Source organism: Parabacteroides hominis, assembly GCF_014287585.1.
Lineage (GTDB): Bacteria > Bacteroidota > Bacteroidia > Bacteroidales > Tannerellaceae > Parabacteroides > Parabacteroides hominis.
In genome coordinates this window covers 1-115,343 of record NZ_JACOOJ010000002.1, presented here as the reverse complement: position 1 = coordinate 115,343, position 115,343 = coordinate 1, and the positions used below count along the sequence as shown (strand labels likewise).

99 protein-coding genes, 2 tRNA genes, 1 pseudogene and 1 CRISPR repeat array (1 of these 103 running past the window's edge) are annotated in these 115,343 nt (G+C 44.5%); of the genes and pseudogenes, 72 read left to right on the top strand and 30 right to left on the bottom strand.

Annotated elements, in window-relative coordinates; translation table 11 throughout:
• The 4 genes in view from H8S65_RS01925 to H8S65_RS01910 are tightly spaced (at most 22 nt apart) and all read left to right on the top strand, a layout consistent with a single transcriptional unit that may run on beyond the window.
• On the top strand, nt 1-1,178 hold the 3' portion of the coding sequence (locus H8S65_RS01925; RefSeq protein ID WP_186928276.1) for an ABC transporter permease. It extends 163 nt beyond the left edge of the window; only the last 1,178 of its 1,341 coding nucleotides appear in the window; the start codon falls outside the window, past its left edge; its stop codon occupies nt 1,176-1,178.
• Nucleotides 1,179-1,191: 13 nt separating this feature from the next.
• Nucleotides 1,192-2,460: an ABC transporter permease gene (locus H8S65_RS01920; protein WP_186928275.1), complete on the top strand. Its 1,269-nt coding sequence runs from the start codon at nt 1,192-1,194 to the stop codon at nt 2,458-2,460.
• 22 nt (nt 2,461-2,482) lie between these two features.
• Nucleotides 2,483-3,784 (top strand): ABC transporter permease, encoded by a 1,302-nt coding sequence (locus H8S65_RS01915; protein WP_186928274.1) that lies wholly within the window; start codon nt 2,483-2,485, stop codon nt 3,782-3,784.
• A gap of 7 nt (nt 3,785-3,791) precedes the next feature.
• Complete coding sequence (locus H8S65_RS01910) at nt 3,792-5,081, top strand: ABC transporter permease (RefSeq protein WP_186928273.1); 1,290 nt, start codon at nt 3,792-3,794, stop codon at nt 5,079-5,081.
• Nucleotides 5,082-5,153: 72 nt separating this feature from the next.
• Here H8S65_RS01910 and H8S65_RS01905 read toward each other — a convergent pair whose 3' ends face one another.
• From H8S65_RS01905 to H8S65_RS01895, 3 genes are all read right to left on the bottom strand, one after another.
• The gene (locus tag H8S65_RS01905) at nt 5,154-5,711 is read right to left on the bottom strand and encodes a phosphatase PAP2 family protein (protein WP_186928272.1); all 558 of its coding nucleotides are present in this window, start codon (nt 5,709-5,711) and stop codon (nt 5,154-5,156) included.
• A gap of 22 nt (nt 5,712-5,733) precedes the next feature.
• Nucleotides 5,734-5,943 (bottom strand): hypothetical protein, encoded by a 210-nt coding sequence (locus H8S65_RS01900; protein ID WP_186928271.1) that lies wholly within the window; start codon nt 5,941-5,943, stop codon nt 5,734-5,736.
• A 97-nt stretch (nt 5,944-6,040) separates the two neighbouring features.
• Nucleotides 6,041-6,412: a diacylglycerol kinase family protein gene (locus H8S65_RS01895; RefSeq protein ID WP_186928270.1), complete on the bottom strand. Its 372-nt coding sequence runs from the start codon at nt 6,410-6,412 to the stop codon at nt 6,041-6,043.
• 164 nt (nt 6,413-6,576) lie between these two features.
• Between H8S65_RS01895 and H8S65_RS01890 the strand changes: the two genes are divergently transcribed.
• The 3 genes from H8S65_RS01890 to H8S65_RS01880 are packed head-to-tail and all read left to right on the top strand — an operon-like array spanning nt 6,577 to nt 10,799.
• Nucleotides 6,577-8,058, top strand: coding sequence for a TolC family protein (locus tag H8S65_RS01890; RefSeq protein ID WP_186928269.1), 1,482 nt, complete (start codon nt 6,577-6,579; stop codon nt 8,056-8,058).
• 53 nt (nt 8,059-8,111) lie between these two features.
• Complete coding sequence (locus H8S65_RS01885) at nt 8,112-9,485, top strand: sigma-54-dependent transcriptional regulator (protein ID WP_186928268.1); 1,374 nt, start codon at nt 8,112-8,114, stop codon at nt 9,483-9,485.
• A 12-nt stretch (nt 9,486-9,497) separates the two neighbouring features.
• A complete protein-coding gene (locus H8S65_RS01880; RefSeq protein ID WP_186928267.1) occupies nt 9,498-10,799 on the top strand; it encodes a sensor histidine kinase in 1,302 nt (433 codons plus the stop codon).
• A gap of 221 nt (nt 10,800-11,020) precedes the next feature.
• Here H8S65_RS01880 and H8S65_RS01875 read toward each other — a convergent pair whose 3' ends face one another.
• The 8 genes from H8S65_RS01875 to H8S65_RS01840 all read right to left on the bottom strand — a co-directional run bounded on the left by H8S65_RS01875 (nt 11,021) and on the right by H8S65_RS01840 (nt 22,752).
• Nucleotides 11,021-11,755: a tetratricopeptide repeat protein gene (locus tag H8S65_RS01875; RefSeq protein ID WP_186928266.1), complete on the bottom strand. Its 735-nt coding sequence runs from the start codon at nt 11,753-11,755 to the stop codon at nt 11,021-11,023.
• A gap of 171 nt (nt 11,756-11,926) precedes the next feature.
• Nucleotides 11,927-13,030, bottom strand: coding sequence for an alanine dehydrogenase (ald, locus tag H8S65_RS01870; RefSeq protein ID WP_186928265.1), 1,104 nt, complete (start codon nt 13,028-13,030; stop codon nt 11,927-11,929).
• A 167-nt stretch (nt 13,031-13,197) separates the two neighbouring features.
• The gene (gene secA, locus H8S65_RS01865) at nt 13,198-16,551 is read right to left on the bottom strand and encodes a preprotein translocase subunit SecA (RefSeq protein ID WP_186928264.1); all 3,354 of its coding nucleotides are present in this window, start codon (nt 16,549-16,551) and stop codon (nt 13,198-13,200) included.
• Nucleotides 16,552-16,661: 110 nt separating this feature from the next.
• Nucleotides 16,662-18,263 (bottom strand): alkaline phosphatase family protein, encoded by a 1,602-nt coding sequence (locus H8S65_RS01860; protein WP_186928263.1) that lies wholly within the window; start codon nt 18,261-18,263, stop codon nt 16,662-16,664.
• Nucleotides 18,236-19,435, bottom strand: coding sequence for a lipoprotein N-acyltransferase Lnb domain-containing protein (locus tag H8S65_RS01855; protein WP_186928262.1), 1,200 nt, complete (start codon nt 19,433-19,435; stop codon nt 18,236-18,238). Before H8S65_RS01855 ends, H8S65_RS01860 begins: the two co-directional genes overlap by 28 nt.
• A 17-nt stretch (nt 19,436-19,452) precedes the next feature.
• Nucleotides 19,453-20,310 carry an AAA family ATPase gene (locus tag H8S65_RS01850; protein ID WP_186928261.1) on the bottom strand — a complete coding sequence of 286 codons (858 nt, stop codon included), beginning with the start codon at nt 20,308-20,310 and terminating at the stop codon, nt 19,453-19,455.
• An 85-nt stretch (nt 20,311-20,395) separates the two neighbouring features.
• Nucleotides 20,396-22,117 (bottom strand): ATP-binding protein, encoded by a 1,722-nt coding sequence (locus H8S65_RS01845; protein WP_186928260.1) that lies wholly within the window; start codon nt 22,115-22,117, stop codon nt 20,396-20,398.
• A 41-nt stretch (nt 22,118-22,158) separates the two neighbouring features.
• A complete protein-coding gene (locus H8S65_RS01840) occupies nt 22,159-22,752 on the bottom strand; it encodes an HU family DNA-binding protein (RefSeq protein ID WP_186928259.1) in 594 nt (197 codons plus the stop codon).
• A gap of 913 nt (nt 22,753-23,665) precedes the next feature.
• On the opposite strand from H8S65_RS01840, the gene H8S65_RS01835 reads away from it, so the two are divergent.
• From H8S65_RS01835 to H8S65_RS01795, 9 genes are all read left to right on the top strand, one after another.
• Nucleotides 23,666-26,623 carry a SusC/RagA family TonB-linked outer membrane protein gene (locus tag H8S65_RS01835; protein WP_186928359.1) on the top strand — a complete coding sequence of 986 codons (2,958 nt, stop codon included), beginning with the start codon at nt 23,666-23,668 and terminating at the stop codon, nt 26,621-26,623.
• A gap of 22 nt (nt 26,624-26,645) precedes the next feature.
• Nucleotides 26,646-28,154, top strand: coding sequence for a RagB/SusD family nutrient uptake outer membrane protein (locus H8S65_RS01830; protein ID WP_186928258.1), 1,509 nt, complete (start codon nt 26,646-26,648; stop codon nt 28,152-28,154).
• Between the two features lie 176 nt (nt 28,155-28,330).
• Nucleotides 28,331-29,359, top strand: a complete 1,029-nt coding sequence (locus tag H8S65_RS01825; RefSeq protein WP_186928257.1) for a hypothetical protein — start codon at nt 28,331-28,333, stop codon at nt 29,357-29,359.
• 232 nt (nt 29,360-29,591) lie between these two features.
• Nucleotides 29,592-30,101: a hypothetical protein gene (locus H8S65_RS01820; protein WP_186928256.1), complete on the top strand. Its 510-nt coding sequence runs from the start codon at nt 29,592-29,594 to the stop codon at nt 30,099-30,101.
• Between the two features lie 114 nt (nt 30,102-30,215).
• Nucleotides 30,216-30,467 carry a hypothetical protein gene (locus H8S65_RS01815; RefSeq protein WP_147380301.1) on the top strand — a complete coding sequence of 84 codons (252 nt, stop codon included), beginning with the start codon at nt 30,216-30,218 and terminating at the stop codon, nt 30,465-30,467.
• A 12-nt stretch (nt 30,468-30,479) separates the two neighbouring features.
• Nucleotides 30,480-31,016: a hypothetical protein gene (locus H8S65_RS01810; RefSeq protein WP_186928255.1), complete on the top strand. Its 537-nt coding sequence runs from the start codon at nt 30,480-30,482 to the stop codon at nt 31,014-31,016.
• Nucleotides 31,017-31,394: 378 nt separating this feature from the next.
• Nucleotides 31,395-31,892 (top strand): hypothetical protein, encoded by a 498-nt coding sequence (locus H8S65_RS01805; RefSeq protein WP_186928254.1) that lies wholly within the window; start codon nt 31,395-31,397, stop codon nt 31,890-31,892.
• 376 nt (nt 31,893-32,268) lie between these two features.
• Nucleotides 32,269-32,778 carry a hypothetical protein gene (locus H8S65_RS01800; protein WP_186928253.1) on the top strand — a complete coding sequence of 170 codons (510 nt, stop codon included), beginning with the start codon at nt 32,269-32,271 and terminating at the stop codon, nt 32,776-32,778.
• A 217-nt stretch (nt 32,779-32,995) separates the two neighbouring features.
• Nucleotides 32,996-33,712, top strand: coding sequence for a porin family protein (locus H8S65_RS01795; RefSeq protein WP_186928252.1), 717 nt, complete (start codon nt 32,996-32,998; stop codon nt 33,710-33,712).
• Between the two features lie 63 nt (nt 33,713-33,775).
• On the opposite strand, the pseudogene H8S65_RS01790 reads toward H8S65_RS01795, so the two are convergent.
• Nucleotides 33,776-34,126: pseudogene (locus tag H8S65_RS01790) on the bottom strand (AAA family ATPase); the annotation flags it as partial.
• Between the two features lie 190 nt (nt 34,127-34,316).
• Here H8S65_RS01790 and H8S65_RS01785 point away from each other — a divergent pair.
• The 19 genes from H8S65_RS01785 (at nt 34,317) to H8S65_RS01695 (ending at nt 56,161) form a co-directional block, all read left to right on the top strand.
• On the top strand, nt 34,317-38,288 hold the full coding sequence (locus H8S65_RS01785; RefSeq protein WP_494546180.1) for a glycoside hydrolase family 2 TIM barrel-domain containing protein: 3,972 nt from the start codon (nt 34,317-34,319) through the stop codon (nt 38,286-38,288).
• Between the two features lie 76 nt (nt 38,289-38,364).
• Nucleotides 38,365-39,144 carry a type III pantothenate kinase gene (locus H8S65_RS01780; protein WP_186928250.1) on the top strand — a complete coding sequence of 260 codons (780 nt, stop codon included), beginning with the start codon at nt 38,365-38,367 and terminating at the stop codon, nt 39,142-39,144.
• Entirely contained in the window at nt 39,131-40,420 is a 1,290-nt protein-coding gene (gene bamG, locus H8S65_RS01775; RefSeq protein WP_186928249.1) for a BamG family beta-barrel-assembly machinery protein, read from the top strand. Before H8S65_RS01780 ends, bamG begins: the two co-directional genes overlap by 14 nt.
• Nucleotides 40,421-40,449: 29 nt before the next feature.
• Nucleotides 40,450-41,814, top strand: coding sequence for a tetratricopeptide repeat protein (locus H8S65_RS01770; RefSeq protein ID WP_186928248.1), 1,365 nt, complete (start codon nt 40,450-40,452; stop codon nt 41,812-41,814).
• A 2-nt stretch (nt 41,815-41,816) separates the two neighbouring features.
• Complete coding sequence (lptC, locus tag H8S65_RS01765; RefSeq protein ID WP_186928247.1) at nt 41,817-42,557, top strand: LPS export ABC transporter periplasmic protein LptC; 741 nt, start codon at nt 41,817-41,819, stop codon at nt 42,555-42,557.
• Complete coding sequence (locus tag H8S65_RS01760) at nt 42,557-43,813, top strand: hemolysin family protein (protein WP_186928246.1); 1,257 nt, start codon at nt 42,557-42,559, stop codon at nt 43,811-43,813. The genes lptC and H8S65_RS01760 overlap by 1 nt, the downstream gene beginning before the upstream one ends.
• 97 nt (nt 43,814-43,910) lie before the next feature.
• Nucleotides 43,911-46,049 (top strand): peptidylprolyl isomerase, encoded by a 2,139-nt coding sequence (locus H8S65_RS01755; protein ID WP_186928245.1) that lies wholly within the window; start codon nt 43,911-43,913, stop codon nt 46,047-46,049.
• Nucleotides 46,050-46,158: 109 nt separating this feature from the next.
• Nucleotides 46,159-47,190: a dual-specificity RNA methyltransferase RlmN gene (gene rlmN, locus H8S65_RS01750; protein ID WP_186928244.1), complete on the top strand. Its 1,032-nt coding sequence runs from the start codon at nt 46,159-46,161 to the stop codon at nt 47,188-47,190.
• Nucleotides 47,191-47,250: 60 nt separating this feature from the next.
• Nucleotides 47,251-48,282 (top strand): DUF4837 family protein, encoded by a 1,032-nt coding sequence (locus H8S65_RS01745; protein ID WP_186928243.1) that lies wholly within the window; start codon nt 47,251-47,253, stop codon nt 48,280-48,282.
• Between the two features lie 69 nt (nt 48,283-48,351).
• Nucleotides 48,352-49,452 (top strand): 4-hydroxythreonine-4-phosphate dehydrogenase PdxA, encoded by a 1,101-nt coding sequence (gene pdxA / locus H8S65_RS01740; RefSeq protein WP_186928242.1) that lies wholly within the window; start codon nt 48,352-48,354, stop codon nt 49,450-49,452.
• Nucleotides 49,453-49,795: 343 nt separating this feature from the next.
• Entirely contained in the window at nt 49,796-50,266 is a 471-nt protein-coding gene (locus tag H8S65_RS01735) for an FAD synthase family protein (protein ID WP_186928241.1), read from the top strand.
• Nucleotides 50,267-50,273: 7 nt separating this feature from the next.
• Entirely contained in the window at nt 50,274-51,002 is a 729-nt protein-coding gene (locus H8S65_RS01730; protein WP_186928358.1) for an SDR family NAD(P)-dependent oxidoreductase, read from the top strand.
• Nucleotides 51,003-51,009: 7 nt separating this feature from the next.
• Nucleotides 51,010-51,897: a CDP-alcohol phosphatidyltransferase family protein gene (locus tag H8S65_RS01725; protein ID WP_186928240.1), complete on the top strand. Its 888-nt coding sequence runs from the start codon at nt 51,010-51,012 to the stop codon at nt 51,895-51,897.
• A 6-nt stretch (nt 51,898-51,903) separates the two neighbouring features.
• Nucleotides 51,904-52,731 carry a lysophospholipid acyltransferase family protein gene (locus H8S65_RS01720; protein ID WP_186928239.1) on the top strand — a complete coding sequence of 276 codons (828 nt, stop codon included), beginning with the start codon at nt 51,904-51,906 and terminating at the stop codon, nt 52,729-52,731.
• Between the two features lie 98 nt (nt 52,732-52,829).
• Nucleotides 52,830-54,017 (top strand): sigma-54 interaction domain-containing protein, encoded by a 1,188-nt coding sequence (locus H8S65_RS01715; RefSeq protein ID WP_186928238.1) that lies wholly within the window; start codon nt 52,830-52,832, stop codon nt 54,015-54,017.
• 3 nt (nt 54,018-54,020) lie between these two features.
• Entirely contained in the window at nt 54,021-54,533 is a 513-nt protein-coding gene (locus H8S65_RS01710; RefSeq protein WP_186928237.1) for an LptE family protein, read from the top strand.
• Nucleotides 54,534-54,535: 2 nt separating this feature from the next.
• Nucleotides 54,536-55,297: a DUF8458 domain-containing protein gene (locus H8S65_RS01705; RefSeq protein ID WP_186928236.1), complete on the top strand. Its 762-nt coding sequence runs from the start codon at nt 54,536-54,538 to the stop codon at nt 55,295-55,297.
• A gap of 7 nt (nt 55,298-55,304) precedes the next feature.
• Nucleotides 55,305-55,673, top strand: coding sequence for a preprotein translocase subunit SecG (gene secG / locus H8S65_RS01700; protein WP_186928235.1), 369 nt, complete (start codon nt 55,305-55,307; stop codon nt 55,671-55,673).
• Between the two features lie 176 nt (nt 55,674-55,849).
• Entirely contained in the window at nt 55,850-56,161 is a 312-nt protein-coding gene (locus H8S65_RS01695; protein ID WP_186928234.1) for a DUF4491 family protein, read from the top strand.
• Nucleotides 56,162-56,180: 19 nt separating this feature from the next.
• Here H8S65_RS01695 and H8S65_RS01690 read toward each other — a convergent pair whose 3' ends face one another.
• Nucleotides 56,181-57,413, bottom strand: coding sequence for a DUF4934 domain-containing protein (locus tag H8S65_RS01690; RefSeq protein ID WP_222616224.1), 1,233 nt, complete (start codon nt 57,411-57,413; stop codon nt 56,181-56,183).
• 404 nt (nt 57,414-57,817) lie between these two features.
• Between H8S65_RS01690 and gluP the strand changes: the two genes are divergently transcribed.
• A complete protein-coding gene (gene gluP / locus H8S65_RS01685) occupies nt 57,818-59,032 on the top strand; it encodes a glucose/galactose MFS transporter (protein WP_186928232.1) in 1,215 nt (404 codons plus the stop codon).
• A gap of 42 nt (nt 59,033-59,074) precedes the next feature.
• Here the strand turns inward: gluP and H8S65_RS01680 are convergent, their stop codons facing one another.
• Nucleotides 59,075-60,613 carry a BT2802 family ribose utilization protein gene (locus H8S65_RS01680; RefSeq protein ID WP_186928231.1) on the bottom strand — a complete coding sequence of 513 codons (1,539 nt, stop codon included), beginning with the start codon at nt 60,611-60,613 and terminating at the stop codon, nt 59,075-59,077.
• A gap of 164 nt (nt 60,614-60,777) precedes the next feature.
• Between H8S65_RS01680 and rbsK the strand changes: the two genes are divergently transcribed.
• The 7 genes from rbsK (at nt 60,778) to H8S65_RS01645 (ending at nt 67,480) form a co-directional block, all read left to right on the top strand.
• Entirely contained in the window at nt 60,778-61,707 is a 930-nt protein-coding gene (gene rbsK, locus H8S65_RS01675; protein WP_186928230.1) for a ribokinase, read from the top strand.
• Between the two features lie 23 nt (nt 61,708-61,730).
• Complete coding sequence (locus H8S65_RS01670) at nt 61,731-63,284, top strand: ADP-ribosylglycohydrolase family protein (RefSeq protein ID WP_186928229.1); 1,554 nt, start codon at nt 61,731-61,733, stop codon at nt 63,282-63,284.
• A gap of 10 nt (nt 63,285-63,294) precedes the next feature.
• On the top strand, nt 63,295-64,311 hold the full coding sequence (locus tag H8S65_RS01665; protein ID WP_186928228.1) for a nucleoside hydrolase: 1,017 nt from the start codon (nt 63,295-63,297) through the stop codon (nt 64,309-64,311).
• Between the two features lie 7 nt (nt 64,312-64,318).
• Nucleotides 64,319-65,320 carry a GRP family sugar transporter gene (locus H8S65_RS01660; protein ID WP_186928227.1) on the top strand — a complete coding sequence of 334 codons (1,002 nt, stop codon included), beginning with the start codon at nt 64,319-64,321 and terminating at the stop codon, nt 65,318-65,320.
• A 107-nt stretch (nt 65,321-65,427) separates the two neighbouring features.
• Nucleotides 65,428-66,186: a hypothetical protein gene (locus H8S65_RS01655; RefSeq protein WP_186928226.1), complete on the top strand. Its 759-nt coding sequence runs from the start codon at nt 65,428-65,430 to the stop codon at nt 66,184-66,186.
• Nucleotides 66,158-66,541 carry a GtrA family protein gene (locus tag H8S65_RS01650; protein ID WP_186928225.1) on the top strand — a complete coding sequence of 128 codons (384 nt, stop codon included), beginning with the start codon at nt 66,158-66,160 and terminating at the stop codon, nt 66,539-66,541. The genes H8S65_RS01655 and H8S65_RS01650 overlap by 29 nt, the downstream gene beginning before the upstream one ends.
• Nucleotides 66,542-66,547: 6 nt before the next feature.
• Nucleotides 66,548-67,480, top strand: coding sequence for a glycosyltransferase family 2 protein (locus H8S65_RS01645; protein ID WP_186928224.1), 933 nt, complete (start codon nt 66,548-66,550; stop codon nt 67,478-67,480).
• Between the two features lie 11 nt (nt 67,481-67,491).
• Here H8S65_RS01645 and H8S65_RS01640 read toward each other — a convergent pair whose 3' ends face one another.
• From H8S65_RS01640 to H8S65_RS01630, 3 genes are all read right to left on the bottom strand, one after another.
• A complete protein-coding gene (locus tag H8S65_RS01640; protein ID WP_186928223.1) occupies nt 67,492-67,893 on the bottom strand; it encodes a pyridoxamine 5'-phosphate oxidase family protein in 402 nt (133 codons plus the stop codon).
• A 74-nt stretch (nt 67,894-67,967) separates the two neighbouring features.
• On the bottom strand, nt 67,968-68,780 hold the full coding sequence (locus H8S65_RS01635; RefSeq protein ID WP_186928222.1) for a helix-turn-helix domain-containing protein: 813 nt from the start codon (nt 68,778-68,780) through the stop codon (nt 67,968-67,970).
• Nucleotides 68,781-68,792: 12 nt separating this feature from the next.
• Complete coding sequence (locus H8S65_RS01630; protein ID WP_186928221.1) at nt 68,793-69,938, bottom strand: glycerate kinase family protein; 1,146 nt, start codon at nt 69,936-69,938, stop codon at nt 68,793-68,795.
• A gap of 556 nt (nt 69,939-70,494) precedes the next feature.
• Here H8S65_RS01630 and H8S65_RS01625 point away from each other — a divergent pair.
• Nucleotides 70,495-70,698 carry a hypothetical protein gene (locus H8S65_RS01625; RefSeq protein ID WP_186928220.1) on the top strand — a complete coding sequence of 68 codons (204 nt, stop codon included), beginning with the start codon at nt 70,495-70,497 and terminating at the stop codon, nt 70,696-70,698.
• Here H8S65_RS01625 and H8S65_RS01620 read toward each other — a convergent pair.
• The 5 genes from H8S65_RS01620 to H8S65_RS01600 form a co-directional block, all read right to left on the bottom strand.
• Entirely contained in the window at nt 70,695-71,018 is a 324-nt protein-coding gene (locus H8S65_RS01620) for a hypothetical protein (protein ID WP_186928219.1), read from the bottom strand. The genes H8S65_RS01625 and H8S65_RS01620 overlap by 4 nt on opposite strands.
• A gap of 115 nt (nt 71,019-71,133) precedes the next feature.
• A tRNA-Gly gene (locus H8S65_RS01615) sits at nt 71,134-71,206 on the bottom strand.
• A gap of 13 nt (nt 71,207-71,219) precedes the next feature.
• A tRNA-Tyr gene (locus tag H8S65_RS01610) sits at nt 71,220-71,302 on the bottom strand.
• 55 nt (nt 71,303-71,357) lie between these two features.
• Nucleotides 71,358-71,840, bottom strand: coding sequence for a 6,7-dimethyl-8-ribityllumazine synthase (gene ribH, locus H8S65_RS01605; RefSeq protein ID WP_186928218.1), 483 nt, complete (start codon nt 71,838-71,840; stop codon nt 71,358-71,360).
• A 77-nt stretch (nt 71,841-71,917) separates the two neighbouring features.
• A complete protein-coding gene (locus H8S65_RS01600) occupies nt 71,918-72,604 on the bottom strand; it encodes a tetratricopeptide repeat protein (RefSeq protein ID WP_186928217.1) in 687 nt (228 codons plus the stop codon).
• A 135-nt stretch (nt 72,605-72,739) separates the two neighbouring features.
• Here H8S65_RS01600 and recF point away from each other — a divergent pair, with 135 nt between their 5' ends.
• Genes recF through H8S65_RS01585 form a run of 3 tightly spaced genes read left to right on the top strand, consistent with a single transcriptional unit; the run spans nt 72,740 to nt 74,544 of the window.
• Nucleotides 72,740-73,843, top strand: coding sequence for a DNA replication/repair protein RecF (recF, locus tag H8S65_RS01595; protein WP_186928216.1), 1,104 nt, complete (start codon nt 72,740-72,742; stop codon nt 73,841-73,843).
• The gene (locus H8S65_RS01590; RefSeq protein WP_186928215.1) at nt 73,840-74,133 is read left to right on the top strand and encodes a DciA family protein; all 294 of its coding nucleotides are present in this window, start codon (nt 73,840-73,842) and stop codon (nt 74,131-74,133) included. The genes recF and H8S65_RS01590 overlap by 4 nt, the downstream gene beginning before the upstream one ends.
• A 15-nt stretch (nt 74,134-74,148) precedes the next feature.
• Entirely contained in the window at nt 74,149-74,544 is a 396-nt protein-coding gene (locus H8S65_RS01585; protein WP_186928214.1) for a YkvA family protein, read from the top strand.
• Nucleotide 74,545: 1 nt separating this feature from the next.
• On the opposite strand, the gene H8S65_RS01580 is transcribed toward H8S65_RS01585, so the two are convergent.
• From H8S65_RS01580 to H8S65_RS01570, 3 genes are read right to left on the bottom strand one after another with little or no spacing between them, the layout of a single operon-like run.
• Nucleotides 74,546-75,061, bottom strand: coding sequence for a 5-formyltetrahydrofolate cyclo-ligase (locus H8S65_RS01580; protein ID WP_255489007.1), 516 nt, complete (start codon nt 75,059-75,061; stop codon nt 74,546-74,548).
• Nucleotides 75,006-76,739, bottom strand: coding sequence for a S41 family peptidase (locus H8S65_RS01575; protein WP_186928213.1), 1,734 nt, complete (start codon nt 76,737-76,739; stop codon nt 75,006-75,008). The genes H8S65_RS01580 and H8S65_RS01575 overlap by 56 nt, the downstream gene beginning before the upstream one ends.
• Nucleotides 76,740-76,750: 11 nt before the next feature.
• Nucleotides 76,751-77,185: a dCMP deaminase family protein gene (locus H8S65_RS01570; protein WP_186928212.1), complete on the bottom strand. Its 435-nt coding sequence runs from the start codon at nt 77,183-77,185 to the stop codon at nt 76,751-76,753.
• Between the two features lie 846 nt (nt 77,186-78,031).
• Nucleotides 78,032-79,123: direct repeats of the CRISPR family, unit length 35 nt; unit sequence GTCAGAGAGTGTTCCATTAGAATAAGGATTAAGAC.
• A gap of 166 nt (nt 79,124-79,289) precedes the next feature.
• On the opposite strand from H8S65_RS01570, the gene H8S65_RS01565 reads away from it, so the two are divergent.
• From H8S65_RS01565 to H8S65_RS01505, 13 genes are all read left to right on the top strand, one after another.
• Nucleotides 79,290-80,408 (top strand): reverse transcriptase domain-containing protein, encoded by a 1,119-nt coding sequence (locus H8S65_RS01565; RefSeq protein WP_186928211.1) that lies wholly within the window; start codon nt 79,290-79,292, stop codon nt 80,406-80,408.
• 6 nt (nt 80,409-80,414) lie between these two features.
• Nucleotides 80,415-80,747: a hypothetical protein gene (locus tag H8S65_RS01560; protein ID WP_186928210.1), complete on the top strand. Its 333-nt coding sequence runs from the start codon at nt 80,415-80,417 to the stop codon at nt 80,745-80,747.
• A gap of 929 nt (nt 80,748-81,676) precedes the next feature.
• Nucleotides 81,677-82,351: a CRISPR-associated endonuclease Cas6 gene (locus tag H8S65_RS01555; protein WP_186928209.1), complete on the top strand. Its 675-nt coding sequence runs from the start codon at nt 81,677-81,679 to the stop codon at nt 82,349-82,351.
• A gap of 6 nt (nt 82,352-82,357) precedes the next feature.
• A complete protein-coding gene (locus H8S65_RS01550; protein ID WP_186928208.1) occupies nt 82,358-83,134 on the top strand; it encodes a hypothetical protein in 777 nt (258 codons plus the stop codon).
• Entirely contained in the window at nt 83,131-84,651 is a 1,521-nt protein-coding gene (locus H8S65_RS01545; RefSeq protein WP_186928207.1) for a CorA family divalent cation transporter, read from the top strand. The genes H8S65_RS01550 and H8S65_RS01545 overlap by 4 nt, the downstream gene beginning before the upstream one ends.
• A 113-nt stretch (nt 84,652-84,764) precedes the next feature.
• Nucleotides 84,765-85,115 (top strand): hypothetical protein, encoded by a 351-nt coding sequence (locus H8S65_RS01540; protein ID WP_186928206.1) that lies wholly within the window; start codon nt 84,765-84,767, stop codon nt 85,113-85,115.
• Nucleotides 85,116-85,126: 11 nt separating this feature from the next.
• Nucleotides 85,127-86,563 (top strand): hypothetical protein, encoded by a 1,437-nt coding sequence (locus H8S65_RS01535; protein WP_186928366.1) that lies wholly within the window; start codon nt 85,127-85,129, stop codon nt 86,561-86,563.
• Nucleotide 86,564: 1 nt separating this feature from the next.
• Nucleotides 86,565-88,088: a Cas10/Cmr2 second palm domain-containing protein gene (locus tag H8S65_RS01530; protein WP_186928205.1), complete on the top strand. Its 1,524-nt coding sequence runs from the start codon at nt 86,565-86,567 to the stop codon at nt 88,086-88,088.
• Nucleotides 88,081-89,223, top strand: a complete 1,143-nt coding sequence (locus tag H8S65_RS01525; protein WP_222616223.1) for a type III-B CRISPR module-associated Cmr3 family protein — start codon at nt 88,081-88,083, stop codon at nt 89,221-89,223. The genes H8S65_RS01530 and H8S65_RS01525 overlap by 8 nt, the downstream gene beginning before the upstream one ends.
• A gap of 5 nt (nt 89,224-89,228) precedes the next feature.
• Nucleotides 89,229-89,930, top strand: a complete 702-nt coding sequence (locus H8S65_RS01520; protein ID WP_186928203.1) for an RAMP superfamily CRISPR-associated protein — start codon at nt 89,229-89,231, stop codon at nt 89,928-89,930.
• Between the two features lie 12 nt (nt 89,931-89,942).
• On the top strand, nt 89,943-90,320 hold the full coding sequence (locus H8S65_RS01515) for a type III-B CRISPR module-associated protein Cmr5 (protein ID WP_186928202.1): 378 nt from the start codon (nt 89,943-89,945) through the stop codon (nt 90,318-90,320).
• 1 nt (nt 90,321) lies between these two features.
• On the top strand, nt 90,322-91,086 hold the full coding sequence (cmr6, locus tag H8S65_RS01510) for a type III-B CRISPR module RAMP protein Cmr6 (protein ID WP_186928201.1): 765 nt from the start codon (nt 90,322-90,324) through the stop codon (nt 91,084-91,086).
• A gap of 7 nt (nt 91,087-91,093) precedes the next feature.
• The gene (locus H8S65_RS01505) at nt 91,094-91,765 is read left to right on the top strand and encodes a histidine phosphatase family protein (protein WP_186928200.1); all 672 of its coding nucleotides are present in this window, start codon (nt 91,094-91,096) and stop codon (nt 91,763-91,765) included.
• Here H8S65_RS01505 and H8S65_RS01500 read toward each other — a convergent pair.
• Nucleotides 91,739-93,814: a M3 family metallopeptidase gene (locus H8S65_RS01500; protein ID WP_186928199.1), complete on the bottom strand. Its 2,076-nt coding sequence runs from the start codon at nt 93,812-93,814 to the stop codon at nt 91,739-91,741. The genes H8S65_RS01505 and H8S65_RS01500 overlap by 27 nt on opposite strands.
• A gap of 322 nt (nt 93,815-94,136) precedes the next feature.
• Between H8S65_RS01500 and H8S65_RS01495 the strand changes: the two genes are divergently transcribed.
• The 3 genes from H8S65_RS01495 to H8S65_RS01485 are packed head-to-tail and all read left to right on the top strand — an operon-like array spanning nt 94,137 to nt 98,675.
• Entirely contained in the window at nt 94,137-96,071 is a 1,935-nt protein-coding gene (locus H8S65_RS01495; RefSeq protein ID WP_186928198.1) for a glycogen debranching enzyme N-terminal domain-containing protein, read from the top strand.
• Between the two features lie 12 nt (nt 96,072-96,083).
• A complete protein-coding gene (locus H8S65_RS01490) occupies nt 96,084-97,346 on the top strand; it encodes a glycosyltransferase (RefSeq protein WP_186928197.1) in 1,263 nt (420 codons plus the stop codon).
• Between the two features lie 30 nt (nt 97,347-97,376).
• Nucleotides 97,377-98,675 carry a glycoside hydrolase family 57 protein gene (locus tag H8S65_RS01485; RefSeq protein ID WP_186928196.1) on the top strand — a complete coding sequence of 433 codons (1,299 nt, stop codon included), beginning with the start codon at nt 97,377-97,379 and terminating at the stop codon, nt 98,673-98,675.
• An 80-nt stretch (nt 98,676-98,755) separates the two neighbouring features.
• Here the strand turns inward: H8S65_RS01485 and H8S65_RS01480 are convergent, their stop codons facing one another.
• The gene (locus H8S65_RS01480; protein ID WP_186928195.1) at nt 98,756-100,132 is read right to left on the bottom strand and encodes a DUF4270 domain-containing protein; all 1,377 of its coding nucleotides are present in this window, start codon (nt 100,130-100,132) and stop codon (nt 98,756-98,758) included.
• A gap of 10 nt (nt 100,133-100,142) precedes the next feature.
• A complete protein-coding gene (locus H8S65_RS01475) occupies nt 100,143-100,961 on the bottom strand; it encodes a glycogen/starch synthase (RefSeq protein WP_186928194.1) in 819 nt (272 codons plus the stop codon).
• Between the two features lie 99 nt (nt 100,962-101,060).
• Here H8S65_RS01475 and panC point away from each other — a divergent pair, with 99 nt between their 5' ends.
• From panC to H8S65_RS01430, 9 genes are all read left to right on the top strand, one after another.
• Nucleotides 101,061-101,903 carry a pantoate--beta-alanine ligase gene (panC, locus tag H8S65_RS01470; RefSeq protein WP_186928193.1) on the top strand — a complete coding sequence of 281 codons (843 nt, stop codon included), beginning with the start codon at nt 101,061-101,063 and terminating at the stop codon, nt 101,901-101,903.
• Nucleotides 101,904-102,059: 156 nt separating this feature from the next.
• The gene (gene panD / locus H8S65_RS01465; protein ID WP_186928192.1) at nt 102,060-102,410 is read left to right on the top strand and encodes an aspartate 1-decarboxylase; all 351 of its coding nucleotides are present in this window, start codon (nt 102,060-102,062) and stop codon (nt 102,408-102,410) included.
• A gap of 105 nt (nt 102,411-102,515) precedes the next feature.
• Nucleotides 102,516-103,838, top strand: a complete 1,323-nt coding sequence (locus H8S65_RS01460; RefSeq protein WP_186928191.1) for an MATE family efflux transporter — start codon at nt 102,516-102,518, stop codon at nt 103,836-103,838.
• Between the two features lie 135 nt (nt 103,839-103,973).
• Nucleotides 103,974-104,699, top strand: coding sequence for an FHA domain-containing protein (locus H8S65_RS01455; protein WP_186928190.1), 726 nt, complete (start codon nt 103,974-103,976; stop codon nt 104,697-104,699).
• 16 nt (nt 104,700-104,715) lie between these two features.
• A complete protein-coding gene (locus H8S65_RS01450) occupies nt 104,716-106,008 on the top strand; it encodes an FHA domain-containing serine/threonine-protein kinase (protein ID WP_186928189.1) in 1,293 nt (430 codons plus the stop codon).
• Between the two features lie 34 nt (nt 106,009-106,042).
• Entirely contained in the window at nt 106,043-107,698 is a 1,656-nt protein-coding gene (locus tag H8S65_RS01445; protein ID WP_186928188.1) for an FHA domain-containing protein, read from the top strand.
• Nucleotides 107,699-107,719: 21 nt separating this feature from the next.
• Nucleotides 107,720-108,775 carry a PP2C family protein-serine/threonine phosphatase gene (locus H8S65_RS01440; protein ID WP_186928187.1) on the top strand — a complete coding sequence of 352 codons (1,056 nt, stop codon included), beginning with the start codon at nt 107,720-107,722 and terminating at the stop codon, nt 108,773-108,775.
• A 3-nt stretch (nt 108,776-108,778) separates the two neighbouring features.
• Entirely contained in the window at nt 108,779-110,392 is a 1,614-nt protein-coding gene (locus H8S65_RS01435) for a serine/threonine protein kinase (RefSeq protein ID WP_186928186.1), read from the top strand.
• Nucleotides 110,393-110,397: 5 nt separating this feature from the next.
• On the top strand, nt 110,398-111,546 hold the full coding sequence (locus H8S65_RS01430) for a BACON domain-containing protein (RefSeq protein ID WP_255489006.1): 1,149 nt from the start codon (nt 110,398-110,400) through the stop codon (nt 111,544-111,546).
• 7 nt (nt 111,547-111,553) lie between these two features.
• On the opposite strand, the gene H8S65_RS01425 is transcribed toward H8S65_RS01430, so the two are convergent.
• Together H8S65_RS01425 and H8S65_RS01420 are read right to left on the bottom strand one after the other, a co-directional pair.
• The gene (locus tag H8S65_RS01425) at nt 111,554-112,330 is read right to left on the bottom strand and encodes a LytR/AlgR family response regulator transcription factor (protein ID WP_186928185.1); all 777 of its coding nucleotides are present in this window, start codon (nt 112,328-112,330) and stop codon (nt 111,554-111,556) included.
• A 123-nt stretch (nt 112,331-112,453) separates the two neighbouring features.
• The gene (locus H8S65_RS01420; RefSeq protein WP_186928184.1) at nt 112,454-114,514 is read right to left on the bottom strand and encodes a tetratricopeptide repeat-containing sensor histidine kinase; all 2,061 of its coding nucleotides are present in this window, start codon (nt 114,512-114,514) and stop codon (nt 112,454-112,456) included.
• Nucleotides 114,515-115,343: the final 829 nt, after the last annotated feature.

Below are 115,343 nucleotides of genomic sequence, written 5' to 3'. Positions count from 1 at the left end.
ACCGGATGCTGTATGTCTCTTTCCTTGAATATGCGAAGGATAAAAGCACCAGCTCGTTCTTTTTCAGTGCCCGCTCGGCTAAAGAATGCCTCCTGTCCTTGCAAACGGCCGAGGAGGTGGCGGTGACGACCGATCCGACGATCATGTCGATATTGGCAGGCGAATCGTATGCCCGGCTGTCCGGCACGGGCGATCCCTACAAAGTGGTGATGATGGGGACCAACGACGGCTTTTGGCGTATTTTCGACTTTACCTTTATAGACGGTCGCCCGTTCGGCGAGCCGGAGTTCCAGTCTGCCTTGCCCCGTGCGGTGATCTCTTCGTCGCTGGCGAGGAAGATCTTTTCGCGGACGGATGTGTCGGGACAGGCCTTCCTGCTGGATGATGTGGAATATATCGTGAGCGGAGTGGTGGAGGATGTATCGTATATCACCCCTGCGGTCGTTGCCGATTTGTGGGTTCCCTATTCCTGCCTTCCCACTGTTATGGAGACGGGTAATAGCGAACGGGAGGCATCGCTGGGCTTTCTGGTAGGATGCATCCTGCCTGCCCGCGGCGTCTCCGAAGAAGAGGTAGCGCATGAACTGGACGAGCAGATCCGGCTTTACAACTCGACCTTGCGCGATGGGAAGATCCGGCTGATGAATGGCCTGGAAGCACATGGCAGGCATGTGGTCAGCCAGTTCGCAGGAGGAAGCATCGGGAGCGGGGCGAGCGGGGCAAACGGGATGAACCCGGTGAATGTCCTCTATTTCGTATTCTTCCTGCTGATCCTGCTCTTCCTGCTGGTCCCGGCTATCAATCTTTCGGGCTTGAACGCCTCCCACATGCAGGACCGCATTGCCGAGTTAGGCGTGCGCAAAGCTTTCGGGGCGCGCAGGACGGGGCTGTTCATGCAGATTTTGATCGAGAATATGGTGCTGATGCTGCCCGGAGGATTGGTCGGCTTGCTGTTCTCTTACCTGCTGATCCTGCTTTTCCGGAATCTGTTGCTGGTTCCGGGAGTGTTTGTCATGATGATGGGCGGGGCGAATATAGACCTGACTCCGGGGATGATGCTGAACCTTCCGGTCTTCGGGTATGCCTTTTTGGTCTGCTTGGTGCTCAACTTCCTGTCGTCGTCGATACCGGTCTGGCGTGCCGTACGGGTGAATATAATAGATGCTATAAACAGTTAAACGGAGAAATGCCATGTTTAAACATATACTCAAACTGATCAAGGCCCAGGGCAAAAGCAATGCCTGGGTGTTTATGGAACTGCTGATCGTCTTTATCTTGCTCTGGTGGTCGATCGATGCGACCCTGATGCAGGGTATTACCGCCTTGCAGCCGGAAGGCTTCTCGGTTGATAATGTCTGCAAGGTCACCTTGGCGGTCCGTCCGCGCACCAGCGCTTCCTATGTGAATTATCAGGAAGGCAGCGAAGAGGTCGGGAAAAACTATCTTCGTATCATCGAGCGTCTGAAGATGCATCCGGATGTCGGGACGGTCGCTTTCTTCGGACCGCATTCGGCGCCTTTTAATTATTCGAGTAATAGCAGGACTTGCTGGAACGATACGGTCTCGGCAGTCAACAGCCTTCGTTATACGGTCACACCGGATTATTTCCGGGTATTCGACATCCATGCCGTTGACGGAGGTTCTCCCGACCTGTTGGCGGATGCCTTGGCAGACGGATGGGTCGTCAGCCGGACGTTGGAGGAGAAGCTCGTTGATGGTGCGCATTTGCAGGGCAAGCGCTTGGCTTGGGATAATAAAGGGGATAGCACGACCTACCGTGTCAACGGCATAACAGTTCCGATCAAGAAGCAGGGTTTCGACCAACCCCGTCCGGTTGTTTTTACGCTCCTGACGGAAAAAGATCTATACGAGGCAGACGAGCGGGAATTGGGGCAGATGCAGATCGCTTTCCGCCTTCGCTCCGGTGTAACGGGCTCGTCCGACTATGCGGCATCGTTCAAGACGGAGATGAAGCAGAGTTTAGCTGCCGGCAACTTCTGGCTGGCCGATGTGCAGTATTATCCGGATATCCGCGGGAAGTTCCTCGATAACACGATGCAGGTGAACGGGCAGAGATTGAATATCGCAGTGAATGCCTTCCTGTTGGTGAATGTCTTCTTAGCGGTGATCGGCACGTTTTGGTTTCGTGTGAACCGCCGCAAGGGCGAGTTGGGGCTGCGTATGGCAGTTGGTTCTTCCCGTCGCACGATCCGGCAACTGGTCGTTGGCGAAGGGTTGTTGATCCTGACGATTGTCAGCATTCCGGCTTTGCTGCTTTGCCTGAACATGGCTTATGCCGATATGCTCAGCACGGTGGTGATGAAGGTGACCTTCGGACGTCTGTTAGTTGTCAGCCTGTTGACCTGGGGAATCCTGGCCGGCATCATCTTCCTGGCAACCTGGTATCCGTCCCGCAAAGCGTCGCGGTTGGAGCCGGCGGAGGCGTTGCATTATGAATAATTGTCAATTAAAAACAAATGGTATGTTGAAAATCTATCTTAAACAAGCCTGGAACCTAATCCGGCAGGAACGTCTCTTCAGTCTGATCTATGTCGTCGGGACAGGGTTATCTGTGTCGATGGTGATGGTTCTGTCGATCGTCTTCTACATGAAGATTGCCAATATCTATCCGGAGACGAACCGCGACAGGATGTTGGTCGCCAAGAGCGGGATGATCAAACATAAAAATGGTTCCCAATCCAGTAGCTCCCTCTCCGAAAGTATGATAAACACTTGCTTCGGTTCCCTGAAAGGTGTAGAGGCGGTTGCGTTGATTTCAAGGCATGATGGCGAATGTATGGTGCAGCCGGATGGAGATCCCGTACAATTGCCGGTGACGGTCAAGTATGTGAATACGGTCTTCTGGAAGGTTTTTGAGTTCCGCTTTTTGAATGGCAAGCCGTTTACCGATGCCGATCAGCAGTCTGCTATCCGGACGGCGGTCATTGCCGAGAGCTTGGCGCGCCGTTTGTTCGGTACGACCGATGCTGCGGGCAAGTTCATATCGGTCGATTTCCGGCAATATCGGGTCTGCGGTGTGGTAAAAGATGCTTCGCTGGTTACAGAAAAGACTTATGCTTTGGTCTGGTTCCCTTATACGGTGGCCGACGGGTACAAACCGAACGGCAGTTGGTACGATACACAGGCGTTGGGCGATTATCATGCTTATATCTTAGCTTCGAAGGGTACGGATTTGAAAGCCTTAAAAAAGGAGGCGGAAGAAAAAGCGGAGCGTTATGGGAAAATGCTGGGTGAAGAGACTTTCACGGCATTGGGACAACCGGATTATTATTGGCAGTCCTGCTTCCGGTATTGGAGCAATGAGAGACCGGATTATGTATTACTGTCCTTGCAATACGGGTTGATTATCCTCATTTTTTTACTGGTTCCGTCTGTCAGTCTTTCCGGCATGACCGATTCCCGTATGGAAAGGCGTTTGTCTGAGATGGGCGTGCGGAGGGCTTTCGGGGCTCCGGTCGGCACGTTAATGACGCAGATCATCTCTGAAAACTTCTTGTTTACGGCACTGGGTGGAGTGTTCGGGCTGATTTTTTCATATCTGCTGATCTATCTCACACGTGACTGGATTTTGCAGATCGGGGCAAGTTTTGTCAATGCTTTGCCGGAAGGGGCGGATGTTGTTTTCAGCCCCGGCATGCTGATGAATTATCAGGTGTTCGGCATTGCGCTGCTCGTCTGTTTCGTGCTGAACCTGCTTTCTGCGCTGGTTCCGGCCTGGAGGGCTTCACATCGTCAGATCATCGATTCGTTGAACGCAAAATAAAAGTCTTATGTTAATACATATATTCAAACAGATATGGAACCGTAAGCGGAGCAACTTATGGATCGGAATAGAACTTTTGCTCGTCTTTTGCCTGCTTTGGTACATTGTGGATTATTTCTTTGTCCTGGAATATAACAAGAGCCTGGCTTCCTGCCGGGATCTGAACCATACCTGGCAGGTCGATGTGGCTTTGCTCCCGGAAGAGCATCCGGAGTACCAACCGGGCGAAAGCGACTCGACAGCTCTTCTGGATAACTATTTCCGCGTGCTGGACCGGATCCGCCATCATAAAGATGTGGAGGCGCTGGCCGTGTTAAGCGGTTGGAGCACGCCTGGTGGAGGTGGTTATTATGGCGACTGGTTCCGGAGCCGCCGGGATACGACACGTGAGGGAAACGGACAGGCTATCCTGTTTGATCCGCAGACCGATTTATTCAAGGTTTTCCGTTATACGACACAGGACGGCAAGCCCGTGGCGGTCGAAGATTTCGACTGGTCGGACCCTAAAGCAATCGTTATCGGGGATCTGGCTGTCAAAACCTTTTTTCCGGACGGGAACATATTGGGAGAGGTATTGGAATCCCCAAGCAGTCCGGAGACCAATTTTGTAGTAAAAGGTTCGATCGGCGATATCAAACGTTTCGATTATGAACGTCCGCAACTGGCATTCTATCGTGCGGAACGGATCAAGGCTGATAACATAGCCGAGATGGAGATTGCTGTCCGTAACCGGGAAACTGTGTCGGACAGGCGATTTTTACAGGAGTTTAAGGAGACGATGAGCCGTGAACTGCGTATCGGCAATTTCTACCTGAGAGAAGTCAAGTCTTATAAGCAGATAAATGCTGATACGGATTTCAGTTTCGGGCAGACAAGTAACGTGCGGATACATACCGGTATGATGTTATTCTTTCTGGTCAATATCATGCTTTGCGTAATGGGAACATTTTGGTATCGCATTCGTGTACGGCGTGATGAAGTCGGCTTGCGCATGGCGATGGGAGCGACACGTGCCAATATCCGGAAGATGCTGGTGCTGGAAGGGCTTTGCCTGTTGGCAGTCGTGACTTTGCCTGCTATGTTGATCGAGACTCAACTCGTATATCTCGGTTTGATCGATACGCTGGGGCAGGGGAGGAATAATCTGGGGTATCTTCCCGACCGTCTTGTCCTGCGTTTTATCCTGACCAATTTATTAACTTGGGTTTTGCTGGCAGTGGCTATTGTTGTTGCGATCTGGCTTCCGGCCGATAAGGCGGCGAAGTTGGCCCCGGCAGATGCCCTACATTATGAATAAAATCAATAACACTATTTGTTTTTTTGTTAAAAGCCCGACTTCGCAGGGATTGCGGGGCCGGGCTTGACTCTTTTAAAATGTCATGGAAGCATATATGCCGAAATGTTTATCGCTTGCAACGGGGCTGATAGACAGGTTATGCTTCGCGGCAAACGGACGGGTAAAAATGTAAGCGCTTCCGGCTCCGAGAGCGGCTCCCGCCACTACGTCCCACCAATCGTGCTTCTTGGCATATGTCCGGCTCCATCCTACATACGAGGCAATTGCATAGGCCGGAATTCCCCATTTCCAACCGTAACGCCGTTGAATAAACGCTGCTCCTGTAAATGATACCGAAGTATGCATGGACGGAAACGAATGTTTGTCGCTACCGTCCGGACGCTCTTTCTTGATCAGATATTTCAGAGCATACGTCATACCTATAGTAGAAACTCCTGCCAAAGCGCCTTGCTTCAATCCTTGCCAGTCCTGCAACACCAATACGGTGGTCAGGCTCGCTACAGGCGTTACGAATGCCAACACATCACCTGACGTACGGACGGCCTTGCGGCTTCCGCTTATCTCAACTTCTTGCGCTTTTCCCGATAAACAAACGAATAATACGAAAATCAGGGTAAGAATTCGTTTCATTTATAGATATGCCTTGTTTGCGTTATTTGCTTCTGTCAAGAATGATGCGGCTGATACGGGCTTGTACCTGCATTAAGGTTACAAGGTCTGCGCTTTCAAAGTCGATATCAATGAGTTTAATTTTGCTTTTCTGTATGGATCTGCGTGGTGAATGCCCCATTTCCCTTACTAAATCATCAATCATTTCTTTGATTTTCTCTGCTCTTTTCGGATAATTTACTGTACGTGCCATAATCTCCTGTTTTAATATTTAATTAATAATGGCACAAATATAAACAAAGAGAATTGTAAAACAATGAAATAAAAGATTATTCTTTTAAAATAGTCATTTAAAATTCCAGTTTAGGAATAAAAATAATCAATCCGACTATTGCTGCCGCTATTGCCATAATTAAAACGGCGCCAGCTGCGAGGTCTTTCGTCTTTTTTATCGCTTCATTGTATTCGGGTGAGACTAAATCGGCCAATGATTCAATGGATGAATTGACCGCTTCGGCCGATAATACGGCTCCGATTACGATCACGACCGTTACCCATTCTGTCTTGGATAAACCGAAGGAAAAGCCGGCTATAACCACACAAATAGCTGCAAAACAATGTATCCATGCATTGTGCTCTTTTTGTATCAATAAACGGATGCCATTAAAAGCATACCGGAAACTGGCCAGTCGTTTACGAAAAGTGAAGCCGCTGTTTTTCATATTATTTATTGTTTTGAGAGAACAGGACAAAGATATGAATAATACTTCAAAAACGGACACACTGTTCATTTTCGGACACTATCGTTTTAGACATATTGCAGATAATCAGTTATATATCTTTTTGGCATAGCTTTTGCCAACGGAAAGGCAAAACATTTATTACGATGAAAAAGATTTATATAGCCATCATTTCTCTCCTGTTGTCGGGCTCCGGATTGCAGGCACAGGAACAAGATACCGTCAGGCTGACCCTCAAAGAAGCTATCAACCTGGCGCAAATGCAGTCGGTGGATGCTGCGGTTGCCTTGAATGAGCTGAAGACTGCTTACTGGGAATACCGCACGCATATCGCCGACCAGTTGCCGGAGATTAACTTCAAGGGGACGCTTCCAGCCTACAGCAAACAGTATACCAAATACCAGCAGTCCGATGGTTCGTACACCTTTGTCCAGAATAACTCGCTCGGCCTGAACGGAGAGATTTCGATCGATCAGAATATCGCCTTGACCGGTGGTAAGATCTCGTTGAACTCTTCCCTCGATTTCAACCGGCAGTTGGGAAAGGGCGCTTTCAACGAATATATGAGTGTGCCTATCGGGTTGACACTCACGCAGCCGATCTTCGGTGTGAACAACCTGAAGTGGAAAAGGCGCATCGAGCCTGTCCGCTACCAGGAAGCGAAAGCCGCTTATATCGAGAGCGTGGAAGGTGTGACGATCAACACGATCGGCTATTTCTTCAACCTGCTGCTGGCGAATGAGAACTTGCAGATCGCCAGGCAGAACCTCGAAAATGCAGATAAGCTGTACGAGATAGCTGTTGCCAAGCGCAAGATCGGCCATATCTCCGAAAGCGAACTGATGCAGTTGAAGCTGTCTGCCTTGCAGATGAAAGGGAAACTGACCGAGGCGCAATCCAGCCTCAATGCCAATATGTTCCAACTCCGTGCTTTTTTGGGTTTGAGCGAACAGGAAGTGATCGAGCCGATCCTGCCGGAGTCCGCGCCTTCTCTGCGGATGATCTATGAGGTTGTGTTGCAGAAAGCACAGGAAAACAATTCGTTTGCCAAGAATATTCGCCGTCGCCAGCTGGAAGCCGACTATGAGGTGGCGACAGCTAAAGGAAACCGCCGCAGTATCAACCTTTTCGCCACGATCGGTTATACCGGAAAAGATCATACATTTGATTCTGCCTATAACCGGCTGAAAGGAAACCAGGTGGTGGAAGTCGGCATGACGATCCCGATTCTCGACTGGGGCAAGCGCCGGGGAAAAGTGAAAGTTGCCGAATCTAACCGCGATGTGACTTTGTCCAAGATCCGTCAGGAGGAGATCAGTTTCAACCAGGATATTTTCTTGTTGGTGGAAAACTTTAACAACCAGGCCGCCCAGTTGGAGATCGCACAGGAAGCGGATGTGATTGCCGAGAAGCGTTACAGGACTTCTATCGAGACATTCATGATCGGGAAGATCAATATCCTGGACCTGAACGACGCGCAACAGTCGAAGGATGAGGCCAAACAGAAACATATCCAGGAGTTGTACGACTATTGGAATTATTATTACAATATCCGTAGCGTCACCCTCTATGATTTCATCAATGACCGGACTCTCGATGTGGAATTTGAGAAGATCGTGAAGCGATGATCGATTTAATTCCATAAATTTGCAAATCAATGATGAAAATTTAAAATTCGATTATGATCCTGATAATAGACGATGATGCAGCCGTTCGTTCTTCGCTAACCTTCTTGTTGAAACGGGCCGGGTTCGAGCCGGATGCTGTTCCGGGACCGGAAGAAGCGTTGGCTGTCGTACGCCGGACGACGCCGCAGCTTATCCTGATGGATATGAACTTTACGCTGACCACCACCGGTGAAGAAGGCATACAACTGTTGAAGCAGGTGAAGATCTTCCAGCCCGACGTTCCGGTGATCCTGATGACGGCATGGGGATCTATTTCGCTTGCCGTGCAGGGAATGCAGGCAGGCGCTTTCGATTTTGTGACCAAACCCTGGAACAATCTTGTGCTGCTGAAATCCATCCGTACGGCGATCGAACTGAGCGAACAGAAGAAGGAGCAGGAAACACCTTTGAACCGCCTGGATGCCGATAATAAATTTCATTTTGACAAGATCATAGGCCAGAGCGCTCCGCTGATGGAGGTGCTGGGTACGGTTTCCCGGATCGCTCCGACCAACGCCTCCGTCCTGATAACCGGCGAGAGCGGAACAGGGAAGGAGCTGATTGCCGAGGCGATCCATACGAACAGCCCGCGTGCGAAGGAGCCATTTGTGAAGGTCAACCTCGGCGGACTTTCGCAAAGCCTTTTCGAAAGCGAGATGTTCGGGCATAAGAAAGGTGCATTTACTGATGCCTATATCGACCGTACCGGACGTTTCGAGATGGCGAACAAAGGGACGATCTTCCTCGACGAGATCGGTGATCTCGAACTGTCCTGCCAGGTGAAACTGCTACGTGTCCTGCAAGACCAGACGTTCGAGGTACTGGGTGACAGCCGTCCCCGCAAAGTTGATATCCGTGTGGTCAGCGCGACAAACTGCAATCTGCGTGAAATGGTGGCTGAGCGTACGTTTCGGGAAGATTTGTTTTACCGCATCAACTTGATAACCGTCCACCTGCCCGCGCTTCGCGAACGTAAAGACGACATTCCTTTGCTGGCACGCTATTTTGCAGACAAACAGTCGGAGATGAACGGCCTGCCTGCCGTCCGCTTCTCATCTGAAGCCCTGAACTTCCTGCAAAAGCTGCCTTATCCGGGTAATATCCGTGAATTGAAGAATTTGGTAGAACGAACGATGCTGGTATCGGGCAAGGCAGTCTTGGAAGCCTCCGACTTCGAGAGCCAGTGTCTCCATACGACACTGTCGGCAAAGGTTGAGGCCGTCCCGTCGCTCGATGGCCTGACTCTGGACGAACTGGAAAAGCAAACGATTCTCCAGGCGTTGAAGACACATGCCGGTAATCTTTCGCATGTCGCTACGGCACTCGGCATCAGTCGGGCGGCCTTGTACCGCCGTCTTGAGAAATATGATATCCCTGTAGACAAATAAATCGTTGGGCTGATGAGAATAAGAGGACTGTTTTGGATATTGTCTGCATTGCTGTTGTCTGTATTGGCGATCATTACCTATCATGCTTTCTATACGGAATCGTCCTTCATGTTCTTCTTCGTGGAAGGGATCGTGATCTTGACGATCATCTATCTGCTTGTGTTCTATAGTCGTATCATCAAGCCTCTTAATATTATTGGTAACGGTATGGAACTGTTGAAGGAGCAGGATTTCAGTTCCCGCCTGAGCCGTGTGGGACAGAAGGAGGCGGATCGCATTGTCGATATTTTCAACAAGATGATGGAGCAATTGAAGAACGAACGCTTGCATTTAAGGGAACAGAACCATTTCCTGGACTTGCTGATCAACGCTTCGCCGATGGGGGTGATTATGCTGAATCTCGATAAGGAAGTGCTCTCCGTCAATCCGGCGGCTCATAAGATGCTGGGAATCCCCTCCTTGCCGGATATCGTGGGAAAGCACCTGCCGGAATTGGATTCGCCTTTGGCGGCGGAGTTGGAATCGATCCCCTTGTATGATTCGCAGACGGTTCGCCTGAACGATGCCAATATATATAAATGTACGCATTCGTCGTTTGTGGATCGTGGTTTCCATCATTCGTTCTACTTGGTGGAAATGCTGACGCAGGAAGTCTTTAAAGCCGAAAAGAAAGCGTACGAGAAGGTGATCCGTATGATTGCCCACGAGGTGAACAACACGACTGCTGGTATTACTTCCACACTCGACACGCTTGAGGCGACCTTCAGCGAGATGCAGGACACGGAAGATATCTGTGAAGTCCTGCGTGTTTCGATAGAGCGTTGCTACAGTATGAGCCATTTTATCACGAATTTTGCCGACGTGGTCCGTATACCGGAGCCGCAAACTAAGACACAACCGCTGAATGCGGTCGTCTTTTCGTGCAAGCGTTTTATGGAAACGATCTGCCTGAACCGGAATATCCGGATCGTGATGGAGCTGGACCCCGTTTCGCCGGTTGTCAATCTGGACAATTCACTCTTCGAACAGGTATTGGTCAACATCATCAAGAACGCCTCCGAATCGATTGACCATGATGGCGAGATTTATATCCGTACCTCCCGTAATCCGGTCTGCTTGGAAATCGCCGACACCGGGAAAGGAATTGACAAGGAGACGGAGGCCAAACTGTTTAGCCCCTTCTTTTCCACCAAACGCGGCGGTCAGGGCATCGGCTTGATTTTTATCCGCGAAGTGCTCCAAAAGCACAACTGTTCCTTCTCTCTCAGGACGTATGCGGACGGACTGACACGGTTCAGGATCTTGTTCGAGTAGTATCTTATATACGTGAAGCTGCGCAGACATTTACCGGAATAGTCTATGTGCCGGACGATTTGGAAAGGATTAACATTTGAATAAACACCAACCGATAGCTATTCCGAGCGTGGCAGATACTATGCCGGAACCTTTGTCGCACGGCTTTATATTCATTTTTTGTATAAATAAAAAAAGAGGGCTTCGGCCCTCTTTTTATTTGTCGAGTTATATTGCCTTGCTTATTTTGCAGCATTGATAGCATCCAGGATCTTTTTGGAGTTGGCATCGGCTGCATTCAGAGCGACTGCCTGTTCCAGGTAACCTTTTGCTTTTGCCATTTGAGCATCTGCTTTTTTCTTTTCGGCAGCGTATTTGTCTGGATCGGATGTCGCGATAGGGTTGGCATCGGCCAGGATTTTTGCTCCTGCATTGTAGAACATAACACCGAGGCTGTACAAGGCGTTACCTTTATATTTGGTGTTACCTACAACTAATACGTCTTTAAACAGTTCTTCCGCTTCGTCTGTCTTACCTGCTTTCTGGGCTGCCTGTCCTTTCTTCATGCAATAAGCATACAAAAGTTTTTCGAGGTTTGCGTTCTGAGCATTTGCTTTCAGACCCGCTTCAACTGTAGCAGTAAAATCGGCAGCTTTGTCCTGGCTGCGCAAAGACATTGCTTTTCCAACATAAGCATCGTCTGCTTTATAGCCTTTTTGGATAGCCATGTCGTAGAACTTGATGGCATCGTCATACTTTTTAGCATTGTAAGCAGCAAATGCGCAGTTAAAAATGCGGCTTTCATCTTCATAGTTCGTAAGTTTCAGGTATTCGCTGTACTTCGTTACAACTTCAGGATAGTTTTTTGCAGTCATGGCTGCGTCTCCTTCTTCGCGCAGTTTGTCTGCGTTTGCATCTTGTGCGAATAAATTGCCTACACTCAGGCAAAAAGCCAGTAATAAGATAATTTTCTTCATGGTGATTAAATGTAATATTTAAATTAGTTCGACTAAGGTAGTAAGTGTAGTGTAAGGGACAAAAGGATTTTGTGTTTTTTTAGATTTATAAAGAATATAGGGGAGAAATTTATGGATCGTTCCCGTGCTTGACACCATAACCGTTAAGCACGGGAACGGGGCTGTCCTGTTCTACAAGGCAGGATAACAGGGCAACTCAAAAGCCTCTGCTACTGCCGGGTAAACGATGTTTCCTTCCACGATGTTAAGTCCGAGTGCCAGTGATTTGTCGTCTTCGCATGCCTGTCTCCATCCTTTGTCCGCCAATTTCAACACATACGGAAGCGTGGCGTTGGTGAGGGCAAGCGTCGAGGTTTGGGGGACAGCTCCCGGAATATTGGCTACACAATAGTGTACGATCCCGTCTACTTCAAAGACCGGATCGGCGTGGGTCGTCGGGTGGGAGGTCTCGAAACAACCGCCCTGGTCGATAGCGACGTCTACCAATACGCTACCTTTCTTCATCAACCTGAGCATGTCGCGGGTAATCAGGTGAGGCGCTTTGGCGCCCGGTATCAGGACGGCTCCGATCACCAGGTCTGTTACGGGCAGTTCCTGTTCAATGTTGTGGGTGGAAGAATATAAAGTCTTGACATTGGCAGGCATTACTTCGTCCAGATAACGCAGGCGCGGCAAAGAAATGTCGGCTATTGTGACATCTGCGCCCATACCGGCAGCCATTAAAGCACCGCTGTGTCCGACTACGCCGCCGCCTAATACGAGCACTTTAGCCGGTTTGACGCCTGGAACGCCGCCTAACAGGATCCCTTTTCCTCCTTGGGGCTTTTCCAGGAAACGGGCTCCTTCCTGCGTAGACATACGTCCGGCCACTTCGCTCATGGGAATCAAGAGGGGAAGTATGCCGTCGGGATTCTCGACCGTCTCGTATGCCAGGCAGACAGAGCCGCTTTTCATCATCGCTAATGTCAGCGTTTCGTCCGATGCAAAATGAAAATAGGTGAAGAGTAACTGGCCTTTTCGCACGAGCGGATACTCGGTTGCGATCGGCTCTTTTACTTTTACGATCATCTCGGCTATCTTATAAATATCTCCGATAGTGGGGAGGATCTGTGCACCTGCCGCCTCATAGGCAGCATCCGGGAATCCACTGTTTTCACCGGCTGTATGTTGCACATACACGGTGTGTCCTCGTGTTACCAACTCCTTTGCACCGGCGGGCGTAAGTGCCACGCGGTTCTCATTGTTCTTGATTTCTTTAGGAATTCCGATGATCATATTGTTAGTATTTAATGGATTATTGGTCCACAATATACGAATAATATGACAAAATGATATTTCGTAAACGTTATTTTTTGAAAATAAGGATGTTTATAATTGCCGTCCGACAAATAAAAAAGGCGGCCTCGAAAAGGCCGCCTTTACTTTATTCTTACCGGACAGGATTATAAGCCTTGTCCGTGGCAGTTCTTGTATTTTTTTCCGCTTCCGCAAGGGCAAGGATCGTTGCGGCCTACGCGTTTTTCGGCGCGGACCGGTTCCTGACGTTGTTTTTCGCGTGTGTCGATCGCATTATTGCCGGAGAGATCCGCTTTCTGTGCCTGGTAGCGGCTCATGTCCTGACGGCGTTCTGCTTCGGCCTTCTGGATGGCGATGCTCTGGCGGGCGGCTTCTTCCATTGCTGCCTGGCGGGCGGCCATCGCCTGCTTTTCTTCTTCCGTCGGTTCTTCGCGGACAGGGATCTGGCCACGCATCAGGACGGCAGCAGTCTTACGGTTCATCACATCCACCATGTTCTTGAACAGGTTGTACGATTCCAGCTTGTAGATCAACAGAGGATCTTTGTTTTCATAGCTGGCGTTCTGTACCGAGTGGCGCAGTTCGTCCATTTCACGCAGGTGCTCTTTCCAGGCTTCGTCGATGGTGTGCAGGACGATCGATTTCTGGAATGCTTTCGTGATGGCCTTGCTTTCCGTTTCGTAAGCCTCTTTCAGGTTGCAGGAAACATTATACATACGTTTACCATCCGTGATAGGGATCATGATGTTTTCATACATGGCGCCTTGGTTTTCGTAAACCTGCTTGATAACCGGGTTGGCTACCTGCGTCATTCGTTCCATGCGGCGTTTGAACAGTTGCAGAGCCTCTTCGAACAGCCTGTCGGACAGTTTGTCGGATTTTATCGCCTTATATTCATCTTCCGTGAACGGAGATTCCATTGCGAATGTCTTGAACAATTCCAGCTTGAAGCCTTCATAGTCGATTTCCGCATGTTGGTCTACAATGGCAACGGATGTATCGTAAATCGTATTCAGCACGTCCAGGCCGATACGTTCTCCCATCAGGGCGTGACGGCGGCGGGTGTAGATTACGTTACGTTGCGAGTTCATCACATCGTCGTATTCCAACAGACGCTTACGGATACCGAAGTTGTTTTCTTCCACCTTTTTCTGTGCACGTTCTACGGACTTGCTCAGCATGCTGTGTTCCAATACTTCGCCTTCCTTGAAGCCTAATTTGTCCATCAGTCCGGCGATCTTCTCGGATGCGAACAGACGCATCAAATCGTCTTCCAGAGAAACGAAGAATACGGAAGAACCCGGGTCACCCTGACGTCCGGCACGACCACGCAACTGGCGGTCTACACGACGGCTCTCGTGACGTTCCGTGCCGATAATGGCCAAACCGCCGGCTTCCTTCACTTCTTTGGACAACTTGATGTCGGTTCCACGACCGGCCATGTTCGTTGCGATCGTTACGGCAGCCGACTGTCCGGCAGTGGCCACGATCTCGGCTTCCTTCTGGTGCAACTTCGCGTTCAATACGTTATGTTTGATCTTACGCATGGTAAGCATACGGCTCAACAATTCGGAGATTTCGACGGATGTCGTACCTACCAGTACCGGGCGTCCTGCTTCGGTCAACTGGACGATCTCTTCGATTACGGCGTTATATTTTTCACGCTTTGTCTTGTAGATGCGGTCGTTCATATCGTTACGGGCGATCGGGCGGTTTGTCGGGATTACGACAACATCCAGTTTGTAGATGTCCCAGAATTCGCCGGCTTCCGTTTCAGCCGTACCGGTCATACCTGACAGTTTGTGATACATACGGAAATAGTTCTGCAGGGTGATCGTCGCGAATGTCTGTGTGGCGGCTTCTACTTTCACACGTTCCTTGGCTTCGATAGCCTGGTGCAGACCGTCGGAGTAGCGGCGTCCGTCCATGATACGCCCCGTCTGTTCATCGACGATCATGACCTTGTTGTCCATCACGACATATTCGTCGTCTTTCTCGAACAAGGTGTAAGCTTTCAGCAACTGGTTAATCGTATGTACGCGTTCGCTCTTGACGGAGTAGTTGGCCAGCAATTCGTCTTTCTTGGCTTGTTTCTCTTCTTCGTTCTGGATATGTTCCAGTTCGGAAAGCTGGGAAGTGATATCGGGCAATACGAAGAAAGTCGGGTCGTCGGTCTTGCCGGTCAGCAGGTCGATACCTTTATCAGTCAATTCGATACTGTTATTCTTTTCGTCGATCACGAAGTACAGTTCGTCTGTCGCTTCGTGCATGTGGCGCATGTTTTCGGACATGAAGTATTCTTCTGTCTTCAGCATCTGGGCTTTTATCCCCTGTTCGCTCAGGAATTTGATCAACGCCTTGTTGCGCGGATATCCCTTGAAGGAGCGGTACAGCTGGACGGAACCTTCTTCCACCTCTTTCTGGTCGCTGCTTGCCATTTTCTTCTTGGCTTCGATCAGCATCTTGGAACAAAGGTCTTTCTGTGCGCTTACCACGACTTCCACGTTCGGGCGGAACTGTTCGAACAACTGTTCTTCGCCGCGGGGAATCGGGCCGGAAATAATCAATGGCGTACGGGCATCGTCGATCAACACGGAGTCGACCTCATCGACAATGGCATAGTTGTGCTTGCGCTGAACCAAGTCGTTCGGGCTGATCGCCATATTATCACGCAGGTAGTCGAAACCGAATTCGTTGTTCGTACCGAACGTGATGTCGGCATTGTAGGCGGCACGACGGGCGTCTGAGTTAGGTTGGTGCTTGTCGATACAGTCTACCGACAGCCCGTGGAACATATACAATGGGCCCATCCATTCCGAGTCACGTTTTGACAGGTAGTCATTCACGGTTACCACGTGCACGCCGTTACGGGTCAAAGCGTTCAGGAATACCGGCAGGGTAGCCACCAATGTTTTACCTTCACCGGTCGCCATTTCGGCAATCTTACCTTTGTGCAGTACGACGCCACCGAACAACTGTACGTCGTAGTGGATCATATCCCAGGTGATTTCGTTACCACCTGCAACCCAATGGTTGTGGTAGAGAGCCTTGTCTCCGTCGATTTCCACAAAGTCGTATTTGGTAGCTAAGTTACGGTCGAAGTCATTGGCCGTTACTTCGATCGTCTCGTTTTCAGAGAAACGGCGAGCCGTATCCTTCATGATGGAGAATACTTCGGGAAGGGATTCTTCCAGTACCACTTCCATCTTTTCCGTGATATTCTTTTCGATCTTGTCTACTTCGGTCCAGATCGCTTCACGTTCTTCCAGTTCCTTGTCGTCGATGCCTTTGCGTAATTCTTCCACTTGGGCGCGTTCATCGGCTACATAATCCTGGATACGCTGTTTGATTTCATCCGTTTTTGCACGAAGCTCGTCGTTCGAGAGCTTTTGGATTGACGGATATACGGCCTTGATCTTATCCACATACGGGGTAATTTCTTTCAGGTCACGCTGCGACTTATTGCCGAACAGCTTCGTCATAAATTCATTAAATCCCATGATATATTTGTTTTATTTATTTTCTGTCAGTCGGTACGTATGGCGGTACGTCCGTGGGTATATATAATATGTATAATGCGCGGTGTGGCAGAAACGCACCGCCTGCGTTCCTACCGCGGAATCGTGAGTTCTGTCAACGGCAGAGAATTGCTGGCATTGGGTGGCCTGATCCTTAGCACATGGGTTACCGTAGGGGCTACCTCTGTGGCTTTTACTTCGCGGTAGATATGTTCCGGCTTGATACCGTTGCCCATAAACACCAGCGGGGTTATAACAGCATTATTTCGTATTACTTTTACTTTCGCTTTCGGGTCGTCGTTGTTGATGGTCCATCCGGGCTGCAACTCGATGATCAGGTCGCCACGGCTTGAAATATGCGTGCCGTGCAGGTATTTGGAGGTTTTTTCGTTCCAGTTGCCTGTGCGGAGGACGTTCTCGGTCGCAACGAATTGTACGCCGCTGAACTCGCGCAGGAATTCGGCTGCCTTCTCCTGTATGACGGTCAGTTCTAACTTCGCATCTTCTATCGCTTTGCGGTTCAGGTAAATCTGGTTGTTATAGAAGCCTTTGACCCAACTCGTATGCTGGCCGTAAAGTGCCATCAGATACATATTAAGCAGGGCGACGCAGCGTTTCGGATGGAACTCGCCATTCGTCAGTTGCATGCCGTCTGGATATTCTTCTTCACTCTTGTAATATCCCGAACCGGTAAAGACGATCAACGTGTTGCCGAGCCCGACTTTCTTGTCGATCTTGTCCAACAACTGTTCCAGATCTTTATCCAATTGATAATAGGTGTCTTGTATCTCGCGGGTATATTCCTTGTGCATATTGCCGCGATAGTTACCTGCATAATAAGTGATGGCAAGCATATCCGGACAGGAACGTGTACCGAAAGCCCCGTATTCGAGGAACTGAAGCGCCAGGCGGTTGACTTCCTTATTGATAAAGGGCGAGGTCTTCAGGTTGAAGAAACACTCGTTCGTATTTTCCTTGAACGTGTATTTGAAAGGGATTTCATCTAACACGTACGGGAATGCGTTGAACTTATCCGGTGACAAGGACGGCGTCCAAATCATCTGTTCCAGACGTGCCGACAAGGATTCCGGGCCGTTGTTGTAACGATCCACATACCAGGGAAGCCCTTTGTAGTAGGTCGTCGTCGCCCATTTGCCATTGTAATCGTCCATCCAGAAAGCGCCGTTTGCCGCATGTCCGGCAGAGAGGATCGCACTTTCCGGGTCGGGAGCGATGGCATATACGTCGCTTCTGCCTTTGGAAGCGATTTTCAGTTCGTCACCGATCGTGGAACTGATCAGTTTCCGGGGAGAATAATGCTCTTTCGTATAGTTGCCGAGATAGTCCGGGTCGTACAAGACCGAAACCTCCTTTTCCTTGTCAAAATCGTAGATATTCTTTCCCGATATCCCGCTGAAATTAGGATTGCTTCCGGTGAACAGGGTGGCAAAGGCACTGGCTTCGTCGATGTCGGAAAATTCGAACCGGATGTTGTTATACACCAGTCCTTCGTTCATCAACCGCTTGAAACCGCGTTCGCCGAATGTGTTGTAAAAATATTCTATGTAATCGCCCCGCAACTGGTCGACGGTGATGCACACGACCAATTTGGGCGTGCTTTGTTGAGCCTCCAGATTGGTTGCTGCCAGAATTGCGATGAGCGATGTCAGTATTTTTCGTACCCGATGTTCCATATTTTTCTGTAAACGCCATATCCCGAACGTAGCCAAAGGCTCATTACCAGCGGGATAAATGCTGTATTTAAATGCTGCGGAATGAAATGCCAGCCAGCGAGCATTAGCGTAAGCGCCGCAAAGTTAATAAAATGATAATAATATGCGGTCTTTCTTAACTTTTTTACTGCAAACAAAATAACAGCTGCTAAGTCAAAAGGTTGTAACCAGATGATATTCCAATTCGGGCAAACGCCTGGATGTGTCGAAACGAAGCTCAGGAAAAATAGTACGACTCCTGCTATACCAGCTATGAAAAACAAGATGCAATCGACAATCCTGAAATAGCTTTTGCGGCGCCATTCGATGAGCGTGACAGCCAGTATGACCAGAAAAAAGGCCCAACAGCAAACAAGCGGTGTAAAGAAGCCCGTGTCCGGTTTTGTCTCATCAGTAAGCCCGTTTATTAATGTTTGGGTTGAACTTACCAATTCCTTCCGGGAACCGTCTGCGCCGGTAATGGTTGCCGTGCCGAACGCTTCTTTCAGGTAGGGCGGAAGGAACATCATCTCATGGGGAGTCGCGATCCGGTCGGTCGGGTTGCCCAGTGCCAGGTCGCACCCGAACGTAAGCCACGGTTTGTTACGTGTGCAATCGTTGATGAGGTCGCGGAAGGTCTGCTGTTCGAATGGTGCGTGATAATCGATTTTCCCTCCTGCATACTTCTCTATGATGGCGGCAGGTCGTGTTGCGCAATTGTCGAAAAAGAAATTATAGCGGTACACGCGGTTCTCCGGCTGGTTATTGATCATCAAGGCTTCCCATATCCGTGCTTTTCCGGCGGAATCGATATCCAGGATTTGTTCGGTGACTTCGCTCCCCCGCATCTCGTATTCGATCAGGAAGTCGCGCGTATATTGCGCTGCCAGCCTGTAATCGGTTTCCCCTTTTGCAAACCGGTAGATAAAGTTGGGCTTCGAGAAGTCGAATATCCCGTAATTAAATACGGTATCGAGCTTTTTTGACGCATCTCTTACCCGTAAAGCCGTATGCCCGTAGACCGTATACACTTCGTCTTCCGATGGCGAAACGGTCAATAAGCTGATCTCGGCATCTTTGCTGAGCAGCGGGTATTGCGCTTGAAGGGAGACGGAGATAAAGAGTAGAAAGAGTAGGAATATATATTTTTTCATGTAAATAAGTCTTTAATTCAGTTCGTGAACGATATTCCCATTTCGGAATCTGCTTGCAAATAGCTTTTGGCTATCGCATCTCCCATTGAACCTAAGCGTCTCCGTATGGTTTCTCCTTCGAGGATGACATAAGGGATGCGTGCATCATCATTCGCTGATGAACGTCGTTTTTCATCTTTTAGAAAATTAATATCCTTGATGCGTGGTTCTATAATTTGCAGTGCGGAGATAACGTCTTTCTGTAACGGTGTTAATGCTAAACGATCAAATAGGGAAGAGTTGTCTTCATTGTTCGTATCGCCCATTTTGACATATTGCATGGAAATGGTTGTCTCTGGCAAAAAACGGCTTCTGCCGCCATAAAAGGGATAAATTGTTTTTTGGTTACCGTATGTTATTTCGAGCCCGATTCCCAGATTGTCATATATCTCATAGGGGTTAACAGATTCGATGATCGTGCGAATGGTACGATCTATCCCGTTTTCGGAAATCTCCATTTCCGTGAAATGGACAAATCGGAGCGCTATTTTTTTTAGGTTGCTTGTAAATATTTTTGAGCTTTCGGAACAACTGAATTCAATCGTTAAATTAAACATCTTATTTTTATCGAAGTCCGGAACAAAAGAAAGAAACCGTTCCATCTCTTTCTGAATGCGTTCTTCATTATTGTATATCGGAAAGTCGACACCTTCCCCTCTGAACTTCAACAATTGTTTAAGCCAGTCAATACGCCCGCCGGCTTGGAGAATGGAAATCCCTTCCAACAGTGAAGACTTGCCTACGTTGTTTTCACCGGCAATAAGATTTACTGTTCCAAGATTATTAATCTGTATATCTTCCAGATTCTTGTAATTCTTGATGCTTAAACTGTTCATGTCAAATAGTCCTTTTGTGTTGTTACAGCTGGTTACATATATCCGTTTAGTCTGTCTCTAAGGTTACAAAGATAGTTTATCCTGGCTATATTTCCCATAATTTATATCCTTTGTTTCCTGCAATATAAATCACATATTTCCGGATTTTGAAGTCCGGGAACATTTCTTGTGCATCGTCGGCGTATCGGCTGACCTGTTCCGCATCGGCAAGCGACGGTTCTGTGAGCGACAGGATACGCTTGGACTCTTTTGCTGGGAAGTATTTGAATTCAACGATTTGTTTGTTTTTATGATAAGCCGTTCCGGGACGTCCGGTTATCTCCCAATCGGCCCGTCCTGACGGATAGTTTTGTTCCAGGGCAAACAGGTAATCGCTGCTCAGATAACGATTGCATAATTCATAAAACGTGTTGCGGATAAAATTCTCATTCATCTTGTCAAAGCTCTGCGCGGCAAATTGGCCGAGATAAATTCGATAATATCCGTTGAACAGTGTTTCGATCGAATGATCATGCGTAAACTGTTCGAAGAAACCGACATATTTGTCGGCGGTTCCCCGTAAGTCGTTTATGGTATTATAATAATCCGTAAAGATGGTTCGCATGGTGTTATTGGGCAAAACCATCTGGAAGTTATTGTGCAAAGTCGTCATCCCCAGATAATAAAGCGAAATCGGATAGAACTCTTTCTCAAAGAGCTGCTGCCGGCTGAATTTGCTTTTCAGCATCTCCCGCGTATAGCTGAGCGTCCCGTTGTAAACGAGCCGGTGAAGCATATCTTTGGCGCGTTCTTGCCCCAATGTGAGCTTCCGAATCCAACCTAAATCCGTCCGCAAGTTTTCGTCGATCAGTTCGTCGGGGATTACTCCGCCGTTGATCGTGAAATCTTTTAAGAAATAGGTCAGGATTGTGGAGTTGTAGATCGGTTCGGCCCCAGGCAGGAAGCGATAACCGTCGTAGTTGTTGCGGATGATCTGGCGGACTTCCGGCAGTAAATTCTCATCGAAGCCGTACGCACTGAAAATCGTCTGCAAGTAATCTTCCGTTTCTTTATGGGTAAAACCGAGCATGTTGACTAAGTTCGGTTGCAAAGTAACCATTTCTGCAATATTGAACCCGCTTGTCAGGTCATCCATCGTGATCGGCAACACGCCGGTGATGAACACGCCGCCGACGCTTCGGGTCTTTACGCCCTCTTTGATGATTTTGAAGAAAGTACGCAGGAAGCTGTCTCCGGTTGTCAGCTCGTTGTAAAGGGAATCTTTATTGGTCGTGATCAACTGGTTGGTGAAATTGTCATATTCATCTATAATAACGTAGACAGGCGGAAGATTGTTTCGCTGCACATATTCCAGTATATTGGAGAATTGGACCGTCGCATTTTTGGGATTGCTGAACTCGAAACCTTTCATGTATTTCCCGTATACTTGCACGAAACCGGCCATATAAGGTGAAATGATATCATTGAAGTTTTGTTCGAGGTCTTCCAGGTTATCAGCTATCGGAACGATGGAGAAATCCAAGTGCAGCACCATGTAACGATTCTGCCGTCCGGTAGGATGCTGCCCGATCCAGGTATCGCCGAACAGCCGCTCGAAACGATGCGCTTCGTTCAGGTCGTAATAATAATCGAGCATCGTGCAAAACAAACTTTTTCCAAACCGGCGGGGGCGCAGGAAGACCGGTACTTCGTATTTTTCGAGTTCTGCAATGTAGTTTGTCTTGTCTACGAAATAATAATTGTCTTCACGTATTTTAGCGAAGTTCATTACCGCATACGGAATCTTATATTTGATTTTATTCTCCATCTCCTTTGATAAATGATTGATATCTTGACAAATATACGCAATTATATCTCTTTTTCCGGATTTTCCGCCAGCAAATAAGTCACATGCGTGCTGCCCCCTACACGATATAGCAATCCTTCTTCGACATATTTTTTCAGGTCGGCTGTCGCCTGGTAGCGGGAGCAGGCGTTCAATTTCGTGTATGTGATCGTCGTGATGCTTTCATTGCGCTGCAGATAGTCCAGCATCCTTGTTTTGCGCTCCTCCGGCATATAGCAAGTAGCTGTTTTTATCTTTTCCAACTGAGCGGATTTCAACTCGTTCTTCAGCTTTTCCGAGCAACGGAAGTTCACGTTGTCAAGACTTACGACCGACCTGCCGTCAGGCAATTTCTGCGTGCGCAGGGAAGGGGAGAAGTGCCCCAAGCCTTCCAGTTCAACATTGTCCCCGTATTTGAGCGAATGCCCGATTACCCAGACGAAGGAGTCGAGCACGGCTTTGACGTCGGCCGACGAGATAGAGCCCCGTTCGCAGACCAAAGCGCAGATATCGTCCATTTTTTGTGTACTGCGCGCGATTGCCCGTGCGTGTGTAAGTTGTTTCCCCTTCCTGTCGTTCGGTTGCGGAGTTTTGTGTACGCTGAATTTAATTGCCATTGCTTCTATTGTTTAATTACCCGGCAGATAATCGGAAATATCCTCCGGCTGTTTTGTTTTTCCCTCCGGGTAATCGTTTGTCGATAACCGTCGGCAGGCCTGTTGACAACTGTCGGCAAACTTGTCGACAATTATCGGCAGGCTTGCTGACAATTGTCGACAGGCAGATCGTTGAGCTACAAATATACGACAGATCGGGGGAAAATGTTCAGGAGTTGGGGGTTATTTTAAGAAAAGATTGTGTATGGCTAAGGAAAGGAAGTTTAGCCACAATCGCCTGTCTCCTTTTAGGCAAAAGCTGGATGGCGTTATATGGTAGAAGTTTAATTTATTTCTACCGTTTGAAAAGGGTATCACTTTACGATATGTGAATAACTGTAATGGTATAAGCCTATTAGAGTATTATACTATGTTTGTTGTTTGGTTTATGTTTTTATTTGTTAATAAAATTTATTTCATATAATTGATTTATAAATAGACAAATAGCGCGCTAATCTCTTTCTTCCTCTATTCTTTAACCGCTGAATAAAATAGATATGACGTAGTTCTGGTAGAACTATGTTTTTATTTGGGTGCAAATATACAAATGTATTATTTATAAAAATCAAATTATGTTCAAATTTGCATATGGATATGTCGTATAACATAGTTTTGAATATTAAGTCAATGCCTTATATTATAACTGTCATCCTACAATCAGATGCATAAAAAGACTGTAGTATGAATCAATATTTTTAACACTTGTAATTAAAAATCATAACGTTTTAGTTCTTATGTTATTTTAAATGTAATAATCTTATTTACACATGCTTATGTCCATGTTGAATATAGGTTCATCCCCAAAAAACTATTAGTTCTACCAGAACTAAATAGTCTAATGAACTTATACAATAAATCTAAATGTGTAATTATGATGAAAAGAAGAATGTTGTTGTTGCTTACCTGTTGTATAATAGGTATAGGTATGGTAATGGCTCAAGTATCCAAAGTGACAGGGAAAGTCTTGTCGGAAGAGGATGGAGAAGCGGTTATTGGTGCGACTGTAATGGTGAAGGGGACAAACATTGGAACTGTGACTGATGCAGATGGTTTTTTTAGTTTGAATAATGTTCCCGGTTCTGCGAAAGAATTGGAAGTGTCATACGTCGGTATGGAGGCACAAATCGTGAGAATTAAACCCAATTTGACTATTCGGATGAGAACATCGTCTGAAATGTTGGATGAAGTATTAATTACCGGGACTTACGGTTCTGCAAAAAAATTAGGTTCGATGGTCGGATCAGTAGCCTCTGTTAAATCGGAAAGAATTTCGAACCGCCCAAGTGCGAACTTTGCAGATGCTCTACAAGGACAGGTCGCCGGTTTGCAGGTCTTTACCTCTTCGGGCGAACCGAGTGAAAATGTGTCCATGCGTATGCGTGGTGTCGGATCTATCAACTCTTCAACGGAACCGTTGTTTATCTTGGATGGCTCCCCGATATCAAGTGGCGTGTTCACTGCTTTGAATCCGAGCGATATCGAAAATGTGACGATTCTGAAAGATGCTTCTTCAACTTCTATCTACGGTTCGCGTGCAGCAAACGGTGTGGTTGTGATTACGAGTAAACGAGGAAGAGGTTCGAAGCCGACCGTGATGGTAAAAGGACAATATGGATTTTCTCAACCAGCATTGCCGACATCAGAGATGATGAATACGACGCAATATTATAATTTATGGAAAACAATTAATCCGAATGCTGATTTTTCCCAAATTGAAAATGCAATGCGTTTAGGGATCTCGACGGACTGGAAAGACTATTTTCTGAAAGATAATGCACCGACTTGGCAATTGGATGCAAGTATTTCCGGGATGGCCAACAAAACGAATTATTTTATTTCTGCCAGCCATTATGATGCCGATGGTGTGGAGCCTGCTTCGGGAATGCGCCGCGAGACATTGCGCAGTAATCTGGATACGAAGGTTTTCGATTGGTTGCGTGTTGGTGTGAATTTAGGTTTGTCTTATGAAGACTGGGAAACTAATGGATTTGCCGGAACAGGGAATAGCTGGTATAATGTGTCGACATTGAGCCGTTGGGCTTTCCCGTTCGAAACTCCGTATGAAGTGTTAGAAAATGCGGACGGTAGTATTTCATATGGAAAGCGCAAAGATTTGTTAGATGTTTTGGGATTGTGGAATCCATATTATTTATTAGAAAACCAGCCGACGGAAAAAAATAAGATCCGTCTTTTCGGGAATATGTTTGAAGAAATAACTCCGATAAAGGGGCTGACACTACGTGCTTCTCAGGCTATGGATGCTTTCGATTATAGATATCGTTATAGAAATAATCCTGCCAAATATAATAATTATTCGGGTTCGGCTGCTGAAACTTTCCAGCGTTATTCTTCTTTTACTTTAACGAATACCGCTGAATATAAGTTTGAGATCAACAAATTGCATAATTTCACAGCCCTCATCGGTCAGGAATCTATTATTTATGATGGCAGTTCTTTCGGTACAAGCGTAGATGGGATTACAGATGATCGCTTGACATTGGTAAGTCATGGTACAACGTATAAAAAGCCGAGTGCTGATTTGAAAAAGAAAGTGATGAATTCTTTCTTTGCCCGTGCCGAATATAATTTTGATGAGAAGTATTATTTGGACGCTTCTTATCGTACAGACGGTTCTTCCTTGTTCGGTGTTAATAATCGTTGGGCTTCATTCTTCTCTGTAGGAGCGATGTGGAATATGAAGAAAGAAGGATTCCTTTCTGATGTTGATTGGTTGTCAGATCTGCGTGTGAAGGCAAGTTACGGAACAACCGGTAACTCGGCTTTTGAAGGTGATCCTTATTATCCGGCCTTAGGTCTGATCGGTACGGGCAATTATAACGGAGGGCAGTATTTTGCCATTTCTTCCGTGCAAAATGATGATTTGACTTGGGAAAAGCAAAAGACGTTGAATATCGGATTTAACTCTTGTTTCTTCAATCGATTGAACATTGACTTTGATTTTTATAATAAAGTGACGCAGGATATGTTGATGACGATTCCGTTCTCTTATACAACAGGACATGGTTCCGGTTGGGGAAACATCGGTAGTATGTTTAACAGAGGTGTTGAGTTGTCCGCTTCTTACGATATTATATCCAATAAAGACATGTTTTGGAGTGTATCGGCCAATATTAACTACAACAAAAACGAAATAACGGAATTATTTGGAGGACGTGATGAATATGTTGTGGCAAACACCGGTTTGAAATATGAGGTGGGAAAGCCTTACGGAGAATTCTATTATGTTAGATGGGTAGGTGTCGATCCGCAGGACGGACAGCAAATCTGGTTGGACAAGGATGGAAATGAGACGAAAGTATATGATGAAAATAATGCAGCATATACAGGAAAACAACAATATGCTCCGTGGTCAGGCGGTTTCAGTACACGTTTCGATTGGAAAGGCTTCAGTGTGAACGCCGATTTCTCTTTCATGTTGGGTAAGTATATGATTGACAATGACCGTTACTTCGTTGAAAATCCGAATTTTGTAGGTCAATTGAACCAAACTGTTGAAATGCAAAACATGTGGACTACTCCGGGGCAGATCACGAATATTGCAGCTGTTAATTCTCCGAGATATTTCGACACGCATTTATTGGAGAATGCTTCTTTCTTGCGTTTGAAAAGCTTGACTATCGGTTATAATCTGCCACAAAGTATGTTGAGAAAAACAGGCTTTATCCGGGGGCTAAGAGTCTTTGCTGTCGGACGTAACTTGTTGACTGCAACAAAATACCAAGGTGCTGACCCGGAAGTCGATTCGAATTTGCAGTTAGGTAAATATCCGAATACCCGTCAATTCTCGTTCGGAGCTGAGTTTACATTCTAATTAATTAAAAAAGAACAGAAATATGAAAAAGAAAACTATATTGTCTTTGTTTGCCTGTTGCTGTGCGGCTTTTACTGCTTGCGACATGGATCTGACGTCGGAAACTTCTATTGCGACGAATGAATCGGTCCAATCCGTCTTGGACTGTCAGAAATACAGTAATTTGTTTCATGCGGAGTGGCGTTCATATTTGCAAAACACGTATGCAATGGATGCCTTGGTTCAGTCTGGCTTGATAACCGCCACTGCCGATTACGGAAATACATACGGAGCTTTTTACCGTTGGGAATTTACGATTACGGATGGCGCTTTTTCGGGATGCTGGAGCAATAACTATAATTATATTGCTAATGCCAATGTCTTGTTGAAGGGAGCACAGGCTTTGCTGGACGCCAATACGCTGTCGGATGCGGATCGGGCATCGGTTCGCCTTTATATGGGGCATGCTTATTTTTCGCGTGCGTTTGCCTATTTCGAGTTAGCGCGTCATTTCTGTAAAAGCTACGAGGCTTCTACGGCTACCAGCGATTATGGTGTGCCTTTGGTTTACGAATACAATCCTTCCTCTAATGATGCCAGCTATCCGGAACGGAGTTCTTTGGCTGAAACCTTTGCACAAATAGATGATGATTTGGCCAAGGCGGAAGAATTGGTGATAACTGCCGGAGAACAGAATTCAGCTTATATCACGAAAGATGTCGTCAAAGCTCTGAAAGCTCGTGTGGCTCTTGAGAAGGAAGATTATCCGAGCGCGATTTCCGCTGCGACTTCATTGATCGATAGCGGGACATATCCTTTGATGACAGATGCCGATGCCTATGCGGATATGTGGGTGCATGACAACGGTACGGAGGCAATCTGGCAGTTCGCCATGATTAAAGGGCAGGAAGAGTGTCCGAATTCGTTGGGTAGTGCTTTTAGCGGAATTATTGATGTTTTGCCTCGTCCTTCTTACATACCGACTAAAACGGTATTAGGGTTGTATGATCAGGATAATGACATTCGTTATGATGCTTACTTTACTTATGATTCGATCGACGCTCAGTCTGTGAGCGATTTTATGCTTACTTATTGTAAAAAATGGCCGGGAAATCCTGATTTTTATGACGGGAAGAGCTCTAATGTCAATAAGACGAAAGCATTTCGTATCTCTGAAATGTATCTGATAGCGGCAGAAGCATACGCTATGTCCGGTGATGCAGCCAATGCGTCCGAAATATTGAACGAATTGAAAGCTGCCCGTATCAAAGGATGGAACGACAAGGCGTATAGTGGCGATGCTTTGATGAAAGAGATTCAGGATGAATATGTCCGCGAATTGTTCGGCGAAGATCCCCATATCTTTAACATGAAACGTTGGAAGAAGGGGCTGAACCGTTCTACGAGCGAAGCGCAGGTTCAGTCTTATCTGCCGGCTTTGGGTACGGATATGGTCAAATCAGCGGACGACCACATGTGGGTATGGCCGATCCCGAAAGATGAAATCGACTCCAACCCGCAGATCAAAGGACAACAGAATGAAGGTTATTAACCTTTTTATAAACACACATAAATAACTATAGGGGAATGGCTGAATGTGAATTTCGCCATTCCCTGCTTTCCAAACCGAAACCGGCTCCTGTTTATCGTTTGAAAGAACGGTAAGTCCTCTCATATAGACGTCAGTCTTGTTACGTTAACTGAAATAAATTTTTTAATGTACTATGTATGAAACGGGCTCGAATATTGCAAGTAATTATCTTCTTTGTCCTTGCCTCTCTTTCTGCCTGCCAAGACGATTTGCTGGTCGTTGGACCGGATGAAGAGGCTTCGGCTTCTCTTTTCATGACTAAATCGGTGTCCGAACTTGACGAGAATCTGTTGTTGATCCAAGCTGCCATGCAGCACGTCGACAGTATCACTCCTTTTTTTGACAGATTTACCCGGTTGTATGGAACTCCCTTGTGGCAATATGCATTGCCTATGGGAGAAGAGGAAAGGGACATCTCTTATCTTGTTCCGGTTTATAAGGAAGAAATCCCGAATATCATTCATACGATTTGGTTTTTTGATATACAGGGGGATACGCTTCGATACCGGACGATTACACGTGAGAATGAACAGATTCGTGCTTACCAACAGGATTTTGTCTTCGACGAGTTGAGTTACAATATCTTTGGAGACGAATCGGCAGGAGAACTTAAGTTCGAAGATCCGCCTCAAACCCGTGCTTGGGGGAAAGAATACTATGATTGCCATTATGGGATCATAGAGTGGAATGACATTGAAGTCTCCCGTGGTTTATATTGTAAGGAACGAACGGTTTGGATCTCGGAAACCATAGATTATACAGATACCGACCCGATCATCGGAGGAGAAACGGGGATCGGAGGTGGAGGTGGCGGAGATGGAAGCAACAATCCTCCTCCCGGTTCCATTACCCAGGCAAACTTGATCCAAAAGATTCCGGATATAAAGAAAAGAATGAAGGAGTTGGCTTGCGGGATAGATGATGTGGATATTGTGCTTGTGGAGGGTGTGTGCACAAGTAATGCCAAAGTTGAAGTTGATAAGGAAACCGGAAGAAAGAAAATCATCCTTTGTTATAAGTTTTTTAATTATGAATATCAAGATCAAATGTCTATTCTTTATCATGAAGCCTATCATTGTAATCATGATGTGGCATGGTCAAGTGAGACTAAAATGCCTCTTGTTCCGCCGTATTATCTCCAAATACCTCCGGAACATAAAGTATGAATTTGACGGCATCACGAATCCTATGACCATTATCAATGGTGATGAATCTATGATTAAAAATCTGCTTTGTCCTGAATATTATAAAAACGAGATAAATGCATATAGTGCAGAAATACGGTTGAATCCTTCGGTTTCCGAAAAATATGTTCTTGAGAGACTGTATATGCTTTGGAGACAAGAAACGCTATATGATTATTCCTTAAAACATTATAAACATTAAAATCAATAAGTCATGAAAACTCAAGTGTTATTTCAAGCGCTATTATCCGTTTGTTTATTAATTGTGACAACTTGTTACGGTCAAACGGGATATAAATTGGAAGATTTGAAAGTGGAAAAGACCGGTTATGATTTGCAAGGTACTTTACGTGTCAGCCAATCTTATGATAAACAGACAAAGATGTTGGCATTAAAGATGAAAAATGAATACAAACATGACATCTTTTTATTTCAAAGTAGTACTTCGCCCCATTTGTTTGTATCTGAATATGCTGATCAGAGAAAGTTTCCTACAAATAGTACCCCGATAAGTATAATCGGAGTAGATATAACAGTGAGCAAGAAGAAAATCATCAAACCGGATTCAACTCATGTAATACCTTATAATTGTAAAGGGATGATTGCCAGAGGATTCGATCAGGTTTCTTTCGAAGGATATGTTCTGTATCATCTTGTGGATGAAAAAGAAGAGGTTATTGCGAATGGGTGTGTTGATCTTGAGGAACAACGTTTCGATCTGTAGTCTTGAATCTCTTTTTTTGTTGGTCTGAAAGAATGATGTTTCAGCTCATATATAAAAGAATATGTCGAATAAGGTTTAGGGTATTGGTTTTAATAGCCCTATTCCTTATTCGGCATGGACTCAATTATTCTTCAAATAAAGTATGGCTATGCCGGAATCACGAATCCTATGACCTTTATCAATGGTGATAAGGGTAAGATTGAAAATCTGCTTTGTCCTGAATATTATAAAAACGAGGTAAATGCATATAGTGCAGAAATACGTTTGAATCCTTCGGTTTCCGAAAAATATGCTCTTGAGAGACTGTATATGTTGTGGAAACAAGAAGCTCTATATAATTATTCTTTAAAGTATTATAAATATTAAAATTGGAATCTTATGAAAACTCATGTATTATTTCAGGTTCTATTATCTGTTTGTTTATTTCTATCTGTAGCAAACTCAAGTTACGGTCAAACAAGATATAAAACATTCTGTAATGGTCAAACAAAATATAAATTGGTGGATTTGGATGTTAAAAAGACTGATTATGATGTACAAGGCACTTTACGGATTAGTCAATCATATGATAAAAAAAATAAAATATTGACATTAAAGATGAAAAATGAATATAAACATGATGTCTTCTTATATCAAAGTATTACGTCCCATTTATTCGTATGCGATTATGCTGATCAGGAACAATTTCCAGCAAATAGAATTCCTATAAGTATATCTGGGGACGTGATAATAAGAAAGAAAATCATCAAACCGGATTCAACTCATGTAATACCTTATAATTGTGAAGGAATGATTGCCAGTGGATTCGATCAGGTTTCTTTCGAAGGAACTGTTCCGTATTTTCTTGTGGATGAAAAAGAGGAGATTATTGCGATTGGTAGTTTTAGGTTAGAGGAAAATCGTTTCGATCTGTAACTTAGAATCTCTCTTTCTTGTTGGTCTGAAAGAATGATGTTTCAGCTCATATATACGCGAATATGTCGAATAAGGTAGGGTATTGGTTTTAATATCCCTATCCCTTATTCGGCACAGACTCAATTATTCTTTAAATTAAAGTATGGATTTGACGGTATCACGAATCCTATGACCTTTATCAATGATAATGAGGCTAAGATTGAAAATCTGCTTTGTCCTGAATATTATAAAAACGAGATAAATGCATATAGTGCAGAAATACGTTTGAATCCTTCGGTTTCCGAAAAATATGCTCTTGAGAGACTGTATATGCTATGGAAACAAGAAACGCTATATGATTATTCCTTAAAACATTATAAACATTAAAATCAATAAATCATGAAAACTCAAGTGCTATTTCAAGCGCTATTATCCGTTTGTTTATTAATTGCGACAACTTGTTACGGTCAAACGGGATATAAATTGGAAGATTTGAAAGTGAAAAAGACCGGTTATGATTTACAAGGTACTTTACGTGTCAGCCAATCTTATGATAAACAGACAAAGATGTTGACATTAAAGATGAAAAATGAATACAAACATGACATCTTTTTATTTCAAAGTAGTACTGCGTTCCATTTGTATGTACGTGAATATCCTATAAAAAGAATCAGTACCCCGATAAGTATAATCGGAGTAGATATAACAGTGAGCAAGAAGAAAATCATCAAACCGGATTCAACTCATGTAATACCTTATAATTGTGAAGGAATAATTGCCGAAGGATTCGATCAGGTTTCTTTCGAAGGAATTGTTCCGTATTTTCTTGTGAATGAAAAAGAAGAGGTTATTGCGGTTGGGGATGTTTGGCTCGAGGAACAACGTTTCGATCTGTAGTCTTGAATCTCTTTTTTTGTTGGTCTGAAAGAATGATGTTTCAGTTCATATATACGCGAATATGTCGAATAAGGTAGGGTATTGGTTTTAATATCCCTATTCCTTATTCGACACAGACTCAATTATTTTTCAAATAAAGTATGGCTATGCCGGAATCACGAATCCTATGGGATTTATCAATGGTGATGAGGGTAAGATTATAAATCTGCTTTGTCCTGAATATTATAAAAACGAGGTAAATGCATATAGTGCAGAAATACGTTTGAATCCTTCGGTTTCCGAAAAATATGCTCTTGAGAGACTGTATATGCTATGGAAACAAGAAACGCTATATGATTATTCCTTAAAACATTATAAACATTAAAATCAATAAGTCATGAAAACTCAAGTGTTATTTCAAGCGCTATTATCCGTTTGTTTATTAATTGTGACAACTTGCTATGGTCAAACAGGATATAAATTGAGGGATTTGGACGTTAAAAAGACCGGTTATGATTTGCAAGGTACTTTACGTGTCAGCCAATCTTATGATAAACAGACAAAGATGTTGACATTAAAGATGAAAAATAAATACAAACATGATATTATTTTATTTCAAGGTACTACGCCCTGTTTGTTTGTATATGATTATGCTGATCAGAGTAAGATTTCTACAAATAGAATCCCGATAAGTGTAATCGGAGTAGATATAACAGTGAGTAGGAAGAAAATTATCAAACCGGATTCAACTCATGTAATACCTTATAATTGTGAAGGAAGAATTGCCAGTGGATTCGATCAGGTTTCTTTCGAAGGAGCTGTTCCGTATTATCTTGTGGATGAAAAAGAAGAGATTATTGCGGATGGGTGTGTTGATCTTGAAGTACAACGTTTCGATTTGTATTGAATCTCTCTTTTTTTGTAAACGGCAGTATCATCTATATTCTTGTAGATTAGATAATAGCTCCAATTATTATTGGTATATGTAGACTAAATGATGTGTATATCAATTGGTGATTTAGAGTAATCCATAGTCGTTAGACAAAATAGTTTCTAAATAGGGAAAGAAAAAAACAATATTTCCTGTTGATCCAAGTTTCTTATAAAGAAAAAGAAGACAAGATATGAATACAAACAATCGATTTTTACAGATAACAAAGTTGCTCATTTTTAGTGTATGTCTCCTGACGTTGGCCTGGGGAAAGGAAGTCCGGGCGCAATCGCCTGTCTCCTTTCAGGTAAAAGCAGGAGCCGGTATTGCTGGTTTGTGGGGGAAGAATGCGGATGCAAAGACCAAGTTTGCCTATAAGGTCGGTGTTGGCATGGAATATGCGTTTAATGGAACTTGGGCGTTGCAACCCTCTTTGAACTTTGTATCGAAAGGCTGTAAAGATGAGGAGGAAGGCGTTGGAAAACTAACGATGAATCAACTTTATCTGGAACTTCCGGTTATGATGGCGGCTCGGCTGGATCTTACGGAAACATCCAACCTGGTCATTGCTGTGGGTCCCTATGTGGCTTATGGCGTAGGCGGTAAAACGTCGGCAGATATAGTCGAGAAAAAGTATCCGACAATGACCGGCTATGAAACGTTTGGAGGAAAATATAAACTGGATACATTTGGGGACCTGGCTGATGGAAAAATGGGCAATAAACGTTTTGATGCCGGAGTCGGTTTAGGAATTACTTATGAGAATCGAAATGTTATGCTGGGCTTGGAAGGTCAGTTAGGCTTGGTTAATGTGAATGACGAACTCAAGGATATTGCGGAGCTTGTGGGTTTAGGCGGTTTTGCCGCTAAAAATGTATCTGCATTTGTCACGGTCGGGTACAGATTTTAACTTCTTTTATAAAGTGTTGGATGGCATTTTTCCGAACTTGATGCAACCGTCTTTGCTTTTTTAAGCTCCGTAGAAAGCTTTCAGCGTTTCACGGAAACTCTTTTGCAGTTCTTCGTTTCCGATCGCTTGCAACATGGTTTTGTCATATTCATCGACCAAAATCACAACCCGCTGCCCTTCTTTCCGGCAAACCCGCTCGATGATGCCTTCGAAAAGTTCCTTTTTCCCCTGAAAGTAGGCTTCGAGTGTAGAAATTAGCAAACTTTTTCCGAAACGGCGCGGCCGGTTCAGGAAATAGTAGCTACCTGTCTTGACCAATTGGTAAATCCAGGATGTTTTATCTACATAGAAATAGCCATCTTTACGAATTTTTTCAAAATTCTGTATGCCGATAGGATAGGTTTTGTTGCTCATGTTGGATTACTTTTGAATACTGCTATACAAAGATACTTATTTCTTCCGTATTCTGTGTTAATTGCGTATATTTGTGAACGATTTGGTATGTCTAAGAATGAATACACAAATAAAATCTATTATTTCTAAATTGAACATCATGAAAAAAATCTCGTTAGCCTTAGCGCTCTGCTGTGCTTCTTTCTATAGCATGGCTGATCAATTGCCGCTTGGGGGATTTAGTTACGGACTGGTGGAAGCGCCGACCGGCAAAGAGTGGGAGTCTCCTGAGAACCTGGCTCTGAACAAAGAACAACCGCATGCTTATATTTTCCCTTTCGAGGATGTGGAAAGTGCTCGTAAGGTATTGCCTGAAAACAGCCGGTTCTGGCAATCGCTGAACGGTGATTGGAAATTCAATTGGGCGCCCGATCCCGATTCACGTCCGAAAGACTTCTATAAGACGGAGTTCGATGTGTCTGGTTGGGACAATATTCCGGTTCCCTCCAGTTGGAACATTTATGGCATTCAGAAAGACGGTAACCAGAAATATGGTGTGCCCATCTATGTGAATCAGCCCGTTATCTTTCAGCATAAAGTGGCGGTCGACGACTGGCGCGGAGGTGTGATGCGGACTCCGCCGACAAACTGGACGACTTATAAGCACCGGAACGAAGTCGGTTCTTTTCGTCGTAACTTCGAAATCCCGCAGGATTGGGACGGACGCGAAGTCTTTATCAGCTTCGACGGGGTCGACTCTTTCTTCTATCTCTGGATCAACGGACGTTATGTGGGCTTCTCCAAGAATTCACGTAATACGGCTAATTTCAATATTACCCCTTATCTCCGTAAAGGAATGAATGTGGTAGCCGCCGAAGTGTATCGTAGTTCCGACGGCTCTTTCCTGGAAGCGCAGGATATGTTCCGCCTGCCGGGAATCTTCCGGACGGTTGCTCTCTATTCGACTCCGAAAGTACACGTCCGCGACCTGATCGTGACTCCTGATCTGGATGCTGCTTATACGGATGGCTCGCTGGCAATCTCGGCCGATGTACGGAACCTGGATAAGAAAGCTGCTAAAGGATATAAATTGGAATATACGTTGTATGCCAACAAGCTGTATTCGGATGAAAATACGAAAGTCAATAATGTGGCGGCTTCGGCAACGGTCGATATCGTAAATCCCGGCCAGACGCAAACTTCGCAGGCTTTATTAAAGGTGAAGGCTCCTAACAAATGGTCGGCAGAGTTCCCGTATCGTTATACATTAGTGGCGGAGTTGAAAAATGCCAAAGGCAAAACGGTAGAAACCGTTTCGACTATTGTCGGTTTCCGCAAAGTCGAAATCAAAGATACATCGGCTGAAGAAGATGAATTCGGATTGGCCGGACGTTACTATTATATAAATGGTAAGACCGTCAAGCTGAAAGGCGTGAACCGCCATGAATCGAATCCGGCGGTCGGGCATGCCATCACGCGCGATATGATGGAAAAAGAGGTGATGCTGATGAAGCGTGCTAATATCAACCATGTGCGTAATTCACATTATCCGGATGATCCTTATTGGTATTTCTTATGTAATAAATATGGTCTTTATCTGGAAGACGAAGCTAATATCGAGTCGCACGAATATTATTACGGGGCTGCATCCCTTTCGCATCCGGTGGAATGGAAAAAGGCGCATGTCGCACGTGTGATGGAGATGGTTCATGCCAATATCAACAATCCGTCTATCGTGATCTGGTCGTTGGGTAATGAAGCGGGATCGGGCGAAAACTTCGTGGCTGCTTATGATGCGTTGAAGCTGGTGGATAAATCCCGCCCCGTCCAGTATGAACGTAATAATGATATAGTGGATATGGGATCGAACCAATATCCGTCTATCGGTTGGACGCGTGGTGCGGTGAAAGGTGATTATGATATCAAATACCCGTTCCATATTTCCGAGTATGCCCATTCTATGGGGAATGCCTGTGGTAACCTGGTGGATTATTGGGAAGCAATAGAATCGACAAACTTCTTCTGCGGCGGTGCTATCTGGGATTGGGTGGACCAGTCGATGTATAACTATGATAAAAAGACCGGTAAACGCTATCTGGCGTATGGCGGGGACTTCGGCGATACTCCGAATGACGGTCAGTTTGTGATGAACGGCATTGTGTTCGGTGATCTGGAGCCGAAACCGCAGTATTATGAAGTCAAGAAAGTATATCAGCATATTGACGTGAAAGCGGTCGATGCCCGGAAAGGCCTTTTTGAGATATTCAATAAATATTACTTTAAGGATCTTTCTGATTATGATGTAAGATGGTCGGTTTACGAAAACGGAAAGGAAATTCAATCCGGTTTGGTTAATTCCGGGGCGATTCCTGCCCGTACCAAAGCCCAGGTGTCAGTTCCTGTGCCTTTTGACAAGCTGAAGAATGATTCCGAGTATTTTGTAAAGGTACAGTTCCTTCTTAAAGTTAATATGCCGTGGGCTGAAAAAGGATTTGTGGTGGCGGAGGAACAAATGTTGTTGCAGGAAGCTACAGCGCGTCCTTCCATCAGCACCGTGACGGCTTCTGCCGGAAAAGTGAAGTTGGATAATTCGGATGCTTCGATTAAAGCAGTGAGCGGTGACAATTTCGTAGCCAAGTTCGATATGGAGACGGGTACGATCTATAGCCTGGTATACGGAGGCAAGACGATTATAGCTGATGGAAACGGTCCGAAGCTCGATGCCTTGCGTGCTTTTACCAATAACGACAACTGGTTCTATTCGCAGTGGTTTGAACACGGTTTGCATAACCTCCAACATCGGGCAACGAACAGTACGGTCCTGGAAAGAAAGGACGGTACGGTCGTTCTGGCTTTCACTGTCGAGTCGCAGGCACCGAACGGGGCTAAGATCAAAGGTGGAACCAGCACGGGAAAGAATAGTATAGAGGAACTGACGGATAAGAGATTCGAAGAAAATGATTTCAAGTTTACGACGAATCAAATCTGGACCGTTTATCCTGACGGCTCTATCGAATTGCAGTCGAGCATCACTTCCAACCGTCCAAGCCTGGTATTGCCGCGCTTAGGATATGTGATGAAAGTCCCGCAGCAATATGCCGGCTTCACTTATTACGGACGTGGTCCGATCGACAACTATGCCGATCGTAAGAGCGGACAGTTTATCGAACAGCATAAGAATACGGTGGCAGGCGAGTTTGTGAATTTCCCGAAACCTCAGGATATGGGTAACCACGAGGATGTACGCTGGTGTGCTCTGACCGATCCGGCTGGTGACGGTGTTGTGTTTGTGGCTACCGACCGTTTGTCTGCATCGGCTCTTCAATACTCTGCACTTGATTTGATTTTGGCTCCGCATCCGTATCAATTGCCGGTGGCCGGAGATACTTACCTGCACTTGGATGCGGCTGTGACAGGGTTGGGCGGTAACAGTTGCGGACAAGGCGGGCCACTGGAACAGGATCGTGTCTTTGCCGGACATCATGACATGGGCTTTATAATCCGTCCCGCCGGAAAAGATTTAACGGCTATTGCAAATGTTGCACCCGCCGGAGAAATGCCATTGACAATCATGCGTAATCGCGCCGGAGCAGTTGAGCTTTCATCTGCCCGCAAAGATGCTGTGATTTGTTATACGATCGACGGGAAAGGAAAAGCGAAGGAATATACGGAAGCCATACCGTTCCGCAATGGGGGGGCGGTAAAAGCCTGGTTTAAAGATAATCCTAAAATCAATGCAACGGCTTCATTTAGCAAAATCGAAAGTATCCAGACGGAAGTGGTTTATACAAGCAGTGAAGAGTCCGGTTACGGAGACGCCAAGAATCTGACGGATGGCGATCCGAATACGATCTGGCACACGATGTTTTCTGTTACCGTTGCCAAATATCCGCATTGGGTGGACTTGGATGCCGGTGAAGTAAAACAGATCAAAGGCTTTTCATTCCTTCCCCGGCAGGACGGATCGAATGGAAATATCAAGGACTATTCGATCAGTGTCAGCCAAGACGGAAAGAACTGGGGTGAACCGATCCTGAAAGGCACTTTTGAAAATAACCTGAAGGAAAAGAAAGTATTGTTCGATCAGCCGGTTAAAGCCCGCTATATCCGCTTTACCGCATTGAGCGAGCAGCGCGGACAAGATTTTGCATCGGGAGCCGAACTGGTGATTTTAGCTGATTAATTGAACTTTACGATATATGATGGAGCAGGAGAGGAAGTCATTCCTTTCCTGTTTTTTTATACTTTGTGCCTTAGATATGTCTGTTATCTCATCATTTTTGTTTTTCTTTGCGGAAAAATTCAGATACGTGAATCTCATTATAGAACAAGGAAACACATCATCGAAGGTGGCTGTATACAATAAGAAGCATATGGAGGCTTCTTTTGTGTTTAAGAAATTCGACGTGGAAGTTATCTCTTCTATCTTTAAGAAATACCCGTTGACGAAAGGGATATTCTCGACAGTGATAGATAAAGATGACGAATTGGTTGCATACTTGGAAAGCAATCTTCGGAATTTTGTGTTTTTGGACGAAACGGTGTCTCTTCCGATTAAGGTGCAATATAAAACACCTGAAACGTTGGGTAGAGACCGGTTGGCTGCCGCTGTCGGAGCTAATTACCTGCAACCCGGAAAGGATTTGCTGGTGATCGATGCCGGAACAGCTATTACGTATGAATTGATCGATGCTTCCGGTTCTTATTTAGGGGGAAATATTTCGCCCGGAATGACAACCCGGTTCAAGGCATTGAACCAGTTTACGAAGAAATTGCCTTTGGTGGTCGAGCAGGAGGACATTTCTCTGGTCGGAACGGATACGGAAACAGCCATCCAGGCTGGAGTAGTAAATGGTATAGTGTGCGAGATGGATGGGTATATCGAAATGCTTCGGCTAAAATATCCTAACCTTTTGGTTTTTTTAACAGGCGGTCATTCGTTTTATTTTGAAAGACGGCTAAAAAACTCCATCTTTGCAGACATTAATTTAGTGTTGACAGGATTAAACAGAATCTTAGAGTATAATGTTGAAGATTAATAAGGTACTAATAACAAGCGTTCTTATATTCATACTGTTGCCTTTGATGGCGCAAAACAATACTAACTCGCCCTATACTCGTTTCGGGTACGGTGATTTGGGAGAACGTTCGTTCGGCGCAGGTCGAGCCATGGGCGGTGTAGGTTACGGATTACGTTCGCCAAAACAGATAAATCCGATGAACCCGGCGTCATACAGTTGCATGGATTCCCTGACATTTCTCTTTGATTTTGGTGTAGCCGGTCAGTTGTCGTGGTTCGATGACGGAAATGCCCGGCAGAACGATATAAACGGAAATGTGGAATATATCGCAATGCAGTTCCCGATTCATCGCCGGATAGCCTTGAGTATAGGTCTGTTGCCCTATTCTTATGTCGGTTATAAATTTGGCACTTTGCGTAACGACCAGGGAGTGACATTTACGGAAACCTATAACGGATCGGGCGGTTTGAGTGATTTGTATGGCGGTATTTCTATCGATCTTTGGAAAAAGCGTTTGGCTGTTGGCGCCAATTTCGGTTTCCTGTTTGGAAATATCACGCATGAACAGCTTGTTATCATGAGTGGCGAAGGTACCGGAGCATATAATACGAATCGTAGCCAGGAATTGAGAGTGCGTGATTTGAAGATGGATTTCGGTTTGCAATATACACATCCGTTAAGTAAAACGGAAAGTGTGACATTGGGTCTTGTCTTTTCTCCGAAAAAGAGCTTGCATGCTAAATCTTATCAATTGACCCAGTCTTATACATCTTCCGGATCGGATGGGGAAGTTCTTCAGTCTGACACAATTAGCGGTAAAGCATTTGATCTGCCTAATTCGTACGGAGTGGGTCTTTCATATGTGAAACAAAATAAATTAACGTTAGCGGCAGATTTTTCCTATGAAGATTGGGGAAAAATGCCTTACTTTGGGGAGAAAGGTAATTTCAAGAATCGTTACCGGGTCGCAGTGGGTGGCGAATATATTCCGGATTATATGCGTAAGTCATATTTCAGCCGGATTCGCTATCGTGCAGGTGTCCATTATGGCAATTCATATTTGCGTATGAACCGGACAGATGCCAATCCTTCCGGAGACGGTTATAACGAGATCGGAGCAAGTGTCGGTCTGGGATTACCGCTGATTGATAACCGTTCGTTGATTAACATATCGTTTGAATATGTGAAAAAGAAACCGGAAGTGAAGATGAACATGATTGATGAACAGTATTTCCGTTTTACCGTGAATTATACGTTCAATGAAGCGTGGTTTATGAAGTTTAAGGTCGATTAACTAAATAGTTAACTTTAATAGAAATAAATATGAAGATCAAAGTATTATTGTTGGCTCTCGGATGCTCGATGATGTCGTTCGGAGCTTATGCACAAAAAGGTGTGGATACTGGTACTCCGTTCGGTTCTGGTGAAGATAGCGTACGTTGTATTACCAATATCAGCTTGTTTGTCCCTTACGCCAAAGCAGGGAATTTCAAGGATGCTTATGAATTCTGGCATCAGGCTTATACCGAATGTCCGGGGGCTCATAAGGATATCTACCTGTATGGAGTAAAGATCATGGACTGGAAAATCAATACCGAGAAAGATCCGGCGAAGAAAGCTGCTCTTATTGAGGATTTGATGAAAGTTTATGATACGCGTGTGAAATATTTCGGTAATGACCGGAAATATGGTAAAGACTGGATTATTGCTCGTAAGGCTGCCGATTATTTGCGTCTGATGGGTGATAATGCTGATCCTAAAGTTATTTATGGATGGTTGGGTGAAGTTGTGAACGAATTCGGTGAAAATACCGAAGCAATGGGTGTGTCTCTGTATATGATGGCTGCACATCAGCAATTGATCGCTGATCCGAATTTCAAACAACAATATCTGGAAGATTACCTGAAATGTTCTAAGATTATCGCTGCTCAGTTGGCTGCTGCCCAAGCTGCAAATAATGAAAAGGAAATTAAGAACCTGACTACTTTCAAGTCTGCCATCGATGGCGGTTTTGCAGGAAGTGGTGCTGCTGATTGTGAAACATTGCAGAATATGTATGCAAGCAAAGTGGAAGCAGCTAAAGGAAATCTGGATGCCTTGAAGGAGATCCTTTCCATGTTGAGACGCGTTCGTTGCCAGGAAATCGAAGCATTCTACGCTGCTGCTGCTTATGCTTACGAACTGGAACCGAGTGCAGATGCTGCTATCGGTATTGCTAAGCAGGCTGTAAAAGCAAAAGATTACGATAAGGCAATCAAGTATTTCGAAGAAGCTGCCAATATGGAAACCGATGCTGTTTCAAAAGCTGAAGATTATTATCTGATCGGTGTGCTGTTGTTCGAACAGAACAACTTGTCAAAAGCAAGACAATATTGCCAGAAAGCAATCGAAACCAATCCTGATTACGGTGCACCGTACATCCTGATCGGTAACATGTATGCTAAATCTGCTAAATCTATCTATCCGAATGATGCTGTATTGGCAAAAGTTGTTTACTATGCAGCTATCGATAAATTTGAAAAAGCAAGACAGGTAGATCAGAATGTGGCAGAAGATGCTGCTAAATTGGCTAATACTTATCGTGCTCACCTTCCTTCAACGGAAGAGGTTTTCATGCACCCGGATCTGGAAAAAGGAAAAACTTTCAAAATCGGGGGCTGGATTGGTGAGACTGTCACAATCAGATAATTATGATTAAGAACCGTTTTCTTTGTAAAACGAACGAACAAGGCATAACAACTATCTTAGTGGTAGTTGTTATGCTTCTTTTATTTACTGCCTCCTGTAATGGCGATAAAAAGGAGGTGGTTGTGGTTGCTTTCGATCCCGAAACAACCTATACGTTGAGGACTACTGATTATACTACTCAGTTCTCCGATTCGGGAATTACGCGCTATCGCGCTACCGCTAAAGAATTTCTGAAATTCGATAAAGCTAAAGAGCCGTTCTCGTATTTTCCTGAAGGTATTTATGTAGAAAAATTCGACACGCTGTTTCGTACAGAAGCAAGTCTCAGGGCTGATACTGCCTATAACTATGAGAAGCAAGGTCTATGGAAATGGGCCGGGAACGTAAAGGTGGAAAGCCTGGAAGGAAAAACGTTTGAAACGTCTCTTCTTTTCTGGAATCAGAAAGAAGAAAAAATCTATACGGATAAATACATCCGGATACAAGAAGAAGATAAGATCATAACTGGTATCGGATTCGAATCGAATCAGGATATGACTCAATATAAGATATTTAATTCTCAGGGAATATTCCCTGTCAGTGAATCGGCAACGACCGATTCGACTCAAAATACCGTTCCGGCAGATTCCGTGCCCGTAGCTATCAACCCAGCTACGGCTACTGTTCCGCAGAAGAAACCGGCACGAATGGAAAAAACGGCTCCGCAGGAATTGGTGCCGGTCGAGATGGATAAAACGAAGTAATGGGCGCACTTACATACATATTAATATCATTGGCTTTCTCTGCATTCTTTTCAGGGATGGAGATTGCCTTTATCTCCTCCAATAAGTTACGTTTTGAACTTGACAAAAAGGAAAAAAGCCTGACGAGTAAGATTTTGGATATATTTTACCGGAACCCGCATCAGTTTATATCTACGATGTTGGTCGGAAACAATATTGCGTTGGTGGTCTACGGTTTGCAGATGGCGATTATCCTGGAACCGTTTATTGCACGTGTAGTAAATAACGAGGCTCTGATTGTTTTGACTCAGTCTATTATTTCGACTATCCTGATATTGTTTACCGGGGAGTTTATTCCAAAGACTGTTTTTAAACTGAATCCGAACTTTTCGCTTACCTTGTTTTCGGTACCTTTGTTGATTATATACATTGTATTGTATCCGATTTCTAAATTTTCGTCTCTGCTCTCTTTCCTTATTCTGAAAATTGCAGGTGTAAAGAATGTGACCGGTTCGACGCAACGGGCGCTGGGGAAGGTCGACCTTGACTATTTTATCCAGCAGAGTATTGAAGATGCGCCTCAGAATTCGGATATGGATACGGAGGTGAAGATCTTTCAGAATGCACTCGATTTCTCGAATGTGCGTTTGCGTGATTGCATAGTTCCCCGTACGGAAATTGTGGCATGTGATAAGACAGCCACTCTTGAGGAATTGCGTTCCCGTTTTATAGAGACAGGACTTTCCAAGATACTTGTTTATAATGAAAATATAGATGATATTGTCGGATATATCCATTCTTCGGAAATGTTTAAAAACCCGGAAGACTGGACACAAAGTATCCGAAGCGTCTCGATCGTTCCCGAAACGATGGCTGCCAATAAATTGATGAAAGTCCTGATGCAGGACAAGAAAAGCATGGCTGTCGTGGTGGATGAATTTGGCGGTACTTCGGGAATCGTAACCCTGGAAGACCTGGTAGAAGAAATATTCGGAGAGATAGAAGACGAGCACGATATCAAATCGTATGTCGCCAAGAAGGTAGGAGATGACGAATATCTGCTATCCGGTCGTATAGAGATCGATACGTTGAACGAAAAGTTTGATCTGGAATTGCCGGAGTCGGATGATTATGTGACGATCGCCGGTTTTATATTGCACTTTTATCAGAAATTCCCGAAGTTGAATGAAACGGTTGTAATCGATAAATATTCTTTTAAAATCATAAAAGTGACGGCTACGAAAATCGAATTAGTTCGTATGAAAGTAGTGAGTTAATTAAAAAAAGAGCATAAAAAGATGCGGCAATCTCTTTTTTTCGTATCTTCGTGCCCTTAAAATGTAGAATAATAAACTTTAAAATAGATAAAGATAAATGGCTACGCTGGAAAAAATCAGAAGCAAAGCAGGACTGCTGGTACTCGTTGTGGGGGTGGCATTGTTCGCTTTTATCATCGGTGACTTTTTGAACTCCGGTTCTACTTATTTCAGACAATCACAGGAGAAGGTTGCGGAAGTAGACGGAGAAGTTATTAAAATTCAAGAATTTCAGGATCGTGTAGACGAAATGACTGAAATGTACAAAATGCAGACAGGTTCCACCAGTCTGCCCGAAGAATATCAGACTCAAATCCGTCAGTCTGTATTCGATGGTATGGTACAGGATGTTGTTTTGAATGAAGCAACTTCCGAATTAGGAATGGGAGTAGGTCCGGAAGAACTGTTCGATATGGTTCAGGGTGAAAACATTTCCCCGATGATCCAACAGATGCAGATGTTTGTAAATCCGCAGACTGGTGCATTTGACAAAACTGCATTATTAAACTTCTTGAAGACGATCGACGACGATAATATCGCTAACTATCCTGCCGACCAGCAGGCACAGTTGTTGCAGGCTCGTCAGTTCTGGATGTTCTGGGAAAAGAATATCAAACGTCAACGTCTGGAACAGAAATATACGACTCTGTTGAGCAAGGCTGTTTCTGCCAACAAACTGGATGCAAAGGATGCTTTCGACGGTTCGGCTGTAAGCTCTGATATCGTTTATGCAATGCAATCTTATGCTTCTATTCCTGATTCAACTATACAGGTAAGCAAGAGCGATATCGAAAAGCTGTACAATCAGCGTAAAGAGTTGTTCAAGCAGAAAGAAGGAAAAGTAATCAAGTATATCGCTGTCGATATCCGTCCGAGCAAAGAGGACTACGACAAAGCAAGTGCTGAGATCGAATCTTTGAAGAGCGAGTTGGCTACTTCTGAAAAAGTGGCTGATCTGGTAACGGAAAATTCTGAAATACCTTATATGGACGCTTTCTTTACAGAGAATGCATTGGATCCTGAAATGAAGCAATTTGTAAAGACTGCGAATGTAGGTGATGTATACGGTCCTGTTTTCGAAAACGACAAATACAGATTGTTTAAGTTGGTAGACAAAACCGTTGCTCCTGACTCTGTAAAGGTCAGCCATATCATGTTGGCAAATACAGGCGATGAAGCTGCTATCAAAGCAAAAGCCGATAGCTTGTTGAACGTATTGAAGAAAGGTGGCGACTTTGCTGCCTTGGCAAAGGAATATTCTGCTGACCAGGCTGCTGAAAAAGGCGGTGAACTGGGTTGGTTTACTGAAGCGACAGCTTTGAGAGGTGTAAATGATGATTTCAAAAAAGCTGTTTTCTCAACTCCGGTCAATGATTATTCAATTGTGAAATCTTTGTATGGTACGCATATCATCAAGGTTACCGATAAGACTGCAAACGTTGACAAGTATAAAGTGGCCGATATCGATATGACCGTATCTCCGAGCACGAAGACTTATGGTAATATCTATAATGAATTGAACCAGTTTATTTCTAAGAATCAGAATATGGATAAATTGGATGATGCCGCTAAAGAAGCCGGTTACAATTTGTTGTCTAATGTGACAGTTACTGCTAACGACCAGTTGTTGGGTTCTATCAAGAATTCCCGTCCGGTAATCCGTTGGGCGTTCCAGAACAGCAAGGGCGATATTTCTGAAATCTTCGAATGTGACGATAAGTTTGTGATTGCAGCTATTCAGGGTACGTTGCCGGAAGGTTACCGTTCTTTGGAATCTGTTACTCCGATGTTGAAATCAGAGTTGATCGCTCAGAAGAAGGGTGAAAAGATCGCACAGGACCTGTCTGCCAAGAATTTGAATTCTGTTGAAGCTTATGCTCAGGCTATGAATTCTTCTGTAGATTCTGTAAAGTTCGTTAGCTTTGCAACACGCCGCATCGCAGGTATCGGTGTTGAACCGAAGCTGAATGCAATGGTTTCCCTGGCTCAGAAAGATCAGTTGAGTGCTCCGGTTGCCGGTAACAACGGTGTATATGTATTCAAGGTATACGAACAGAACAAGGATGCCAAGAACTATGACGAAGCTGCCGAAATCAAAGCTTTGGATGCTTCTAACGCTTACCGCTTCGGTTTCCAGGCTATCCAGTCGTTGGTTAACAAAGCTGATGTAGAAGATAACCGTATCCGCTTCTATTAATAGTAGAACTGTAGCGGCAGGAGACTGCCGGTCTATCATAGGAAACCGCCAATCGGCTACGATTGGCGGTTTTTTTATATCTTTGCATGAAAGAAACAGAAGAAGGATCATGAGTGAGAAAAGACGTTTATTGGGAATGACTCTGGATGAACTGAAAGGAGTAGCCTCCGAAGCCGGACTTCCGGGTTATGCAGCCAAGCAGATGGCTGACTGGCTGTATAAAAAGAAAGTGACTTCTATTGCTGCTATGACAAATATTGCCGCGGAGAAACGTGCTTTGTTGGAGAAAAACTTCGAAGTGGGAGCCGTGCCTCCTTCCGATTTGATGAAGTCGGTGGACGGGACAATTAAGTATTTGTATCCTGCCGGTCCTGGTAATTTTGTCGAATCCGTGTACATTCCGACAGAAGATAGGGCGACATTGTGTGTTTCCTCTCAGGTAGGATGTAAAATGAATTGCCTTTTCTGTATGACCGGCAAGCAAGGTTTTACCAAAAATCTGTCGGCTAACGAGATCCTGAACCAAATACAATCTTTACCGGAAACGGAGGAACTGACCAATATCGTTTTTATGGGAATGGGGGAACCGCTGGACAATGTGTATGAACTGTTCAAAGTATTGGAAATCCTGACCGCTCCTTACGGATATGCATGGAGCCCGAAGCGGATCACGGTTTCGACTATCGGAGTCGCTAAAGGGTTAAAACGGTTTCTTGAAGAGAGCGAGTGCCATTTGGCTGTTAGCCTGCATTCACCCTATCCGGACGAGCGGCTGTCCTTGATGCCGGTTGAAAAAGCTTTTCCTGCACGTGATATTATCGAGACGATCAAACAATATGATTTTACGCATCAACGCCGTGTTTCGTTCGAATACATTGTTTTTAAAAAATTGAACGATGATCTTCAACATGCGAAGGCTTTGGTTTGTTTATTAGATAAAGTCCCTTGCAGGGTCAACCTGATCCGTTTTCATGCAATCCCCAATGTGCCGTTGGAAAGTTCGGACTTGGCAAGAATGGAGACGTTCCGGGATACGTTGAATGCAGCAGGCATCGTTTGTACGATCCGGGCATCACGAGGAGAAGACATATTTGCCGCATGCGGGATGCTTTCTACGGCGAAGAAACAACAAAAAGAATAGAAATGGTATCTTTTTGAGGGAAAAGAAGCTATATTTGTATAACAAAAAAATTAAACGGGTATGAAAACACATTCTTTATTGATCAGCTTTTTAATGCTCCTTGTCATTATGGGAGCATGTAGTTCGGGCCCGGTGATGAGAAATGCTACCGGTTTCGCCTATGAAATTGTAGTGACGATGGATAAAGCTGACTGGGATGCCCCTGCCGGAAAGGCTATCAAAGCCGAACTGACGTCCGATATTCCGGGATTGCCACAGGCCGAACCTGCCTTTAAGATCACTTATGCGACTCCTGACCAGTTTAACGGTCTGTTGACGTATGTGCGCAATATTTTGATTGTTAAAATAGATAAATCTCAGTACACGAAAGTTTCGCTGAGCTATGAGAACAATCGCTGGGCGAAAGGCCAGGTTGTGATGACATTGACGGCTCCCGATGATGAAGCCATTCTTGAATATGTAAAGGCTCATCCGCGGAACATAGTGGAGTTCTTTACGAAATGCGAAAGAAACCGTACAATCGGCCAGTTGGAGAAAGAACACAGTCCGGTGGTTATGGATCATGTAAAGGATCGCTTTAACGTCATGTTGAGTGCTCCGGCAAATATGACTTATTTCCGTGACACGACCGGCTTTTTCTGGGCTTCCAATAATGCCAATACAGGACGTACGGATATTGTCGTCTATGATTTCCCGTATAAGGATGCTGATACTTTCACAGCCGACTACCTGATTGCAAAACGTGACTCTGTCATGATGCTGAATATGCCGGGAACCTTTCCTGGGTCTTATATGGCCACGGATACTGCTTGGGTGACTTATAGCCCGACAACGATCAATGGTAAGTATTGTGGTGTGCTGCGCGGTTTGTGGCATATGAAAGGCGATATGATGGGTGGTCCGTTTGTCAGCCATGCACGTTTGGACGAAAAGAACAACCGGGTTGTAGTCGCTGAAGGCTTCGTGTTCGCTCCGGAGACGGATAAGCGCAATTTTATCCGCCGTGTCGAATCCGCATTGTATACTTTGCGCCTGCCTGGTGAATTTGAAGAAACACAGGTGGAGAAACTGGATGTTCCTGAGGAGAAGTAACAAACTTAAATGAAAGATCTATGATTTATTTCATTGTCGTTATAAATCATAGATCATAAATCAAAATATATGGAAGAACGATTGATTAAGGTGGGCATTACCCACGGAGATATAAACGGTATCGGTTACGAGGTGATACTGAAAACATTGTCGGATACCCGTATAGCCGAACTTTGCACGCCGGTTATTTACGGCTCGTCGAAGATCGCTGCTTATCACCGGAAAGCCTTGGAGTTGCCTGCTGTGAATTTGAGCATCATTGCACAAGCCGAAGATGCCGGAATAAACCGGGTGAACATTATCAACTGTGTGGATGACGAGACTAAAGTTGAGTTGTGTCAATCAACAACTGCTGCCGGTGAAGCCGCTTATCTGGCTTTGGAGGCTGCCGTTACCGACTTGAAACGCGGCGTAGTGGATGTATTGGTAACTGCTCCGATCAATAAGCACAATATACAGAATGAACAATTCCATTTTCCCGGCCACACGGAATACCTGGAACAATGTTTCGGTGGTCTTGGGAAAAAGGCATTGATGATTCTGATGAAAGATAATCTTCGCGTTGCGTTGGTGACGGGACATATTCCATTGGCACAGGTGGCATCAAAGATTACTGTTGAAGACATTGTCTCCAAATTGCGTATCTTTAATCAGTCGCTTAAGCAGGATTTCGGAATCGTGCGGCCCCGTATAGCAGTCCTTTCGTTGAATCCGCACGCTGGAGACGCCGGATTGTTAGGTAAGGAGGAGGAAGAAATCATTATTCCGGCTATCCAGGAAGCAGAAAAGAGGGGTGTGATGTCCTTCGGACCGTATGCTGCCGATGGTTTCTTTGGTTCGCAGATGTACGATAAGTTCGACGGTGTATTGGCTATGTATCACGATCAGGGCTTGGCCCCGTTCAAAACGCTGGCAATGGATGACGGTGTTAATTATACGGCAGGTCTATCGATCGTACGGACTTCTCCGGCTCATGGTACGGCTTATGATATTGCCGGTCAGAATGTGGCTTCCGAAGAATCTTTCCGTCAGGCCTTGTATGCCGCTTTGGATATTTACCGGAATCGTACCCGTTACCGGGAGGCAACAGCAAACCCTCTGCGTAAGCAGTATTTTGATAAGGGAGGCGACAATGAAAAGCTCGACCTGACAAAAGAGGAAGACGAATAACCGGAAACTCGGAAATCTTTTAAATACCAAAAAGCCATTTTTTGCTTTACGGACAAAGCTGGAAATGGCTTTTTGTTTTTTCGCCATAATCCGCGTATTGTCTTCACCGGAATATGCAAAAAATGATTGTAAGGATGTTGGAAGGTGAAGGCAAGTGGTAAAAGTGCCTTCACTGCTTATGTTTGCCTTCATCTTTGTATGTTATGATAATCAAATGATTTTAAGAAATAGTGAAGCCGAATCGGTGATCCGTGCCTAAATATTATGATGACAAATCATCTATCATTTTTTTTTGATAGGAAAAGTTTGTGTAAGTTTGCGGTTTCAAAAGGATATAAGTATTATGTTTAAGGATAAAACGATTGTATATACATCAGGGACATTCGATATGTTCCATTACAATCATCTTCGGATGATAAACTATGCCCGTAGCCTTGCGGATATTTTGATCGTGGGGGTGAGTACGGATGAATTGGTGTCTTCTTATAAGGCGAAGCCGATTATTCCTTTTACAGAACGTCTGCAAATCATCGAAGCTCTGAAAACTCCCGATATTGTCATTCCACAACATACATTGGACCATTCCGAAATAGTTAAAAAGCTGAATATTGACGCTTTTGTCGTGGGAGACGACTGGTACGGCAAGTATGACTATTTGGAGGACTTGGGTGTACAGGTGTTTTATTTTCCCTATGGAACAGGAGTTTCCTCTTCCAACCTGAAGAAAACGATCCATGATTCATACGAAGCGAATTTGAAATCTCAGCGGCAGTCCAAACCTGAATCCGTTAAAGGTTTCGGTGAAAAAGAATAAGGTGATGATGGAAAAATGGGTATTGATTACCGGTGGAACGAAGGGAATAGGTAAAGCGGTTGCCGAATGTTTGGCAAAAGCCGGCTACAGTCTGGTCTTGACTTATGCCTCGGATAAAGAGGGAGCCCTTCGGGTGGCAGACGGTTTGCTGCAACAATACAAAGTGGAGGCTTGTACGCTTCAGGCCGATATTTCTGACCGGAAATCAATTGAAAAGATAGAATCGTTTCTAACGGAACGCTCTATGCGCTTGGATGCGGTAATCTTTAATGCCGGCCTGACCTGTCGTGATCCGTTTGAGGAACTGGATATGGCGGAATGGGAACGGGTGTTTTTTGCCAATGTGCATTTTCCTGTTTTCTTGTTGCAACGTATTGTCGCTTTGATTAATAAAGGGGGAAGCATTGTCTTTACCGGTTCCCTGATGGGAATACAGCCCCATTCGGTTTCGCTGGCGTACGGTGTGACGAAGAGTGCCGTGCATGCATTGGTGAAGAATATGGTGAAGTTCCTGGTTCCGTACGAGTTGCGTGTGAATGCCGTGGCTCCCGGTTTTGTGGATACCGAATGGCAGAAAACGAAACCTGCCGAAATACGCCGTAATATAGAGAACAAGGTTTCATTAGGGCGTTTCTGTGATCCGGGGGAACTGGCAGAGGTTTATAAAATGTTAGTAGAAAATAGTTATTTTAATGGCGAAGTGATCGTCGTCGATGGCGGTTATTCGTATAAATAGAAGATAAATGAGCGACTTGGATAAAGAATACGAGGCTTCGTTGAAGTCGATAGAAACAGAAAATAAGATTGACCGGATTTTTTATCGTCCTATCGGCTTTCGTATCGCCCGTATGTTAAAGGGTACAGGTATTACGCCTAATATGGTGACTGTTGTATCTATTTTTGTAGGGGCGGCAGTCGGTTTCTTTTTTTATCATGATGATCTGATTTACAATGTTTGCGGTATCCTGTTGCTGGTGTTTGCCAATATTCTGGACTGCGTGGACGGGCAGTTGGCCCGCCTGACGGGGATCAAATCGGCGATCGGTCGTATTTTGGATGGTTTTGCCGGGGATATCTGGTTTACTTGTATTTATGTCGCTTTCGCCCTTCGTCTGTCTCATGACTACGGAACGGACTGGTTCTTCGCTTTGGCGGTTCTTTCCGGTTTGTCACATTTGGTACAGGCGAATATCACGGACTATTATAAAACGCTTCATTTATATTTCATCAGCAAGGATAAAGGTGCGGAGTTCCAGTCGCTGGAACAGGTACGTGCCCGCCATAAGGAGATGAAGTACGGTATCAATAAATTCTTCTATTTCCTCTATCGTGGCTATACGCTTTTGCAGGTGAAAGCCACTCCGTCCTTGCAGGGGATGCTTCGCAGCCTGCATGCACGGTATGGAGATGATATTCCGGAAGATATCCGTATCCGTTTCCGCAAGCAGAGCAAGGAACTGATGCACATGATAGACTTGTTGACTTTTAACGGACGTACGATCGTGATGTTTATCGTGGTTCTGGTCGGTGAGGTCTGGGTTTATTTCTTGTATGAGATAATCGTTTTGAACATCGTTTTGCTGCTTGCCATGAGGAAGCACGAAAAGATGTGTGCAACATTCTATAAATAAGAATTTATGAAAGAGAGCGTAGTAGACATATACGATTTACAGGAAGCTGCCCCGTTCTTTAAAAGTCGTTTCGGTACTTTTCTGGGGAAAGTGCTGATCAAATGGTTAAGTATCGATAAGGTAAACAAGGCTCATGCCCATAACTGCCATTTGCGGGGAGCGGAGTTTACAACAGCCTTGCTGAACGATCCTTTGATCGATATCAAATATAATCTGCATAACGCGGGGGTGCTGGATCATCTGCCTGAAGGTGCTTTCGCCACTGTCTCGAACCATCCGATCGGATCGATAGACGGGATTATGCTGATCGATATATTCGCTTCACGCCGTCCGGATTTCAAAGTGATGGTAAACGGCGTATTGACCAAAATCAGGGCTATGGGAGATAATTTCGTATCTGTCAAGCCTGATTCCAATAATCAAGGGGCCAACCTGAAGAATATAAACGGGGTTCGTATATCCCTGCAACAACTGAAAGAGGGCCATCCGATGGGCTTTTTCCCTGCCGGGGGAATCTCGATGTATGATAAGAAGACGAAGAAAATACAGGATTTACCCTGGACGCACAGCGTGATTCGTCTGATCCGGAAAGCGAAAGTGCCTGTATATCCTGTTTATTTCGATTTCCTGAATTCCGGCTTTTTCTATTGGCTGGGCCGGATCGACTGGCGTATCCGCACGTTGCGCATACCGGCCGAGGCCTTTAACAAGCGTGGGCGTACGGTCGATGTTTACATCGGCGAGCCTGTTTCTCCAGAAGAAATCCAAAGTATTGCCGACGACAAAGACCTGGCCGAGTTTTTATATCAACGGACGTACGGTGCTAAAAAATAACAAACCTGTATAGAAACCGCCTGCAGATTCGGTTAATTGGATTAAGATTTGTAATTTTGGCAGATAAAACTGAAATAATTACAGATAGTAGAAGAAATATGATAAAGGTTGACGTGCAGCAGATAAAACAGCGTTTTGGAATTATCGGCAATAATGCCGGGCTGAATCGGGCTATCGATGTTGCCCTACAGGTTGCTCCAACAGATTTGTCTGTGCTGATTACCGGTGAAAGTGGTGTCGGTAAAGAAACTTTTCCTCAGATTATACATCAGAATAGCCCGCGTAAACATGGGCAATATATAGCAGTGAACTGTGGTGCCATTCCCGAAGGCACGATCGACTCGGAATTGTTCGGACACGAAAAAGGCTCTTTTACAGGAGCGTTGTCCGATCGTAAAGGTTATTTCGAGGTTGCGGATGGCGGGACGATCTTTCTGGATGAAGTGGGAGAACTACCCACCCCTACGCAGGCACGTTTGTTGCGTGTCTTGGAGACGGGAGAGTTTATCCGTGTCGGTTCATCCAAAGTCCAGAAGACGAATGTCCGTATTGTCGCGGCTACGAATGTCAATCTGATGCAAGCTGTAGCAGAAGGGAAATTCCGTGAAGATTTATTTTACCGTCTGAGTACGGTGCCTATCCAGGTTCCTCCTTTACGCGAGCGTGGTGAGGATATCATCTTGCTTTTCCGGAAATTTGCCAGCGATTGCGCGGAGAAATACCGGATGCCGCCGATCCGTTTGGATGAGGAAGCCCGCCAGTTGATGCTTTCCTACCGTTGGCCGGGGAATGTCCGGGAATTGAAAAACATAACGGAGCGTATTTCTGTTATTGAGGAAAACCGGGATATCACCGCTTCAGTGCTCCGCTTGTATCTACCCGATCTGAATATCGAGAAATATCCGGTCCTTGTCAAGCAGGATTCCGATCAGAAGATATTCAACAGCGAACGGGAGATTCTGTATCAGGTGCTATTCGACATGAAGAAGGATGTCAACGAACTTAAGAAGCTGGTGCACGACATCATGGGAGGCAAGATGCCGATCGAGGTGCCGGAAGAACCGGCAGCTTATCCTCATCCGATTCATACCGTCCATCCGGTTCCTTCCATTCAGGAAGCCGAAGCTGTGGAAGAAGAGGAAAGTTTGTCTCTGGAAGAGGTCGAGAAAGAGATGATTCGCAAAGCGTTGGAGAAACATAACGGTCGCCGTAAGAATGCCGCCGCCGATCTGAAGATATCGGAACGGACGCTTTACAGGAAAATTAAAGAATATAATCTGGAATAAAAGATGTTGAAGAATAATAAGATATGGCTTTTCTGCCTGATCGGGCTGATTGTAACGGCTTGTTCGATCTCCTATAAGTTTAATGGTGCTTCTATCGATTATACGAAGGTCAAGACGATTACGATCAAGGATTTCCCGAACCAGGCTCCGTTAGTCTATCCGCCCCTTTCGCAAAAGTTTACGGAAGCACTGAAGGATATTTATATCCGTCAGACCCGCTTGCAGTTGGTTAATAGCAACGGTGACTTGGACCTGGAAGGTGAAATTACCGGTTACGACCTGACTCCTATGGCTGTAAAAGAAGATGCTTATGCGTCGCAGACCAAGTTGACGATTACGGTGCGGGTTCGTTATTCCAACCGAGTGAATCCGGATGAGGATTTCGAGCAGAGTTTCTCGGCATACCGTGAATTCGATGCGACTCAGATGTTGCAGCAGGTACAAGATGATTTGTCGGCACAAATCATCGATGAACTTGTCGATCAAATTTATAATGCAACGGTTGCTAACTGGTAAAAATGAAAGCTGCTGATCTATATCGACTGATGGAGAACCCGACCCTGTTGACCGAGGAAACACTTCCGCAGTTAAAGCAGATCGTCGATGAATTCCCGTATTTCCAGATTGCCCGGATGCTTTACTTGAAGAACTTGGCGGTCTTGAACGATATACGTTTTAGCGTAGAATTGAAGAAGATGTCGATCTATGTCCCTGACCGCAGGAAGTTGTTCACCCTAATAGAAGGTGAACGGTTCGGTTTGCAGCTCCAGCCTGCAAAAGAGGAAAATCCTGCCCGTGAAGATGCTTTTTCACTGATCGATGCTTTCCTGTCTAATCGCGAGGAGGAAGAACCGAAGGCGGATGCGTCTCTTTTGTTCCAGCCTTCCGTTTCGTCAGACTACATCTATTGGTCACTGACGAATGAAAACGGGCAGACGGAGGAAAAAGAAGAGGAAGTCCGTTTGCAGCACCACGATCTGATCGATTCTTTTATCAAAAACGAAGAACAGCGGATTCCCGGCAGTGGTCTGAACCTGGATATGGAGACAACCGGAGCATCTGCTCCCGGAAACCTGGCAGAGTTGGAGGAAAGCCAGCATAAACCGCTGGATGACTCCTATTTTACGGAAACATTGGCTCATATTTATGTAAAACAGAAGCGATATGAGAAGGCATTGCAAATAATTAAAAACTTAAACTTGAAATATCCAGAAAAAAATGTTTACTTTGCAGACCAAATCAGATTTCTGGAAAAGTTGATTATTAACACTAAAAAATAAAACAAAGATGTACGTATTTATTTCTATCTTAATCCTGATCGCATCTATACTATTGATCTTGATTGTATTGATACAGAACTCTAAAGGTGGAGGTCTGGCTTCAGGGTTCTCTTCTTCCAACCAAATTATGGGGGTACGCAAAACCACAGACTTTCTTGAAAAAGCAACTTGGACCCTTGCCGGTACTGTTGTTGTTTTAAGTATTGTGATTACTGCTTTTATTCCGAGAGCTCAACACACTACTCAGTCTGAAATCAAAGAACAGATAAATAATGCTGTAACAATCGATCCGAATACAGTTGCTCCTGACTTTGGCACAGCCCAGCAGCCTGCAACAGCTCCTGTTTCTTCTGAAGAAGAAGCTCCGGCTAACTAATCGGAAACGGATTTTTGATATAATGGAGAGGTGTCCTGCAACAAGGATACCTCTTTTTTTGTTTTATTTTATAGAATTATCAATAAGTGGATAGATATATTTTATCATGGGGGATACATATTTCTTCGTATCTTTGTCTCAATAGGCAAAATGCCTGTCTTAAATTGTAAATAAATATGGAATTGATTAACTTTGATGGACTGTTAATAGGCATTGCGACCTTTCTGATTATCGGGCTCTTTCATCCGGTCGTAGTAAAAGCAGAATATTATTGGGGTACGAAATGCTGGTGGATCTTCCTCGTTTTAGGAATAGTGGGAACGGTCGCTTCTCTGCTGATTGAAAGTGTTTTTGTTTCGGCTATATGCGGCGTATTCGCTTTCTCCTCTTTCTGGACGATAAAGGAAGTTTTCGAGCAGGAAGAACGTGTACTGAAAGGCTGGTTTCCTAAAAATCCCAAGCGGACTTATCCGGAGCATAAGCCTTAATCGGGCTTTTTATGCTTAATCAGTGTTTGAGCGTTGCCACCATGATAACCGGATTGTCATCCTCTTTCAGATTTTCCAGTATTCTGACCAGTTGGTTTCGCTTTTCAGGGAGGAGAACTTCAGATTGCTTCAGTTCATCTATATCAACCTGTTCCAGCAGATCGAATGCGTTATAGGCGCAGATCCATTGCCGGTCTGTCGTGCTGGTGGGGTAGAAGGGAAGGCCGCCGCACAGGTCGTTGGTAAAGTGGGGGGCGTCGACTTTCCGGTATTTAGTCATAAATCCTTCTATTATTTCTCCTTCCAGTTCGAGCGACAGGATATCACCGCATTGTTTGTCTACACGTAACAGGAAAGCCGACAAGTCTTTTTCCACATCTATATAGAGATAATCTTTTGTCTCCAACAAGTCGAATGCAAAGATATATTTGAAATAGTCGGAGTTTTTCCCTATTTTATAAATGGATTCGGCATCCGGACGTTTGCCGCAATGCATGATGTACCGAGGTTTCAGGGTGTTATTCTTTTCGTTATAGCGATAGATGGTGTCGTTGGCTTCAAACATGAAATTTATATGGTTGAAGTAGCGGTTCTGGACTGGGCTGTCTGTTCCCCAGGCATACCGGATTTTGTCGATAGAATGTCTGCTGTTGTTATTATCGATCTCTTTTTGGTAGCATAGGATATTCGGATCATAAAAGTGTGCCAAGACTTTTCCGTAAATGTCCAGTATACCGATTTGCCAGTTATCTTTGGAACCGTCCTGTAAAGGAAGAAAGCGTCGGATAACGTGTTTGCCGTTAAAATAATTATAGCCACGCTGGTCCCAGTTGAAGGTCCCAAAAAGGGCTTCTCCGGGATGGGCAGGATGGATAGTATTGGTCCATGTCCCATCATATTTATATGTTTTGATTTCGTTCTGGAAACCAAAGGCATTAGCGACATGGACAAGCTGGTTCTTTTCATCTATGCCGAAACCGTCAATAGACATGATATGCATTGGTCCGTCACCCTCCCGGCTTACTATATTTTTGAACTTGCCACTTTTATCAAACCTGAATAGCCGACTATAAGCGACAGAAACATTATTGATAAACAGGTCGTTTTCCCCGATATCCATCTTGCGGATTTTCTGGATGAAGCAACTGTCGTTCGTTTCAAGCGGAATAATATCGATATCCATTGCCGCATCACTTAGCAGCAACTTATCTACTTTGTTCTTGATACCTTCTTCGACATTGATTTCGAACATGATATGTTTGGCTTTTTTAGTTTCTTGGTTGCAAGAGGCTAAAAGAAGTATGCTAAGGATGGGGAGCAGGCATCTATTCATAAGATGTATATTATATTTTCGGCTAATCTTCAAAATCGTATTTCATGTCGTGCCTCATGCCTCAAGCGAAAAATCCGGTGTGGATCACCACGTCGTTCAACTGGAGATCATGTGTGGCAAACTCTTGAATGCGTCTTTGCTGGAATAGCGAGGGTGTGTTTTCTCGCTGTGCATCAGGAGTAAGACGCTGCGGATTTCGTCGCTGTAGGAGAGTAAGGGAAATCTGTGTTCGGTTTAGAAATAATAAACCTTCTGGCACCGGCTATTGAGAAAATATCTGTACATTTGTCGAAAATATTTTATAAACGTAAAAACGAATAAACATGGAAAACACAAACTCTGCTTCAAAAGGGTATCTATTCCCTTTGGTTGTTATTGGCGTACTTTTCTTTATGATTGGCTTCGCCTTAGGTATTAACGGATTGATTATTCCGTTCCTGCGTACTGCATTGGATCTGACTACTGCTGAATCATACTTGGTTTTGGCGGCTACTTTCTCCACCTTTGTTATTTTCGGTTATCCTTGCGGACTTATTATCAAGGCGATCGGGTATAAGAAGACAATGATTCTGTCCTTTCTGTTTTTTGCCATCGGATTGTATTTATTTATCCCATCCGCCGAAAATAAGAGCTTTTCCATGTTCCTGCTGGCTTCTTTCATAAGCGGTATCGGTAATACGATGTTGCAGGCTGCCGTGAATCCTTATATTACGATTCTGGGTCCGTTGGAAAGTGCTGCTACCCGTATGAGTATGATGGGGATCGCCAATAAGGCTGCTTGGGCGATTGCTCCGATTTTCCTGGGCGTATTCCTGAACCTGAGCGATGTGAAGCTGGAAGATATCAAGATGCCGTTCTATTTCATTTCCGGCATTTTTGTCGTTTTGGGAATCCTGGTTGCATTTGTCCCGCTGCCGGAAGTAAAGGCGGAAGGGGAGGATGAAAACGATACGGAGTCGGCTGCTTCCGCTTATGCCTCAAATAAGACAAGTATCTGGCAGTTCCCGCACCTGTTGCTGGGACTGGTGTCGTTGCTCTGCTATGTCGGTGTTGAGACGCTCGCGATGGCAAGTATAGTGGATTACGCCAAATCGATCGGGCTGGCGGACCCGCAGGTCTACACTTCGTATACGGTGATCGGTATGGTTGCCGGGTATTTGGTTGGTGTATTTTTCATTCCGAAATACATTTCGCAGGAGAAAGCGATGTTTATCTGTGCGATCATCGGTGTGGTCAGTTCCTTGTTGGTCGTATTCCTTCCGGTACATGTTTCTATCTGGTTTGTCGCGCTGTTAGGTCTTGCCAATTCTCTGATGTGGCCGGCTTTGTGGCCGTTGGCTATGAAAGATTTGGGAAAATTCACCAAAACCGGTTCTTCCCTGTTGGTCATGGCTATCGTGGGCGGTGCTATCTTCCCGTTGCTGTTCGGCTGGTTGGCCGATGAATTCGGTGATTTGCAGCAGGCCTACTGGATTTGTTTCCCCGCATATCTGATGATTTTCTATTATGCGTTAAGTGGACATAAGATCCGTGTATAACCGGATATTTTAAGATAAAAGAGGAAAGGAACTGTGTTGTTTTTACATAGTTCCTTTTTTTGTCTCCGACAAAATCTTCCGGAGGGGGATATTTGTTAGTTTGCTTTCGATCCAAGCTGTGAAATCGAAGATTTTGAGAAGTTGTTTTTCGTATTTATCCTGCCGGATCCCTGTTATATCTTTTTGGTATTGTGACCACAGTTTCTCCCGGTCTTTTCTATAGATAGGCAAGGGGTGGGCCATCAGGAAGCGGAAAAGTAGTTTTTCGGTGATATACACCTGCTTTTCGTAGCCGATTGTTCGCTTGATGGAGCTTATTTCGTTTGCAAAAAAGTCATAGTTCCCCAGTTCTGACTGGATAATGAGGTTGACGAGGCGGGCTGTTTTGTAGGACGGCAATGTGTGGAAGGATTTGCCGGAACCGAGTATCTTTTTCATACTCTTGCGGGCTTTCGTCGGTTCTCCCAGGCAAAGATAAAGGATGGAAGAATAGAGGGCCAGCTTTAGCTGGGTTTCCGGTCCGGTCATGGCTGCTTTCTTTAATAGAAAGTCGGTGTGGGTTTCTGCAAGATGCACTGCCGCGTCGAATTGTCCGGTGTTGAGCAGTCCTGAAAGTTCGTACAGGTAGTGGCGGGCCTGCACTTCCATGAGGAACTCTGTCGGATAGTTGCCCGTGCCGATTTCTTTCAGTTTGGATAAGAAGAAAGGCATTTCCCGGTATAATCCGGCAACGTGTAGGCTGTTCAGTACCCCCTCTATGGCGCTCAGGTAGTAGATCGGAGGGTTGAGGATCAGGTGTCGGTTCGCTTCGAAAAGCGCGATCAGTTCCTGGTAGAAGCGGATCGCCGATTTATAGTTTCCTGCATTCAGGTAGTAGGTTGCCTGGAACAACAGGTGAAGTTTACGTGCTTCGAATCCCTGGTAGGAATGATTGGCGATCAGATTCAGTTCGCTTAGAACAAGATCGTTCAGGTTATCCTTCTGTTTGTTTGAACGGGCGTACCCTTTATAGGTGATGCGGTGTTTCAGAATATCGTATAGTTGCAGGTGGAGGTTCGTGTTGCGGGCATATTTCATCACGTCGTTGATCTGCATCTGCTTGCTGACCAGTTCTTTCTCACTGATACCTTCGAAACCGAGCGTACTCAGATATTTCAATTCCGTACGGTAGATCAGGAGAAGCAGCGGATCGTTTTCGTATGTGGTAGCCAGCTTCTTTGCTTTTTCCAATTCGGCAAACGCATTGTCGAAAAGTTCCCGTTCGAAAAGGATACCGGCTTTTGTGATATAATTGAAGATAGTCGTTTGTATGTCCTGTTTCTCCCGCAACTGGACAAGGCAATCCAACAGTACCTGATAAAGATGTTTAGCCGCCATCTCAAAGCTTTTTTCATTCACTTCGCTGCAAAACTTCTCGTATATCTGTTCGGCGGAGAAACATTCACAGGCCAAGTCATATAAGACCATATAATGTTTATCCCCGTTTTGCAGGTTGGTATAGAGCCGGATATATCGTTTTTCCGCTTTGGAAAGCGACTGGATCAACAGGATGATCTGGTTGAGCTTTGTGGCCTGTTTCATAAACTTATCTGCTTGTATGTAAGTTATATTACTGTGTATGCTTTTTGCAAAAATAAGATTTGGGTTTATCTTTCCCAAAGAATTATGTGGAAAAAAGAAGCGATATACGTGTTATATTTGTAACGCTTCATTGCAAACGATTCATATTTAATACGAAATAGAACATGGACACAACACAAACATCCAGGCGACAAATCCTGGTGGTCGGTAGCAGCAATACCGATATGGTTATAAAAGCCGCTCATCTGCCTCGTCCGGGTGAAACGATTTTGGGTGGAACATTCTTTATGAATCCCGGAGGAAAAGGGGCGAACCAGGCTGTGGCGATAGCGCGTCTGGGCGGTTCCGTTACTTTTATATGCAAGACCGGAAGCGATATCTTCGGTCATCAGTCACAACAACTTTTCGAGGAGGAGGGAATCAATACCTCTTATGTCTTTTCGGATTCCGGGAACCCTTCCGGCGTGGCCTTGATCACGGTGGACGAAAAAGCGGAAAACTGTATTGTCGTCGCTTCGGGTGCGAATGCCAACCTTCTGCCGTCTGACTTGGCGAAGGCGGAGGAGGCTATCGAGCAGGCCGATCTGATCCTGATGCAGCTGGAGGTCCCGATGGAGACCGTGTGCTTTGTTGCTGATATCGCCTGGCAAAAAGGAAAGAAAGTGATTTTGAATCCGGCTCCGGCACATCCGTTACCGGCCGATCTGCTCCGTCATTTATATTTGATCACGCCGAACGAAACAGAAGCGGAAATGATTACCGGCGTGAAGATAACGGATGAATCGTCGGCAGGTGAAGCCGCCCGTCTCCTTTCGGAAATGGGGGTGCAGCATGTTATTATTACATTGGGATCGAAAGGGGCGCTTATCTATAGCGGCGGAAAGGCCGAGATGGTTCCCGCCCTGAAAGTGGAAGCTGTCGATACGACTGCCGCCGGCGATGTATTCAATGGCGCTCTGACTGTCGCACTATCCGAAGGGCGAAGCCTGAAAGAAGCCGCCCGGTTCGCCTGCAAGGCTTCGGCTATCTCGGTGACACGTGTAGGGGCGCAGTCGTCTGCTCCTTACCGGAACGAAGTGGATATTTTTGTTTAATATAAATCTTATTCTTTATAAATATGAAAAAAGCAATATTACATGTCTTGGGAGGTTTTTTGTTGTTAGGAACTGTCTCCTGTTCGCAACAACCGATCGGACAAAAAACGACGACTCTTCCCGAATCATTTACCATCAGCCGTGAAAAACTGTTGGATAAGATAAAAGGGGGATGGGCAGGACAAACGATCGGTTGTACCTATGGAGGACCGACAGAGTTCAAGTATAACGGGACGATGATACAGGAATATGTCCCGATTCCCTGGAGAGACGGATATATGAGGTGGTGGTATGAAAACTCGCCAGGTTTGTATGACGATGTCTATATGGACCTGACGTTTGTGGACGTCTTCGACCGGTTGGGGCTGGATGCTCCTGTCGATTCGTTTGCCATGGCTTTTGCCAGTGCCGGTTATATGCTCTGGCATGCGAACCAAGCGGCCCGTTATAATATCTTGCAGGGGATCATGCCGCCTGCATCCGGCCATTGGCTGAACAATCCGCATGCAGACGATCTGGACTATCAGATAGAGGCCGATTATTCCGGGCTGATGTCTCCGGGTATGCCTAATTCCGCGTCTGAAATATCCGACAAGATCGGGCATATCATGAATTATGGCGATGGTTGGTATGGTGGTGTATATGTCGGGGCGATGTATTCGCTTGCGTTTATCTCGGATGATATCGGATTTATCGTGACTGAGGCTTTGAAAACGATACCGGAGCAAAGCCGGTATTACCAATGCATGCAGGACGTGATCCGTTGGCATGCCGAGTTTCCGGATGACTGGAAACGTACCTGGTTCGAGTGTGAGAAGAAGTGGAGCGAGGATATCGGTTGCCCGGACGGAGTTTTCGTTCCGTTCAATATCGATGCGGTCATTAATAGCGCTTATATCCTGATCGGATTGTTGTATGGCGATGGAGATTTCTTCAAGACGATGGATATAGCGACCCGTTGCGGCCAGGATTCGGATTGCAACCCGGCTTCGGCTGCCGGTATTTTAGGTACGGTTCTGGGCTATAGCCGGATACCGGAATACTGGATGGGAAATCTCAAAGATGTGGAGGATATGAACTTTGCCTATACGGATATCTCGTTGACCCGGACGTATGAAATGTCTTTTAAACAAGCCTTGCAAATGGTCGAAAGAAATGGCGGAACAGTGGGAGATGAGGACGTGACGATTGCCTGCCAAGCACCTGTCCCGGTCCGTCTGGAAAAAGGCTTCGAAGGATTGTATCCGGTCGGGCGCATCCATGTGAATCGGGAAGTTGCCGATGTCGGCAAGGTCGTGCTTGACGGAACCGGGATCGTATTTAAAGGTCGTGTGCGTGCTGCCGACGAAGAATATGTGGCCCGTGTGGAAATGTATATGGATGGCGAACTTGTCGAAACGGCAAATTTACCGGCTGCATCCAGGACACGCAGGCACGATCTGTTCTGGAAATACCAAATTCCGAAAGGAAAGCATATCTTTACATTCAAATGGTTGAACCCGGTGGCGGGTGCATCCGTTCGTTTTAACGAGGCGTTGGTTTATTCCGACAGTCCTCTTCAAGTTGTTCACCCATAAATTCAATAACATGAAGAAATCGATTCTTTTTACCTGTTTGGCTGCTTTGCTGGCGGCCTGTTCCGGAAAACCGGCTGCTACTGCTCCGGAAGAAGTAATGGTACAACCTGTCAACCTGATATTGGATACGGATCTGGGACCGGATTATGACGATGTCGGTGCGATGGCTCTGATGCACGCGTTGGCAGATAGCGGTCAAGTGAACATTTTAGCGACTGTTTCGTCTAATAAGGACGAACATGTCGTACCCTGCATAGAAGTGCTGAACACCTATTTCAAACGACCGGACATCCCTGTCGGTGCTCCGAAAAGCGAGGGAGGCGCTTCGCTGACCACCTGGCATAAGACGAAATGGACCGAAGAACTTCCGGCCCGCTATCCGCATAAAACGGCAAAAACTTCGGATGCCCCGGATGCCGTGAAAGTCTACCGCCGGATTTTGAGCACGCAGCCGGATAGCAGCGTCGTGGTCTGTACGATCGGTTTTTTCACTAACCTGAAAGACCTTTTGCTTTCCGGTGGTGACGAGTATAGTCCGCTTTCCGGCCGTGATTTAGTCGCAAAGAAGGTGAAACGGCTGGTTTCGATGGCCGGTTTATTCCCCGAAGGGAAGGAATTTAATGTCTATTGCGATACTCCGGCATCCCGCGTGGTGGCGGAGCAATGGCCTACGGAAATCATATTCAGTGGTTTCGAAATCGGGAATGTGATCTTTACCGGCAAGAAGCTGGTGCAGATGGATGTGGAGGACAGCCCGGTAAAAGACGCCTATTCACTTTGTTTTGCCGAAGGCGACCCGGACGGACGGATGAGTTGGGATCTTACGGCTGTGCTGGTGGCTGTCAAAGGATATGAACCCTATTACAATGTTGAACGCGGGACATTCCGTGTCGTGGATGATGAAGGTGCCAATAGCTGGATGCCGGACGGAAAAGGCAGGGATCTTCGCCTGATGGAAAAAGTGCCGGCGGCGGAAATGGCAGCTTTGATTGAAAGTTATATGATGCATCAACCTGTTTCAAAATAAGGAAGTTATGTTTATAGTACAAGATTATTCGTTGGCGATCCTGTTCTGCGTTGTCACAATGCTCTGTTGGGGATCGTGGGGAAATACACAGAAGCTGGCCTCGAAGACCTGGCGGTATGAGTTTTTTTATTGGGATTATGTGATCGGCGTGTTGCTCTTTTCCATTCTTTCCGCTTTTACGTTGGGCAGCTTCGGCTCCGAAGGACAGAGGTTCCTGCCTAATCTGGCGCAAGCCGATATGGGGTCGTTGGGGAGCGCTTTCGTGGGTGGCATTATTTTTAATGCAGCCAATATCTTGTTGTCGGCGGCTATTGCGATTTGCGGCATGTCGGTGGCTTTTCCGGTCGGGATCGGGCTGGCATTGGTATTGGGCGTATTGGTCAACTATTTCGGGGCGGCCAAAGGAGAACCTTTGTACATCTTTATCGGCGTAGCTCTGATCACGGTTGCCATCCTGTTGAATGGGTTGGCTTATAAGAAAGCATTGGTCGGTTCGAAAAAAGTGTCGGGAAAGGGTCTCTTTATTTCGATTGCAGCCGGTGTGATCATGGCTTTCTTCTATCGCTTTGTTGCGGCTTCGATGGATCTGGACAATTTTGCAGAGCCTGCGCCGGGCAAGCTGACACCTTATACCGCTGTGTTTATCTTCTCTTTAGGCGTGTTCATCAGTAATTTCCTGTTCAATACGATTGCCATGAAGCGTCCGGTGGAAGGTGAGCCGGTTTCCATCTCCGGTTATTTCAAGGGGAATGCCAGGACGCACCTGGTGGGTATATTGGGAGGCGTTATCTGGTGTATCGGCCAGTCTTTCAGTATGATTGCTTCGGAAAAAGCCGGGGCCGCCATTTCCTACGGTCTGGGGCAGGGGGCGACGCTTGTATCCGCACTTTGGGGAATTCTGGTATGGCATGAATTCAGGGGAGCTCCGCGTTCTTCGGATTATCTGAATGCCGGAATGTTCGTCCTGTTTGTGATCGGCTTGGGCTTCCTTATTTATGCCGGGGCATAATAATATCCTGTTTTTATCCTTGTGATAAGTTATTTATCGCGAAAAAGCCTTACATTTGTCTTAGTTTCTTGTTTATTGGATATGTACAAAACTAAAAAGCAGGCTTTATGAAAGAGGATAATGATATTTTCAAGAAGTTCCGGGATTCATTTAGTAAGATTGACGGACATTTCCATATATTAGAACAGCGTGTACCCGTAGAACGGCAGATGGAGTATTTTAAATATTCGGAAAAGATCAGGAAAGATCAGGATAAGCCGGATGTATCGAAAATGGATTTTTCGATTTTCGAGGATAGCCTGGACGATCCTGAATCGACTACGGAACATAAGAAGTATGTATTGTCTATGCTCGCTACCTCACGCCAGGTAAAAGCATACCGGATACTGGAAGAATATGCCCAGGCTCCGGATCCTGATGTGGCGGACTGGGCTTATATGGCTTTGATGGAAAGCCGTATCGCTCTGGAATCCGAACTATCGGACGAGAAGCAGATTTATATCTCTACCGGTTTGGGAGGAAGAGGGGAAAAGTTACGCTTTTATGTGCTGATCCTTGCAAATGAGCTGAAACCGTTCTTGGAGTATCAGAAGAAGGTGATCGAACGTGAATTTCCCTATTCCCTGGAAAAAGCGGATTGCGAAATCGAACGGTTGACAATAGGTGAGAAACATATGGAACTGGTTTTCCTGATCCCGGTCCGGATAGATATCAAGCAGACGCTGGACAAGGTGATTAACGAATGTAACCAGTATGGAAACTTTCTTTCGCAGGTCTTCACTATTACGAATGTGAAGGAACTATCGGCCGAGGAAGTGGAAGAGATTATAAAAAAGAATGGAGGAAACAGTCAAGCAAGCCATTAAATATGGTATAGTGGGAGTGAGTAATACGGTGATAACCGCCGTCGTCATCTGGATCATGATGAAGTTGTTCGGATGTTCGGATGTCGTTTCGAATGTGGTCGGTTATGTAGCAGGCGTATTGAATAGTTTTATATGGAATAAGCAATGGACATTCCGAAGTTCGGCTGGATGGATCGGCAGTGCCGTCCGTTTCGGTGTCGTGTTCGGAGTGTGTTATCTGTTGCAATTGGGGCTTTTAGTGTATGTCCTGAATCCATACCTGTCGATCGACCCATATTATAACCAATTGATAGCAATGGCTTTTTACACGGTGATTAATTTTATCATGAATAAGTTTTATACGTTTAAAGCTTAAATGCAGATGAAGAAACTTGCGGTCATAGTCCCTTGTTATAACGAGGAGTTGGTCATTGCCGAATCATACCGGCGTACACGGGAGGCGTTGCATAAGCTCCCTGTTTTGACGGAAATTATCTATATCAACGACGGTAGCCGGGACCGGACGCGTCTGATGCTGGACGAGATCGCGGCTTCCGATCCGCAGGTGAAGGTGATCCATTTCTCCCGTAACTTCGGACATCAGCCGGCTGTCACGGCAGGTATCAATAATTGCGATGCCGACTTGGCTGTCATCCTGGATGCAGATATGCAAGACCCTCCCGAACTTATCCCTTCCATTCTTGAATTGCAGGAAAAAGAGCAGGCGAACGTGGTTTATTGCGTCCGCAAGTCCCGCGAAGGGGAAGGGCTTTTCAAGAAAGTGACGGCGAAGGCTTTTTATCGTATGCTGAACTATATGAGTGATGTGAATTTCCCGTTAGATACAGGCGATTTCCGTATGATAGACCGCAAGGTGATGGACCAGTTCGACCGTTTTCAGGAGCGCGGAAAATATATTCGCGGACTGATCAGCTGGGTAGGCTTCAAGCAGGTTCCTTTCTATTATGAACGGGAGGCACGCATCGCCGGGGAAACGAAATACCCGTTCAGCAAGATGTGGAAGTTTGCCACCACCGCCATGCTTTATTTCTCCAAGAAGCCGTTGCGCCTGGCGACGAGCTTGGGCTTTATAGCCGTATTGGTCGGTATCATATTGGCCGTCTGGTTTACCTTAGGCAAGATATACGGCTTCAGCAATGCTGAAACAGGTTGGACTTCCATCATGACCTCCGTTATTTTCTTTGGCGGCGTCCAATTGCTGACGGTCGGTGTGTTAGGGCAATATGTCGGCATCTTGTTTGACGAGATCAAAGCACGTCCGGAATATATTATCGACGAGAAGAAGAATTTCTAATCTGAATCTGGCTATTCGTGAATAAATACCCCATCGATCCAGATCGTAGCCTTTTGTCCTTTGAATTTGAGCAGGACATAATTCGGATCAGCCGGTCCTAACGGGAAGTGGGCGATAAACCATTCCTGCCAGAGTTCCTTTTTTATTTCAGCATCGGTAATTACCTCTACCTCTCCGGTTAATGCCACGCTATTGCCATTTTCGCTATAGCATAAGCCCGCTTTGGGATTCAGACGGAAATCTTTCGTTTTCAGAGAGTCGTTGCCGGTTGCCATCCAGACCACGGAATATCCTTCCGATTTGATTTTGCTCATGGGGACAGGGCGGGGATACCCTTCTTCGTTGACGGAAGTAATAACCACAACCTCGCAATGTTGCAATAACTGTTCTGCTTTTTCTTTCATAAGTTTCATATTTCAATGTTTTATTAGTTACGTGCAAATGTAGGGGTGGAACTGCCCTGCTCTATTGTAAAAAAACGACTTTTTCATTCCAGGTAAGTCAGCAAGACATCTTCGGGGATAGGGATCGAGAGGAAAGAAGCCGGTGTATTGCCGGATAACTGCCGGATTTCCTTATTGAAGTGGGAGAGGTCGTAATAGCCCGCTTCAACGGCAATCGTAAGCAGGTTGTCCGGTACGCAATTTTTCAGCAGGTCGATGGTGTTTCTGAATTTCATGATCCGGCTGTATTCTTTTGGAGTATAGCCGGTATATGCTTTGAATTTGCGTTCGAAATGACGTTGGCAAATGCAGATTTCATCCATCAATTGCAGGATCGGGAGACGCCCTTTCGAGCGATTGATCTGCTGCACGGCGAACGGGATCTGAGGATCAATCTCATAGTTGTCTTTCAGGCGGTGGATAAGGAACCGTTCGATCAGGCAAATCTGCTGCTGCAAAGTCTGTGCTTCACATAATGATTCGGCAAACGAGTCCGTAAAGAGAAGCGTCAGGTCGTTGCTGCTTATCCTCTGGTTCGTAAATTCAGAGAGAGGCGGTTTGCAGAAAGCGGTTAACCCGCAAGGATGGAAACGGACTCCCAGCATGTGAACGCTCGGCGTGTTCGTGACCAACTCCGAGAAAGTAGTCATCGGACCGACGAAGAAGCAACGATAGGGTTGCATGACCGGCTGGTTCGTGCCGACACATTGTGCAGTGTCTCCAATGGAAAAGATAAAGTCGCAGCAACCGTCCGGCAATATTTTGAAGTACGTGCCGAGTTCGGTTTTCCCTTTGAATACCCAATATTTATCAATGTAGGCCGACAATAGTCCGCAAGGTTGATATTCCGTGTACATATTTTTCTTGTTTTAGCGCGTGGCGAACGGGTGGATTACCGAACAAATCTGAGTTACCAGCCTGCGGATATTTTCTCCTGCAAACTCCGGTTCCATCGCTTTCTCCATCGCGACAGGGCCTGGTGTGATCGAGAATACCCCCTGAAAGCCAGCCTGGTTCATCCGATCCGTATCTTCTATGCTTCCAGCAAGTACGATGACGGGGACGTTCTGTTTCCGGGCCTCTTCCAGGATACCGAAAGGCACTTTTCCCATCGCTGTCTGCCGGTCGGCTCGTCCTTCACCGGTAAAGATCAGGTCGGCTCCCTTTATTTTCTCACCAAAGTCCAGCGTGTCGAGTACCAGACGAATGCCTGGTTTTAACTCGGCATTCAGGAACGCGAGGAAGCCGCCACCCATTCCTCCGGCTGCCCCGGCTCCGGGGACATCCGAAATGTCTTTGCCTGTAGCCGACCGGATAACCTGTGAAAGAGCCTGCATACCGGCATCCAGCTCTTTGACCATCCCGGTATCGGCCCCCTTTTGCGGAGCGAAGACATAAGCTGCTCCATCGGGTCCGCAGAAAGGATTATGTACATCGCAGGCGATCGTGAAACAGGCTTCCTTTAAAGCCGGATGCACGGCAGATGTGTCGATGGAGGTTACCTGCGATAGGATCCTGCCGCCTGTCCCCAACAGATCCCCCCGCTTGTTTAGGAAGCGGAACCCTAAGGCTTGCAGCATCCCTAACCCGGCATCATTGGTGGCGCTGCCTCCGATACCTACTATAAAACGGCGGCAACCCTGTTCGAGGGCATCGAGAATCAGTTCACCCGTCCCATAAGTTGTCGCCAACATCGGATTCCTTTTTTCTTCGGGAACCAGGGGCAAGCCGTTGACGGTCGCCATCTCGACCAGAGCTGTTTGCCCGTCGCCCGAAATACCGTACCGGCCCTGCATGGGTTCCATCAGGGGGCCGTGTGCCGGCAGGGTCCGGTATTTCCCCTTTGTCGCGGAGATAAGTATGTCCAACATACCTTCGCCTCCGTCGGCGATCGGAAACAGCAGGGTTTCGCAATCTGGAAAGATGGCTTTGATACCTTTCATTACCGCAATCCCTGCCTCTTCTGAGGTCAGGCAGCCTTTAAAAGAGTCGATGGCTATTATTACTTTATTCATTTATCCGTCTTATGTCGCTTTAGATAATTTGTGAGTTCAAATGTATCTAAAGTTTACGAGATATGACGGATTCCCGGCTGTACTTTTTAGATGCCTGTCGCTTCCCGAAAAGGTCGGCATCGGTTGCCGGATAGATGCCTACCTTTTTGCTGCTACCCTATAGGCTTTTCCCGGACAGGCTAAAGGCTGTATTTTTTAGCCTATAACCTATATTTTATGGGACAGGAACCAATCAGATCCCTTATATGACAAAACTAAAAAACAGGGTTCACAGCGGTAAAAGGCTAATGGCCAGCGATTTGTTGTGAAGGCTGTGAAGGCTGTGAAACCGGTTTACGATCAGCCAATCCTATCGGTCAATCCCGCCTTTTTCTATCTTGCATTCACAGGGTTCACAGCAACATGCTGATCTATAGAGTCTCCCGGACAGTGTGAACCCTAATTAAATAAAACAACCAAGGGGGATTTAGAGGATAATCTAAGAAATGGTGAAACATGAGTCTGTGGTCATATTCAAATATTATCCGTATCTTTGTCGCGTTAAAGATTTATCAGTATGAAAACAAAAAAGAAAGATTCGTTTATGGATTACATCAAAGCGAACCGAAGAGGAAGTAGGGAAGCGGAGATTGAGAACCACGGCCATCCGGTCAGTTTTAGCCGGGTGCATGTATCGAAAAAGGTGTATAACCGTAAAAAAGATAAGGCAGATGCCCAGAGGCATCTGCCTTATTCGATTATTATAGTTTGCTTCAATTAGTGTTGGTGATTATGTACCGGATATTTTTCCTTAAACCACTCGACCAGTTTTCCGTCTTTGAAACTTAATAAGTAATATCCTTCCGTGTTCTCAGTCATGGAAGCAGTCTTGTAACTGATGGTTTCGATCGAACCTTCGGAGGTCATACGGGCGCCCGCCGATTCGAAATCTTTTCCCAATATGGAGATCACTTTCTTTTTGGTCATGCCTAATTCGATGTCTTTCATCTTGCCATCCATTTGATAGGGCTGCATAAGCGTTCCGCAGCTTGTCAGCAGGAATATGGCCAGTAGCGCATACATCCATTTCATCTTCTTCATATATCATTATTTTTATAGTTAGTAAACACGCAGCTAAGATAATATTATTTTGTGCATGAAAGAGAGGAGAGGGCATAAAAAAAGAGGAAAACCTTTCGATTTTCCTCTTTTAGAGAGCGGAAGACGGGGCTCAAACCCGCGACCCTCAGCTTGGAAGGCTAATGCTCTATCAACTGAGCTACTTCCGCAAATTAAAGAAAGTGGGCAGTGATGGATTCGAACCACCGAAGTCGAAAGACAGCTGAGTTACAGTCAGCCCCATTTGGCCACTCTGGTAACTGCCCCCGTTATTTTTAATTGCAGTGCAAAGGTACGATTATTTTTGAAACTTGCAAGCGTTTAGGCAGAAAAATTTACCATTTTAAGAGCGGTTACTGCCGCTTCATCGCCTTTGTTTCCGTACTTACCGCCTGCGCGGTCTTCGGACTGCTGCATGGTGTCTGTTGTTAACAGGCCGAAAATGAACGGGATATCGTACATCAGGTTCAATTCCGTAACACCTTGCGTAACGCCGGAACATACGTAATCAAAGTGGGGAGTGTCGCCTCTCACGACGCAACCCAAAACGATAACAGCGTCCACATCTTTTGTTTCGGCCATTCTTTTTGCGCCAAAAGTCAGTTCGAAACTACCCGGCACTCGTTTCACGTATATGTTTTCGGCTTTGACGCCATGCTTTTCCAACGTGTTGCAAGCACCTTCCAGTAGTTTTTCGGTGATATGCTTGTTCCATTCCGCTACGACGATCCCGACAGTCATCTCCGATCCGTCAGGAACGCTGTTGAAGTCGTATTCCGATAAATTTTGATAAGCTGTTGCCATATTCTTGTTCTTAAAGGAAGAGGATGCCTTGTTTGACGAGACATCCTCTTATATGAATTATAATATTTATATACGTATTATTTGTTCAAAGCGGAAGCGCGCGTGATATATTTGTCGATATCGGAAGCTTCCATCGAATTGAAATATTTTTCTTTGATAGTGGTGTATGCTTTAACTGCATCGCCATACTGTTTCAGGCTTTCGTAAGCGATACCGGCTTTCTTCAGGTAAGTCGGGCTGATCACTTCGTTGCTTGCCTGCTTGGCTGCTTTTTCGAAATAGCTGATGCCTTCTTTTACATTGCCCATGTTTACATAGCAGTCACCGATCAGGCCCGTGACGGCCGGAGAGATCATATCGTCGCTACCGCTGAAAGATTTCAACAGATCCAATGCTTTTTCGTTTTCGCCCATCTTGAAATAGCAAATGCCGGCGTAAGCTTTTGCCAGGTTACCGGCTGCCGTGCTTCCGTATTGGTCGATGATCGCTTCGAATCCTTCATAATCCGCGCCGTTTCCGTTCAATGCGAGGTTAAACGAATCTTTAGCAAAATATTGTTCGCCTTTGAACATAGCTGCGGCGGCTTTTTTCTCCTGCGGAACCAAATATCCGTGCTTGATGCCCAAAACAGCTCCAACAACGAGAGCGAGTGCTATAATACCGTAAATAATTTTCTTTGAATTGTTTTCAATGAACTGTTCCGATCTCGAAACAATTTCTTCGACCTCTAACTCCTTGTTGGTGTCTTTTTCCTTAGTAGCCATAATGTTTTATAGTTGTTATTATTTTATCACTGTTTTATGCCTGTGGCAATTCAAGTCGCAAAAGTAGTTTTTTTTACTGAGAAAATCTATACTTAGAAGTATATTTTTTAATTTTGTGCGACTAATATAGTGCGGATGATACTTAAAAAGCTTTCTATACTCAATTATAAAAACATTCTCCAGGCAGAAGTTTCCTTCTCTCCCGAAATAAATTGTTTTTTCGGGAACAACGGAATGGGAAAGACCAATCTGCTGGATGCCGTTCATTATCTCTCTTTTTGCAAGAGCCATATCAACACGCCTGACTCACAGTTGATCAACAACGGCCAGGATATGTGCGTGTTGCAGGGTAATTATGACTATGAGGGGCGTGAGGAGGAGATATTTTGTGCCATCCGCCGCCGGCAGCGGAAACAGTTCAAGCGGAATAAAAAAGAGTACGACAAACTGTCGGAGCATATCGGCCTGTTGCCGTTGGTGATGGTATCGCCTGCCGATTCGGAACTGATACAGGGCGGGAGCGAGGAGCGGCGCCGGTTTGTCGATGTGATTATTTCGCAGCAGGACAAGCCGTACCTGCATGCGCTTATACAATATAATAAAGCCTTGCTTCAACGGAATTCGTTGTTGAAAGACCAGTGCACGGACGCTTCCCTCTATGAAGTGCTGGAAATGCAACTGGATATGTACGGGCGGATGGTGTACGAGAAGCGGAAGATGCTGGTGAACGATTTCACCCCGATCTTCAACGAATATTACCAGACGATCTGCCGTTCGACCGAACAGGTCGGCCTGCGGTACATTTCCCAACTGGAAAAGGGGAGCCTGGCTGATATGCTGGCTGCCAACCGGGAGCGTGACCGCATACTCGGTTACACCTCGACCGGCATCCATAAGGACGAACTGGAGATGACGCTGAACGACTACCTGATCCGCCGCGTCGGTTCGCAGGGACAGAACAAAACGTATCTGATTGCGCTCAAGCTGGCCCAGTACGTTTTCCTTTCCCGACGGGGACAGGCGCGTCCGATCCTCTTGCTGGATGATATTTTCGACAAGCTGGATGCCGACCGGGTGGAGCAGATCGTCAAGTTAGTGAGCGGCGACCAGTTCGGGCAGATCTTCATTACCGATACGAACCGGAAATACCTGGATGCGATCCTGCAATCGATCGATCACGGCTACGCTTTGTTCAGGGTCGAACAGGGCGAAGTGCAACCGATGGAGGAGGCGGAATGATGCACCGGAATGCACAGACGTTGGGTGACGCGATCCGGGAGTTTTTCGAAGACAATGCCGAGTTGCGGGGGAAGATACTGGAAATCCGTGTCATACGGGCCTGGAGCGAGATACTGGGGCCGATGGTTGCTCAGTACACGCATAATATATATGTAAAAGATAAAGTGCTGCATGTTTCCCTCACCTCCTCCGTCCTGAGAAGTGAATTGGTGCTATGCCGGGAACGTCTGGTGAAGAGCCTGAACGATTATGCCGGCTCGGCAGTTATACAAGATATAATTATCAGATAAAAGTTTTGGATCGTTATGGATGCAAGAAAGATAGAAGAAGTTCCTTTTGAAGAGGTTTATGAAGTGGAGAAGTATGGTACATACTATTCCGAGAATAAATTCTGGCAGAAAGTGCAACGGATCGCGAAGAAAGTCGGTGCGACCGTGATACGTCCCGTCTTCCAACTTTATTACCTGCTGCATGACAAGGATGTCCCTTTGCAGCATAAGGCTTATATCGTGGGTGCTTTAGGCTATTTCATCCTGCCGTTCGACCTGATTCCGGAAGGGATTCTACCGGTGATCGGCTTTACCGACGATGTAGCCGTGATGGGCCTTGTACTGAAAATCGTGAAGGATAGCATCACGCCGGAGATAAAAGCCAAAGCGGATGCCAAAGTCATGGAGCTGCTGCAAACGGATAAGATCTGAGTCAGAGTATTTCTTTTTCAGTTACGATCAAATCCATTTTCCGGTCGAACGGCTCGACCGGTATCCGGTCTTTCAGTTGGAAATCATAGCAGATCCCGATTTTAGGAACGTCCAGAGTCGAGAGCAGGCGGTCGTAAAACCCTTTTCCCCGTCCAAGGCGGTTGTACTGCCGGTCGAAAGCGACGCCCGGAACAATGATCAGGTCTATTTCGCTTTCCGGTACGGCCTCGCAATCTTCGGCCGGTTCCAATATCCCGTAAACACCTGTTTTGAGTGATTCCTTTCCCGCGTACAAAAGCAGTTGCAGGTCGTTCCCTTTTATTAGAGGAAGCAATAATTTCTTTTCCCGATACCATTTCTCGATCAGGGCGGCTGTTTGCACTTCGCCCGGAATGGCATGGTAAAGTGCTATGCATGAAGCCTGCCGGAAGAGGTCTGTCCCTTCCAGCCGTTCCATTATCTTAGCAGAGAGATCCAGCAATGTAGTCTTCGTATATGATCTCTTTAATGAGGCCATATCCTCTCGAAGCATTTGTTTGGCATTGTGCAATTCCATTTGGCGTATTGTTTTTGTTTTCCGGTGTCGGGAATGATTTGCCTTCGTCCAGGACTTTGATCGCGCGTTTCAGCGTGATGTCGTCGTTCTGGAATATAGGATAGAAGCCGGCTTCGTCGAAGAAGTTGCGGACGATGTAGGCCTGGATCTGTTTCTCGATCAGCTTGCCTGATATGCTGATCAGGTTCGGGCGCTTCTTAATCCCTTTCGCTGCTGCAAAGTTGGTGAAGTCGGAAAGCAACGGTTGCTGTTGCAGGTATTTGTACAAATCCTGATAGGTCTTGAAAGAAGACAGCTTGTCGTAATTGCGATCCGAGTATTCGAGTGCATACAGGTTGAGCGTGCCGGAATTGACCACGTTGGAAAAATAGGAAGTCACGCCGCTTGTGTCACGCGGGATAAAGATATCCGGCATGATGCCGCCGCCGCCGTAAACAGGACGTCCCATCACGGTCTCGTATTTCTCGCTGTTGTTCAGCTTGATACTGTCGGCTGAGTCGAATTCGCCGTGCATGAAACGTTGGTAGATGTCCTGTTCGTATTCGCTGTCTTTGCCTAATTCATACTTTTTCTGGATACAGCGTCCGGACGGGGTGTAATAGCGTGCGATCGTCAGGCGGATTTCCGAACCGTCGCTTAACTGGATCGGAGACTGGACCAACCCTTTGCCAAAGGTACGGCGGCCGATGATCAGTCCGCGGTCGTTATCCTGGATAGCCCCGGAGAAGATTTCACTGGCGGAAGCCGAGAACTCGTCTGTCAGGACTACGATCGGAGCGTCCTGGCAAGTGCCTGTGCCGTTCGTATAGACGTCGTTGCGCGGGAACGCCTTTCCTTCCGTGTACACGATCAGGCGGCCTTCCGGCATGAATTCATTCACCATATTGATGGCGGCGTCCATGTAACCGCCCGTGTTGCCGCGGAGGTCGATCACGAATGAAGTGCAGCCTGCCTGTTTCAGTTTGGCGATTGCGGTGATAAACTCGTTATAAGTGGTACGTCCGAATTTGCTTACCTTGATATAGCCGATTCCCTTGCTTACTTCGTAAGACACATCGACCGAGCTGACAGGAACATCGCCGCGCGTCACGTCGAAATACAGCAGTTCCGGTTCGTTTTTGCGTTTCACGCCTAACTTGACCGTGCTGTTCTTCGCACCGCGCAGGGTTTTCATGATCAGCTCCTGGTCACTCTTGTTGCCGGCATACAGTGAGTCGTTGATCGTGATGATGCGGTCGAAAGGTTTCAAGCCTGCCTTCTCAGACGGGCCACCCGGAATAACGTTGATAACCAGGATCGTGTCGGTCTGCATATTGAAGGAAACGCCGATGCCGCTGAACGATCCTTCCAGGTCTTCATTTGCCCTTTGGGCGTCTTTTGCCGGTATATACACGGAATGCGGGTCCAGTTCGCTGAAAACTTTAGGAATAGCATCTTCCACCAATTGTTTCATATTGACGGTATCGACATATTGTTCGTCGATAATGTCGAGGATGGCATTGATTTTATTTCCACTGGAATAAATATGTCTCTTTCCCTGCGTCAGTCTAAGGTAATGATTCCCTACAAAGATCCCGAGAGCAACACTTAAAGCTATAATCACAGGCAGCCATACGGCCAGCCTTTTGTTCTTGTCCATAAAACGTATCTTTAGTCGTTTATTTCTATATAATCTATAATAACACCTGCGCGACGCAATAGGTTGCAACCATCTTCCACCCTGTATTTTTCAGAGTAAACCACCCGCTTGATCCCGGACTGGATGATGAGCTTGGCACATTCGATGCAAGGGGCGGAGGTTACATAGATCGTTGCGCCTTTACTGCTGTTGGACGAAGCGGCCACTTTCGTAATGGCATTGGCTTCCGCATGCAGAACGTAAGGTTTAGTGACATTGTTCTCGTCTTCGCATACATTCTCGAAACCTGATGGCGTACCGTTATATCCGTCAGAGATAATCATTTGGTCTTTTACTATCAGTGCCCCAACCTGGCGTCTCTTGCAATACGAATTTTCCGCCCATACGGTCGCCATCCTGAGATAGCGTTTATCCAATTCGAGTTGCTTTTCCTTCTTATCGCACATCGTCTTCTGATTTTATATACCTTAATTATATAATAGCAGACAAAGGTACATATATTTGGGATATATGGAATAGGTTTAACGGTTTTTGTCGGGATGACCGTTTTAAATTTTGTCACCGGCCGTTTTTACGCTTTTCTCAAGATATGTACTGCCTTTGTTCGGGCCTTATTGTAATATTCGTAAAAAACTCATTGGTCAGAATCGAAAATACTACCGCATCAAATTTGGTTTTCTACCCCATCTAATTCAAATTACCCGCAAGGGTAATATTTTTTAAGAAACTACTATTTTCTATATGTTGCTATAAATCAGATATTTATAATCTATTCTCGTTTTCGGGGGGGATATTGTGCTTTTGTATCTGTTTATTTAGGCCAGACTTATACCGTAGAGGCGGATTTACTGCTTTGATTTGCGAAAAAATGATTTTTGCTAAGATGTTGATATTTAATGAAAAATAAAAATTGCCTGAAAGAAGAGAGGATGAAAAGTTTCGCAAATATTTGTTTTCTGTTTTTTAGTTGTTACATTTGCGAAAATGTCATGTAAGAGTTTAGGTGTTCTTTGACGTTTTGTTCTAAAAATCAGAAGGTTGGAAAGTGTAGGTTTGTGCGTTTTTCGCAAATCCCCGTAGCTTTCGGATATGATTTTTGATTTGTGAAAGTTTAAATAGTTGATAAATAGATAGATGAGCAATTTTTAATTCGATTTTTACTTGGATTGTAAATCTCAAATCTCTACATTTGCGAAAAAATAGTTCTAAATGGATTAACTCTCTGACGCAAAGACAAAAGCAGAAGGAGTGAATCAAAGTTTCAAAAGCTGTAAAGTGCTCTCTGATAGGGTGTCAGAGAGTGTTCCATTAGAATAAGGATTAAGACGTCTGAACATCAATCGTCACAACGCCGTTTGCAACCTGTCAGAGAGTGTTCCATTAGAATAAGGATTAAGACATTGCTGCCGAGATTAAGCATACGTCAAGGAAACCGGGGTCAGAGAGTGTTCCATTAGAATAAGGATTAAGACCCAATCGGCATTAATCGTATCTGGCAAAAGATATGTCAGAGAGTGTTCCATTAGAATAAGGATTAAGACGTAGGTGTTAAATTTTTCTTCCATATATATTTTGAGTCAGAGAGTGTTCCATTAGAATAAGGATTAAGACACCTTGGAATTTTTTTCCATTTTCTTTGTTGCCCTGTCAGAGAGTGTTCCATTAGAATAAGGATTAAGACTCAGGAGGTACAGCACCTTTTAAGACATCCAAATGGTCAGAGAGTGTTCCATTAGAATAAGGATTAAGACAAAAATGCCATAGCAGTAATTGCATAAAAAACGAGGTCAGAGAGTGTTCCATTAGAATAAGGATTAAGACGTTTATTCTTTGCGGCTTCTTTCCACAATTCTGCAGAAGTCAGAGAGTGTTCCATTAGAATAAGGATTAAGACGCTTGTAGCGCAATTGAGGATAGGAGAACCTGTAGCGTCAGAGAGTGTTCCATTAGAATAAGGATTAAGACTCAAAACCTGATACGCGGATAAAACTAAATCGTGTCAGAGAGTGTTCCATTAGAATAAGGATTAAGACTTTTACCGTAAATGAAACAGCTTGGTTCTTGGCATGTCAGAGAGTGTTCCATTAGAATAAGGATTAAGACTTCTGCTTGAGCTCTCCCCAGAACCATGGCCGACAGTCAGAGAGTGTTCCATTAGAATAAGGATTAAGACTGTCTGATTTTCTAAAAGAAACTCTTTCATAATATTTGTCAGAGAGTGTTCCATTAGAATAAGGATTAAGACATCTGAAGAGAAATTAATTTTTCCATAAAAAAATAGTCAGAGAGTGTTCCATTAGAATAAGGATTAAGACAACACCCAAGGTTTGTCATGCTCCGGCACAACGAGTCAGAGAGTGTTCCATTAGAATAAGGATTAAGACGAATAACCATCTTCTAAATCACAAACACCTGTTGACGTCAGAGAGTATTCCATTTAGAATAAGGATAAAAAACTTGTTGTCGTTTCGTTGATTTGTGGAAGTAATCAGAAAAGTGTTATTGCAGTAAGGATATAATGAATATCATTGTTAACATAAAAATACGAATATGGAAACGCGTAAATCTTATTATTCAGTATTGTGTACGGAAGAATTTTTGTTTGAAGCTTGGAAGGCTATAAAAAGTAAAAATGCTTCTGGAGGTATAGACGGAATCACATTGGCTTGTTTCGAAGATAACCTTCAAACTTATATTTCGGAATTATCCAATGATTTGAAAGCTGGTACGTGGTCGCCGGAGCCTTATTTAAGCATCGAAATTCCCAAAAAGAAAAGCGAAGTGCGAAAGTTGGGGCTGTTGTCGGTTAAAGACAAGATCGTGCAATATGCTATCAAAACACTTGTGGAACCTCTTTTCGAGAATATTTTTATGGATTCCAGCTATGGCTATCGACCCAATAAAGGACATACAAAAGCGGTCAGGAGGGCGTTGAGTGAATGCTGCAAAAAGAAAAACAAATGGGTGCTGCGGTTGGATATTGATAACTATTTCGATACGATCAACCACCATTTGTTAGCAGCCCGACTTCATGCCCTGATTCCGGATGAGGAGATAGTGCGGTTGATTATGTTGTCTGTGCAGATGGGAATCGTCAACAAACATTTGAAATGGAGTGACAACTTGGAAGGCGTACCCCAAGGTGCGATCCTTTCTCCTTTATTATCAAATTTCTATCTACATCCGTTCGATAAGTATGTGCAAACATTAACTCGTTCTTATGTCCGTTACGCTGATGATTTCTGCTTGATGTGCGAAACGCATGAGCTGGCGAAAAGTTGGTTGAAGCAGTTGTCTGTTTATTTGCAAACACATTTGGGGCTGTCGTTAAACACGCCAATTGTAGCAGAGCTACGTAAAGGTTTTGAGTTTTTAGGCATAACGATATCCAAAGGCGGATTGAGTTTGTCTAATAAGAAAGAAGTCGATTTGAAAGAACGGATCACTAATTTATCTGTCACGGATAAGGGATTTACACCGGCCAGCCTTCGTGCCTGGGCTGGAGTGTGTAACTATTATGGAACGTTGTTGCCTCAGCCTGTATTACATTCACTGGATGATTTGTTATACGAACACTTGAAGCAGGTCGTGTCTGCTTCTTACCGGCAAATAGCTAACCGTGCAGTCTTGACGCGAATGATGTCGGAGATCGATTATCTTTCGAACTAGTACCAGTTGTATAAGAAAAGGATACTTCAGGATTATGTAGAGCTTTATGACTTCCATAAGGGATTGGATAAGGAAGAAAAGGCGAAAGAACAGAACAAGAAAATTATAGAACAGCGAAAAGCGGAATACCGGAAACGTGAGGGAGAAGGTAGCGAATTGTTGGTGAATACGTTTGGCTGTTTCGTCGGTCTTTCAGGTAAAGGTATAACGGTGAAACGGCAGGGTAAAGTAATTCATCAAAAGCCATTAGGAGCTCTTTCGCATATAACGATGGAGCAGATCATACGCAGGCAGGCAAACGAGATGGCTGCCTATATTGGCGAAGATAGACAGCCGTGAAGATCGGATAGTGTATTATCCAATATGTGTCGGTTGTTATACAAAGATAGTGTATCAGCCGGAACGGAAGAGCAAATATGTGCGAGTAACGGTGGTTTAAAGTAGTCGATTTGTTGGCTGAAATGATTTCTTACTACCAATTTGGTTTGTTTTAAGCTGTTTTATTGATATACGTTTCTTTCTTTTTCCTCCTTTCAGCCTAAAAATGGTACGACTCCGTATGATCTTTCCGGAATCATCTAAATGATTTTTTTAATGATCTAAATGGTTTCGAAAAACTATTCAGACAATTAGGACAAACGACCAGGATAAAAGCCGAAAATCATTTAGATGATTTTACGGAATCCTCCGAATTAAGGTTTGAGAGGGTGGTAAAAAGACTGCAAAAACCTCCAAAAATATTATTTTAAGAACTAAAAGACACTTAAAAGAGGGCATTTCGCAATTGACGTTTTGATTGCATTTTCATCTTTCAAACTGTCACATCCTACCAAGCGTGCTGTATAATTTTTTTTCGGAGAACAAAAAAAACGATTTTCGGGAATAAGAATAGCTAAATGTCAATACTAAACGCTTCCTCCCTTCCCTATTTGTAGCTACTATGATAAACGTACGGATATAAGCAAACCACCGAATAGCTAATATGACAAATTGTCAATTTTAATCCAGAGCCACCGTACCGAAACAACCTTCACATGTATCTATGAATAGTCGGGAAGATTATGTCTCTATCATCCGGTTAATGTAAATTGCTATACAAAAAAACTATCGATCGAATAAAGATTAAGAATGTGGTAATGGCTTGTTTTTGCGGTAATTATATGTTGTGTGAAAGACTATGATATTTTTTTTGAAAATAAAAACGTAAAAATATTAGGTTTATTAAAATTTATTTGCTAATATTGGAGAACCATTAAAGATAATCTATAATGAATCAAACACGAATAACGACAGCACTATTCAGAAATCGGATATCTGATGACGAAATTCCATTTTTTAGAGGAGCAATGATTCGTTTGTCTGGCGGTGATGCTCTTTTCCATAATCATAATGGTGATGGTTTCAATTATAGTTACCCTTTGGTCCAATATAAGAAGGTCAAGGGAAGTGCGGTTGTGCTTGGTATTAATCAAGGGGCTGTGGCTGTGGAAAGACTGTTTGGTATGGAAAGCACTTTTTCTTGTCAGTTAGGAAATCGAAATATAGAGTTGGAGCTGGCTTCGATTCGAACGGAGAGTTTGTTTTCTTGTTGTTGTGAATCAGATAATACATATCGAATTCGCTATTGGTTGCCATTGAATTGCGAAAATTATAAAGAGTATCAACAGGCGGAAGGGCTTATCGAACGTATCGCTATGCTTGAGAAAATTCTGGTCGGGAATGTGCTTTCTTTTGGCAAAGGCATCGGTATCCATTTCGAATTTCCAGTTATTTGCCGTATCTTAAAATTGGAAGATCCAGGCTTGAGCCGATATAAGAATGTGGAATTAATGAGCTTTTCTGCTGTATTTCGGTGCAATGTCTTTTTACCGGAATATATCGGGTTGGGAAAATCGTCAAGTATGGGATATGGTATTGTGAATTGTATAAGAGATGTAAAATAAAAAGATATGCAGAAGCAAATGAGCGAGAGTGAAAGGCAATTGTTTTTGTTAGGCGGGCATGACTTGGAAATGCTTACCATCCGTCAGCAGCTTGACAGGACGGGGATTGCGTATGTGGATCATCAACTTCGTTGGGACAATGCGCGGTTAAGCAGTTACCGGAAAGAATTGGAAGAGGCTTCCGCGAAAGACTGGATTGTCTATGGAGTGGAATTGCAGGAAGATATTCCAAAACCGCCCGGATATAGAGCTATCGACCACCATAATTCATTTGCTCATTTTGATAGTGCTTTAGAGCAGGTGATGGCATTGCTCGGCCAACCAATGGACAGGTATCAACAGTTGGTCGCTGCCAATGATAAGGGGTATATTCCCGGTATGTTGGAAATCGCGGCAACACAGGATGAAATAAATCTTATCCGCCATGCTGATCGTAAAGCTCAGGGAATTACAGATGAAGACGAATCTTTGGCGGAGAAGGCTGTTACAAATAATTGTACAAAGATCGGAGATCTATTTGTTGTGAAGGCGTTTTCTTCTCGTTTTTCCCCAATTTGTGATCGTCTGTTCCCTTTTCGGAGTTTATTGGTCTATACGGATGAAGAATGGGTGTATTATGGAAAAGGAATGGAAAATGTGAAGAAATTTTTTGAAAAGGAATACTTGGCGGATAATCTGTTTTGTGGTGGAGGAGAGAATGGTTATGTTGGGGCAAAGTGTGGAGTTTATTCGTTAGAAGAGATACAAAAAATGGTGGAACATATAAAAAAGATAGAAAAATGAGTACTTATAGTTATCATGTTTTTTATTTTCCTTTTAAATGGGAATTACCTGGGGAGGATAAAAAGTTTTTTTCTGAGCAAATAGATTTAAAACATATCCCTATAAATGAATATACATTATGGGATAGGGTACAATATGATCCAGCGGAAAAATATATACCGGTTGTTGGTGAGGACACAAAAGACCGGGAAGAACTTTTTGGTGAGTTGCAATATTATTTTGACTTCGTACATCCCGTATTGTATGATATAAAAGGTGCGCAAAATCCTATCATTTATCATTACGAGAGGAGAGAACCTAAAGCGGGGAACGTGGAATATCGTATAGCGGTAGGTGATAAGGAATATGTGCTGAAGGTTGATGCGATTAATTTGAACTTGTATGCTACTGGGGTAGGTATTCTTTCTTTTTTCTTGGCAAATAATGAGGAAAGCCAGAAAGAGGAATTGGATGTTAGGAATATCAACCAATTTGGACGGCGTATTATGCCACCTCACAGTGGTGAATTTTCTGCTGAAAATCGTTCTATGCTGTCTAAATCAATAAAGATAGAAGGACTTCATGGTAATCCTTCAAAATATATGGATGAATTTAATTATAAAATTCATACGACAGGCCAAGATTCGGAATTCGGATTGTCTGATGTTTGGAAACCAGCGGTGTTTATCGATAATCTGATAAAGGACTTGTCTCCGGATATGAAAGTGACTCCTGTTATAGACGATCGTATGCTTGTGAATTGCTGGTATGGCAATGATGAATTGTCTAAGCAGGTAAAAGATATGACGGGGAATCTGAAAGATGGGGAATTTGTAATGGGGAACTTCTGGTATAAGTATGTATTTGTGGATGATGGAAATGATGATACTTGCCGGAATAATGAAATGAAGAAGAAGTTATTGGAGGAAAGTACTTATTATCGCTGGCAGGAACAAGGTACTCTTTATGGAATATCTCGTTATTCGATGGTCGCTTTGACAGATACAAGTTGGTTTGCTTCTAACATATTAGCGATGCACATGCGTACAATTTATTCTCGTATGTTCGAGCTTATTATTATCCAACGCGCGTCTATGTTGAGGTTTTCTGGTGAAGTGACTAAAGTGAGTTGTCTTTCCCGGCGTACAGATCGGCGTTTAGCAGAACGCATTGGCTCTCTTTATCAGGAATATATACGTTTTATAAACCAGATCTATTTCCAGCATGTGACGGTGCAAGATCAAGGTATTGAAATTTATGATATGTTGATGCAGCAATTCGCATCCAGTGAGAAGATAAAAGAGTTGGATGGGGAAATAGGTGAATTACATCAATATATTACATTGTTGATAGATCAGAAGAGAAATGAAAATGGTGAATGGTTGAATTGGTTGGCAGCTGTATTTCTTCCGGCAACAGTGATTACTGGAATATTTGGAATGAATCCGTTTGGAGCCAATATGTTGTGGCAAACATTGGTGATTGTGGGTATTTCTGCATTATTGTATAATAATATAAAAGATAGGAGGATAAAATGATGATGGCGCATTGTACTTGTTTTTCTTCAGATTTAATTTGGTCAATATGTATAGTAGGAATGTTTGTTTTACTACTTATTCTCTTTCTTTTATTTGTTTTTTTAATGATAGTGATGTATAAGAAAGATATACTAAAAATGAATTTATCTCATGAAGAAAAAATGAAAGAAGACGAATGGAGAAGAAAGTTGGAATGGGAAGAAAGAATATCGAAAAAAAATGATTCACAAAAGGAATTGACGGATAAAGACAAAAAGTTGAGTGAAAAGGACGGAGAAATTTCGAATTTAAAAAATCAATTGGAAAAAATAACTCAATTGGATATTGAACGTGTTGCATTACTTGTTCATTCTTTATCTAATAGCAGAGAATTTTGGACTTTGGAAAAAACTGCTAAATTAGTAGATCAGATAAAAAGTACACAAGAGGCAATAAAAAATTATCTTGATTTGTATTCTAAATAATAAAGGGCGCTATGAAAACATTAACAGTGACATTGAAACAACATACTCCGCTGATTCATTTTCAACATGATCAGTATGGGGCTACGTTAAGGGCTTCGGAGGTAAAACCGAAGCTGGACAGGTTTATATTCTCTTTATTAGAAGAGGGGAAAGAAGAAGCTAAAAGGCGAGGTTGGACAAAAGGTAATGATAGAACATTATCTTTAAATTATAAATTGAAGATAAAGTCTAGTGTAGAAGATCAATTATATTTTATTATGAATGACCGAAAAAGATATGTTTTACCGCGCGATACTGATAAAGATTATATAATATATGATGGTCGAAAATATGTGGCTAAAACAAGGAAGGAGGATCATCGAAAAATAGCAGTATTAAATTCATATCCTTTGTTTTTTGGAAATATGAATATGGATTTTGAAGATCCTTCTGAATATAAGAAAATGAGTTTTACTGATGCACAGGTCTCTTTGTGCTTTTTAATTCCGAATGATACACTTTATTCTTTTTTAGCTGACAAAGAAAAGCGAGTTTTGGCTGATTTCTTTTTGAAACATAATTTTGGTACAAGGCAATCTAAAGGATTTGGTTCTTTTTATATAGATAATGATGATGAGATGTATGTAGAACCAATATCAAAAGAAATGTCTGTTTATTATTTTTCACTTGAAGGTTTTACGGGAACTGATTGTACTGGAAAAAAATTTGAAAAAATGTTTAAGATGATCGATCTCTTTTATAAAACATTGAGAGGTGGGATAAATATAAGAGGTTTATATTTTAAATCATTGGCATTTATGTATGCAACAGATCGTCTTAAAGCACACTGGGATAAACGGGCTATTAAAGAAAAATTTTATCCGACTATTAATAAAAGGCGTAAAGACGGTCTTTCTGTACAATTGTTGCGACATAAGGAAATGACATCTCCCTTAAATGTGAAATTTGAAAAAAACTTTGATATTAGAGATATGTTAGGCTTTTCTACAAATGAAGAATGGAAAAGTTTTAAAGATACTATAGAAAAGAAGGTGGCAATAGTAAATTCTAATAACGGAATGGAAGTTCATTATCCATTAAGAGATGAAAAATTGCCAGTGGAAAGAATGCCTTCTCCTATATTGATAAAACCTATCTATGATATGAAAAATAAAAAATATAATATCTATATTATTTTTAGAGATGATGATGAAGTCGGATTAGAGGATTTTAAAAAAAACAAGAAGATCTGTATTTATAGTAAAAATGAGAAAGATGAGGTGACTGGTTATAGAAAACGTATGCAACTGGATATTCCACAAGTATTTTCGGTAAAGGCTTATTTTGATTATATCTTTAAAGATTTGAAATTTGATATAGATAAGCACGTCGAAAAGAAATACCATGAAAGTGAAGAATTTAAAATATTGAAAAATATATATAGAGATCTTGAAAAGAATAAGTTGTAAAATGAAATACACAGCAGTAAATATAGGCCCAATAATAGGCACTATAAACTTGGCTCGCAAGCCTTGTGAATTATGGTCAGCCAGTTATTTATTTTCATTTTTGATGGAATGTATAATTAAGGAATTGAAGGCTGAAAATAAGATGATTCTTTCACCCGCTTCGTTGGATGAGGTTCAGAAAGTAGGGTTGTATCCAGACCGTGTTTTTGTAGAGGACACAGAGGACGACGAATTGGAGGACATATTAAGTAATGCATTGAAAGAGTTTACTCAGGTGACAGGAATTGGTCGTGACTATGTCAACATCATGTATGTTTCTGTAGAATCGAAAACAGGTGTAGATGTTATTAAGGATTTAAACCGCTATCTCGATTGTACAGAGCTTGTTAATCGCACTTTTGATGATAAAAGTCGCATGAATGTACTGGATTTGATTCAGGAAAAAAATAACTCGGCATTGTTCAAACGTGCTTTTGGTAATCCAAATTGGAATTTTCCTTTCTTGGCTGAGATTGCTACTGATAAACTTTCAAAAACAGGGGAGGAAGATAAAAAAGTTCTCTGGATGAAATATCGGGATGAGGAGCGCGAGAAGGAGAATAGCAGTGAGAATCCGGAGAAAATAGAGGATGAGTTTTATCAGAAGATAAAGGTTGCTTTCAAGGAGGAATATCGTTCTTACTACAAATATATCTGTGTGGTGCAGGCTGATGGTGATAAAATGGGGGAGATTGTATCTGTTTTACCCAACAAGCGAGTGAAAGATTTGTCCACAGCTTTGATGCAATATGGCTGTAAGGTCAGTAAAATGATAGAAGAGTATGGAGGAGTACCTATTTATGCAGGTGGAGACGATTTGCTGTTTATCGCTCCGGTGGTTTCCGGTAAAGATGGTGTCGAAAACATCTTCCAACTTTTATCACAAATCGATGAATGTTACCGGGTGGGAGTGGATGAGGAGATAGAAAAGATTGGTCGTCCTAAAGATGAAAAAGGGAATCTTATTCATACTACTCTTTCTTATGGTTTATCGATATCGTATTATAAATATCCGCTGTATGAAGCTTTACAATCGGCTTTGGATTTGCTTTTTGGCAAAGCAAAAAATGTAGCTGGTAAGAATGCGGTAGCTTGGCGTCTTCGTAAGCATAGCGGATCGGGCTTTACAGGGGTATTTACGAAAGATGATTCAGCGGGCAGTGTTTATCAATTGTTCAAATTACTCATGACGTTTACAGTGGATGATGGTTTAGTTTCAGCTATTTCCCATAAACTGCGTGCTAATAAGGATTTACTGAACATACTGCGTGAAGCAAATGATGAAAATCGTATCGCTGCATTTTATGATAAAGTAATGGAAGAAGGCAATAGTGGCTATATTGAATTGACCCGTAGGTTGCTGTGTGTGTTGATGAATGATTGTGCTGGTGACGGCCAGGTGAAGACTGGGGATATATTATCTAAAATGTACGGAATGCTCCGTATTGCAAAATTTATAAATGGGGAAGGAGATAGCGATGAGTGAAACGAAAAACAAATATTTGGTGAAACTTATCCCGTTGGGGAAGTTCTTTTTTGGTGGAGATATGACATTCCAATCGGACAGTCTTAAAGGAAAAGAGGTGACAAACTATGCCAGCTATATTATTCATTCATTTAAGATGCCTCAGCAGACATCCTTATTGGGGATGTTGCGTTTCCTTTTGTTATCAAATAATGACCAGCTGTTTGATAGTAAAGAAAATCATATAAAGAAAGGTGTGGTGAATGAGGTTATGGCATGGATTGGAGAGAAGAGTTTTAATGTAAAATCTGATCATATAGAAGCTAATTTTGGAAAGATTGACCGTTTGGGGCCTTGCTTTCTTTATAATCAAAAAGAGTGTAAAGCTTATTTTAAAGAAGGATATGATGCTGATTTGGATGTGGATTTTAGTAAAAGTATTTGTGCCAACATCAATCAGGTAAAAATGGAGATCCCTCAAATAAGGATGAGAAAAAATAAAAGTCCCAATTATTCAGGTAAAGAACAACTCGGCACATATTATATCACGCCTGATGGGACTGATAGAAAAAAAGAAGAAGACTTGTTCAAAAAAGATTCTCGCATCGGCATTGACAAAGATTATGAGGGAAAAGTAAAGAATGCTGCTTTTTATAAGCAGATTTCTTATCGGTTGGAGCGTGACTTTTGTTTTGCATTCGAGGTTGAAGCAAAAGCCGATTTGACTGTTTATTCTGGGACGTTTGTCAAGCTCGGGGCTGATGATTCCAACTTTTTGTTTAAAGCAGAGTTGTCTGATGGTCAGTGCGGTTTTCTTCCTCACGAGGCGGATAGTTTACGTGTTGTGTTACTGTCAGACTCTTATCTGCCATTGTTTGTTGAGAAAGAGAAGAAAACGATGGAGTATGTTCGTTATGCGATTACTCGGGTTCGGCCTTTTCGTTTCTTGAGTTCATCGAATAGTATAGAAGCACGGGATTATAATGTGAAGTATAAATCGCTACGCAGTTTTGAGCGTTATGATTTATATGAGTCCGGTTCTGTTTTCTATTTTGAAAATTCGACAAAGATGGATGAGTTTTGTAAAGCATTGGATAGTTGCAAAGAATTTGTGCAGGTAGGATATAACAAGTATTGTAAAATCAAACAAAAATAAATGATATGAACAAAAAAGCTACTGTCTGGCTGATTATTCCCCAGACAAATCTACATGTAGGAAATGAAAGTGTTGTTAGCTTTGGGGTGATTGATAAAGCGATCCAGCGTGATGTTACCACCACATTGCCGTGCATTAATTCCAGTTCGTTGAAAGGGGCTGTAAAAGAATTTTTGACAGAAGAACTTCATTTTGATGAGAAAAAAATAGTGGGTTTGTTTGGTTCTGTAAAGAATGGTAAAACATCAGATACCCAAAAAGGAGGGGCGATATTCTTTGATGCAAATCTACTTTATTTGCCAAAGTCAATCACAAACAATACAAATGAGGTTTATCAACTGGTTTACTGTGATGAAGTAATTAATGATTTTGTAGAAAAGACAAAAGTTTTAGGTTTTGATGGCGGGAAAGAGATGATTGAGTCAAAGCTAAATGAACTGTTTTCTGGAACTAAAAAATCTACCTCCGAAGATGATTTTAAAAACCTTTGCAATGATGAATCATTACCGATTATTGCTCGTAACTGCCTGGATAACGGCGAAAGCGTAAATTTGTGGTATGAGCAGGTTCTTCCGTCTAAGTCTGTATTGGCTGTTATTATTGCTACTCCAAATCAGAATGACTTGGATGTGTTAGATGGAAAGATCGTCCAGATTGGAGCAAATGCAACCATCGGTTATGGGTATTGTAAATTTGTTAAACTATAAAAGTATATTGTTATGAATAGGGATACAAATAAAGAATTGATGGAATCGGCCGAACGGATTCTTCAAGAATGGGAACAATGCCCATTATTTAAGGATCGTTCTTCGAAAACTATATATGAAAGTTATAATGGTCAAATATCCGCATTGGGAGTATCTGTCCTAATGATAGGTTTGAAACCAACCATTGCTGTATATTATCAAGATGAGCCGAAGCAGGGAGAAGCGCATCGGAGATGTTTATTGGAGGTGATCGCCAAAATGTTAGGATATGATGATTTGGAATCGTTGGTTAGGAATATATTAGCTTCAACGACAGAGGAAAGGAAAACGGAAATAATCAATTGCTCTGTTGCTTTGAAACAGGTGATAAGAACTTATAAATTGGGATGATATGAAACAGAATATAGGCAAACTCTTTTATCAGGATTATTATAAAAGGGTCAATTTTGATTATGTGATAGGACGGGGAGGAAAGCCGGATGATGATAGCCAAAAATCTATTCAAAAGATGAATAAGGCAATTAAAGAAGCTGAATTGGAGGAAATAAAGAAGTTAGAGATTTGTTCGAACTGTCTGCTGGCGGAAATCGCTTATCCAGGTTTGGTGACAGGTATTGGGTTAGAGCATAGTTCCAAAAAATTGAAGGGGGCATTTAATTTGGGTATGCATTTCGATTATACTACCGGTATGCCTGTTGTTTATGGTTCGTCTGTTAAAGGTATGTTGAAAAGTTATTTTGAAGTTTTTTGTGCTAAAGAGGGAATACCGGAAGAAGAAGGAAAAGTGTTGAAGAAAGAGATCTTTGATGGAGTAAGAAAGGATGGGACTCACATATCTATTTATAAACGTGATGTTTTTTTTGATGCTGTAATAGTAGAACCAAATAAAAAAAAGCATTTTCTTGAAGAAGATGCCATTACTCCCCATACAGAGGGACCTTTAAAAGAGCCTATTCCTATCACAATGTTGAAAATTGCTTCTGGATGTAAGATTGAGTTCAGGTTTAGATTGCATGAATCAGAGTGTAAGGTTAATGGAAAAACGTATAGTTCAGGTAAGAAATTGAATCTATTCAAAGATATTTTGGAAACTGTCGGTATTGGTGCTAAAACGAATGTCGGGTATGGACAGTTTTTGAGCGTATTAGTAAAATAATATCATTATGAAACCAGATCGCATCATCCTCATCCGTCATGGTGAATGCCATGCCAATACTGATGAAAGTAAATTCGCTACAGAGCCGGATTATACTATTGAACTGACTGAAAATGGAATTCGGCAAGCGTTGGAAGCTGGAGAAAAGTTGAAAGAGTTGGTGAAGGACGAATCGATGTATTTTTATGTTTCTCCTTTTTGGAGGACGCGTTCGACTTTTGAAAATATAGCGCGTAGTTTCCCGCGACAACAATTCAGATATAATGAAGAACCGCGGTTGCGTGAACAGGAATGGGGGTATTTACGTACTTATGGAGAGTTACAACAATTGAAACGGGAGCGAAAAGAATATGGGATATTTTATTATCGTTTTCCGGGAGGAGAGGCCGGTACAGATGTATACGATCGTATTAATGATCTGTTAGGCTCTCTCCATCGCGATTTTGTAAGTGACGATTATCCGAGGAATTGTGTGTTAATAACTCATTCTCTTGCTATTCGTTTGTTTATCATGCGTTGGTTTCATCTTACAGTAGAAGAATTCGAACAAATGCTTTCTCCTAAAAATGGAGAGTTGATAATTTTGGAATTGAACAAACAAACAGCTGATTATGAATTGATAACTCCATTGAAACTGGATAAGACTGCTGTTTTAAGAAGCAGGCCTATTCGATTGTAATGTATTTATGCCGTTCCTTTTTAACAGCGCTTCGATTTCAGGCTCCTTTCCCCGGAAACGTCTATACAAGATATCCGGATCTTCAGTGCCGCCTTTTTCCAAAACGTTTTCGCGGAAAGAGCGGGCTGTCTCTTTGTTGAAGATCCCAGTCTCTTTGAAAAGGGAGAAAGCATCGGCATCCAAGACTTCCGCCCATTTATACCCATAATAGCCGGCTGAATATCCTCCGGAGAAGATATGCCCGAAGCTGCTGCTCATCAAAGTTCCGGGAACTTCCGGGACAATAACGGTCTGTTTCCAGGCTTCTTTCTCGAAAGCGATTACATCTCCGTCAAACGGCTCTGTCCGGGTGTGCCAGGCCATATCCAGGAAACCGAAGCTAAGTTGGCGGCAGCAAGCATAACCGGCGTTGAAGTTGGCGGCATCGATTAATTTTTGTACTAATTCCTGCGGGATCTTTTCTCCGGTCTGGTAATGAGTGGCGATCTGGTCCAGGAATTCTTTTTCTGTCAGCCAGTTCTCCATCAGTTGGGAAGGAAGTTCCACAAAGTCTCGATAGACATTTGTTCCGGAAAGGCTTGCATACGATCCTTTGGCAAACATGCCGTGCAGGGCATGTCCGAATTCATGCAATAAGGTGTTGACTTCGTCGAAAGTCAGCAGGGAAGGCTTTGTCTCGGTCGGACGGGTGAAGTTCATCACGATAATGATTTGAGGCCGGCTGTCTTTTCCATCTTCATCCTGGTACTGCTCTTTTATGCTGTTCATCCAGGCTCCTGACTGCTTTCCGTCACGCGGATGGAAGTCTGTATATAATATGGAAAGGAATTTGCCGTCTGCGTCGTAGACTTCGTATGCCTGCACTTCGGGATGATAAACCGGAATCTCTTTATTTTCTTTGAACGTAATACCATATAGTCGGGTAGCCAGGCCGAAAACGCCTTTCTTTACATTGTCCAGTTCAAAATAGGGACGCGTCATTTCATCGTTTACATTGAAACGGATATCTTTCAGCTTTTCGGAATAATAGCTCCAATCCCAGGGCATAACGGTTATGTTTTCTTTTTCCGTTCCTAAAGCAAATCCTTGTACGGCTTCGTATTCGCCCTTGGCAACCGGTTTGTATGCTTCCAGAAGTTCGTTCAGTAATTTATAGACGCGTGCCGGAGTTTTGGCCATTGTCTGTTTCAGCTTATAGTCGGCATAATTGATGTGCCCCATCAGTTGTGCGATTTCCAGGCGGATATTGACGATTTTCCGTATGATCTCTTTGTTATCGTATTCATCGCCTTTACTGGCGACGCTCATATATTCCCGGTACATCTTTTCCCGCAATTCGCGTAAAGCCGAGTAACGCATGAAAGGCACGTAGCTGGGGGCCGAAAGATTGAACAGCCATCCGCTTTTCCCTTTTTCTTTAGCCCTGAGTGCGGCTGCTTCGCGTATGCTTTCCGGCAATCCTTCCAATTCGCTTTCTTCTGTCAGCAACAGTTCGTAACGGTTCTTGTCTTTCAATGCATTCTGATCGAATGTCAGGGAAAGCAAGCTCAATTCAGAACTTAGCTTGCGATATTTTTCTTTGTCTTCAGGGTTGAGGGAGGCGCCGCGCACGGAAAAGGCTTCGAATGTTTTTTCTAACAAGCGTGTGTCTTCCGTGGAGAGAAGTAAATCTTCTTTCCGGTCGTAAACACTTTTTATCCGCGTAAATAGTTTTTCATTCAAATAAATATTGTTGGAACTTTCCGACAGTTTGGGCGATACACGCTGGGAGATTTCCATCATCTCGTCATCTGCTTCCGCATTCAATACATTAAAGAAGGCTGAACTGACTTTCTCCAGTAGTTTACCGCTACGTTCGAGCGCTACGACCGTATTGTCGAATGTAGGAATTTCCGTATTACCGGCTATTGCCCGGACTTCTTCATCCAGTTGACGGATTCCTTCGTCAAAAGCCGGCTCGTAATGCTCTGTCTTGATTCGATCGAACGGAGGAGTTCCGAATGGTGTCTGATAGATCCCGAAAAAGGGATTTTCGTTATTTTGATCCATATTCTTTAGTGTTGATTTATTATATAACAAAGGTACGGAATAATCGGTAAATAAAACTGTCTTGATTTTCGGACGATGCCAAATAAGCGGATTTGGTAGTTTTTAACAGCTCCGCATGTGTTTGACAACACATATACGGACTTCTGCATATTCGTAACAAATTATCAATCAAACTGTTTTTGGATAAGGAAAAATGAAATTTCTAAATAAATATGAAAGCAAATTTGTTTTTTTATTTTTTAAGTGATACTTTTGGTCAGAATATAGAATCAATTTATTTGTTATCACGTTAAAGCGTAAACTTAAAACCAAATATAAAAATATGAGTTATCTTAAATTTGACAAGACAGTAATGATAAACTTGGAGGAGTCTTTGACCCGTGAAGTGCTCCGGACCAACCGAACGGGAGCTTATCATTGTACGACTGTCGTTGATTGTAATACGAGAAAATACCACGGACTGCTGGTGATGCCGGTTCCGGCAATAGATGATGACAACCATGTGTTGCTATCGTCTATGGACGAAACAGTCATACAGCATGGCGCGGAATTTAATCTTGGGTTACATAAGTATCAGGGCAATAACTTTAGCCCGAAGGGACATAAATATATCCGTGAGTATAGTTCTGAGACGGTTCCCCGTACTGTTTATCGTGTGGGCGGCGTTATTTTCTCAAAGGAAAAGGTCTTTTCCCTTTATGAAAATCGTATCATGATCAAATACACGCTGGAAGATGCCCATTCGGCTACTACGCTGCGTTTTCGTCCGTTTTTGGCTTTTCGCAGTGTTAAGGCTTTGACACAGGCAAACGGGAATGTGAATCAGGGCTATACGGAGATAACAAATGGTATCAAGACTTGCATGTATCCGGGTTATCCTGAGCTTTATATGCAATTTAACAAGAAAGTGAAGTTTGTATATGAGCCGAATTGGTATTTTGGAATAGAATATCCGAAAGAACAAGAAAGAGGTTATCCGTATCAGGAAGACTTGTATGTTCCAGGTTATTTCGAAGTACCGATTAAGAAAGGGGAGTCTATTATTTTCAGTGCCGGCGACAGTGCCGTAACGACTACTCGCCTGAAAAGCTTGTATGAAAATGAAGTGAATGCGCGTACACCGCGTACCAGCTTCTTCAACTGTCTGAAAAATTCGGCACAGCAGTTCTATTTCCGTCCGAAGGAGGATGATGCTTATCTGTTGGCGGGTTACCCTTGGTTTAAGGTGCGCGCGAGAGATCTGTTTATTGCGTTGCCGGGTTGTACGTTATCTATTGACGACCCCGTCCGTTTTGAAAAGATCATGCATACGGCTATGCCGGCTGTACGTGCCTTTATGTCACAGAATAAGTTTGATCCTGTGATCCGCGAATTGGAGCATCCGGATGTCATTTTATGGGCTATCTGGGCTATACAGCAGTATGCGAAATCTGTCGGTGTGGAAAAGGCACGCGATTTGTATGCCGATTTTGTGCATGAGATATTGGAATACATATCAGGCCAGAAACATCCTGATATGAAATTGATGGACAATGGTCTGCTTTTTGCAAATGGCCGTGATAAAGCCATAACCTGGATGAACTCTACTATTAATGGAAAACCTGTAGTCCCTCGTTCGGGTTATATTGTGGAATTCAATGCTCTTTGGTATAATGCGTTGTGCTTCTATACGGAGTTGATGGGGGGCGCACCGGTCGAAAAGTTTGATAAGATCATCAAGGCGATGGATAAATCGTTCCCTGAAACGTTTGTAAACGGATACAACTACCTGTTTGATTCGGTTAACGGTTCGACGGTTGATTGGAGTGTCCGGCCGAATATGATTTTTGCGGTCGAAATGACTTATTCTCCGTTGACGAGAATGCAGAAGCGGGCAGTGGTGGATATCGTGACAAAAGAGTTACTGACACCTAAAGGCTTACGTTCACTGAGCCCGAAGAGCGAAGGATATAAGCCCTATTATGTCGGACCGCAGTATGAACGGGATTTGGCTTATCATCAAGGTACGGCTTGGCCGTGGCTGCTGGGAGCCTATCTGGAGGCTTATCTTCGTGTATTTGGAAAGGGCGGCGTGCCTTTTGCCGAACGTATGCTGATAAGTTTGGAGGAAGAGATGTCATTGCATTGTATCGGTACGATTCCTGAATTGTTCGATGGCAATCCGCCGTTTATCGGTAGAGGAGCTATCTCGTTTGCAATGAATGTAGCCGCTATCCTCCGGGTAGTGGATTTGTTGAAGAAGTATAACGCCGAATAAAACAGTACCATTATGAAAGCATTGATGTTTGGATGGGAATTCCCTCCTCATATCCTGGGAGGTCTGGGTACGGCCAGTTTTGGTCTTACACGAGGAATGGCTATGCAGCCGGATATGGATATAACTTTTTGTATACCGAAGCCCTGGGGCGATGAAGACCAGAGTTTCCTGAAAATAATAGGAATGTGTAATGTTCCGATCGTATGGCGTGATGTCCAGATGGACTACGTCAGGGAGCGATTGTCGAAATACATGGATCCGCAGAAATATTATGATCTCCGCGATCATATTTATGCTGATTTCAGTTATCGTCACGTGAATGATCTTGGATGCATGGAATTTTCCGGCCGTTATCCCGATAACCTGCTGGAAGAGATCAATAACTACTCGATCGTTGCAGGCGTGGTGGCCCGTACGGAACAGTATGACATTATCCATGCGCACGACTGGCTGACTTATCCGGCCGGAATACATGCCAAGAATGTGAGTGGCAAACCTCTTGTTATACACGTGCATGCTACTGATTACGACCGTAGTCGCGGAAATGTGAATCCGGATGTATATGCCATAGAAAAGAATGGCATGGATAATGCGGATCATATCATAACCGTAAGTAACCTGACCCGCCAGACGGTGATTGAAAAATATCATCAGGATCCCGCGAAAGTGACAACCGTTCATAACGCAGTCGAACCGTTGAGCCAGGAGATTCTGTCCATTCAGGATAAAAAAGGAGTGAAAGACAAAGTGATCACTTTCCTGGGACGTATCACGATGCAGAAGGGTCCTGAATATTTTGTGGAAGCTGCTGCAAAGGTGTTGGCGAAAGCTCCTTATGCACGTTTCGTAATGGCCGGTAGCGGTGATATGATGGATCAGATGATCCGTTTGGCGGCTGCCCGTAATATTTCAGACCGTTTCCATTTCACCGGATTTATGAAAGGGAAGCAAGTGTATGAAGTGTTGAAAGCCAGTGATGTGTATGTGATGCCGTCTGTATCGGAACCGTTTGGTATCTCTCCGCTCGAAGCGATGCAATGTGGTGTGCCTTCCATTATATCCAAGCAATCCGGTTGTGCCGAGATTTTGGATTATGCAGTAAAGGTGGATTATTGGGATATCGAGGCGTTGGCTGATGCCATGTACGCCATTATCACATATCCGGCCATGCATCAGTTCCTGCAAGAAGAAGGCAAGAAAGAGGTGGATAACATCAAATGGGAATATGCCGGACAGAAAGTTCGCAACATTTATGATCAAGTATTGAATAAATAACGACAAGACAAAAATAAAAAACAATATATTATGAAAACGATCTGCTTTTATTTTCAGATACATCAGCCGTTCCGTCTTAAAAGATACCGTTTCTTCGACATCGGCAACGATCACTATTATTATGATGATTTCCAGAATGAGGAAATTATCCGTCGTATAGCTGAACGCTGTTATTTGCCTGCAAACAAGGCTATCATGGAAATGATTAAGACAAGTGGCGGCAAATTTAAAGTCGCTTTCTCCATTTCGGGAATGGCTTTGGAACAGATGGAGATTTATACTCCTGAAGTGATCGATAGTTTTAAAGAACTGGCTGCAACCGGTAATGTGGAATTCCTGTCGGAAACCTATGCTCACTCTTTGTCTTCATTGGGTGATCCGGCCGAGTTCAAGCACCAGGTAGAGAAGCAGGAAGATAAAATCAAGAGTTTGTTCGGCGTGAAACCGAAAGTGTTCCGTAATACGGAATTGATTTATTCGGATGAGATCTCGGAAATGGTTTACAGCATGGGCTATAAAGGTATGCTGACAGAAGGGGCTAAACATATCTTAGGATGGAAAAGTCCGAACTATGTATATTCTTCCTGCACGGAACCGAAGTTGAAGTTGCTGTTGAAGAATGACCGCTTCAGTGAAGATTTGTCCGATCGCTTCAGTAATTATAGCTGGAACGAATATCCGTTGACTGCTGATAAGTATATGTCATGGATTGCGGCTACTCCTGACTCCGAACAGATCATCAATCTGTTTATGAACTATGAAGTATTGGGTTCTTTGCATCCGGCAGAGACTGGAATTTTTGAATTCTTCAAAGCATTGCCTCGCTTTGCTGCCGAGAAAGGCATCAGCTTCTCTACTCCGTCGGAAGTGCTTGCACTGATGAAACCGGTTGACTGTATTTCTGTTCCTTTTCCAATGTCATGGGTTGATGAAGAAAGAGATTGCAGTTCCTGGTTGGGTAATGTTTTGCAGCAGGAAGCCTTCCGTAAGCTGAATGAGATCGGTGAACGCGTACGTTTGTCACAGACGCGCCGTATCCGTCAAGACTGGTATTATCTGCAGAGCAGTGACCATTTCTATTATATGAGTACTAAGCATATTGGTGCAGGCTTCAGTCCTTACGATAATCCGTATGACGCTTTCAATAACTATATGAATGTGTTGTCTGACTTTATCGTTCGTGTAAATGCCGAATTCCCGGAAACAATAGAAAACGAAGAGTTGAACTCCCTTTTGACAACTATCAAGAACCAGGGAGAAGAGATCGAAGATCTACAGAAAGAGCTTGACAAGTATAAGAAAAAGGCGGCAAAGAAAACTGCTGAATAGATAAGTAGTATGTAATATAAAAAATCGGGACTTCCTAAAAGGGAGCCCCGATTTTTTATATCTGATAATTGTTAATCCGTCTATCTGTATTCAATTGTAACGATACGCATTTCCATTGCGTCTTTATCGATACGCAGTTTTACACCCGAAGGTTTCAAGTAGTTTTCAATAGCGACAGTATATTCGATTTTTTGATAAGAATAATTGTAAGTTTCTCCAACTCTGCGTTCTACTGGTACGACACTGATCACCAAGTCTTCATCAGGTGAATTTTCTATATGGGTTTTGAGCAGTTTCGCTATGTTGCCGAATGAATAAGTCCGGGTTGATGCAGAATAAGTTCCGAGATAAGAAGTCACACTATTTTCCACACTGTTGCTTTTGAAGAATGTATCCACCGAATCTTTCGGAAGTATCAAGACATAATTCGGAGCGGTAAATGCGTATTTCCATTCTTCTTGCGGAAGTGCTTTCAGCGAAAGCGGCACATTGCTGACAATGCGTCCTTTGATGATCGGAGCAATATCCTGTGCAGGGATTGTCAACTCGGTATAGACGCCTGCCGGACTCTTTAAATAAGCAATGCTGTCGTTGGGTTCCAATAAATGACTCATGTCTGTGTTCTTGAATCTATTTAACTGGATGACTTCGGATGTCGCACTGAAAGTCTCGTTCCATTTTCCGATCGAGTCTTGTCCCGTATACCCTTTTGTCATATACTTATAGTAAATAGTCATTTGGGTACTTTCGATGTTCAGGATGTTTCCTGTTCCGTATGTATTTGTAACATAAACACCGGGAAAGAACTCATTGAATGTATTCTGGTCGGTAAATACTTCCGGGGTCTTGACTGTCGCGTCATAGAAGCGTTGTCCTACTTCCTGAGGCATGCGGATGGTGATTCTCGGCTGATAAGTCAGCGCGCCGTTGGTGTTTTTATCATTCCAAAGCGAATCCGAGACACTCAAATCACGTGCCGTGTACGTCTGCATTCCCAACGATTTTTGCATGTTGCAATATTGTGTCGGATCGATGTTCGTATAAAAATCTCTTGTAAGCGGGGTCGTTACTTCATATAACTGTGCCCGCATCGGAGTTAAAGAGTCTCCCGTCCAACTTCGACTGTAATATATTTTAAATTCTACCGAATCGATTTTCTCATTAAGCGGGGTCTTGCTGAACCGGTAATTTTCCGGGCAATAGAACTGGCACATAAAATCAGACTTCAGATTTCCATACAGAGGATCGTATATTTCCCCTAATGAACCGTAAATTGTCCGGGCATAGACAGAATCTGTCAGTAATGTTTTTGCTTTCATGTAGAATGTGTCCGCATATACTAACGGTCTGTCATTCTCCGGTTGAATACCTGTTCCTACCTGCGTCAAATCATCATTACACCCGCTCAGGATAGAGATCCCGAGACTCAGGCCAAGTACAAAAAGCTTGATTTTCATTTCTCTAAATTTATTTTGTGCCTAATACGACATCGTAGAATTCATTGAATTTATCCATATAAACGTCCGGCGACTGGTAAGGCAGGAATGGAGTGTGCTTTTTAGTGGCAATATAATCCAACACTTCCTGATTGATCGTTTCACTACCCTGTATCACACCGTCTGCGAAATCGATAGCGAGTTTGGTCAGCCCGGTGAAGCTTGTATCTGCTTTGATACCTTTCAGGTCGCTGTCTTTGGCTCCATCCATCTTTAACTTGCTTGCAAATTCTTTTCTGAACGGTGTTTTGAAGTCATCGTTATAAATAGAGTATACGATCTTTGCATCCTTGAGGCAAGGATCGTCGGCATACATACGTTTGATGTACAGGGCTGTTAGCGCTGACATCCAACCATGACAGTGAATGACGTCCGGTATCCAACGGAGCTTTTTCACTGTTTCCAATACACCACGAACGTAGAAGATCGAACGGTCGTCGTTATCTTCGTATTCGTTTCCATCATCATCGCTAATAGTATGCTTTCTTTGGAAGAAATCTTCATTGTCAATGAAGTATACCTGCATGCGGGCTGCCTGAATGGATGCTACCTTAATGATCAGCGGGTGATCGGTATCATCAATGATGAGATTCATGCCCGAAAGCCGGATTACTTCGTGCAACTGGTTACGGCGCTCGTTAATGCTGCCGAACTTGGGCATGAAAGTCCTAATTTCACGACCGCGCTCCTGTATGCCTTGCGGCAGGTTTCTGCATATCGTTGCAATCTCTGATTCGGGAAGGTAGGGTGTTATTTCTTGGGCTATAAACAAGATTCTCTTTGCATCCATTCTGTAAATTAGTTTTATAAAGACGCTACAAAGATACAAAAATTCTTTCATTTACCGCAATTATTTATTTGCTTTGCACCGTCAATAAGCATCTAAAGGATGAAAATAGTAAACAGCATTAAAGAATTGAAGAGTTATCTCGCTGAAGAAAAGCGTAATAACAAACAAATTGGCTTTGTTCCCACGATGGGAGCATTGCACGACGGACACTTGAGCCTGGTTAAGCGTTGTGTGGACGGAAACGACGTGTGTGTAGTCAGTGTTTTTGTCAATCCGACCCAGTTTAACGACAAGCATGACCTTGAAACCTATCCTCGCACGTTGGATAAAGACTGTGCTTTGTTGGAGCCGGCCGGTTGTGATTATGTATTTGCTCCGTCGGCAGAAGAAATGTATCCGGAGCCTGATACCCGTACATTCGATTTCGGTACTGTCTCGGCAGTAATGGAAGGGGCACGCCGTCCCGGACATTTCAACGGGGTCGCTCAGATCGTGAGCAAGCTTTTTCATGTGGTCGAACCGGATAACGCCTATTTCGGGGAAAAAGATTTCCAGCAGATCGCTGTGATCCGCGCTATGGTGAAGCAACTGGATATACCGGTGAAGATCAACGCCTGTCCGATTTTGCGCGAGGCAGATGGTCTGGCATTGAGTAGCCGTAATGTGCGTCTGACACCCGAACAACGTCAAAAAGCTCCGTTAATAGCTCGTACGTTAAAAGAAAGTGCTAACTTTGCGCCCGAAAAGAGTGTGCAGGAGGTGATCGACTATGTAATCAATACGATAAACGCCGATCCTGTCATGCGTGTGGAATACTATGAGATTGTGGATGGCAATACGATGGAGTCCATCAAGAACTGGTCCGATACGACTTATCCGGTAGGATGTATTACCGTCTATTGCGGGGAGGTTCGTCTGATAGATAATATCAAATACAATTAAAAGATAGATGAATTGTTTTGTTCCATAGGCATGAAACAAAAGTTCCATAGGCATGAAACAAAAGTTCCATAGGCATGAAACAAAAGTTCCATAGGCATGAAACAAAAGTTCCATAGGCATGAAACAAAAGAAATTTAAATATCTAATTCATATCGTATGCTAATAGAAGTAGTTAAATCAAAGATTCACCGGGTGACGGTAACGGAAGCCAATCTGAATTATATCGGGAGTATCACTGTCGACGAGGACTTGCTGGATGCCGCCAACCTGATTGCTAACGAAAAGGTCGCTATTGTAAATAATAATAACGGTGAACGTTTTGAGACGTATATTATTAAAGGTGAACGTGGTTCGGGAGTGGTTTGCCTGAACGGAGCTGCTGCACGCAAGGCGCAACCTGGCGATATCATCATTATTATGTCGTATGCCTTAATGGATTTTGAGGAGGCGAAAACTTTTAAGCCGTCGGTTGTGTTTCCTGATACGGTAACCAACAAACTGATATGAAGCATCGGTAGCTGAAAAATAAATGCGATAGCATATAAAGAAGAAGCTCGCCTGATGTGGCGGGCTTTTTTTATGAGTATGGATTTCCTTCGTAAATAATAGTATATGTACACAAACAAGCAAATTTGGAATGTTAGTTATCCAATCTTTTTGAGCCTTCTGGCACAGAATGTCATTAATGTAACGGACACCGCGTTCTTGGGCCGGGTCGGTGAAGTTGAGTTAGGCGCTTCGGCAATGGGAGGCTTGTATTATATATGTGCCTTTACGATCGCTTTCGGTTTTAGTACCGGATCGCAGATCATCATGGCACGCCGTAACGGGGAGCGGAATTACAAGGAAGTCGGGCCGGTGATGATACAAGGTGTCTTTTTCCTGCTTATGTTAGCTGTCGTCATGTTCACTTTGTCCCGCCTGTTTGCCGGGGATATTATGCGGGTGCTGATTTCTTCCGATACGATTCTGAACGCCACGGAAGAGTTCCTGGACTGGCGTGTGTTCGGGTTCTTTTTCTCTTTTGTGAATGTAATGTTCCGTGCGTTATTTATCGGTATTACGCGTACGAAGGTGCTGACGTTGAATGCAATTGTGATGGCGTTGACGAATGTGTTGCTGGATTATCTGCTGATATTCGGTAACTGCGGTTTCCCGGAATTGGGAATAAAAGGGGCGGCTATCGCTTCGGTGATGGCGGAGGCGGTGTCTATCGTGTTTTATATGGTCTATATCCGGATGACGGTAGATATCAAGAAGTACGCACTGAACCAGTTCCGGTCGTTCGATGTCAAACTGCTGAGGCGCGTGTTGGACATCTCGATATTTACGATGTTGCAATATTTTATTTCGCTCAGCACTTACTTTATGCTATTTGTGGCAGTGGAACATTTGGGACAGCGGGAACTGGCGGTTGCGAATATCGTCCGGAGCGTTTACATCGTTTTATTGATCCCCGTCAATTCTTTGTCGACGGCAACGAATACGTTTGTAAGTAACAGCATCGGGGCGGGGCATAAGGATCAGGTTATCCCGATCATCCGTCATATAACCTGGATATCGTTGGGGATCATGGCTGTTTTTGTGTCTGTCACTTGTCTGATTCCTTCTACGATATTATCGGTTTATACCAATGATGTGACTTTGATACAAGCCTCTATCCCTTCCCTTTATGTGATTTCCGGCGCCCTGCTGATCGGGGCGGTTGCCAATATCGTGTTCAACGGGGTGACGGGCACGGGAAATACCCGTTCGGCTTTTGTGATGGAGTTGGTTACCCTTGTTTTCTATACATTATTTATATATGTAGTCGGAATGCGCCTGCACATGCCGGTTGCTATCTGTTTCATGACAGAGGTGGTGTATTATACCGGTTTATTGGTCGCAAGTATTATTTATTTGAAGAAAGCATCCTGGCAAAATAAGAAAATCTGACTTTGTTTTGTCTGGATAGTAGTTTGTTTTGACCTGATAGATTGATAAAACGACCGGATAGTCCCGTTCGCGGCTGTTGCTGTTTTTGCATAATGCCTTGAATTTGTTTTTTTGTATATATAAAAAAGGCGAATTATGAGGTGTACTAATTGCGGTTGGGAGAATTCCGGTGACAGGTCAAATTGTGAGAAGTGTAATTCTCCGTTATCAAATTATGCCATGCGCGAACATGCTGTGACGGATGTTTACGCACGGCGTACAGTGAATGAAAGTATAGGGATAAATGTCGGAAGACCTACAGTCTGCGAGCAGGGCGAGAGTGAAAACTGTCCGGAATGCGGTTATCCCCTTTTGCCCGGTATGTCGGAATGTCCTAATTGCAGTCATCCCCGGCAGGCTTCGGCAGAAGCAGATTTCCGTCCTCAGAATTGTCCCAAGTGCAACCATGAAAATCGGAGGGATGCTTTCTATTGCTCGCATTGCGGTTTTGAATTGCAGAAGAAGGAACCGGCGAGCCAACCCCGGTCCGGTTATGGAAGGAAAACGATTACACCGTGGGAAATGCAGGCTCCGGTGTGTAGTTGCCGTCTTTCCATGATTCCTAACACGAACGAGGAAACCCCGGCTTCTCCCCTTGTGTTTTCAGGCGAGGAGATCATTCTGAACCGTGATAATACGGATGAAGGCAATATGACGATTACTTCCAAAGAACAGGCGATCCTGACCTACGAGAACAAGAAATGGTATCTTCAGGACAGGAGCGAACAAAAAACTACATTCGTATATACAACCGAGAAAATAGAGCTAAAGCCCGGAGATATTATCGTACTGGGAAACAGGAGATTTGAGTTTGACGAATAACCTCAAATGAAAAGCCATGTCCGGAGTTGTCGTTAACAGGTGTGATTTTACGGTTGGCCAATATATCGGCGGACTCTATCGGGTAGACCTTGTTTTGGGGGAAGGTTCTTTCGGGAAAGTGTTCAAAGTGACGGGAGCCAGTTCGCAGGTGTATGCGTTGAAGCTGTTGAAATTATGGGAAATAGTTCCTGAACTTCGCAAGCCTCTGATGGATCGTTTTGTCATGGAGTTTGAAACCGGATTGATCAAAAGCCGGTTCCTGGTACATTCCGTTGCCCACGGGCTGGAGTGTGGAAATCCCTTTATCGTTATGGACTATTGCCCGAAAGGGAACCTTACCCAATATATGGACCGTTATCCTGTCGACCTGGTCAAAGTCGGGCGGGAGATTCTTTACGGGCTGAACGATTTGCACAAAAGCGGCAAGGTGCACCGGGATCTTAAACCGGAAAACGTACTGATCAAGGAGGATGGAACAGCCGCTCTGACCGATTTCGGGATCAGTGGCGACCGGAATAAGCGGATGACGGAACGGAATATTTTAGGGCGGCCCCAGCAGATATTCGGTACTTATGCTTATATGCCCCCGGAGCAGGTAAACCGCTTGCGGGGAGACGCGACAGTTCTGCCGACAACCGATATCTTTTCCTTTGGCGTGATGATGTACCAATTGCTGACCGGTAAACTGCCTTTCGGCGAACTGAATGATCACAACGACTTGGTTGTCTATCAGCGAAACGGGAAGAATGGCGATTGGGACAGGCGGCTGCTTGAACAGACCGGGAAAGGGACTGTCTGGCAGCGGGTGATAGAAGGTTGCCTGATCCCGGATTTCAAGCAACGTTTGCAATCGGCTGCTGCCGTGCTTGAGCGAATGCCCCAGGGACAATTTGTATCGCATGTCCCGTTACCGGCCGGGCGGATGCCGGAACCAGGGAAGAAAGGACTATCCATGCGGGTCATGCAAGGATTGGAACATGGGAAAGTCTACGATTTGAGCCGTTTGTTCAGAGATCGGAAAAGGCTGGTCACGATAGGAAGGGAAGACTCGAATGTCGTGTGTATTCCGGAGAACGAAAGTCCCTATATCTCACGCCGGCATTGTACGATCGAAACAGACGGCAGGACGAACCGTTGGTTTATCCGCGACGGGCAATGGATCGCAGAGAAGGGACGGATGGGATATTGGAAAGAGTCGGTGAATGGAACTTATATAAACTCTACTCCGGTCACATCGGAAGGAAGCGAACTTCATCCCGGAGATATCATAACGATCGGTGATGTCACCTTTCGGATTGAAGATTATTAATTCTGATTTATTAATGAAAAAATAGTATAGACCTATGGTACAAAGACAAACAGAGCCATACAGACGGTCCTTTTCCGGATCGGTTGGCGCAGGAATGGGTGCACTGATGGGAGGTGCGCATAAGCAATATTACGTATTGGAGCATCGCATGTCTTCTAAATATCATCGTGCCGGTGAAACACAAAAGATCATTGTCGATCAAGTAGAAATGGGGCGCGATCCGCGTTGCCAGGTCCGTTTTGACGATTCGTTCACTTCGGTGAGCCGTCGCCATGCTGCAATTGTCCGGGATGGGGCAGGTTGGAAACTGGTTCATTTGTCCAAAGTCAATACAACGCTTTTGAATGGCCGTCCGGTGACGGATGAATGGTATCTGCAAAACGGAGATGAGATTCAACTTTCCTCTAATGGCCCGCGTATGGGATTTATCGTTCCTCAGGGCGACAGGAGCATGATCAAGAATATAAACTTTACGGAACGGTTCAGTCTGTTCCGCCAGCAGGCATTGAAACCCTATAAGCAGATGATGGTTTGGATGTCTGTCGTTTTCCTGCTGGTGATCGGCGGCTTTATCGCCTGGAGCATTCTGAACCAACAGCAGGCCCAGAAAACAAATGAAATGCTGGCAGGAAGTATCGCATCCGTAAGTGCCCGGCAGGATAGTGCCGGCGTGGAAGCCCAAAAACAGCTCGCCGCCGTTTCTACCCAGGCCCAGAATGCAGCCCAGGCCGCTATACAAGCCAGTCAGGCGAGCCAAACCAGCACTTCGCAGGGAATAAGCCAGCTCCGTAATGAATTGGTAGGACTGAAAAGTGATTTAAAAACGGTTCGTGAAGAAAAAGCGGAAAACGAATCGGCCAGGCAAGCGGCTGCCGTCAGCGAACCGGTCGCGGCTCCTGCTTCTGCCTCTGTTGCCCCGGCGGCAGGTGGCATGACTTCATACGAGAGTTGCTTCCCTTACATCTATTATATCCAGCTCGATAAAGTGGAACATACGAATAAAAAAGGCAAGACGGAAGTAATCAATATCATCCGTCGCTGGGCGGGAACCGGCTTCTTGTTGAGTGACGGACGTTTTGTTACGTCCCGCCGCATCATTGAAAGATGGTATTTCCAGGTAAATGGCAATCTGATGGACGAAGATATGCGCCCGTTGAACAAAGCTGTCTGCAATCTGGAAAAAGTGGTCGCTTATTTTACGGCCTATTCCTCAAGCGGAGACGCGTTGACCTTTACGAGCGACCAGTTCACCTGTGACCGCAGCGCCGATAACTATACGGTTCTTCGAGGACCGTTAGGTGGTCTTGTCAAGGGCGCCCGCCTGCGTATTGCACCGTCGAACGGAGGAAAAGACTGGGCTTATTTCCAGACAGCCAAGAAAGGCGGTTTGAAATTCGATCCCTCGAAATCGACCTCATTGGGCCGGGGCATTCCTCTGACCATTTTAGGATTCCCGGCAGAAGTAGGCATCAATTCGGCTTCCGGACCGGTTTACGGCAGTGGCGTAACGGCTAACAGCGGATTGGATCGTGGCGATATCATGACGACGAATACAAGTTTTGAAGTAGGCGGTTCCGGCGCACCTGTTTTCGCCGTTTCGGAAACCGGAGAATATGAAGTGGTCGGACTGATTTCTTCTATGGCCGAAGGACAGCGGGGTGTGGTCGTCCCGATTTCAGCCGTCCGGTAATGAAAAGTGAAAGAGTAGTCTATGGGAGAAACGAATAGTAATAGTCCTTTTAAGTTTAAGTTAGGGGCGCAGACGAATGTAGGATGTGTCCGTACGAATAACGAGGATAATTTTGTCGTGAGTACGGATCTTGCCGCGGGGGAGTGGTTGCTTCCCCGCGACTGCCATACTCTTTTTACGTTAGGCGATAAAGGGGCGATGCTGGTTGTCGCAGACGGTATGGGAGGACTGGACGCCGGCGAAATAGCCTCCAGGATAGCCGTCGATACGGTGAAAGAATTCTTTTCGGCCGATAAGATAACGGACGAGATTGCGAAAGACGATTCTGCGATCCGCAAATATATGCACGAAGCCGTGGTAGCCGCCGACAATGCGATCAAAAAAAGGAGTAAAGAAGAAGAAGGAGTCAAGTCGATGGGCACAACCCTTGTCGCGGCCTGGCTGTTTGAAGGATTTGCCAACATCGTTTGGTGTGGCGACAGCCGTGCCTATCTGTTCAACCCGGTTTCCGGCCTTGCGCAGGTGACAAAAGACCATTCCTATGTACAGGAGTTGGTCGACAGTGGCCGCCTTCTTCCTGAATATGCCTTTGACCATCCTGACAGCAACATCATAACCCGCAGCCTGGGCAATCCCCGGAAAGCGGCAAATCCCGATTTTATCCGTTTACCTTTGCAGGAAGGAGAGATACTGTTGCTTTGTACGGACGGGCTTAACTCGATGCTTCGGGACGAGGAGATCGAGGCTGTCATGCAAGAGACTTCGGACGATATCGATATGTGTACGAAATCGCTCATCCAAGGCGCACTGGACTTGGGAGGCCATGATAACGTGACGGTCGTCCTTTGCCAGGTCGCCCCGGAAGAAAACAAGACGCCTATGCCGGAGATGCAGCAAACCGTCTCGACGTTTACGGAAAAAGAGCGCAAAAAGCCGGTTCGGAAACTCGTTTTGTGGACGACCGGCATCTTTTTCATCCTTCTTTTATCCTGCCTGGCCTGGTTGCTTTCGGCAGAAGGAAACGGGCAACCCTGGAAAAATAAGATTATTCATTGGTATGAACAAACAGTCAAATAAACTATGCAGTTAGAAGAAAATATACTATTTGCAAACCGCTATAGATTGGAACGGCTCCTGGGACGTGGCGGATTTTCGGAAGTCTGGTTGGCTGACGACACCCTGACTTCCCTGAAAGTCGCTTTAAAAGTCTACGCTCCGGGAGGAGGCATGGATGAACACGGCGTACAACTGTTTTCAACCGAGTTTTCCCTTGTTTTCAATTTGAATCATAGCAATTTGCTTAAGCCGACCTATTACGATACCTTCGAGCGGATGCCTTATCTGGTTTTGCCCTATTGCAGGCAAGGCTCCGCAGCCAATCTGATTGGGCGGATGAGCGAGAAGGAGGCATGGCTTTTCCTGCGGGATATTGCGAGCGGGCTGGAATATTTGCATGAACAGGAGCCGCCTGTCATTCATCAGGACATTAAGCCGGACAATATACTGATCGATATATCCGGGCGTTACCTGCTGACCGATTTCGGTATCAGCATAAAAGCGCGGAATACGTTGCGTAAAAGTATTATGAAAACAGAAGGTTCCGTCGGTACATTGGCCTATATGGGACCGGAGCGTTTCAGTAAATATCCACTGCCGATCAAAGCGAGCGATGTTTTCTCTTTGGGAGCGACGCTTTACGAACTGCTCACAGGCATGGTCCCTTTCGGCGAGCACGGCGGCTTGCTGTTGCAGCATGGCGCAGAGATTCCGGTGCTGGAAGGGGAATGGTCAGCCGAATTGAAGGCCATTGTCGATTTATGTCTGCGGAAAGACACTTGGGAACGCCCTTCCGCAACCGAAATACGGATGTATTGCGAGCAATACCTGAACGGTGAAGTCCCGGTCCTGCCAGGTAAGCGGGCTGAAAAATTGTCTCCCGTAATAGAAGAAAAAGTACAGGAAACTCCTTTGGAGCCTGTACCGGAAAAGATCATTCCCGAAAATCAGGAACCGACGCCTGAGGGACGGCAGGAAGAAGTGCAGACGCCGGAAGATCCGCAGGAACTGAAAGAGGAGAAAAGCCCGGAAGAAACGAAAGAGCCGGAAATCGAAAAGATCGAAACACATGACCCCGAAATAGATAATATAGCAAACAAAGCTCTTCAGAATAGTTTACTCCCCAGGATACTGAAATGGGGCCTCCCTGTGATCGCCCTCGCCGGAATCCTGTTTTTCGTTTTTCATAGCTTGGAACAGAAACAAAAAGAGGAGGAGGCTGAGGCGAAAGCAATGGAAATCGAAGCCCGCTATAACGAATACCTCCAATATATCCATGCCGGTGACAGCCTGACCGACCTTGGCAATAAAAGCCAGGGAGGAGATTACGAGCAGTTCTATTTGGGGGCAGTCGGGCGTTATGACGCCGCTTTAAGGTTGGAAGATGAGTACCGGATCGAGTTCCCCGGTGTGGCAGGTGTTTCCGCCCGGAAGGACAGCGTGCAGAAAAAAATTGAAGAGATTTATAATTTATTCGTATCTATGGCGGCAGAGGCGGAACAAACCCAGGATTATGACATGGCCGAAATCTTTTATCAAAGGGCATCCGGCGTCAAACCCGAATCGGCCATCCTGAAAGATTTCCGTGCCCGCAAGGAAGCCGTTCAGGACTCTATCGCCAGTCAAACTAATAATTGAAGAAGATGAAAACAACGATAAGCAAATTTTACGTGAAAGGCTTTTGCAGCCTTTTGTCACTGTTCCTTTTTGTCGCATCTGCTTTTTCGCAGGATTGCAACGGGACGTACGAGAGCGGATTGGCCTTGTTAAAGAAGCGGACGGAGGCATCCGTCAAAGAGGCGGCCCGCAAATTCGAATCGGCAAAGAGATGCTATAAGGTGAACCGCGACCAGCAAGGCGTGCAGAATTGCGACGAGCAGATCGCCGCCTGCAATCAGGTCTTGAACTATTTCACGCAACAAACCGCTAAGGTGGCAGCCGAAGAAAGTTATGAGTTCACGGCAGCGGGAGGCGAACAAGTCATCCCGGTGAAAACGAAAAGAAGCTGGAGTTTCTCCGATGTCCACGACTGGTGTACGGCCACCAAGGAGAAAGAAGGATTGAAAGTCGTTGTCAATCCGAATCAGACGACCGTGCGCCGCTCGCAAACCATCACTTTGAAATGGTCGGGCAGGAAACAACTCGTCAAGATCGTGCAGGCAGGAGCGGAAGAGAAGTTGACGTTGAGTGAATCCGATCTCTTTTTCCTGGCCGACGATACGGAGAAAGCGATCGAAATAACTTCGAACTGCGATTGGGCGGTTGAGAGCAATGATGCCCCCTGGTGTTCTTGGCGTAAAGACAGCCTGCACCTGTACATCGAACCTTCCATCAACGAAGGGGCGGCAAGACGTACGGGGACGATCCGTATCGGAGCCGGTTCGCGCCATGCCGAAATTCATTTGATGCAAGAAATGGATAATTTCAAGATTTTCACCCCGAATGGAAACGATACGCTCGTCTTTATTCCGAAAGGCGGAACGGTGGATTTGCCCGTCGAATATACGGTTAGCCAAAATGAGACGCCTTGGGAAATCTATTCTTATCCGAACTGGTGCGCGGCAACCCGCGAAGGAAACGCCTCTTTGTCTCTGAAATGCCTGTCCAATAAAATGAAAGAAGACCGTGTTGGCACGATCTTCGTGAAGAAAGGACGCAGGCTTATTTCGATAACGGTCATCCAGTTGGCAAAAGGTTCGAAATACACGACCTTCCAACCGATTCTTGGCAAAAAGAAAAATGTGATGTCTCTCTACCAGCGGGCGGTTTTGTTTACGCCAAAAGAAGATTGACGTTTTCCTACAACATCAGAAACTTTTCCTGCAGCTTCTTCAGATACAGTTTGGAGATCTGCAGGTCGCGGACATTGTCGAACGGCGGATAGAACACGCATTTCTTATCCTTGATCATAATCAGGTAATTGATGTTGATGATATAGGATTGATGAATCTGTATGAACGAGGGAGAACTTGCTAATATCTGATCCGCCGCTATGTTTTTACGGATGGCGATGGGGGCCGCCGTATTGTTCAGGTATGCCTCCCATTGTTTTCTGTCTGAATTATATTTGAAAAAGCCCACGTTTTCGGGCCTGAGAAACTGCAGGTCGTTTGTCGGCGACGGGATGATGATCGTCTGCTCCAGTGGGGAAAGGCTCCTTAGCAGGATATGAAAAGGAACCGTTTGCAACTGCTGCTGCTCCTCCACCTTCTCGACGAAACGTTTCATCATATTTGACAATTCGCTTTTGTCGATCGGCTTCAACAAGTAGTCGAAAGCCGATTCGCGGATCGCGTCGAGCATATATTTATTGTAAGCCGTGTAAAAAACGACTTGCATATTCCAGGTGATCTCGTTGCGGATCAGGTTCAGCAGTTCGGGTCCCTGCATATCGGGCAACTCGACATCGAGGAATACCAGGTCAGGCATCGTTTTGAAAATCAACTTTTTCCCCATTGCCCCGTTTTTGGCGATTCCTTCCATATTAAATTGCTGATAGGACTTCAATTCGAAGACCAGATTATCCACCGCCAGTTCGTCGTCGTCGATGATCACTATCTTATAGCTATTTTTCATAATCACTTTCTTTTTTCACAAATTTAATAGTTGTCTCCATAGTTATCCGGTACGTTTTAGGCCGAATAGTGGATATTTGCCTGTTTTGGATGGTTATTCGGTTGCAAATCGAAGCTAAACGGATTACTTTCCTTCCGGCAAAACATACGAATAGTTATCCGGCAAGGTGAATTGTACCAGGCAGCCCGGATTTTCATCCGTTCCATGATCGCTTTTCCGGATCAGGATCGTGATAGGGACAGGGTTTCCGGCATTCAATAACTGGATCGTCTGGTTCAGCACTTTCAGACCCGTCCCCGTGCTTTGCATGTCCGGACTTCCGGTTTGCATCCGGAAACCGGCGCCATTGTCTTCTATGCTGATCGTGATACAGCCGTTCTGTTTGCTGACGGTGATGGACAGCCGTTTTTCGCCCTCTTTCTCCCGGAGGCCGTGTTTGATGGCATTCTCGACCGGAATCTGGATCATCATCGAAGGAAGTTCGAACAGGTCGGCGTCGATTTGCGGGTCGATCCGGATGTCGGTTTCGAGAGACGAGCCGAATCGTTCCTGTTCGAGGGCCAGATAGGTACGGACGAAATCTATCTCTTCGGCAAGCGTGATGCACAGTTTTTCTGTCAGGCGCAGGTTGAGGCGCATGATTTTGATCAGGTGGCATAGCTCTTTGTAGCTGCTGTCGTTTGAATCATAATGGCTGATCACACGGTTGAGCGTGTTGAAGATAAAATGAGGCGATACGCGGTTGCGGATGTTTTCCATCCTCAGGCTGATGATCTTGTTGCGCGTTTCGGCAAGCTGGTAAGCCCGTTGTTTCTTCTGGTAGAAATAGATGAAGATGGCGACGATGAGCAGCAACGTGCAAACCAGTATCCATATAAAGACGCTCAACTCCAACGACTGCATGTCGCTCTGTTGCTTCTGGATGAAAAGTCTCTGCTTCATCAAGGTCGTGTCTTGTTTGTAGCGGAGTTCGGTTTCCGCCACACGCATCCGGATGCGGTCGTTGCGGATGGAGTCATCCATCCGCAAGTTTTCCTTGAGATACTGGTAGGCTTTGCGGTAATCGCCCGTTTCTTCGTAATAATGTTGCAGATATTTTTTACGGATTCCGACGAGGGTAGGCTCGGCATAGAGGTTATCGGTCATTGCGTGAAGCAGTTTTGTCGCCTCCCGGATATTTCCTTTCTTCAGAGCCAGTTCGAATAGCTGCGTCCGGGCATGATAGACAGCCGAGGAGTTTTGGATGGCTTCAAAGTAAGACAGGCAGGGGTCGAGATAGAACTTGGCGGAATCGAGCTGTCCCATCAGCAGGTAGATCTCCCCGATGTTGACCATACAGATATTTTGCGCATATGCGTATTCGGGCGTAGGCTTGACCAGCTCGTATCCTTTCTTGAAAAGTTCGAGTGCTTCCGGATATCGTTCTTCAAAATAGTAGACATTCCCGTGATTGGTGAAGTAGACGAATTTGCGGTTTAGGTCCATCAGGTCGAAAAGCCGGTAGGCCAGGTCGTAATAATAGTGCGAAAGCTCGAAATCGCGCAGCTCCATATAGGTTTGTCCCAGGCCGGTATAGGTGTTGATCAGTTCCTGTTGCGGCAGCTCCATCGAGTCGGCGATGTAGAGCGTCTGGCGGTAATACCAGGCGCCTTGGTCGTAATAGCCGCTGCGGACGTAGACATCGGCCAGGTTCGTATAGGCTGTCACTATCACCCGGCTGCTGTGTGTCTGCAAGCTGTAGTCGAGCACCTTTTTGAAATATTTGAGCGCCGAATCGTTCATGCTGGCGATGCTGTAGCGATTACCGATATTATTATTTGCGTCGGTCAGCAGATAATAGTGGTGAGGTGTCAGCTCCTTTTGCCGCGCGCAGAACTGTTCGATCTTGCGGCAAAGCGGGATCACCGAGTCCAGTTCGGAGGTTGTGAGGAACGTCTTAATATATAATGTATATAACATATACCAATCGATGCTATCCCCTACGGGCCGCGTATCCATCGCCTCTTTCAGTATCCGGCGCGCGAAGAGCGGGTCGGAATAGATCGCTTCCTGGGCTTGCATATAGACCGTGTCGTTTTGCGGTAGTAATTCGATGTCTCTTACCACTGGTTCCTGTTTCTTGCAGGATAAGCTAAAGGAAAATAAAAAGATAGCAATGGTGTAGAAGATGTGTTCTTTTTTCATATAGAAGCTGTTTTTTGATGACGAATTGTATTGAAATAAATCGAAAGTTTGTTTTATGACAAATGTAACAGATATAATGATATGATCGAATAAAAAGCGGATTATTTTTCGGATTTTGTATCATTTGAAAGCGGTCGGCATCCGTTTTATTTGGTTCCTGTTCCATAAAGTAGTAAAAAGTACATAAGCGTGGCACGAACATCTAAATATCGATTTTGTGAAATTTCCAGTTTTACGTGAAGATAATAAAATGTCCTATAACAATGTACCGGATTTCTCCCCGGTAACAGAAGTAAAGATAGTCTATTTAATGGAGTTTACAAAAAGAATGTTACAACAATATTAATTATTTTCGGGGTTTAGTAAAGATTTTTATTTGTATTAATAAGTGGATGTTTGTGGTTAAATGCTGATTTACCTGTTACTTTTGGATCAAGCCAAAAGTAATAGATTTATATATGATAAAAAATACAAGAACCCCTCCAAAAATGCAGATATTCATATTTTGTTAATATTCAGGCTCTTGCCAAATATCTTGTTTCTTAAAAAATATTACCCTTGCGGATGATTTGAAAGGGTCTTGTTCACATTTGCTGTATGGCTGCTTTTAGTGTATTTGATTAATAAAAGAGCACAGCTTAAAAAATAAAAGTCTATATTATAAGTGCAAACAAAAAATATGGACAAAATCATTAAGCTGTGCAGATTACAAAGATACAAGAAAATTCAGAACAAAAATCAGAAAGTGCAAATTTAACAAGGGGCTGCTCCTTACTCATTGATGAGCTTGCGTTTTTTACAAGTATTCTATTCCATGATATACCTTGTT

What these genes read in the sequence shown, in the direction of transcription:
- H8S65_RS01455 (WP_186928190.1), top strand. Translation starts at nt 103,974, where the DNA reads ATGAGGTGTACTAATTGCGGTTGGGAGAATTCCGGTGACAGGTCAAAT.
- H8S65_RS01480 (WP_186928195.1), bottom strand. Translation starts at nt 100,132, where the DNA reads ATGAAAATCAAGCTTTTTGTACTTGGCCTGAGTCTCGGGATCTCTATC.
- H8S65_RS01735 (WP_186928241.1), top strand. Translation starts at nt 49,796, where the DNA reads ATGTTTAAGGATAAAACGATTGTATATACATCAGGGACATTCGATATG.
- pdxA (WP_186928242.1), top strand. Translation starts at nt 48,352, where the DNA reads ATGGAAGAACGATTGATTAAGGTGGGCATTACCCACGGAGATATAAAC.
- H8S65_RS01600 (WP_186928217.1), bottom strand. Translation starts at nt 72,604, where the DNA reads ATGGCTACTAAGGAAAAAGACACCAACAAGGAGTTAGAGGTCGAAGAA.
- H8S65_RS01425 (WP_186928185.1), bottom strand. Translation starts at nt 112,330, where the DNA reads ATGAAAAATAGCTATAAGATAGTGATCATCGACGACGACGAACTGGCG.
- H8S65_RS01855 (WP_186928262.1), bottom strand. Translation starts at nt 19,435, where the DNA reads ATGAAAAAATATATATTCCTACTCTTTCTACTCTTTATCTCCGTCTCC.
- H8S65_RS01670 (WP_186928229.1), top strand. Translation starts at nt 61,731, where the DNA reads ATGAAAAAAGCAATATTACATGTCTTGGGAGGTTTTTTGTTGTTAGGA.
- H8S65_RS01905 (WP_186928272.1), bottom strand. Translation starts at nt 5,711, where the DNA reads ATGAAACGAATTCTTACCCTGATTTTCGTATTATTCGTTTGTTTATCG.
- H8S65_RS01840 (WP_186928259.1), bottom strand. Translation starts at nt 22,752, where the DNA reads ATGGCAATTAAATTCAGCGTACACAAAACTCCGCAACCGAACGACAGG.
- H8S65_RS01525 (WP_222616223.1), top strand. Translation starts at nt 88,081, where the DNA reads ATGAGTGAAACGAAAAACAAATATTTGGTGAAACTTATCCCGTTGGGG.
- H8S65_RS01820 (WP_186928256.1), top strand. Translation starts at nt 29,592, where the DNA reads ATGAAAACTCAAGTGTTATTTCAAGCGCTATTATCCGTTTGTTTATTA.
- H8S65_RS01895 (WP_186928270.1), bottom strand. Translation starts at nt 6,412, where the DNA reads ATGAAAAACAGCGGCTTCACTTTTCGTAAACGACTGGCCAGTTTCCGG.
- gluP (WP_186928232.1), top strand. Translation starts at nt 57,818, where the DNA reads ATGGAAAACACAAACTCTGCTTCAAAAGGGTATCTATTCCCTTTGGTT.
- H8S65_RS01420 (WP_186928184.1), bottom strand. Translation starts at nt 114,514, where the DNA reads ATGAAAAAAGAACACATCTTCTACACCATTGCTATCTTTTTATTTTCC.
- H8S65_RS01640 (WP_186928223.1), bottom strand. Translation starts at nt 67,893, where the DNA reads ATGAAACTTATGAAAGAAAAAGCAGAACAGTTATTGCAACATTGCGAG.
- H8S65_RS01720 (WP_186928239.1), top strand. Translation starts at nt 51,904, where the DNA reads ATGAAAGAGAGCGTAGTAGACATATACGATTTACAGGAAGCTGCCCCG.
- H8S65_RS01505 (WP_186928200.1), top strand. Translation starts at nt 91,094, where the DNA reads ATGAAACCAGATCGCATCATCCTCATCCGTCATGGTGAATGCCATGCC.
- recF (WP_186928216.1), top strand. Translation starts at nt 72,740, where the DNA reads ATGATACTTAAAAAGCTTTCTATACTCAATTATAAAAACATTCTCCAG.
- H8S65_RS01695 (WP_186928234.1), top strand. Translation starts at nt 55,850, where the DNA reads ATGGAATTGATTAACTTTGATGGACTGTTAATAGGCATTGCGACCTTT.
- H8S65_RS01785 (WP_494546180.1), top strand. Translation starts at nt 34,317, where the DNA reads ATGGCTGATCAATTGCCGCTTGGGGGATTTAGTTACGGACTGGTGGAA.
- H8S65_RS01795 (WP_186928252.1), top strand. Translation starts at nt 32,996, where the DNA reads ATGAATACAAACAATCGATTTTTACAGATAACAAAGTTGCTCATTTTT.
- H8S65_RS01450 (WP_186928189.1), top strand. Translation starts at nt 104,716, where the DNA reads ATGTCCGGAGTTGTCGTTAACAGGTGTGATTTTACGGTTGGCCAATAT.
- H8S65_RS01920 (WP_186928275.1), top strand. Translation starts at nt 1,192, where the DNA reads ATGTTTAAACATATACTCAAACTGATCAAGGCCCAGGGCAAAAGCAAT.
- H8S65_RS01885 (WP_186928268.1), top strand. Translation starts at nt 8,112, where the DNA reads ATGATCCTGATAATAGACGATGATGCAGCCGTTCGTTCTTCGCTAACC.
- H8S65_RS01705 (WP_186928236.1), top strand. Translation starts at nt 54,536, where the DNA reads ATGAAAGCTGCTGATCTATATCGACTGATGGAGAACCCGACCCTGTTG.
- H8S65_RS01665 (WP_186928228.1), top strand. Translation starts at nt 63,295, where the DNA reads ATGAAGAAATCGATTCTTTTTACCTGTTTGGCTGCTTTGCTGGCGGCC.
- H8S65_RS01445 (WP_186928188.1), top strand. Translation starts at nt 106,043, where the DNA reads ATGGTACAAAGACAAACAGAGCCATACAGACGGTCCTTTTCCGGATCG.
- H8S65_RS01835 (WP_186928359.1), top strand. Translation starts at nt 23,666, where the DNA reads ATGAAAAGAAGAATGTTGTTGTTGCTTACCTGTTGTATAATAGGTATA.
- H8S65_RS01845 (WP_186928260.1), bottom strand. Translation starts at nt 22,117, where the DNA reads ATGGAGAATAAAATCAAATATAAGATTCCGTATGCGGTAATGAACTTC.
- H8S65_RS01660 (WP_186928227.1), top strand. Translation starts at nt 64,319, where the DNA reads ATGTTTATAGTACAAGATTATTCGTTGGCGATCCTGTTCTGCGTTGTC.
- bamG (WP_186928249.1), top strand. Translation starts at nt 39,131, where the DNA reads ATGTTGAAGATTAATAAGGTACTAATAACAAGCGTTCTTATATTCATA.
- H8S65_RS01530 (WP_186928205.1), top strand. Translation starts at nt 86,565, where the DNA reads ATGAAATACACAGCAGTAAATATAGGCCCAATAATAGGCACTATAAAC.
- H8S65_RS01710 (WP_186928237.1), top strand. Translation starts at nt 54,021, where the DNA reads ATGTTGAAGAATAATAAGATATGGCTTTTCTGCCTGATCGGGCTGATT.
- rlmN (WP_186928244.1), top strand. Translation starts at nt 46,159, where the DNA reads ATGAGTGAGAAAAGACGTTTATTGGGAATGACTCTGGATGAACTGAAA.
- H8S65_RS01730 (WP_186928358.1), top strand. Translation starts at nt 50,274, where the DNA reads ATGGAAAAATGGGTATTGATTACCGGTGGAACGAAGGGAATAGGTAAA.
- H8S65_RS01635 (WP_186928222.1), bottom strand. Translation starts at nt 68,780, where the DNA reads ATGTACACGGAATATCAACCTTGCGGACTATTGTCGGCCTACATTGAT.
- H8S65_RS01650 (WP_186928225.1), top strand. Translation starts at nt 66,158, where the DNA reads ATGGAGGAAACAGTCAAGCAAGCCATTAAATATGGTATAGTGGGAGTG.
- H8S65_RS01815 (WP_147380301.1), top strand. Translation starts at nt 30,216, where the DNA reads ATGGACTCAATTATTCTTCAAATAAAGTATGGCTATGCCGGAATCACG.
- H8S65_RS01780 (WP_186928250.1), top strand. Translation starts at nt 38,365, where the DNA reads ATGTCTGTTATCTCATCATTTTTGTTTTTCTTTGCGGAAAAATTCAGA.
- H8S65_RS01495 (WP_186928198.1), top strand. Translation starts at nt 94,137, where the DNA reads ATGAGTTATCTTAAATTTGACAAGACAGTAATGATAAACTTGGAGGAG.
- H8S65_RS01485 (WP_186928196.1), top strand. Translation starts at nt 97,377, where the DNA reads ATGAAAACGATCTGCTTTTATTTTCAGATACATCAGCCGTTCCGTCTT.
- H8S65_RS01575 (WP_186928213.1), bottom strand. Translation starts at nt 76,739, where the DNA reads ATGGACAAGAACAAAAGGCTGGCCGTATGGCTGCCTGTGATTATAGCT.
- H8S65_RS01630 (WP_186928221.1), bottom strand. Translation starts at nt 69,938, where the DNA reads ATGAATAAAGTAATAATAGCCATCGACTCTTTTAAAGGCTGCCTGACC.
- H8S65_RS01475 (WP_186928194.1), bottom strand. Translation starts at nt 100,961, where the DNA reads ATGGATGCAAAGAGAATCTTGTTTATAGCCCAAGAAATAACACCCTAC.
- H8S65_RS01440 (WP_186928187.1), top strand. Translation starts at nt 107,720, where the DNA reads ATGGGAGAAACGAATAGTAATAGTCCTTTTAAGTTTAAGTTAGGGGCG.
- H8S65_RS01625 (WP_186928220.1), top strand. Translation starts at nt 70,495, where the DNA reads ATGAAAACAAAAAAGAAAGATTCGTTTATGGATTACATCAAAGCGAAC.
- H8S65_RS01745 (WP_186928243.1), top strand. Translation starts at nt 47,251, where the DNA reads ATGAAAACACATTCTTTATTGATCAGCTTTTTAATGCTCCTTGTCATT.
- H8S65_RS01725 (WP_186928240.1), top strand. Translation starts at nt 51,010, where the DNA reads ATGAGCGACTTGGATAAAGAATACGAGGCTTCGTTGAAGTCGATAGAA.
- H8S65_RS01830 (WP_186928258.1), top strand. Translation starts at nt 26,646, where the DNA reads ATGAAAAAGAAAACTATATTGTCTTTGTTTGCCTGTTGCTGTGCGGCT.
- H8S65_RS01540 (WP_186928206.1), top strand. Translation starts at nt 84,765, where the DNA reads ATGTATAAGAAAGATATACTAAAAATGAATTTATCTCATGAAGAAAAA.
- H8S65_RS01590 (WP_186928215.1), top strand. Translation starts at nt 73,840, where the DNA reads ATGATGCACCGGAATGCACAGACGTTGGGTGACGCGATCCGGGAGTTT.
- H8S65_RS01860 (WP_186928263.1), bottom strand. Translation starts at nt 18,263, where the DNA reads ATGGAACATCGGGTACGAAAAATACTGACATCGCTCATCGCAATTCTG.
- ribH (WP_186928218.1), bottom strand. Translation starts at nt 71,840, where the DNA reads ATGGCAACAGCTTATCAAAATTTATCGGAATACGACTTCAACAGCGTT.
- H8S65_RS01535 (WP_186928366.1), top strand. Translation starts at nt 85,127, where the DNA reads ATGAAAACATTAACAGTGACATTGAAACAACATACTCCGCTGATTCAT.
- rbsK (WP_186928230.1), top strand. Translation starts at nt 60,778, where the DNA reads ATGGACACAACACAAACATCCAGGCGACAAATCCTGGTGGTCGGTAGC.
- ald (WP_186928265.1), bottom strand. Translation starts at nt 13,030, where the DNA reads ATGATCATCGGAATTCCTAAAGAAATCAAGAACAATGAGAACCGCGTG.
- H8S65_RS01580 (WP_255489007.1), bottom strand. Translation starts at nt 75,061, where the DNA reads ATGGCCTCATTAAAGAGATCATATACGAAGACTACATTGCTGGATCTC.
- H8S65_RS01490 (WP_186928197.1), top strand. Translation starts at nt 96,084, where the DNA reads ATGAAAGCATTGATGTTTGGATGGGAATTCCCTCCTCATATCCTGGGA.
- H8S65_RS01810 (WP_186928255.1), top strand. Translation starts at nt 30,480, where the DNA reads ATGAAAACTCATGTATTATTTCAGGTTCTATTATCTGTTTGTTTATTT.
- H8S65_RS01545 (WP_186928207.1), top strand. Translation starts at nt 83,131, where the DNA reads ATGAGTACTTATAGTTATCATGTTTTTTATTTTCCTTTTAAATGGGAA.
- secG (WP_186928235.1), top strand. Translation starts at nt 55,305, where the DNA reads ATGTACGTATTTATTTCTATCTTAATCCTGATCGCATCTATACTATTG.
- H8S65_RS01550 (WP_186928208.1), top strand. Translation starts at nt 82,358, where the DNA reads ATGCAGAAGCAAATGAGCGAGAGTGAAAGGCAATTGTTTTTGTTAGGC.
- H8S65_RS01800 (WP_186928253.1), top strand. Translation starts at nt 32,269, where the DNA reads ATGAAAACTCAAGTGTTATTTCAAGCGCTATTATCCGTTTGTTTATTA.
- H8S65_RS01715 (WP_186928238.1), top strand. Translation starts at nt 52,830, where the DNA reads ATGATAAAGGTTGACGTGCAGCAGATAAAACAGCGTTTTGGAATTATC.
- H8S65_RS01430 (WP_255489006.1), top strand. Translation starts at nt 110,398, where the DNA reads ATGAAAACAACGATAAGCAAATTTTACGTGAAAGGCTTTTGCAGCCTT.
- H8S65_RS01680 (WP_186928231.1), bottom strand. Translation starts at nt 60,613, where the DNA reads ATGAAACAGGCCACAAAGCTCAACCAGATCATCCTGTTGATCCAGTCG.
- H8S65_RS01770 (WP_186928248.1), top strand. Translation starts at nt 40,450, where the DNA reads ATGAAGATCAAAGTATTATTGTTGGCTCTCGGATGCTCGATGATGTCG.
- H8S65_RS01690 (WP_222616224.1), bottom strand. Translation starts at nt 57,413, where the DNA reads ATGTTCGAAATCAATGTCGAAGAAGGTATCAAGAACAAAGTAGATAAG.
- H8S65_RS01890 (WP_186928269.1), top strand. Translation starts at nt 6,577, where the DNA reads ATGAAAAAGATTTATATAGCCATCATTTCTCTCCTGTTGTCGGGCTCC.
- H8S65_RS01435 (WP_186928186.1), top strand. Translation starts at nt 108,779, where the DNA reads ATGCAGTTAGAAGAAAATATACTATTTGCAAACCGCTATAGATTGGAA.
- H8S65_RS01915 (WP_186928274.1), top strand. Translation starts at nt 2,483, where the DNA reads ATGTTGAAAATCTATCTTAAACAAGCCTGGAACCTAATCCGGCAGGAA.
- H8S65_RS01620 (WP_186928219.1), bottom strand. Translation starts at nt 71,018, where the DNA reads ATGAAGAAGATGAAATGGATGTATGCGCTACTGGCCATATTCCTGCTG.
- H8S65_RS01520 (WP_186928203.1), top strand. Translation starts at nt 89,229, where the DNA reads ATGAACAAAAAAGCTACTGTCTGGCTGATTATTCCCCAGACAAATCTA.
- H8S65_RS01460 (WP_186928191.1), top strand. Translation starts at nt 102,516, where the DNA reads ATGTACACAAACAAGCAAATTTGGAATGTTAGTTATCCAATCTTTTTG.
- H8S65_RS01570 (WP_186928212.1), bottom strand. Translation starts at nt 77,185, where the DNA reads ATGTGCGATAAGAAGGAAAAGCAACTCGAATTGGATAAACGCTATCTC.
- H8S65_RS01500 (WP_186928199.1), bottom strand. Translation starts at nt 93,814, where the DNA reads ATGGATCAAAATAACGAAAATCCCTTTTTCGGGATCTATCAGACACCA.
- secA (WP_186928264.1), bottom strand. Translation starts at nt 16,551, where the DNA reads ATGGGATTTAATGAATTTATGACGAAGCTGTTCGGCAATAAGTCGCAG.
- cmr6 (WP_186928201.1), top strand. Translation starts at nt 90,322, where the DNA reads ATGAAACAGAATATAGGCAAACTCTTTTATCAGGATTATTATAAAAGG.
- H8S65_RS01875 (WP_186928266.1), bottom strand. Translation starts at nt 11,755, where the DNA reads ATGAAGAAAATTATCTTATTACTGGCTTTTTGCCTGAGTGTAGGCAAT.
- H8S65_RS01555 (WP_186928209.1), top strand. Translation starts at nt 81,677, where the DNA reads ATGAATCAAACACGAATAACGACAGCACTATTCAGAAATCGGATATCT.
- H8S65_RS01655 (WP_186928226.1), top strand. Translation starts at nt 65,428, where the DNA reads ATGAAAGAGGATAATGATATTTTCAAGAAGTTCCGGGATTCATTTAGT.
- panD (WP_186928192.1), top strand. Translation starts at nt 102,060, where the DNA reads ATGCTAATAGAAGTAGTTAAATCAAAGATTCACCGGGTGACGGTAACG.
- H8S65_RS01850 (WP_186928261.1), bottom strand. Translation starts at nt 20,310, where the DNA reads ATGAACAGTTTAAGCATCAAGAATTACAAGAATCTGGAAGATATACAG.
- H8S65_RS01760 (WP_186928246.1), top strand. Translation starts at nt 42,557, where the DNA reads ATGGGCGCACTTACATACATATTAATATCATTGGCTTTCTCTGCATTC.
- H8S65_RS01825 (WP_186928257.1), top strand. Translation starts at nt 28,331, where the DNA reads ATGAAACGGGCTCGAATATTGCAAGTAATTATCTTCTTTGTCCTTGCC.
- H8S65_RS01645 (WP_186928224.1), top strand. Translation starts at nt 66,548, where the DNA reads ATGAAGAAACTTGCGGTCATAGTCCCTTGTTATAACGAGGAGTTGGTC.
- H8S65_RS01880 (WP_186928267.1), top strand. Translation starts at nt 9,498, where the DNA reads ATGAGAATAAGAGGACTGTTTTGGATATTGTCTGCATTGCTGTTGTCT.
- H8S65_RS01585 (WP_186928214.1), top strand. Translation starts at nt 74,149, where the DNA reads ATGGATGCAAGAAAGATAGAAGAAGTTCCTTTTGAAGAGGTTTATGAA.
- lptC (WP_186928247.1), top strand. Translation starts at nt 41,817, where the DNA reads ATGATTAAGAACCGTTTTCTTTGTAAAACGAACGAACAAGGCATAACA.
- H8S65_RS01515 (WP_186928202.1), top strand. Translation starts at nt 89,943, where the DNA reads ATGAATAGGGATACAAATAAAGAATTGATGGAATCGGCCGAACGGATT.
- H8S65_RS01805 (WP_186928254.1), top strand. Translation starts at nt 31,395, where the DNA reads ATGAAAACTCAAGTGCTATTTCAAGCGCTATTATCCGTTTGTTTATTA.
- panC (WP_186928193.1), top strand. Translation starts at nt 101,061, where the DNA reads ATGAAAATAGTAAACAGCATTAAAGAATTGAAGAGTTATCTCGCTGAA.
- H8S65_RS01900 (WP_186928271.1), bottom strand. Translation starts at nt 5,943, where the DNA reads ATGGCACGTACAGTAAATTATCCGAAAAGAGCAGAGAAAATCAAAGAA.
- H8S65_RS01910 (WP_186928273.1), top strand. Translation starts at nt 3,792, where the DNA reads ATGTTAATACATATATTCAAACAGATATGGAACCGTAAGCGGAGCAAC.
- H8S65_RS01565 (WP_186928211.1), top strand. Translation starts at nt 79,290, where the DNA reads ATGGAAACGCGTAAATCTTATTATTCAGTATTGTGTACGGAAGAATTT.
- H8S65_RS01755 (WP_186928245.1), top strand. Translation starts at nt 43,911, where the DNA reads ATGGCTACGCTGGAAAAAATCAGAAGCAAAGCAGGACTGCTGGTACTC.